The 115,343-nt window shown below is 61.3% G+C and carries 107 protein-coding genes, 2 pseudogenes and 1 riboswitch (1 of these 110 running past the window's edge); of the genes and pseudogenes, 49 read left to right on the top strand and 60 right to left on the bottom strand.

Annotated features, from left to right (window positions below; translation table 11 throughout):
- A complete protein-coding gene (locus FHX06_RS08125; RefSeq protein ID WP_183878881.1) occupies positions 1–735 on the bottom strand; it encodes an HAD family hydrolase in 735 nt (244 codons plus the stop codon).
- A 194-nt stretch (positions 736–929) separates the two neighbouring features.
- Here FHX06_RS08125 and rpiA point away from each other — a divergent pair, with 194 nt between their 5' ends.
- From rpiA to gor, 3 genes are all read left to right on the top strand, one after another.
- Positions 930–1,628, top strand: coding sequence for a ribose-5-phosphate isomerase RpiA (gene rpiA, locus FHX06_RS08130; RefSeq protein WP_112547344.1), 699 nt, complete (start codon positions 930–932; stop codon positions 1,626–1,628).
- Positions 1,629–1,645: 17 nt separating this feature from the next.
- Positions 1,646–2,236, top strand: coding sequence for a DUF2059 domain-containing protein (locus FHX06_RS08135; protein WP_112547343.1), 591 nt, complete (start codon positions 1,646–1,648; stop codon positions 2,234–2,236).
- 108 nt (positions 2,237–2,344) lie between these two features.
- Positions 2,345–3,730, top strand: coding sequence for a glutathione-disulfide reductase (gene gor, locus FHX06_RS08140; protein ID WP_113015781.1), 1,386 nt, complete (start codon positions 2,345–2,347; stop codon positions 3,728–3,730).
- Between the two features lie 105 nt (positions 3,731–3,835).
- Here the strand turns inward: gor and FHX06_RS08145 are convergent, their stop codons facing one another.
- Positions 3,836–5,119, bottom strand: a complete 1,284-nt coding sequence (locus FHX06_RS08145; protein WP_113210399.1) for a TadE/TadG family type IV pilus assembly protein — start codon at positions 5,117–5,119, stop codon at positions 3,836–3,838.
- 257 nt (positions 5,120–5,376) lie between these two features.
- On the opposite strand from FHX06_RS08145, the gene FHX06_RS08150 reads away from it, so the two are divergent.
- On the top strand, positions 5,377–6,750 hold the full coding sequence (locus FHX06_RS08150; protein ID WP_112547411.1) for a class II 3-deoxy-7-phosphoheptulonate synthase: 1,374 nt from the start codon (positions 5,377–5,379) through the stop codon (positions 6,748–6,750).
- A gap of 116 nt (positions 6,751–6,866) precedes the next feature.
- On the opposite strand, the gene FHX06_RS08155 is transcribed toward FHX06_RS08150, so the two are convergent.
- Positions 6,867–7,679: a hypothetical protein gene (locus tag FHX06_RS08155; protein ID WP_183878883.1), complete on the bottom strand. Its 813-nt coding sequence runs from the start codon at positions 7,677–7,679 to the stop codon at positions 6,867–6,869.
- Positions 7,680–7,757: 78 nt separating this feature from the next.
- Between FHX06_RS08155 and FHX06_RS08160 the strand changes: the two genes are divergently transcribed.
- The gene (locus FHX06_RS08160; RefSeq protein ID WP_113210401.1) at positions 7,758–8,234 is read left to right on the top strand and encodes an NUDIX hydrolase; all 477 of its coding nucleotides are present in this window, start codon (positions 7,758–7,760) and stop codon (positions 8,232–8,234) included.
- A 194-nt stretch (positions 8,235–8,428) separates the two neighbouring features.
- The gene (gene tyrS / locus FHX06_RS08165) at positions 8,429–9,703 is read left to right on the top strand and encodes a tyrosine--tRNA ligase (RefSeq protein WP_183878885.1); all 1,275 of its coding nucleotides are present in this window, start codon (positions 8,429–8,431) and stop codon (positions 9,701–9,703) included.
- A 50-nt stretch (positions 9,704–9,753) separates the two neighbouring features.
- Here the strand turns inward: tyrS and FHX06_RS08170 are convergent, their stop codons facing one another.
- Positions 9,754–10,512, bottom strand: a complete 759-nt coding sequence (locus FHX06_RS08170) for an NUDIX hydrolase (RefSeq protein WP_113210403.1) — start codon at positions 10,510–10,512, stop codon at positions 9,754–9,756.
- Positions 10,509–10,991, bottom strand: coding sequence for an HIT family protein (locus tag FHX06_RS08175; protein WP_113210404.1), 483 nt, complete (start codon positions 10,989–10,991; stop codon positions 10,509–10,511). The genes FHX06_RS08170 and FHX06_RS08175 overlap by 4 nt, the downstream gene beginning before the upstream one ends.
- A 129-nt stretch (positions 10,992–11,120) precedes the next feature.
- Here FHX06_RS08175 and FHX06_RS08180 point away from each other — a divergent pair, with 129 nt between their 5' ends.
- Positions 11,121–11,531, top strand: a complete 411-nt coding sequence (locus FHX06_RS08180; protein WP_162738458.1) for an NUDIX hydrolase — start codon at positions 11,121–11,123, stop codon at positions 11,529–11,531.
- A gap of 94 nt (positions 11,532–11,625) precedes the next feature.
- Here FHX06_RS08180 and FHX06_RS08185 read toward each other — a convergent pair whose 3' ends face one another.
- Positions 11,626–12,375, bottom strand: a complete 750-nt coding sequence (locus FHX06_RS08185; RefSeq protein ID WP_183878887.1) for an aminoacyl--tRNA ligase-related protein — start codon at positions 12,373–12,375, stop codon at positions 11,626–11,628.
- A 256-nt stretch (positions 12,376–12,631) separates the two neighbouring features.
- Between FHX06_RS08185 and FHX06_RS08190 the strand changes: the two genes are divergently transcribed.
- Positions 12,632–13,021: a DUF4440 domain-containing protein gene (locus FHX06_RS08190; RefSeq protein WP_246715519.1), complete on the top strand. Its 390-nt coding sequence runs from the start codon at positions 12,632–12,634 to the stop codon at positions 13,019–13,021.
- Positions 13,022–13,040: 19 nt separating this feature from the next.
- Here FHX06_RS08190 and FHX06_RS08195 read toward each other — a convergent pair.
- Positions 13,041–13,588: pseudogene (locus FHX06_RS08195) on the bottom strand (hypothetical protein); the annotation flags it as partial.
- Positions 13,589–13,713: 125 nt separating this feature from the next.
- On the opposite strand from FHX06_RS08195, the gene FHX06_RS08200 reads away from it, so the two are divergent.
- Positions 13,714–14,112 (top strand): GFA family protein, encoded by a 399-nt coding sequence (locus FHX06_RS08200; protein ID WP_112968242.1) that lies wholly within the window; start codon positions 13,714–13,716, stop codon positions 14,110–14,112.
- Between the two features lie 60 nt (positions 14,113–14,172).
- Here the strand turns inward: FHX06_RS08200 and FHX06_RS08205 are convergent, their stop codons facing one another.
- From FHX06_RS08205 to FHX06_RS08240, 8 genes are all read right to left on the bottom strand, one after another.
- Complete coding sequence (locus FHX06_RS08205) at positions 14,173–15,114, bottom strand: MBL fold metallo-hydrolase (protein ID WP_113210407.1); 942 nt, start codon at positions 15,112–15,114, stop codon at positions 14,173–14,175.
- A gap of 227 nt (positions 15,115–15,341) precedes the next feature.
- Positions 15,342–16,172, bottom strand: a complete 831-nt coding sequence (locus FHX06_RS08210; RefSeq protein WP_162710227.1) for an alpha/beta fold hydrolase — start codon at positions 16,170–16,172, stop codon at positions 15,342–15,344.
- Between the two features lie 330 nt (positions 16,173–16,502).
- Positions 16,503–17,297, bottom strand: a complete 795-nt coding sequence (locus FHX06_RS08215; protein WP_183878889.1) for a phosphotransferase — start codon at positions 17,295–17,297, stop codon at positions 16,503–16,505.
- Positions 17,298–17,376: 79 nt separating this feature from the next.
- A complete protein-coding gene (locus FHX06_RS08220; protein WP_113210409.1) occupies positions 17,377–18,612 on the bottom strand; it encodes an MFS transporter in 1,236 nt (411 codons plus the stop codon).
- Positions 18,609–19,247, bottom strand: a complete 639-nt coding sequence (locus FHX06_RS08225) for an ArsR/SmtB family transcription factor (protein WP_113210410.1) — start codon at positions 19,245–19,247, stop codon at positions 18,609–18,611. Before FHX06_RS08225 ends, FHX06_RS08220 begins: the two co-directional genes overlap by 4 nt.
- Before the next feature lie 65 nt (positions 19,248–19,312).
- A complete protein-coding gene (locus FHX06_RS08230; RefSeq protein WP_183878891.1) occupies positions 19,313–19,846 on the bottom strand; it encodes a transporter in 534 nt (177 codons plus the stop codon).
- Positions 19,847–19,927: 81 nt separating this feature from the next.
- Complete coding sequence (locus FHX06_RS08235; protein WP_183878893.1) at positions 19,928–22,660, bottom strand: ATP-binding protein; 2,733 nt, start codon at positions 22,658–22,660, stop codon at positions 19,928–19,930.
- A gap of 126 nt (positions 22,661–22,786) precedes the next feature.
- Positions 22,787–23,323, bottom strand: coding sequence for a DUF1003 domain-containing protein (locus tag FHX06_RS08240; protein ID WP_112547326.1), 537 nt, complete (start codon positions 23,321–23,323; stop codon positions 22,787–22,789).
- On the opposite strand from FHX06_RS08240, the gene FHX06_RS08245 reads away from it, so the two are divergent.
- The 4 genes from FHX06_RS08245 (at position 23,322) to FHX06_RS08260 (ending at position 26,555) form a co-directional block, all read left to right on the top strand.
- A complete protein-coding gene (locus FHX06_RS08245) occupies positions 23,322–23,510 on the top strand; it encodes a hypothetical protein (RefSeq protein ID WP_113202541.1) in 189 nt (62 codons plus the stop codon). The genes FHX06_RS08240 and FHX06_RS08245 overlap by 2 nt on opposite strands.
- 1 nt (position 23,511) lies before the next feature.
- Positions 23,512–25,191: an NAD+ synthase gene (locus FHX06_RS08250; RefSeq protein ID WP_113202644.1), complete on the top strand. Its 1,680-nt coding sequence runs from the start codon at positions 23,512–23,514 to the stop codon at positions 25,189–25,191.
- A 27-nt stretch (positions 25,192–25,218) separates the two neighbouring features.
- Entirely contained in the window at positions 25,219–26,052 is an 834-nt protein-coding gene (locus tag FHX06_RS08255) for a TolB family protein (protein ID WP_183878895.1), read from the top strand.
- 101 nt (positions 26,053–26,153) lie between these two features.
- The gene (locus FHX06_RS08260; RefSeq protein WP_113116824.1) at positions 26,154–26,555 is read left to right on the top strand and encodes a hypothetical protein; all 402 of its coding nucleotides are present in this window, start codon (positions 26,154–26,156) and stop codon (positions 26,553–26,555) included.
- A gap of 107 nt (positions 26,556–26,662) precedes the next feature.
- On the opposite strand, the gene FHX06_RS08265 is transcribed toward FHX06_RS08260, so the two are convergent.
- On the bottom strand, positions 26,663–27,730 hold the full coding sequence (locus FHX06_RS08265) for a 3-deoxy-7-phosphoheptulonate synthase (RefSeq protein ID WP_113202543.1): 1,068 nt from the start codon (positions 27,728–27,730) through the stop codon (positions 26,663–26,665).
- A gap of 241 nt (positions 27,731–27,971) precedes the next feature.
- On the bottom strand, positions 27,972–29,396 hold the full coding sequence (locus FHX06_RS08270; protein WP_183878897.1) for an MFS transporter: 1,425 nt from the start codon (positions 29,394–29,396) through the stop codon (positions 27,972–27,974).
- Positions 29,397–29,549: 153 nt separating this feature from the next.
- Positions 29,550–29,742, top strand: a riboswitch (cobalamin riboswitch).
- Positions 29,743–29,783: 41 nt separating this feature from the next.
- On the opposite strand from FHX06_RS08270, the gene bluB reads away from it, so the two are divergent.
- Complete coding sequence (bluB, locus tag FHX06_RS08275; protein WP_113206283.1) at positions 29,784–30,485, top strand: 5,6-dimethylbenzimidazole synthase; 702 nt, start codon at positions 29,784–29,786, stop codon at positions 30,483–30,485.
- 17 nt (positions 30,486–30,502) lie between these two features.
- Here the strand turns inward: bluB and FHX06_RS08280 are convergent, their stop codons facing one another.
- Positions 30,503–32,047, bottom strand: a complete 1,545-nt coding sequence (locus FHX06_RS08280) for an MFS transporter (RefSeq protein WP_113116820.1) — start codon at positions 32,045–32,047, stop codon at positions 30,503–30,505.
- Positions 32,048–32,187: 140 nt separating this feature from the next.
- Here FHX06_RS08280 and FHX06_RS08285 point away from each other — a divergent pair, with 140 nt between their 5' ends.
- Complete coding sequence (locus tag FHX06_RS08285; protein ID WP_113015804.1) at positions 32,188–33,036, top strand: LysR family transcriptional regulator; 849 nt, start codon at positions 32,188–32,190, stop codon at positions 33,034–33,036.
- Between the two features lie 31 nt (positions 33,037–33,067).
- On the opposite strand, the gene FHX06_RS08290 is transcribed toward FHX06_RS08285, so the two are convergent.
- Complete coding sequence (locus FHX06_RS08290; protein ID WP_183878899.1) at positions 33,068–34,150, bottom strand: DUF2865 domain-containing protein; 1,083 nt, start codon at positions 34,148–34,150, stop codon at positions 33,068–33,070.
- A gap of 198 nt (positions 34,151–34,348) precedes the next feature.
- On the opposite strand from FHX06_RS08290, the gene FHX06_RS08295 reads away from it, so the two are divergent.
- Complete coding sequence (locus tag FHX06_RS08295) at positions 34,349–34,882, top strand: ribonuclease H (protein ID WP_183878901.1); 534 nt, start codon at positions 34,349–34,351, stop codon at positions 34,880–34,882.
- 39 nt (positions 34,883–34,921) lie between these two features.
- On the opposite strand, the gene FHX06_RS08300 is transcribed toward FHX06_RS08295, so the two are convergent.
- Complete coding sequence (locus FHX06_RS08300; protein WP_029868789.1) at positions 34,922–37,234, bottom strand: NADP-dependent malic enzyme; 2,313 nt, start codon at positions 37,232–37,234, stop codon at positions 34,922–34,924.
- A gap of 292 nt (positions 37,235–37,526) precedes the next feature.
- On the opposite strand from FHX06_RS08300, the gene FHX06_RS08305 reads away from it, so the two are divergent.
- A complete protein-coding gene (locus tag FHX06_RS08305) occupies positions 37,527–38,339 on the top strand; it encodes a UDP-2,3-diacylglucosamine diphosphatase (protein WP_112547317.1) in 813 nt (270 codons plus the stop codon).
- 189 nt (positions 38,340–38,528) lie between these two features.
- Complete coding sequence (locus FHX06_RS08310) at positions 38,529–39,749, top strand: MFS transporter (protein ID WP_112547316.1); 1,221 nt, start codon at positions 38,529–38,531, stop codon at positions 39,747–39,749.
- Here the strand turns inward: FHX06_RS08310 and dgcA are convergent.
- Positions 39,701–40,684: an N-acetyl-D-Glu racemase DgcA gene (gene dgcA / locus FHX06_RS08315; RefSeq protein ID WP_183878903.1), complete on the bottom strand. Its 984-nt coding sequence runs from the start codon at positions 40,682–40,684 to the stop codon at positions 39,701–39,703. The genes FHX06_RS08310 and dgcA overlap by 49 nt on opposite strands.
- Positions 40,685–40,785: 101 nt before the next feature.
- On the opposite strand from dgcA, the gene FHX06_RS08320 reads away from it, so the two are divergent.
- Genes FHX06_RS08320 through FHX06_RS08335 form a run of 4 tightly spaced genes read left to right on the top strand, consistent with a single transcriptional unit; the run spans position 40,786 to position 44,855 of the window.
- The gene (locus tag FHX06_RS08320) at positions 40,786–41,955 is read left to right on the top strand and encodes an ABC transporter permease (RefSeq protein ID WP_183879235.1); all 1,170 of its coding nucleotides are present in this window, start codon (positions 40,786–40,788) and stop codon (positions 41,953–41,955) included.
- A 1-nt stretch (position 41,956) separates the two neighbouring features.
- On the top strand, positions 41,957–42,808 hold the full coding sequence (locus FHX06_RS08325; RefSeq protein ID WP_112968227.1) for an ABC transporter ATP-binding protein: 852 nt from the start codon (positions 41,957–41,959) through the stop codon (positions 42,806–42,808).
- 9 nt (positions 42,809–42,817) lie between these two features.
- A complete protein-coding gene (locus FHX06_RS08330) occupies positions 42,818–44,188 on the top strand; it encodes an MlaD family protein (protein ID WP_112547313.1) in 1,371 nt (456 codons plus the stop codon).
- A 52-nt stretch (positions 44,189–44,240) separates the two neighbouring features.
- Positions 44,241–44,855 carry an ABC-type transport auxiliary lipoprotein family protein gene (locus FHX06_RS08335; protein ID WP_112547312.1) on the top strand — a complete coding sequence of 205 codons (615 nt, stop codon included), beginning with the start codon at positions 44,241–44,243 and terminating at the stop codon, positions 44,853–44,855.
- A gap of 18 nt (positions 44,856–44,873) precedes the next feature.
- Here FHX06_RS08335 and FHX06_RS08340 read toward each other — a convergent pair whose 3' ends face one another.
- The 3 genes from FHX06_RS08340 to FHX06_RS08350 form a co-directional block, all read right to left on the bottom strand.
- A complete protein-coding gene (locus tag FHX06_RS08340) occupies positions 44,874–45,293 on the bottom strand; it encodes a hypothetical protein (RefSeq protein ID WP_183878905.1) in 420 nt (139 codons plus the stop codon).
- A 26-nt stretch (positions 45,294–45,319) separates the two neighbouring features.
- Positions 45,320–46,186, bottom strand: a complete 867-nt coding sequence (locus tag FHX06_RS08345) for a D-alanyl-D-alanine carboxypeptidase family protein (RefSeq protein ID WP_113116816.1) — start codon at positions 46,184–46,186, stop codon at positions 45,320–45,322.
- A gap of 182 nt (positions 46,187–46,368) precedes the next feature.
- On the bottom strand, positions 46,369–53,349 hold the full coding sequence (locus FHX06_RS08350) for a hypothetical protein (protein ID WP_183878907.1): 6,981 nt from the start codon (positions 53,347–53,349) through the stop codon (positions 46,369–46,371).
- A gap of 464 nt (positions 53,350–53,813) precedes the next feature.
- Here FHX06_RS08350 and FHX06_RS08355 point away from each other — a divergent pair, with 464 nt between their 5' ends.
- Both FHX06_RS08355 and FHX06_RS08360 read left to right on the top strand, forming a co-directional pair.
- Positions 53,814–54,185 carry an Hpt domain-containing protein gene (locus FHX06_RS08355; RefSeq protein ID WP_183878909.1) on the top strand — a complete coding sequence of 124 codons (372 nt, stop codon included), beginning with the start codon at positions 53,814–53,816 and terminating at the stop codon, positions 54,183–54,185.
- Positions 54,186–54,389: 204 nt separating this feature from the next.
- Positions 54,390–54,710, top strand: coding sequence for a 2Fe-2S iron-sulfur cluster-binding protein (locus FHX06_RS08360; RefSeq protein WP_112547779.1), 321 nt, complete (start codon positions 54,390–54,392; stop codon positions 54,708–54,710).
- Between the two features lie 299 nt (positions 54,711–55,009).
- Here FHX06_RS08360 and FHX06_RS08365 read toward each other — a convergent pair whose 3' ends face one another.
- Positions 55,010–55,639, bottom strand: a complete 630-nt coding sequence (locus tag FHX06_RS08365; RefSeq protein WP_183879237.1) for a DUF922 domain-containing Zn-dependent protease — start codon at positions 55,637–55,639, stop codon at positions 55,010–55,012.
- 207 nt (positions 55,640–55,846) lie between these two features.
- Here FHX06_RS08365 and folP point away from each other — a divergent pair, with 207 nt between their 5' ends.
- The 3 genes from folP to folK all read left to right on the top strand — a co-directional run bounded on the left by folP (position 55,847) and on the right by folK (position 57,693).
- On the top strand, positions 55,847–56,740 hold the full coding sequence (gene folP / locus FHX06_RS08370; protein ID WP_183878911.1) for a dihydropteroate synthase: 894 nt from the start codon (positions 55,847–55,849) through the stop codon (positions 56,738–56,740).
- Between the two features lie 76 nt (positions 56,741–56,816).
- Positions 56,817–57,185: a dihydroneopterin aldolase gene (gene folB, locus FHX06_RS08375; protein ID WP_112547776.1), complete on the top strand. Its 369-nt coding sequence runs from the start codon at positions 56,817–56,819 to the stop codon at positions 57,183–57,185.
- Entirely contained in the window at positions 57,166–57,693 is a 528-nt protein-coding gene (gene folK, locus FHX06_RS08380) for a 2-amino-4-hydroxy-6-hydroxymethyldihydropteridine diphosphokinase (RefSeq protein ID WP_210300485.1), read from the top strand. Before folB ends, folK begins: the two co-directional genes overlap by 20 nt.
- A gap of 76 nt (positions 57,694–57,769) precedes the next feature.
- Here folK and FHX06_RS08385 read toward each other — a convergent pair whose 3' ends face one another.
- From FHX06_RS08385 to FHX06_RS08415, 7 genes and pseudogenes are all read right to left on the bottom strand, one after another.
- A complete protein-coding gene (locus tag FHX06_RS08385; RefSeq protein WP_183878913.1) occupies positions 57,770–58,345 on the bottom strand; it encodes a cysteine hydrolase family protein in 576 nt (191 codons plus the stop codon).
- Positions 58,346–58,366: 21 nt separating this feature from the next.
- Positions 58,367–58,579: pseudogene (locus tag FHX06_RS08390) on the bottom strand (hypothetical protein); the annotation flags it as partial.
- A 366-nt stretch (positions 58,580–58,945) separates the two neighbouring features.
- Positions 58,946–59,560, bottom strand: coding sequence for a flavodoxin family protein (locus tag FHX06_RS08395; RefSeq protein ID WP_112547774.1), 615 nt, complete (start codon positions 59,558–59,560; stop codon positions 58,946–58,948).
- 121 nt (positions 59,561–59,681) lie between these two features.
- Complete coding sequence (locus FHX06_RS08400; protein WP_112547773.1) at positions 59,682–60,233, bottom strand: hypothetical protein; 552 nt, start codon at positions 60,231–60,233, stop codon at positions 59,682–59,684.
- 210 nt (positions 60,234–60,443) lie between these two features.
- Positions 60,444–61,523: a YcjF family protein gene (locus FHX06_RS08405; protein ID WP_112547772.1), complete on the bottom strand. Its 1,080-nt coding sequence runs from the start codon at positions 61,521–61,523 to the stop codon at positions 60,444–60,446.
- Positions 61,520–62,995, bottom strand: a complete 1,476-nt coding sequence (locus FHX06_RS08410) for a YcjX family protein (RefSeq protein ID WP_112547771.1) — start codon at positions 62,993–62,995, stop codon at positions 61,520–61,522. The genes FHX06_RS08405 and FHX06_RS08410 overlap by 4 nt, the downstream gene beginning before the upstream one ends.
- A 72-nt stretch (positions 62,996–63,067) precedes the next feature.
- Positions 63,068–63,562 (bottom strand): SixA phosphatase family protein, encoded by a 495-nt coding sequence (locus tag FHX06_RS08415; RefSeq protein ID WP_183878915.1) that lies wholly within the window; start codon positions 63,560–63,562, stop codon positions 63,068–63,070.
- A 277-nt stretch (positions 63,563–63,839) separates the two neighbouring features.
- Here FHX06_RS08415 and dksA point away from each other — a divergent pair, with 277 nt between their 5' ends.
- Positions 63,840–64,259 carry an RNA polymerase-binding protein DksA gene (dksA, locus tag FHX06_RS08420; RefSeq protein ID WP_007826301.1) on the top strand — a complete coding sequence of 140 codons (420 nt, stop codon included), beginning with the start codon at positions 63,840–63,842 and terminating at the stop codon, positions 64,257–64,259.
- A 91-nt stretch (positions 64,260–64,350) separates the two neighbouring features.
- On the opposite strand, the gene FHX06_RS08425 is transcribed toward dksA, so the two are convergent.
- Positions 64,351–65,448: a flagellar biosynthetic protein FliO gene (locus tag FHX06_RS08425; protein ID WP_183878917.1), complete on the bottom strand. Its 1,098-nt coding sequence runs from the start codon at positions 65,446–65,448 to the stop codon at positions 64,351–64,353.
- A 307-nt stretch (positions 65,449–65,755) separates the two neighbouring features.
- Here FHX06_RS08425 and cckA point away from each other — a divergent pair, with 307 nt between their 5' ends.
- Positions 65,756–68,359, top strand: coding sequence for a cell cycle histidine kinase CckA (gene cckA, locus FHX06_RS08430; protein ID WP_112968216.1), 2,604 nt, complete (start codon positions 65,756–65,758; stop codon positions 68,357–68,359).
- A gap of 76 nt (positions 68,360–68,435) precedes the next feature.
- Here the strand turns inward: cckA and FHX06_RS08435 are convergent, their stop codons facing one another.
- Positions 68,436–69,362, bottom strand: coding sequence for a pseudouridine-5'-phosphate glycosidase (locus tag FHX06_RS08435; RefSeq protein WP_113213179.1), 927 nt, complete (start codon positions 69,360–69,362; stop codon positions 68,436–68,438).
- Between the two features lie 30 nt (positions 69,363–69,392).
- Positions 69,393–70,337 (bottom strand): carbohydrate kinase family protein, encoded by a 945-nt coding sequence (locus FHX06_RS08440; protein WP_113213180.1) that lies wholly within the window; start codon positions 70,335–70,337, stop codon positions 69,393–69,395.
- 229 nt (positions 70,338–70,566) lie between these two features.
- On the opposite strand from FHX06_RS08440, the gene recA reads away from it, so the two are divergent.
- A complete protein-coding gene (recA, locus tag FHX06_RS08445; RefSeq protein ID WP_112547765.1) occupies positions 70,567–71,655 on the top strand; it encodes a recombinase RecA in 1,089 nt (362 codons plus the stop codon).
- 150 nt (positions 71,656–71,805) lie between these two features.
- A complete protein-coding gene (gene alaS, locus FHX06_RS08450; protein ID WP_113213181.1) occupies positions 71,806–74,460 on the top strand; it encodes an alanine--tRNA ligase in 2,655 nt (884 codons plus the stop codon).
- 83 nt (positions 74,461–74,543) lie between these two features.
- On the opposite strand, the gene FHX06_RS08455 is transcribed toward alaS, so the two are convergent.
- Entirely contained in the window at positions 74,544–75,176 is a 633-nt protein-coding gene (locus FHX06_RS08455; protein ID WP_183878919.1) for a LysE family translocator, read from the bottom strand.
- A 233-nt stretch (positions 75,177–75,409) separates the two neighbouring features.
- On the opposite strand from FHX06_RS08455, the gene FHX06_RS08460 reads away from it, so the two are divergent.
- Positions 75,410–76,261 carry a GyrI-like domain-containing protein gene (locus FHX06_RS08460; protein WP_113213183.1) on the top strand — a complete coding sequence of 284 codons (852 nt, stop codon included), beginning with the start codon at positions 75,410–75,412 and terminating at the stop codon, positions 76,259–76,261.
- A gap of 60 nt (positions 76,262–76,321) precedes the next feature.
- Here the strand turns inward: FHX06_RS08460 and FHX06_RS08465 are convergent, their stop codons facing one another.
- Positions 76,322–76,951, bottom strand: coding sequence for a glutathione S-transferase family protein (locus tag FHX06_RS08465; RefSeq protein WP_183878921.1), 630 nt, complete (start codon positions 76,949–76,951; stop codon positions 76,322–76,324).
- A 443-nt stretch (positions 76,952–77,394) separates the two neighbouring features.
- Positions 77,395–78,606 carry an NADP-dependent isocitrate dehydrogenase gene (locus tag FHX06_RS08470; RefSeq protein ID WP_037102662.1) on the bottom strand — a complete coding sequence of 404 codons (1,212 nt, stop codon included), beginning with the start codon at positions 78,604–78,606 and terminating at the stop codon, positions 77,395–77,397.
- A gap of 190 nt (positions 78,607–78,796) precedes the next feature.
- Here FHX06_RS08470 and FHX06_RS08475 point away from each other — a divergent pair, with 190 nt between their 5' ends.
- The 6 genes from FHX06_RS08475 (at position 78,797) to FHX06_RS08500 (ending at position 86,054) form a co-directional block, all read left to right on the top strand.
- A complete protein-coding gene (locus FHX06_RS08475) occupies positions 78,797–79,339 on the top strand; it encodes a hypothetical protein (RefSeq protein ID WP_183878923.1) in 543 nt (180 codons plus the stop codon).
- A gap of 150 nt (positions 79,340–79,489) precedes the next feature.
- On the top strand, positions 79,490–81,526 hold the full coding sequence (locus tag FHX06_RS08480; protein WP_113213186.1) for an FUSC family protein: 2,037 nt from the start codon (positions 79,490–79,492) through the stop codon (positions 81,524–81,526).
- 18 nt (positions 81,527–81,544) lie between these two features.
- Complete coding sequence (locus FHX06_RS08485) at positions 81,545–82,375, top strand: RNA methyltransferase (protein WP_112547759.1); 831 nt, start codon at positions 81,545–81,547, stop codon at positions 82,373–82,375.
- Positions 82,356–83,159: a glutamate racemase gene (murI, locus tag FHX06_RS08490; RefSeq protein WP_112968207.1), complete on the top strand. Its 804-nt coding sequence runs from the start codon at positions 82,356–82,358 to the stop codon at positions 83,157–83,159. Before FHX06_RS08485 ends, murI begins: the two co-directional genes overlap by 20 nt.
- A 96-nt stretch (positions 83,160–83,255) precedes the next feature.
- Positions 83,256–84,431, top strand: coding sequence for an MFS transporter (locus tag FHX06_RS08495; protein ID WP_113148260.1), 1,176 nt, complete (start codon positions 83,256–83,258; stop codon positions 84,429–84,431).
- Between the two features lie 108 nt (positions 84,432–84,539).
- Positions 84,540–86,054, top strand: a complete 1,515-nt coding sequence (locus FHX06_RS08500) for an ATP-binding protein (RefSeq protein WP_113213250.1) — start codon at positions 84,540–84,542, stop codon at positions 86,052–86,054.
- 3 nt (positions 86,055–86,057) lie between these two features.
- Here the strand turns inward: FHX06_RS08500 and FHX06_RS08505 are convergent, their stop codons facing one another.
- Positions 86,058–86,393, bottom strand: coding sequence for a cupin domain-containing protein (locus FHX06_RS08505; protein WP_112547757.1), 336 nt, complete (start codon positions 86,391–86,393; stop codon positions 86,058–86,060).
- 102 nt (positions 86,394–86,495) lie between these two features.
- Here FHX06_RS08505 and FHX06_RS08510 point away from each other — a divergent pair, with 102 nt between their 5' ends.
- The 6 genes from FHX06_RS08510 to FHX06_RS08535 all read left to right on the top strand — a co-directional run bounded on the left by FHX06_RS08510 (position 86,496) and on the right by FHX06_RS08535 (position 91,483).
- Positions 86,496–87,026, top strand: coding sequence for a MarR family winged helix-turn-helix transcriptional regulator (locus FHX06_RS08510; protein ID WP_112547756.1), 531 nt, complete (start codon positions 86,496–86,498; stop codon positions 87,024–87,026).
- A gap of 198 nt (positions 87,027–87,224) precedes the next feature.
- The gene (gene rpsD, locus FHX06_RS08515) at positions 87,225–87,842 is read left to right on the top strand and encodes a 30S ribosomal protein S4 (RefSeq protein WP_112547755.1); all 618 of its coding nucleotides are present in this window, start codon (positions 87,225–87,227) and stop codon (positions 87,840–87,842) included.
- A gap of 69 nt (positions 87,843–87,911) precedes the next feature.
- Positions 87,912–88,841 carry a glutaminase gene (locus FHX06_RS08520; protein ID WP_183878925.1) on the top strand — a complete coding sequence of 310 codons (930 nt, stop codon included), beginning with the start codon at positions 87,912–87,914 and terminating at the stop codon, positions 88,839–88,841.
- A 59-nt stretch (positions 88,842–88,900) separates the two neighbouring features.
- Positions 88,901–89,767, top strand: a complete 867-nt coding sequence (ttcA, locus tag FHX06_RS08525) for a tRNA 2-thiocytidine(32) synthetase TtcA (RefSeq protein WP_183878927.1) — start codon at positions 88,901–88,903, stop codon at positions 89,765–89,767.
- A 44-nt stretch (positions 89,768–89,811) separates the two neighbouring features.
- On the top strand, positions 89,812–90,642 hold the full coding sequence (locus tag FHX06_RS08530) for an inositol monophosphatase family protein (protein WP_183878929.1): 831 nt from the start codon (positions 89,812–89,814) through the stop codon (positions 90,640–90,642).
- A gap of 16 nt (positions 90,643–90,658) precedes the next feature.
- On the top strand, positions 90,659–91,483 hold the full coding sequence (locus FHX06_RS08535) for an inositol monophosphatase family protein (RefSeq protein ID WP_183878931.1): 825 nt from the start codon (positions 90,659–90,661) through the stop codon (positions 91,481–91,483).
- Positions 91,484–91,507: 24 nt separating this feature from the next.
- Here the strand turns inward: FHX06_RS08535 and hisC are convergent, their stop codons facing one another.
- The 5 genes from hisC to FHX06_RS08560 all read right to left on the bottom strand — a co-directional run bounded on the left by hisC (position 91,508) and on the right by FHX06_RS08560 (position 96,272).
- The gene (hisC, locus tag FHX06_RS08540; RefSeq protein WP_183878933.1) at positions 91,508–92,566 is read right to left on the bottom strand and encodes a histidinol-phosphate transaminase; all 1,059 of its coding nucleotides are present in this window, start codon (positions 92,564–92,566) and stop codon (positions 91,508–91,510) included.
- Positions 92,567–92,698: 132 nt separating this feature from the next.
- Positions 92,699–93,979, bottom strand: coding sequence for a multidrug effflux MFS transporter (locus tag FHX06_RS08545; RefSeq protein WP_183878935.1), 1,281 nt, complete (start codon positions 93,977–93,979; stop codon positions 92,699–92,701).
- A 131-nt stretch (positions 93,980–94,110) separates the two neighbouring features.
- Positions 94,111–95,358, bottom strand: coding sequence for a multidrug effflux MFS transporter (locus FHX06_RS08550; protein WP_112968375.1), 1,248 nt, complete (start codon positions 95,356–95,358; stop codon positions 94,111–94,113).
- A gap of 137 nt (positions 95,359–95,495) precedes the next feature.
- Entirely contained in the window at positions 95,496–95,834 is a 339-nt protein-coding gene (gene grxD / locus FHX06_RS08555) for a Grx4 family monothiol glutaredoxin (protein ID WP_112547748.1), read from the bottom strand.
- 204 nt (positions 95,835–96,038) lie between these two features.
- The gene (locus FHX06_RS08560) at positions 96,039–96,272 is read right to left on the bottom strand and encodes a hypothetical protein (protein ID WP_113148194.1); all 234 of its coding nucleotides are present in this window, start codon (positions 96,270–96,272) and stop codon (positions 96,039–96,041) included.
- 165 nt (positions 96,273–96,437) lie between these two features.
- Between FHX06_RS08560 and FHX06_RS08565 the strand changes: the two genes are divergently transcribed.
- The gene (locus tag FHX06_RS08565) at positions 96,438–97,583 is read left to right on the top strand and encodes a hypothetical protein (RefSeq protein WP_183878937.1); all 1,146 of its coding nucleotides are present in this window, start codon (positions 96,438–96,440) and stop codon (positions 97,581–97,583) included.
- Between the two features lie 135 nt (positions 97,584–97,718).
- On the opposite strand, the gene FHX06_RS08570 is transcribed toward FHX06_RS08565, so the two are convergent.
- The 4 genes from FHX06_RS08570 to FHX06_RS08585 form a co-directional block, all read right to left on the bottom strand.
- A complete protein-coding gene (locus FHX06_RS08570; RefSeq protein WP_004676237.1) occupies positions 97,719–97,952 on the bottom strand; it encodes a BolA/IbaG family iron-sulfur metabolism protein in 234 nt (77 codons plus the stop codon).
- 19 nt (positions 97,953–97,971) lie between these two features.
- Positions 97,972–100,206, bottom strand: a complete 2,235-nt coding sequence (gene purL / locus FHX06_RS08575; protein WP_183878939.1) for a phosphoribosylformylglycinamidine synthase subunit PurL — start codon at positions 100,204–100,206, stop codon at positions 97,972–97,974.
- 239 nt (positions 100,207–100,445) lie between these two features.
- Complete coding sequence (locus FHX06_RS08580; RefSeq protein ID WP_112547744.1) at positions 100,446–101,024, bottom strand: acyloxyacyl hydrolase; 579 nt, start codon at positions 101,022–101,024, stop codon at positions 100,446–100,448.
- 125 nt (positions 101,025–101,149) lie between these two features.
- Positions 101,150–102,568 carry a PLP-dependent aminotransferase family protein gene (locus tag FHX06_RS08585; protein ID WP_112547743.1) on the bottom strand — a complete coding sequence of 473 codons (1,419 nt, stop codon included), beginning with the start codon at positions 102,566–102,568 and terminating at the stop codon, positions 101,150–101,152.
- Positions 102,569–102,648: 80 nt separating this feature from the next.
- On the opposite strand from FHX06_RS08585, the gene FHX06_RS08590 reads away from it, so the two are divergent.
- Positions 102,649–102,909 carry a DUF1127 domain-containing protein gene (locus FHX06_RS08590; protein ID WP_113213194.1) on the top strand — a complete coding sequence of 87 codons (261 nt, stop codon included), beginning with the start codon at positions 102,649–102,651 and terminating at the stop codon, positions 102,907–102,909.
- Between the two features lie 93 nt (positions 102,910–103,002).
- On the opposite strand, the gene FHX06_RS08595 is transcribed toward FHX06_RS08590, so the two are convergent.
- From FHX06_RS08595 to FHX06_RS08625, 7 genes are all read right to left on the bottom strand, one after another.
- Positions 103,003–103,407, bottom strand: coding sequence for a hypothetical protein (locus FHX06_RS08595; protein WP_113117016.1), 405 nt, complete (start codon positions 103,405–103,407; stop codon positions 103,003–103,005).
- A 22-nt stretch (positions 103,408–103,429) separates the two neighbouring features.
- A complete protein-coding gene (purQ, locus tag FHX06_RS08600) occupies positions 103,430–104,101 on the bottom strand; it encodes a phosphoribosylformylglycinamidine synthase subunit PurQ (RefSeq protein WP_113213195.1) in 672 nt (223 codons plus the stop codon).
- The gene (locus tag FHX06_RS08605) at positions 104,098–104,649 is read right to left on the bottom strand and encodes an RNA 2'-phosphotransferase (RefSeq protein ID WP_183878941.1); all 552 of its coding nucleotides are present in this window, start codon (positions 104,647–104,649) and stop codon (positions 104,098–104,100) included. The genes purQ and FHX06_RS08605 overlap by 4 nt, the downstream gene beginning before the upstream one ends.
- A 45-nt stretch (positions 104,650–104,694) precedes the next feature.
- Complete coding sequence (gene purS / locus FHX06_RS08610; protein ID WP_007826230.1) at positions 104,695–104,937, bottom strand: phosphoribosylformylglycinamidine synthase subunit PurS; 243 nt, start codon at positions 104,935–104,937, stop codon at positions 104,695–104,697.
- A gap of 20 nt (positions 104,938–104,957) precedes the next feature.
- Positions 104,958–105,722 (bottom strand): phosphoribosylaminoimidazolesuccinocarboxamide synthase, encoded by a 765-nt coding sequence (purC, locus tag FHX06_RS08615; protein WP_007826228.1) that lies wholly within the window; start codon positions 105,720–105,722, stop codon positions 104,958–104,960.
- A gap of 231 nt (positions 105,723–105,953) precedes the next feature.
- Positions 105,954–108,257: a putative bifunctional diguanylate cyclase/phosphodiesterase gene (locus FHX06_RS08620; RefSeq protein ID WP_113117018.1), complete on the bottom strand. Its 2,304-nt coding sequence runs from the start codon at positions 108,255–108,257 to the stop codon at positions 105,954–105,956.
- Between the two features lie 110 nt (positions 108,258–108,367).
- Positions 108,368–108,922 carry an RBBP9/YdeN family alpha/beta hydrolase gene (locus FHX06_RS08625; RefSeq protein WP_112547737.1) on the bottom strand — a complete coding sequence of 185 codons (555 nt, stop codon included), beginning with the start codon at positions 108,920–108,922 and terminating at the stop codon, positions 108,368–108,370.
- Positions 108,923–109,084: 162 nt separating this feature from the next.
- On the opposite strand from FHX06_RS08625, the gene FHX06_RS08630 reads away from it, so the two are divergent.
- Positions 109,085–109,888, top strand: a complete 804-nt coding sequence (locus FHX06_RS08630; protein WP_112547736.1) for a DUF2189 domain-containing protein — start codon at positions 109,085–109,087, stop codon at positions 109,886–109,888.
- Between the two features lie 118 nt (positions 109,889–110,006).
- Entirely contained in the window at positions 110,007–110,474 is a 468-nt protein-coding gene (locus FHX06_RS08635) for a low affinity iron permease family protein (RefSeq protein WP_113206253.1), read from the top strand.
- Between the two features lie 45 nt (positions 110,475–110,519).
- Here FHX06_RS08635 and purB read toward each other — a convergent pair whose 3' ends face one another.
- From purB to FHX06_RS08660, 5 genes are all read right to left on the bottom strand, one after another.
- On the bottom strand, positions 110,520–111,827 hold the full coding sequence (gene purB / locus FHX06_RS08640; protein ID WP_183878943.1) for an adenylosuccinate lyase: 1,308 nt from the start codon (positions 111,825–111,827) through the stop codon (positions 110,520–110,522).
- 62 nt (positions 111,828–111,889) lie between these two features.
- On the bottom strand, positions 111,890–112,375 hold the full coding sequence (locus FHX06_RS08645) for a hypothetical protein (RefSeq protein WP_183878945.1): 486 nt from the start codon (positions 112,373–112,375) through the stop codon (positions 111,890–111,892).
- A 2-nt stretch (positions 112,376–112,377) separates the two neighbouring features.
- The gene (locus FHX06_RS08650; RefSeq protein ID WP_113117021.1) at positions 112,378–113,106 is read right to left on the bottom strand and encodes a DUF2259 domain-containing protein; all 729 of its coding nucleotides are present in this window, start codon (positions 113,104–113,106) and stop codon (positions 112,378–112,380) included.
- Positions 113,106–113,783 (bottom strand): ribulose-phosphate 3-epimerase, encoded by a 678-nt coding sequence (gene rpe / locus FHX06_RS08655; RefSeq protein WP_113117022.1) that lies wholly within the window; start codon positions 113,781–113,783, stop codon positions 113,106–113,108. Before rpe ends, FHX06_RS08650 begins: the two co-directional genes overlap by 1 nt.
- A 61-nt stretch (positions 113,784–113,844) precedes the next feature.
- Entirely contained in the window at positions 113,845–114,927 is a 1,083-nt protein-coding gene (locus FHX06_RS08660) for an ABC transporter substrate-binding protein (protein ID WP_113213198.1), read from the bottom strand.
- Between the two features lie 172 nt (positions 114,928–115,099).
- Between FHX06_RS08660 and FHX06_RS08665 the strand changes: the two genes are divergently transcribed.
- Positions 115,100–115,343, top strand: the 5' end (the start) of a protein-coding gene (locus FHX06_RS08665; RefSeq protein WP_112547729.1) for a flavin reductase. 251 nt of this gene lie beyond the right edge of the window; only the first 244 of its 495 coding nucleotides appear in the window; the start codon lies at positions 115,100–115,102; its stop codon lies off the right edge, out of view.

Raw genomic sequence — 115,343 nt, forward strand, 5'->3', positions numbered from 1 at the left:
TCAAACAGCAACCTTTGCCTCAGCCCCCTTCAGCAATCCTTCCACCAATTCCACCGTCAGCTCATCATAGTGCGTGATGATCACATCCGGGGCCAAACTCGACACCGGTACATCCGAATAGCCGAAGGGGACCGCAATCACAGGCACCCCGGCGTTCTTGGCCACCGCAATGTCATTGATGCTATCGCCGACCATCACCGAGCGGGAGACATGGCCGCCGGCGCGCTCGATCGTGCCGGTCAGATGCCTGGCATCGGGCTTTCGATGTTCGAACGTATCGCCGCCGGTGATCGCCTCGAAATAATGCGTCAGGCCGAGCTTCTCCAAAAGACCCGTGGCGAGACCTTCCAGCTTGTTGGTGCAGACGGCGAGCGCATAGCCATCGGCCTTCAGGCGGTCCATGGCAGCGACGAGACCAGGGTAGGGCTCGGTATGACCGGGCATGTTCGCACTGTAATGGGCGACGAAGCGCTCGACGAGCGGGGCGAGTTCCTCCGACGAGATCGGGCGGCCCTGCAGCTTGCAGGCGCGCTCGATCATCACGCGGGCTCCCTGGCCAACGAGATGCGTGAGATCGTCATAGGTGACGGGCTCAAGATTAAGAGCGGCGATCGTGTAGTTCAGGCTTTCAACCAGGTCGACATGGGTATCGAGCAGCGTGCCGTCGAGATCGAAGACAACGAGGCCTTTATTCTTGGGGAGAGCCTGGCCGGCATTTTCGGGAGCGGGGGTCAAAGTCGTGCCTCTTTGCGGAGTAGGGTCATCCGGGAGTAGGCGATGAACAGGCGAAAAGCAACGGCGCGGCGGCAGACGGAAAAGTCGCAGCCGAAACGCGTGGCTTTCAATCGCAGGACGATGATTTTGGCTTTCGTTTGCAATACGAGCCGTGTAAACAGCACATCCAACGCAATATCAGGAGCTGGCGGCGCATGGATGCCCGCGAAATGAAGATCAAGGCCGCCGAGGCAGCACTCGTCCATGTCGAATACGGCATGCGGCTTGGAATCGGGACGGGAAGCACGGCTGAAGAATTCGTCCGCCTGCTCGCCGAAAAGGTCGCCGCCGGTTTCAAGGTCGAGGGCGTTCCGACGTCCGAGCGCACGGCGCGGCTCTGCGTCGAACTCGGTGTCCCCCTGAAATCGCTGGACGAATTGCCGCAGCTCGATCTCACCATCGACGGTGCCGACGAGGTCGATGCGGCACTCCGGCTCATCAAGGGCGGCGGCGGCGCGCTGTTGCGCGAAAAGATCGTCGCTGCAGCCTCGAGCCGGATGATCGTCATCGCCGACGAAAGCAAGCTGGTCGAGACGCTCGGCGCTTTCGCACTGCCGATCGAAGTCAATCCCTTCGGCCTGGTTTCGACGCGCATGGCGATCGAAAAGACCGCCTCGCGCCTTGGGCTTTCCGGCGAACTGACGCTGCGTCAGTCCGGTGACGGAGACTTTACGACCGACGGCGGACATCACATCATCGATGCATCTTTTGGCCGCATTCCTGATGCAGAGGCGCTTGCGAGGGAACTGAATTCCATACCCGGTGTCGTGGAGCACGGGCTTTTCATCAACATGGCGGCGCTTGCGATCATTGCCGGTCCTGCAGGCGCCCGTACGCTGCAGGCAAACAGATAACAGGAGCATAGAAACTCATGATGAACATTGCAGGTCTTGGCCGTCTTGCCGCTGCGACCATCGTTCTTTCCGGGCTTGCCTTCGGCTCTGCCGCAAGAGCGCAGGAAGTTTCCGAGGAGCAGCTGAAGGCTGCCCGCGCAGCCATGGATGCCATCGGCGCCACCACCCAGTATGACAACATCCTGCCGGGTCTGGCCGAGCGCCTGAAGGCCGGCCTCATCCAGGATTCGCCGAACTATCAGGACGTGATCACTGCGACCGTCGACACCCAGGCTCTGGCTCTGGCACCGCGTCGTGCCGACCTCGAAAAAGAAGCGGCTCTGACCTATGCAAAGGCCTTCTCGGTCGAAGAGCTGAAGGCGATCGCCGACTTCTACAATTCCGACGTCGGCAAGAAGCTGCTGCGCGACGGTCCGGTTGCCTCGCGTGAAACCGCCAAGGCTGCCGATATCTGGGCGCAGGGCATTTCCCGTGATCTGGAAAAGCAGAGCAATGCCGAGCTTTCCAAGGTCATCAAGGCTCCGCCGGCGGCAACCGACAGCCCGGTAACGCCGGCTCCGGCAGCAGCGCCGGCTGCCCCCGCTGCTCCGGCACCTGCCAAGAAGTAAGACCATCCTTCATTTCGACAAAAGCCCGGCCTCGTCCGGGCTTTTGTTTTTGTGGCGGTGCCACCTATATGTTGAAAACCCGTCCAGCGATTCCCTCCGGAGATCATCATGCCTTCCTACGACTACGACCTCTTTGTCATCGGCGGCGGTTCGGGCGGCGTGCGAAGCGCGCGCGTTGCAGCCTCGCTCGGCAAGAAGGTGGCGATCGCCGAGGAATATCGCTACGGCGGCACCTGCGTGATCCGGGGCTGCGTGCCGAAGAAGCTCTTCGTCTATGCTTCGCAGTTCCACGAACATTTCGAGGATGCGGCCGGCTTCGGCTGGACGGTCGGCGAAAGCACGTTCGACTGGCAGAAGCTGATCGCGGCCAAGGACAATGAGATCGCGCGGCTGGAAGGGCTCTACAAGAAGGGCCTTGCCGGCGCCAATGCCGAAATCCTGGAGACACGCGCCGAACTCGTCGATGCGCATACGATCAGGCTCCTGAAGACGGGCGAGACGGTGACTGCAAAGACCATCGTGATCGCGACCGGCGGCCGGCCGAACCCGCATGAGGCGCTGCCCGGCCACGAGCTCTGCATTTCCTCCAACGAGGCCTTCCACCTGGAAGAATTGCCGAAATCGATCCTGATTGCCGGCGGCGGCTACATCGCCGTCGAATTCGCCAACATCTTCCACGGGCTCGGCGTCGAGACGACGCTGATCTATCGTGGTACCGAAATCCTCTCGCGCTTCGACGAGGACCTGCGCCGCGGGCTGCATGAGGCAATGGTCGCCAAGGGCATCCGCATCCTCTGCCAGGACGTGATGCAGAAGGTGACGAAGGGTGAAGACGGCCTCGTCATCGAGACGCTGAAGAACGGCACACTCAACGCCGGGATTGTCATGCTTGCCCTCGGCCGCGATCCGAACACGAAGGGGCTGGGGCTCGAAAAGGCGGGCGTTGCAGTCAACGAGCGCGGCGCCATCATCGTCGACGATTATTCTCGTACCAATGTCGAGAACATCTATGCGCTCGGCGACGTCACCGATCGGGTACAGCTGACGCCGGTCGCCATCCATGAGGCGATGTGCTTCATCGAGACGGAGTACAAGGACAATCCGACCAAGCCGGATTACGACCTCATCCCTACGGCGGTCTTCTCGCAGCCGGAGATCGGTACGGTCGGTCTTTCCGAAGAAGAGGCGGCCAAGCGCTACAAGGAGCTGGAAGTCTATCGCGCCCAGTTCCGGCCGCTGAAGGCAACGCTCTCGGGCCGGGCGGAAAAGATGATGATGAAGCTGATCGTCGATGCCGCAAGCCGCAAGGTGGTCGGCGCCCATATTCTCGGGCATGACGCCGGTGAAATGGCGCAGATCCTTGGCGTCACGCTGAAGGCGGGCTGCACCAAGGACGATTTCGACCGGACCATGGCGCTGCACCCGACGGCCGCCGAAGAGCTGGTGACCATGTACGCGCCGAGCTACCGTATCCGCGACGGCAAGCGCGTCTGATCCATCCTCATGAAATGAGGCCTGCCGCACAGGCGGCAGGCGAGGGTGATCTCTGTTTTATGCCGTCCTTGTCGCGAAACGGCTTCGCAGTTCTGCGCGACATGCTTAGCTCGTCAGGCGCGGCGCGCGGATAACCTTCAGGAACAGTGCCTTCATGGCATCAGAAATGCCCTCGGTCGGTGACACCTCGAAATAGAGGCCCGGCGAGGCGCAGGCGGCCATGCGCGTGGGTATCTCGTTCTGGAAGGGCTTGATCCAGCTATTGTACCAGCTGTTGCTCGGCAGTGGCAGGTAGGTGGTGTAGAGAATGGCGATCTTGACGCCGCGATCCTTGAGCGGCTTGCAGAAGGACGTGTCGATCGGCTCCTGGCAGCGGCCACCCGTCGTCTTCTTGGTGCAGGTCGAAGGCTTGTAGCTGTCGCCCACACCATCCGACACGAAGAACAGGATCTTTTCGGGCTTGGTATTCGACGTGCCGTCGCCGGCCGGATCGATGATGGTGTTCATCTGCGTCATGGCACTGTCGAAGCTGGTGAGCTGGTCCTGATTGTAGTTCTGATAGGGAATGGTCATCAGGTCGACGGCGTTGGTGTAGTTTTTCACCGTCGTCAGATCCGAGGTGAGATTTGAGATCGTCGTCAGCTTGGCATCCTCGGCCTTGGTGCCGAAGGTGTAGACGCCCATGCGGAACTGGTCGGCGCTGACGCGTTCTGTCTTGGCCGTATCGGTCAGCGCCTGGGTTGCCTGGCGCACGACATCGATACGCATGGCGACGCCGAGGCTCTTGGCGATCGTGTAATTGTTGGAGGCCTGGTCCATCTGGTGGCAGGCGAAGGCGCAGCCGGTCTTGGCCTGCAGCTTGGAAACGTCGGTCGGCGTTGCGGCGACACCCATGGACGGCGTGTTATCCAGAAGGATGTAGAAATCCATGAAGGACGCGGTCTGATATTCCGCCGTCGCCGAGCCCGATATGGTGATCGAGTCCTGGCCGAGGATATGCATGAAGGTGGTTGGTACGGAGGCGCTGAAGGTGACCTTCGAATTGAGCTTGTTGGCCGTCTTGGTGACGTCGATGCTCAGGTTCACCGCCACCGAGGTCAGTTCGCCGGACATCTGCGAGAAAAAGATGCTGCGGGCATCGGTCTTGGCGACCGAGATGGTGCCGTCTCCCTGCATCGTCATGGCAGCCGCCACCGCATCCGATTTTTCGGAAATCGAGCCGACGGCTGCAGCATCGGCCGCGGCATAGAGCTCGGTGCGCAGGCTCAGTGCATGGGCATAGTCCAGCGCCAGACCGGCAGAGCCTACCAGCGGCACCATCAGCAACGCCGTCATGATGCCGAAATTACCGGATCGGTCCGAAAGGAACGCGGACGAAAGGATACCCATGCTCAACCCCTATATTATTAGGGTCTGCTTTACATACGAAATCTAAATTAGCCGGAAAATAGCATGGTATATATCGCCTTAACGCCAGGTTCGACGTCGCATTGGCGCAGCCGGAGTGACGCTGCGAGCCGGCGATGGAAACTCTTTCGGGGCGCCGAATGCGCTACTAGGCAAGGGAAGCCGAAAGGTTTATAAGCCGCCGCATTCTTTAACGGGCAGGCATCCGGGTAAACCGGGTGGGGAAGCAGATGAGCGACATGGCACAGAATTGGACCCCGAGCAGCTGGCGCAGCAAGCCAATCCAGCAGGTTCCGGAATATCCCGACGCGGCCGCGCTGGCGGCGACTGAAGCCACGCTCTCCACCTATCCGCCGCTGGTTTTTGCCGGTGAGGCCCGCCGCCTGAAGAGCGCGCTTGCCAATGTCGCCGAAGGCAATGCCTTCCTGCTGCAGGGCGGCGATTGTGCCGAGAGCTTCCTGGAGCATGGCGCCGACAATATCAGAGACTTCTTCCGTGCATTCCTGCAGATGGCCGTCGTGCTGACCTTTGGCGCCCAGCTTCCCGTCGTGAAGGTCGGGCGCATCGCCGGCCAGTTTGCCAAGCCGCGTTCGGCGCCGATGGAAACGCAGAACGGCGTTTCGCTGCCGAGCTATCGCGGCGATATCGTCAACGGCATCGAATTCACGCCGGAATCCCGTATCCCGAGCCCGGAGCGCCAGCTGGATGCCTACCGCCAGTCGGCCGCAACGCTGAACCTGCTGCGCGCATTTGCGATGGGCGGCTATGCCAATCTCGACAACGTGCACAAGTGGATGCTCGGCTTCGTCAAGGACAGCCCGCAAGGCGAGCGCTACCGCAAGCTTGCCGACCGCATCAGCGAAACCATGGATTTCATGAAGGCGATCGGCATCACCTCGGAAAACAATCCGAGCCTGCGCGAGACCGATTTCTTCACCAGCCACGAGGCGCTGCTGCTGGGCTACGAAGAGGCGCTGACCCGCGTCGACTCCACCTCCGGCGACTGGTACGCCACATCCGGCCACATGATCTGGATCGGTGACCGCACCCGCCAGCTCGACCATGGGCATGTGGAATATTTCCGCGGCATCAAGAACCCGATCGGCCTGAAATGCGGCCCGTCGCTGCAGCCCGACAACCTGATCGAGCTGATCGACGCGTTGAACCCGGCCAACGAAGCCGGCCGCCTGACGCTGATCTGCCGCTTCGGCCATGACAAGGTCGCCGACAGCCTGCCGAAGCTCATCCGCGCCGTCGAACGCGAGGGCAAGAAGGTCGTCTGGTCCTGCGACCCGATGCATGGCAACACGATCACGCTCAACAACTACAAGACGCGGCCCTTCGAACGGATACTCTCGGAAGTCGAAAGCTTCTTCCAGATCCATCGCGCCGAAGGCACGCACCCGGGCGGCATCCATATCGAGATGACCGGCAAGGACGTGACCGAATGCACCGGCGGCGCCCGCGCCGTCACGGCCGAGGATCTGCAGGACCGCTACCACACCCATTGCGACCCGCGCCTCAACGCCGATCAGGCACTCGAGCTGGCCTTCCTGCTGGCCGAGCGCATGAAGGGCGGGCGTGACGAGAAGCGGATGGCCGCAAGGGCCTGAGGCGATTAGCCGATAGAGTTTGAAAAGCCCGGCCTAGCGCCGGGTTTTTTGTTTGTGGAGTCACGGGCTCGCCATTAACCCCTGTGATAAGCCCACCGATAAGGGAGGCGAGGGCATCACCGCAACTGAACATGAAGATGGTCGTCGTGACGCGCAGCGCGGCACCCCTGAAACCGCACATGATCGTCGGTGATGCCGAGCGCTTTTTTCAGATGCGGTTCAAGAAATACCTTCTCCACTCCGAACCGGCTCACGCCCTCGGTGGTGAGCCAATTCACCGCCGCCGCCGTCCGTTGCTTCTGAAGCCGGTAGGCAGGAAACAGCGGCTGGAGAAAATCGAGGTCCCAACGCCCCGTCAGCCAGTCGTTCCGCCCCTTGCATGGCTGTTCATCACTATTGGCGGGCTGTTCGAAAGCGAAGTAGCCGATTGGTGAGCGGGTGACGCCATCAAGGAAACTACCGCTGGAATCCTCGTAATAATAGGCGAAGTCGAGCTTCCTGCCGTCAGTATGCGACAAATGCGGCAGCAGCGGAAAGCCGGTCAGGAAGGGAAAATTGGCATCCAGTGCGATCGTTGTCGCGCCGGGAAATTGCCTATCCATATTGTCTGCAAGGGCATAGGCCAGATCGCGCACTGCAGGCGTGACATAATTTCGATTGAGGGCGCAGTAGATCGGTGAGCGGACGACAAGCTTGTTTGCAGCGTCTGCCAGACAGGACAGGGGAACACGCCCGAAGATCGGCGCAACGATGCTGGTTACAATCGTCAGGCTGGTATAGACGAGCAGGAAGAGTGCGAGCTTCGGCACAAATCTACGCACGGCCCAAAGGCGTGCAACCGCGATGCCTACGAGATAGGCGATACCGCCGATCTGTGTGAGCAGGGTCAGAAAGACGACGATTGCGAAACGAAAGTCGAAACGAAGCATCTGATGCTTTTTTTCACCGGAGGTTGCGATTTTCTTCCATTGCCATTCTCATGAGCGATGACACAAGAGGTAAGTTTGATGCGAACACGTCCGGCCGCGCGGCTGCTTCTGCTCGATCAGTTCGGGTGCGTCCTGCTTTTCAAATTCGTCTTCAGATCGGGCGCGCTTGCGGGGCGGCAATATTGGGCGACGCCGGGCGGCGGGCTTGAGGAGGGCGAGACGTTCGAGGCTGCGGCCTTGCGCGAGCTCAGGGAGGAAACCGGCCTCCATGTGGATCAGGTGGGATCATCGATCGACAGCCGATCTTTCGAATTTCAGCTCCACAATGGCGAGATGGTGCGCGCCGAGGAGCAGTTTTTTGTGGTGCGGACCGAGCGTGGGGCGATCTCCGATAGCGGCTGGACGGATCTGGAACGAGAGGTCATGGCGGATCACCACTGGTGGTCGACGGAAGAACTGCTTGCCAGTGCCGACGTCATTTTCCCGGATGGAATCGTCGATCTCATGAAGACCGCAGTCTCGCAGCCTGCGCTGCCGATCGCCATGAGACGGTGATCGAGGCCCTTGTCGTGATACCGCGCGCCCTGTATGCATTGCGCATGACCCGTGTACCGACCCTGTCCGGCCTGTATTACGCGCTGCTCCCATAGAGCGGCGACGGTCATCTATTCGAAACCCGAACGCCGCACGGTCGGCGGCGCGTGTTTCAGCGGAAGGTCTCCGGCCTCACGGCCCCACTGGAGACCCTCATGACCATCAATTTTCAGCCTTTCATCAAGCTTCGATCGGAGTTTCTGCGCGTTCTCGCGGAGCGCGGTTTCATCCAGCAATGCACTGATCTCGAAGCCCTCGACCACCGGCTCGGCACCGGGATCGGGACAGCCTATAACGGTTTTGACCTCACGGCCGACAGCCTGCATGTCGGGCATCTCATCCCCATCATGATGCTGCGTTGGTTTCAGAAGACCGGCCACAGGCCGATCGCGCTGATGGGCGGCGCCACGACGCGGCTCGGCGATCCGAGCTTTCGCGATACGTCGCGGCCATTGCTCAGCGAAGAACAGATCGCCGCCAATCTCGCCGGAATCCGGCGCATCTTCGAGCGGTTCCTGACCTTCGGCGGCGGGCCGACCGATGCGCTCATGGTCAACAACGCCGACTGGCTTGGTAGCCTGAAATACCTGGATTTCCTGCGCGATGTCGGTCCGCATTTCTCCGTCAACCGGATGCTGACATCCGAAAGCGTGCGCCAGCGGCTGGAGCGAAAGCAATCGCTCTCGCTGCTCGAATTCAACTACATGGTCATGCAGGGCTATGACTTTCACGTGCTTGCCGAGACGCATGGCTGCCTGCTGCAGCTCGGCGGTTCGGACCAATGGGGCAATATTCTCAGCGGCGTCGAGTTCGGGCGGCGTGCCGGCGGGCGAACGCTGTTCGGTTTGACGGCGCCGCTGCTCACGACCGCGTCGGGTGCGAAAATGGGCAAGAGCGCATCGGGCGCGGTCTGGCTGAATGCAGTTCGGCTGTCGCCCTACGAATTCTGGCAGTTCTGGCGCAATACCGAGGATGCCGATGTCGGCCGCTTCATGCGGCTCTTCACCGAGCTGCCGCTTGACGAGATTGCGCGCCTGGAAGCTTTGCGCGGCTCCGAGATCAATGTTGCGAAGAAGGTGCTTGCCGACGCGGTGACACGGCTCTGCCATGGCGCGGACGCGGCGACGCAAGCCTCCGAGACCTCTCGCCGCATGTTTGAAGAGGGCGAGGCCGCCGCAGGACTGCCGACGGTTACCATCAAGGGTGATCTGCTGCGCCAGAGCCTGCCGCTGCCGGATGCGCTTGTCGCATCGAGGCTTGCAAGGTCGAAAAGCGAGGCGCGGCGGCTGATCACCGGCGGCGGCGTGCGTGTCAACAGCAGCAACGTGTCCGATGAATCCATGCGGCTTACCGATACCGACATGGAGGAGGGCGTCATCCGCCTGTCGGTCGGCCGGAAGAAACATGTGCTGCTACGGCCGGAACCGTAATGCCATCGCGAGTGGGCTGCCTCACACGGCAGGCGGCCCGCTCGCCGATGTCAAAGGGCATGGTGCTGACGGAAATGCCGCTGCAGGAAAGACCGGGCCTTGAGGAAGCTCCATGTCCTGGGTGCGTCGGGCAGGAAACCATCGTCGTTCAGGATATCACTCAGCGGTGACGCGAAGAGTTCGGCGGCCTCGTTGCGGTCTGGTGCATGATGGGCGCCAGCGAGGATCGCGGCTGATGTGGAGCGGCTCGACGCCAGAATGAAAAGCTCGGGGTGGCAATGGACGGGATCGTAGGCGAGGCCGATCGCGAAGGCGGTGGAGCGATCGATATCGGTGACGGCGACCTCCTCGGCAAGTTCGCGGGCCGCCTCGTCGAAGAGATCGACTTCTTCGCTGGCACCCGGTTCCGCATAACCGCCGATCAGATAAAGGGCGCCTGGATTCTGCTCCGCAGTCAGGCTCCTCTTGGTGACGATCACCTGCTGGTCCGCGGTAACAAGGATAATGGTGAGCCCAAGCGGATCGGAGCGCTGGGCGTCGGGGTGCTCCGCGGCAAAGCCGGCATGGCGGGTGACGACATAGGCGGAGAAGCTCGTGCTTTGGGCCATGATGGTCAATCCGCCATTCTCGATGCGATGCTCGGCCAAGCGCAGGAGCTGCCCGTCGAAGGCCGCTGGGTGTCTTTCGAGAAAGCGATCCCAGCCGGCCCGCCGCAGCGCCTCGACCGGCTCGGAAAGCCGGAAGGTTCCGGCGCAACGGCAATGAATATGATCGACTGATATTGTGAATGCCTGGTCTGCGAATGTCATGCGCGCAATGTCTTTCTCAGCAATTCGATCGTCTCGGCAACAGATGGCCCCTTTATCGGCGGCGGCTCGGCCCGCTCGCAGAATTCGCGCCAGATGAAGAATGTCAGCTCGGCCCCATCGGTCGGCGTTTCGCCCGGGCCTTCGGCAAAGGTCTGCAGCAGACGGTAGCGCTGATCCTGCCAGAAGAGGTCTTCCACCCAGTCGTAGATCGGGATGATGTGGAAGTGGATGGGAAAGCCGGGCGAGTGGCCGTAGCGGCCAATATAGACGCGCTTTGCGCCGAGCACCTTACCGAGGGCATGCTGAGCTTTTGCCAGCAACGGGCCGAGCTCGCACAAGGCTTCCGCCGACAGGTCTGCGAGATCGTTGGTGAAGCTTCGCGAGCTGACCATGAGATAGCCGGGCAGAGCGGAATTGATGCGATGATTCACCAGCCAGCCGGATGTTTCGGACACATGGAACTGTGCAGGAATTTCCAAGGATGCCTTCCTCTCTTGCGTGGGCATGCGCGCAGATTCGTAAATTGGCTGACGATGACGTGCTTCGGCAAGGGCCGTGACTTTCGCTTCTTGTCGGGGCAAATTGCGGACGCACCGAGAGGGAATGTCTTGACTGAAATTGCATGCGCCATTTTCTGGCGGGAAGGACGGGTTCTGCTGGTCCGACGTGCAGGGCACAAAGAGCGCTTTCCTGATTGCTGGGATCTGGTCGGCGGCCATGTTGAAGCCGGCGAGAGCCCCGCGGCGGCAATGGTGCGCGAGGCAAAAGAGGAAGTTGGCCTGACCCCATCCCGATTTCGAAAGCTCGCCGAGCAGCCCGAGGAAGACACGATCTATCATCTCTTCCTCGTGAGCGAATGGCAGGGTGGAGAACCTGTATTGCTGGGAGATGAGCATACGGCGGCGCAGTGGGCCACGCCCGTTCAGGCAGAGGCGCTGGACGATTTGGGCCACCCACAATGGTGTTCGATCTTCCACGAGCTTCAAGAACAGTCTCTGGCCGGTGATATGCGTGGCTAATCGAAGTCAATTGCGTGAGACCGGACAATACATATAGATATATCTATATTTAAAGTGCGGGCCGGATTCCTGAATAAACGCGGCCCGCAATGTCTTACAGGCTCGTCGCAAGATCCCAGTTGTAGACGCAGCGATCAAGGCCGATGGCGATTTCCAGCACGAGAACATCCTGTTCCACAGCCGGCCCCTTCTTCGGCTGCGTCCTGTAGCGCTCGGGAAAATCCGTGCGGCGGGAGATAGAGCAGACTTCCATCCACTTGTCGCCGTTATCCACCTCCACATCGACTGTTGTCTGCGAATAGGCGGGCAGCCGGTCGGAAGGCACGATGCGGGTCGGCAGCGGGATGAGCGCGGCGATCATTCGGCGCACAGGCTCCAGCGCAGCCGCATGATAGTCGTTGCCGCTGTCAGCCGTGTAGGCGCATTGGAATTCCAGTTGCCAGAACTCCTTCAGGCGCATGTGCTTGGTCGGCTGCTCCTGTTCGCGCCGGTAGGATCGGCCGGCCTGCCAGACGCAGAGGGGCAGACGCGTTCTCGAATGATTGCCGAGAATGTGCTGCATATAGACGTAGGTCGAGAGCGTCGTTTCCGGCCTCAGCACGAGCGGCGCCTCGGTCTCGGTCAGTTGCTCCTGCGCCCAGATATCGGCATTGGTGTAGGCGTCCGAAATGAGGGCGCGAGGCGTCAGCGCCGGCGCCTCGACCCTTCTGACATCCCAGGCGGGGTTGACCGACCGGAGGAAGCTTCGCACCTCCTCGGAAATGAAACGGACCATGTGGTCACGCATGTTGATTTCGCGCTCTTCCCAGTGGACGAGCGAGTTGACATTGAAAAGATTGAGCACGGTGCCTGTCTCCCTGGCAGCCCTAACAGAAGGATGGGGGCTTTACGTCCAGCAGTTCGCCGGACGCATCAGGGCATCCGGACGTTACGGCTGGACGCGGAGACCTCGTCCGCCAAAAGCGCGCAGAACGGCAACCTGCGGGCAGGTGCGGTCGAGACGGAAAAGATGCGCGCTGTTGGAACTCATGACAGACGTCGTATCCGCGGGACCAGCGCTTGTCAAACCGGCTGCTCGCCTTGCGAGCAGATCTTCATCCATGCATTCTGCCGGCATGAGCGACATGGATCTGGACCATATTCTTAGAGAACTCGCGGCCCGCGAGCCGATCTTTCACCGGCGCGAATTCGGCACGTCGCGTGCCGATCTCGAACGGATGACCGATAGCAACTTCTGGCAGATCGGTGCGAGCGGAAAAGTTTATCAGCGCGGCTATGCGATCGAAACGTCGCTTGCGCGCTATGAGAAAGGGCCAGAGCCGCATGATTGGCCCTGCCGGGATTTCACCATCACGGTGCTGGCGGACAGGCTCTTCCTTCTCTCCTACATTCTCGAGGAGCCGCAGCGCGTAACGCGCCATTCGACCATCTGGCGTCAGGCCGCCGATGGCTGGAAGATCGTCTTCCATCAGGGCACCCCGATGGCGTGAGCCGGTTCGGTGCTCATCGCTATTGCACCAGTACCGACTGCTGGCAGCGGACATCCGTTACCCGCACATCGGCTTCGCCGATCTTGACGCCGAGCAGGGTCAGCGTGTTGAAAAGCAGCTCGTCGAGCGGCTTGGCAAGCCCGGTCAGCGTATCGGCGACCGCGCCCTGGATGACGGCCTTCGGCAGGCCGATACCGAGACCGAGGATGGTGACCTGGATGTCGGTATTGGTAAGCAGGCTGGTGACCGTCGAGGTCAGCGTGTCCTTGGTCGAAACATTCTTGATGGTCTTGGCGGAAATGTCCTGCGCAGCTTGATGCCGGCAATCGAGCTGATGCCAAGAACATTCAGTTCAAATGCGAGCCGCACCTGGGCGGTGCGCACGACAGCACCCGTGGTGCCGACGGCGTTGGAGGCCATTTCCTTCGGCGGCTCGCCGATTGCGAGTGTCAGTTTCGCGCCGGCAATGCCGGGGACTGCGGCGTTCAGGTTGACGGCCACCTGCTTCTTCTGGTTGGCGGCGATTGCGGCAGCCGAAAGGATATCCATCATGCTGGCATCGACAGATCGCCCTGCAACTGATGATGCTCTGCTCCAACGCATCAGTTTTCCTGAAGCCTTTGATCAGCGCTTTGGATTTGACTGGCTGTTGTACCGACGTCACTCTCCGGACTATTTCAGGGGGAACGGACATGAACGAACATCATGCGGGCGGGTGCCTGTGCGGCGCAGTGCGGTTCGAAGCGCGGGAGAGGCCCGATGTCCTGGTCGGCTGCCATTGCTCGCAGTGCCGGCGGCAGACGGGGCTTTATTATGCCTCGGCCGACGTGCCGGTTTCGGCCGTCACGATAACAGGCGAGGAAAACCTGCGCTGGTATCAGTCGAGCGATGAGGCCCGGCGCGGGTTCTGCTCGCAATGCGGTTCGGCACTGTTCTGGCAAAGGCTGGGCGGGCCGGCTATTTCCATCCTGGCCGGCGCTTTCGACGAACAGAACGGGCTCAGCTTCGGCTATCATATCTTCTGTGCCGGCAAGGGCGATTTCTACGAGATTCCAGATGGCGTTCCGCAATATGCTGCGGGACGGCCGTAGAGCTTTTTGTTTCACGCAATTCCTTACGCAAAACCGCTGCACGCCTTTGCTGGAATTGCTTTAGGCCTTCACGAAGCGGTAGGCGCTGTCCTTGCGTTCGGCATGACCGACGCCCGGATAGGACCAGTGATAGCCGAGCAGCTTGATCTTTTCCGAAGCAGCGCGGTCAAGAAGCATCCGGCGGTTTTTCAGGGCGGTTTCGGGATCTGTGTCGAAGCCGAAATGCCAGGCGGGGTGCTCGAAGAAGATCACGTCATTGGTGCAGGCGTCACCGGTGATGAGGAGATTGCCGTCGCCGGCGAGTTCCAGCGAGATATGGCCCGGCGTGTGGCCCGATGTTTCGACCACCTGCATTCCAGGCAGGATTTCCTGACCCGGCTTGACGAGGGTGAGCCGGTCCTTCACCGCAAAGAGATCGCGCTGCGCACCGCGGGCGAAATCGTGCAGGACGGCGGGCATATGGGTCTCGTAGTCCTTGTCGGTCCAGAAGTTCCATTCTGTTTCGCTGACGAAATACTGGGCATTCGGATAGAGCAGCTTGCCACCGGCCAGGGTCGTTGCGCCGGAATGATCCGGATGGGCGTGAGTGAAGATCACCTTGGTGATGGCTTCCGGCTCGATGCCTGCTGCCATCAGGTTGGCGGCGAGTTTGCCGGCGCTTGCCTGGAAATGCGTGCCGGAGCCGTTATCGATGAGGATCAAGTCGCTGCCATGGCGGATGAGCGGAATATTGGCCTGGACTGGCGCACCCGCCGCGTCGCCGCCGAGCTGCGCCAATATCGGCCGGCGCTCTTCCGGCGTCGCGTCGGGAAGCAGGACTTCGGCGGGCAGGGTGATGAAGCCGTCGCTGACGACAGTGATATCGAAGGCGCCGTGCGTAAAGCGATAGGACGCCGCCGCATAGGTGCCGCGCGGCAGGACAAGGGCCGCCGCGCCCGAGAGGGCGCCGGCCAGAAGCTGACGGCGCGTGGCCGACAGGCCGAGATTATCCGGATTGCTCATCTGCTCGTCTCCTCTTCGGTATCACCATGAGGAGACAATAACAGCACACCGATAGGACTTCGCCTATAAAATTCAATATTATCAATTATTTACATTGATTTTCAGTTCTTTACGGCTGATGCCGGGACACCATACCGGACAACCATTCCCTGCCGACGGTGACAACCGCATATCAGGAAGAAAAAGGCGCGCCACAAGGGCGCGCCGGCAACTCTTCGAGAGAAAACTCAGCCCTTGATGAAGGCCAGGAGGTCCGGATTGATGACTTCCGGGTGCGTGGTGCACATGCCGTGCGGGAAGCCCGGATAGGTCTTCAGCGTGCCGTGCTTCAGGAGCTTGGCGGAGAGCGGTCCCGAGTCGGCATAGGGAACGATCTGGTCGTCGTCGCCATGCATGACGAGAACCGGAACCGTGATCTTCTGAAGGTCTTCGGTGAAGTCGGTTTCCGAGAAGGCCTTGATGCAATCGTAATGGGCCTTGGCGCCGCCCATCATGCCCTGACGCCACCAGTTTTCGATCACGCCCTGGCTGACCTTGGCGCCCGGACGGTTGAAGCCGTAGAAGGGGCCTGTGGGTATATCGAGGTAGAACTGGGCGCGGTTGGCAACGAGGGCTGCGCGGAAGCCGTCGAAGACTTCGAGCGGCAGGCCGCCGGGGTTCTTGTCCGACTTGACCATGATGGGCGGCACGGCGCCGATGATCACGGCCTTGGCGACACGACCTTCCTTGGCGCGGGCGACATAGTGGACGACTTCGCCGCCGCCGGTCGAGTGGCCGATATGGACGGCATTCTTGAGATCGAGGTGATCGGTCAGTGCGGCAACGTCAGCCGCATAGGTGTCCATCTCGTTGCCTTCCCATGTCTGGGTGGAGCGACCGTGGCCACGGCGGTCATGGGCGATGACGCGGAAACCCTTTTCGAGGAAGAACATCATCTGCGCGTCCCAGTCGTCGGCGCTGAGCGGCCAGCCGTGATGGAAGACGATCGGCTGGGCGTCCTTCTTGCCCCAATCCTTGTAGAATATTTCAGTTCCGTCCTTGGTCTTGATGAAAGGCATGGTCTGGCTCCGATTTTCTGATGATGTTGAACTGGTTGCGGCAAGCGTGGTTTTCGGCAGGGCGAGGGCCGCAATGGCCGCGCCGCCTGCCAGAAGAACGTCCCGCCGTGTGGCATCCGCTGTCAGTACAATGCTGCGTTCATTCTCAGCTGTGGACATGATCGCCTCCGTGTGGGCTTCTCCGCGCCTCTTCGACGAGAACAAGCTGACCCACTTCCGGCGGCGATGCGAGTTAACCGTCGTAAATTGATGCAAAGCAATAATGACAGCAATGCGCCATTAGGCGTAATTACCTCATGAACACAATATGTTATCAGCAGGTTTTTCTTCTCAGAGCCGCTGCATGTTGCGCCGGACGGCCTGCCTGTTCTCCTCGAACGATCTTGCTTCCCTGCGCCAATGCTCGAAGTGGCCGCCGTCGCGCAATCTGACCGCGGCGTCTCGGCCAACCATCTTCTCGGCCGCCGCCTCATCACCCATGTGCTCCAGCACCTCAGCCACCATATCGAGCAGGGCGGCATGATCGTTGGTATCGTAGACCGAGCAGAGCAGCTTGAGCCGGGGGCTGCCGGAAGCAAGTTCGCGGGTGGCGTGCTCGGCCAGGTCTTCGGAGGAAAAGGAAAGCGGGGCAAACCAATATGCAAGGTAGGCGAGGTCTCGCAAATGCGGACCCGGGCCCGCCAGATCGAAATCGATGATCGCGATCGGAAGGCCGTCCCGGAAGATCATGTTGTAGGGTGCGAAATCATTGTGGCAGATCACGTCGTTGCGGTCGGCAACGGGGTAGGTGTAGGCCCAATTGCCATCGGGTACGAAATCCAGGTCTTTCGTCGCGTCATGGAATTGCCGCAGCATGCCCACGGCTTCGACGAGCGCGGCATCATTCGTCCAGAGCGTGTCCGGCATCGTCGCAGAACCCGCCATGTAAGAGAGGATTTCTCTTCCGCTGGCATCGATGCCAAGGAAGCGCGGGGCATGGCCGTAGCCTCGCCTGTCCAGTTGCTCAAGGAGCTTGTGGACATTGCCGCTGTTTGGGCCGACCGCACGGCGGACAGTATTGCCAACCCTGACAACGCCGGCATTGACATTGCCCCCGGCAAGCGGGATTTCCTCTGAAATCGGCATCGTCGTCCCCCCGGCATGGTTCGCTGATGACCGAATAGCGGAAAGAGGCACCTTTGCCCATGCACCGTTTGCGATCTGTTCAGGAGATCGCGACGTCACCCGCCCGCCTCTTGTCGAAGCCGCGGAAACTGCGATGTGCCAGCGGTGCAAGCGTCGTCACGAGGTAGGCAAGGCCCGTCAGGAAAAGTGCGGCCGAGAGGCCGAAGCCATCGATCAGCGCGCCGCCGACAAGGCCGCCGAAGGGAATGAGCGCCCAGCAGAGTGCGGCATTCAGCGAGGTGACGCGCCCCATCAGCGGCTTGGGGATACGCTCGAAAAGCACAGCCGTGATAATGGGATTGAGGAAGCCCGAGGCGAAGCCGCCGATGGCGAGGATCGCGAAGATCAGGGCGAGTGGGGAGTCCATTGCAAAGACCAGGAAGCGGGGGAAACCCGTCAACAGAAAGGCGACCGTGTAGACGGCAAGCCGCGGTAGGCGTTCGCCGATCATGGCGGCAATCGCAGCGCCGATCATCGACGCACAAGAGAAGACGGCAAACAGGGTTCCGAGCAGGGCCGGGCCATGGCCCGAACCCTGGGTCCAGACCGGAACCAGGACGACATAGTAGGCCTGATCGAGCAAGTTGGTGGTCGCTACCATCAGCACGATTGCGACGAGCACGGCATCACGCCGCATGAAGTGCCAGCCTTCCGCGAGTTCCCGCCCATAGGCCTTGATGCCGGATGCTGCGGACTTCACTGCATGCCGAATTGCAGGAATGCCGATAGCGACGATCAGCGCGGAAGCGGCGAAGGTGACGGCGTTGACCACCAGCGCCTGGCTCGGCCCGACAAGGGCAATCAACCCACCGGCACCTGCCGCACCCACCGTCGATGCGAGGCGGTCGATGACGCCGATGACACCGGTGACACGCTCCAGCGGCACGGCGGCAAGCCCAGCAATATCGGGGACCATGGATTGTTTTGCAGCATCGGAGGGGCCGCGCAGCACCCCCATGACAAAGACAATCGGCAATAGGATCGGCATGGTGAGCAGGTCGAGGAGATGCAGGAGCGGCACGAGACCGACCGTGATCACCGAGGCGCTGTCGCAGATGATGGCAACGCGTTTGGGGCCGACACGATCGATCATGGGGCCGCCGAGCGCCTTGGCGACGACATAGGGCAGCATTTCCATCATGGCGACGATACCAGTCAGCATGGCGCTGCCTGTGGTGCTCAGTACCAACCAGGGAATGGCGATGCCCGAGAGGCGCGTGCCCGAAAGGGAGAGCGTTTCTGCAACTGCGAGCGCGACAAAAGGGCTGCGGCTCATGGCTCGCTCTCTTCCTCGCCATGCGGCAGGCGGCCCGGATAGGGAAAGGCGTGCAGCATGACAGTGAAAGGCACCGTGTCGGCGGGCAGTGGCTCGCCAAGGGCCGGAGCTTCACGCATCGCTTCCATGAGAAACTCGTTCAGCCGCCTCGTCAGGGCTTCGGCTTTCTCGGCGGTCAGCGGAATGACGATGTCGCTTGCAGTGCTGGCCTTGCGCCATTCGAGCGGCAGTTCGGCATATTCCTCCGCCGCCTTCTGCATCTGGCCGACCTGCTGGGAGAGTATCGCCTGCGCGAAGGCGACGTCCATGTCGAAAGCCTCACCTTCGCTTTCCGCCGGTCGCACCGAGGTGATCTCGTGGGACGCCTTCCACCAGCGATCCCGGCGCGATGTCGCAGGCGCGTCCTCGATGAAACCATATTGGGCGAGCTGGCGCAGGTGGTAGCTCGTGGCACCGCTGTTAAGGCCGAGGCGCGCGGCAAGCTGGGTTGCCGTTGCGGGACCATCTATGCGCAGCATGCCGAGCATGCGCAGGCGCACCGGATGGGCGAGCGCCTTCAGCGCGGTGACATCGGGAACGATCTCGCTGACGTTACGCGAGGTGGCTGACGCCTGTGTAGGGACTGGCGGTTTCATGGTGACAGCCTAATATCGCAAACGATTCTTTGCAAATAGTTCTTTGCAAACCTTGAAAGAGGCTTTCAGTTGGCCGTTGCCGGGGCGTTGCGCCGTTCCAGCGCCACCTTGAGCAAGGCATGGGCCGAAAGAAGCGTTGAGGATTCGCTGTCACCGAGGATCAGAAGACCGGCGGAAGCACCTTCAGGTGTTATGTCCAGATGCTTGCCGGGCACAATGGCGACAGGCTTGCCCAAGGTCAGGAAGGTGCGGATCGTGGCTGCAACGCCATCGGCCAACCAGAGCGGGCCGGAAAGACCGATACAGAAGGCAGCATCGAAATCCTCCGTCACGATCTGGCCGAGATGTAGCGTATCGGCGAGATCATCTCGGGCAGCGCGGTCGTCGAGGAAGCGGCGGGTCGATGGTTCCGGATGGGTGGTCTGACGCAACTCGCTGGTCAGATCAGGGAATCCGCCTGACGGGGTTGCGAGGACGACTTCTGCATGTGCGTCTCTGAAGAGATAATAGGCCGGCGCGAGGCGTGAGATCCGGACCTCGCTGCTATCTCCATCCATGGCGAGAACGATCAGAAAACGAATGGGTATGTCGCCGTCCATGGCATGCTCCTCTTGAAGGGCAATGATGCACGGATGGCGAGTGGCGGACGAGTTGATCGTTGTAAATCGGTGTAAAGAGGTTCAGCCCGCAGCACCCGAAAGCTGCGCCGGCTCATGGCCGAGGGCTTCGAGTTCGAGGTTGATGCGGCGTTCCCAGCCGGCAGCGCGATCCTGTCTTGCAGCTGTGCGTGCCACTTCGAGGATCGCCGAAGCGGCATCCAGCGCGTCCGGCCCCTGTCCCTTTGCGGTGACCAGTGCTTTCACCCGCAGGAGTTCGGGCAGGCACCAGCGTTCGCCCGAGACATCGCAATGGACAAGCGCAGCATCGATTACTCCGCCGGCCTCTGCATGCTGGCCGAGGCCGGAAAGGGCTTGCGCCTCAATGGACTGGAAGTAGGTGCGGAATAGGTTGAAGCCGGCGCGATCGAGGATATCCATCGCCGGACGCAGCTTTGCGAGGCAGAGCCGGTATTCGCCGGCATGCAGATGCAGCTCCGCTTCGAATCCATCGGCATAGGTGTGCCAGACATCGAGTGACAGGGCCTTGGTATGGTCGCGCAGCAGCCGGATCGCGTTCGCGGCTTCTTCGTCATTGCCGGAGAGAAGCGCAAGCGGGCAGACGGCCTCGGCGAGCAGATTGCTGATCGAATGGTTGTGGCCGATCTCGCGGGCGTAGCGCATTGTCTCTTCGGCCTCGTCCAGCGCGGCCTTCTCGTCGCCCGACATCCAGAGGCAACGGGCCAGGATGATGCGCGCCGTCACGCGCTGGTCGAACTGGAAGCGCACGGAGTGGTGCGCCTGAGGCACATGCTCGTAGTCGGCCAGCATGGCCAGAAGCTCATCGCGGGATTCGGCATGGCGGCCGAGCCAATGCAGCGTTGCGGCCCTCATGCGCCTGCCGATGATGATATCGCTCGGATCGGAGGAGGAGGGAGCAAGGGCTGTAAAACGCGCCGCCAGCTCCAGCCCCTGGCGGGGCTCGGCGCGGTTCAGCATGTCGACCCAGAGCGCCCAGATGGCGCGCAACTGATGGTCGATATCGCCGAGCTCCTCGGCAATGCGCCTGGCCGTCGTCCAGGCAGCGACGCCGAGTTCCGGCGCATGGGTGGCGCGCAGCTGCGGCCAGCCCAGTGCGGCATAGAGCTTCATGCGGCTCCTCTCATCCAGGCCTGGGCGGGCATCGAGAAAGGCGATCGCATGGGTCAGCGCGGCCAGGCATTCGTCAAGCAGCGACAGGCGGAAGAAGAGTGGCAGGGCAGCGACCGTCAGACGCACGCCGAGCAACGCATCGCCGAATGGACCGAAGGCCCAGTCGACGGCTGCGCGCAAACCCGGAACCTGCTGGGCGAAATCGTCAGGCCATTCCTCCGGCAGGGCGGCGTAGAGATCCTGCTCGGCGCTTTCGAGCGCGACGGAGAGATGAGTCGAGAAGCGGGCCATGGCACCGGGGAGTTCACCCGATCCGGCAAGTTTCTCACCGGCATAGAGGCGCGTCGTATCCAGCAGCCGGTAAAGCGTTTCGTCGGTCGCGCTCTCGACCACGACCAGCGATTTGGCGACGAGGGCGGCAAGCAGATCCTCTGGCTCGCTGCCGGAGAGCACGGCACCTGCGGCCCTGCCACTGAAGCGGCCGCGGAAGACGGAGAGTTCGCGCAGGGCCTGCTGCTCCTCCTGCGACAGGATGAGATAGCTCCAGTCGAGCGTGGCGCGCAGCGTCTGGTGGCGCGGCAGGGCCGTGCGCCGGCCGCGGGTCAATACCCGGAAACAGTCGGACAGCGAGCGGGAGAGGGCGGCAATGCCCGTCGCCTCCAGCCTGCCGGCCGCAAGCTCGATTGCCAGCGCGATACCGTCGAGCCTCGTGCAGATATCGACGACATCGGTGGCATCCTCATCCGTCAGTTCGTAACCGCCGAGGCAGGCATCGGCGCGTTCGACGAAGAGCTGGACGGCGGGCGAGACGAGAGCAGCTTCCGCTGTCACGGCGGACGCCGGCAGATCGAGGGGCAGCAGGCGGTGAACGCGTTCGCCATCGGCGCGCAGCGGCTCACGGCTGGTGGCGAGGATATGCAGATCGGGCGCTTCCGCGAGCAGATCCTCGGCAAGCTCGGCGATATCGGCCACGACATGCTCGCAGCTATCCAGCACGAGCAGGAGGTTGCGTGGCTGCAGATGGACGGCGATTTCCCTGACGATGTCATCGCTGCGGGAGAGGATGCCGAGCGCAGACGCCAAGACGGTGGGCACAAGATTTCCGGTCGCGACTTCCGACAGGTCGATCCAGACGATTTCGCCTTCGAAGCCGCCGCGCGCAATCAGGGCGCGGGCGACGGTGGACTTGCCGATGCCGCCAGGACCGGCAATCGTCACCAGCCGGCTCTTGGCAAGCTGTCCGGCCACGGCCGCGATCGTCTGTTCGCGGCCGAAGATGCGCCCAGGCAGGCGTTCCGGACGGGATTTCTGAGGTATCGGTGAGGCGGCGGCAGGCTCAGCGCCATTGCTGCGGCGGTTGACGGGAGCGATGAACGTATAGCCGCGGCCCGGCACATTGGCGATGAACTGCGGCTCGCGCCTGACGTCGCCCAATGCCTTGCGCAGCGCCGAAACATGGACGCGCAAATTGGCCTCATCCACGAAAGTCTCAGGCCAGACCTGCCTGACGATCTCGGCATTGGTCTTCAACTCGCCCGGATGATGGAGCAGAAACAGGAGTATGTCGACGGCGCGGCTACCGAGCGGCACGGCAGAACCGTTCCGCATCAGGCTGCGCCTGGCGGGCACGATCGAAAATGCGCCGAAGTGAAACTCTTCTTCCAAGCCCGGCCCCTTGCGTGGTGCCGGCAGGTTGATCCCAATGGCAGCGCCCTGTCAAATGAAACGCAGCGGCAGGGCGGGAATTGCAAGGGGATTTCAGATGTTTAAGGCCACGCTATTTTAGCGGCGTCAAGCCTGTCCGCGTTCCCCAAGGATTGCGTTCAGCCGGGAGACGTCTTCGCGCAGCGCGGTCAGTTCCGTCAGAACCCGCATGTCGATCTTCTGATGCAACGAGAGCACCTCCAGTTCTGCTTTCAGGTTCACCTCGTAATCCTTGGCCGCTTCGAAACGGTCGCGTTCGGCCTGACGGTTCTGCGACATCATGATGATCGGCGCCTGGATGGCGGCGAGCATGGAGAGGATCAGGTTCAGGAAAACGAAGGGATAGGGGTCGAAGGCGCGGGTCATCAGGATGACCGTATTGATGACCGTCCAGATCACGAGGAAAGCGAGGAAGGCGAGGATGAAAGACCATGAGCCGCCGACGCGGGCGATGCCATCCGCCAACCGCTGGCCGACGGAGGATTCGGCAGCAATGGCGGCGTTGATGTCGGTGGAGATGATCTTGCGCTCATGTGCCTTGGCCAGCACGCGCTTTTCGATGTCACCCAGTTCTTCGGCCGATTTGCCGAAATGCAGGTGGACGAAATTAGGAAGATTATACATGGCATTGTCCCGGGAATGGATCGAATTGGCGCGCAGTATTCCGCCACTGCCGCAAATTGCAATGCGTATCGGCGTCGCGCAAGGCAAACAGAGGTGTGAGTCAGCATTCATCAAATTTTCGCCGCAGATCGATACGGCTTTTGACGCCGCTTATTGCGGTGCACGAAGGGGCGGATTAAATGAATGACATGACACAGGAAAACGCTCTCTCCCATACGTTCAACATCGCCATCGCCCAGCTGAACCCCACGGTGGGCGATGTCGCCGGAAACCTTGCCAAGGTGCGCGAGGCGCGTGCCGATGCAGCCCGCCAGGGCGCGCAACTGCTCATGATGACCGAGCTTTTCATCTCCGGTTACCCGCCGGAAGACCTCGTTCTGAAGCCGGCGTTCATCCAAGCCTGCTGGAAAGCGGTGGAAAGCCTTGCGGCCGATACCGCCGATGGCGGACCGGGCATCGTCATCGGCTTCCCGCGCCAGGACGAGACGGGCCGCTACAATTCCATCGCCGTGCTCGACGGCGGCAAGGTGATCGCCGTCAGAGACAAGATCGACCTGCCGAACTATGGCGAGTTCGATGAGAAGCGCGTCTTCGATCAGGGCGCCATGCCGGGGCCGGTGAACTTTCGCGGCGTGCGCATCGGCATTCCGATCTGCGAAGATATCTGGGGCGATCTCGGCGTCTGCGAGACGCTGGCCGAAAGCGGGGCGGAAATCCTGCTCGTGCCGAACGGTTCGCCCTATTATCGCGGCAAGGTCGATATCCGTCATCAGGTCGTGCTGAAACAGGTGATCGAAACCGGCCTGCCGATGGTCTATGCCGCCCAGCTCGGCGGCCAGGACGAGCTCGTCTTCGATGGCGCAAGCTTCGCCTTCAACGCCGACAAGTCGCTCGCCTTCCAGCTCAGCCAGTTCGAAACGGCACTGGCCGTCACCACCTGGAAACGCACCGAAAACGGCTGGCATTGCTCGCAAGGGCCGATGGCGCGCATACCCGAGAGCGAAGAAGCTGACTACCGCGCCTGCCTGCTCGGCTTCCGCGACTATGTGAACAAGAACGGCTTCAAGAATGTCGTGCTCGGGCTTTCCGGCGGCATCGATTCGGCGATCTGCGCGGCAATTGCCGTCGATGCGCTCGGCGAGGAGCGGGTGCGCACGGTGATGTTGCCCTACCGCTATACATCGGAGGATTCGTTCAAGGACGCCGCCGATTGCGCCAAGGCGCTTGGCTGCCGCTATGACATCGTTCCGATCGAAGAACCGGTTGCTGGCTTTTCATCCGCACTCTCGAATCTCTTCGAGGGCACAGACAGCGGCATCACCGAGGAAAACCTGCAGAGCCGCGCACGCGGCGTCATCCTCATGGCGATCTCCAACAAGTTCGGCTCGATGGTCGTCACCACCGGCAATAAGTCGGAAATGTCGGTCGGCTATGCGACGCTCTACGGCGACATGAACGGCGGCTTCAACCCGATCAAGGACCTCTACAAGATGCAGGTCTATGCGCTGGCCCGCTGGCGCAACGAGAATGTGCCGCCGGATGCGCTCGGCCCCTCAGGTGTAGTCATTCCGCAGAATATTATCGACAAGGCGCCGTCGGCCGAACTTCGCCCGGATCAGAAGGACCAGGATTCGCTGCCGCCTTATCCAGCGCTCGACGACATTCTTGAATGCCTGGTCGAACGGGAAATGGCGGTCGAGGAGATCGTGGCGCGCGGCCATGATGTCGAGACGGTGCACCGCATCGAGCATCTGCTCTATCTCGCCGAATACAAGCGCCGCCAGTCGGCACCGGGCGTGAAGATCACGAAGAAGAATTTCGGCCGCGACCGGCGCTACCCGATCACCAACCGGTTCCGGGATCGCTGAGACGCTTCAAATATCTGGGAGGGATGAATGCGCAGCTCAGTTGAAATCTACAATGTGCGGCGGGGTGAAAGCCGTGTCATCTGGCAGACGGAAGCGCTGGTGGAGGCGCCGAATTTCTCGCGGGACGGCGCCTATCTGCTGATCAATGGCGACGGGCTGCTCTATCGCCTGCGTCTCGACGGCAGCGACCTGGTGGAGCGTGTCGATACCGGCTTTGCGGTCCATTGCAACAATGACCACGGGATATCGCCCGATGGCGAGCAGATCGTCATTTCCGACAAGACCGAATTCGGCAAGTCGGCGATCTACATCCTGCCGATCGAAGGCGGCAAGCCGCGTCTGATCACCAGGAACCTGCCGTCCTACTGGCACGGCTGGTCGCCAGACGGGCGCGAGCTTGCCTATTGCGGTATCCGCAACGACGTCTTCGATATCTATACGATCTCGGTCAATGGTGGTGAGGAGAAGCGGCTGACGCATGGCGAGGGCCGCAATGACGGGCCGGACTGGTCCGCCGACGGGCAGTGGATCTATTTCAATTCGAGCCGTACCGGGCTGATGCAGATCTGGCGCATCCACCCCGACGGTACGGGTCTCGAGCAGGTGACATCGGACAATTACGGCAACTGGTTCGCTCATCCATCGCCCAACAATGACAAGGTGCTGATCCTCTCCTACGACCCCGACGTTTTCGATCATCCGCGCGATCTGAATGTGCGCCTCAGGATGATGGACATGGACGGCGGCAATCTGACGGAGCTGTTCGAGCTTTTCGGCGGGCAGGGCACGATCAACGTGCCGAACTGGTCGCCTGATGGCGAGGAATTCGCTTTCGTACGGTATTTTCCGGCGAGATCTTGAGAGGGCGCACCGCCATTTGATGATGGCGGTGGCGCCTCAAGTCTCACGCGACCCTTCTGAGATAGGCATTACCCGTTCATGAGAGGGATCGTTACACAATTATGCGCAAGGTATTGCTCGCGGCATTCGCCTGCCTGATCTGCTGCCGTGCTTTACTGTTTGTTATGTTTCCGGTCGAGTATCTGCGATGGTTCGGAAAATACCAGGAGTCTCAAACTCTGAACCAGATGGCGCTCCCCATCGCCAAATTCTACATTCAGCATGATATTAAATATGCTTGTGGCAACGAGACTTACTTCAGAAATTACAACGCCATGAACTTCTTCGATGATCTGCCGCTTTCGCCTGAAGAGGAAGTCACGCTCCAGTCACAGGACAAGATTGCGCGCCTGTTTTTAAGTGACGTCGTTGACGACGAGAGTGAATATTTCGACTCTATCCGCGCGGTGGCCGATTATAATTTGCTTGTCGCCTCTAAGTGCTTGCACAGGCGTATTTCGTGAAAGCCTCACTGGCGATCGGGCGCCTCACCGGTTAAGGAGAGGCGGCGCAATATCGGCATTATGTGAATGGGCGGCGGGTGTCTGCCTGCCGCGCTTGATGCTGCCTATCAAGCCGCAACAGCGGCCTTGCGGCGATCGCGGACGGCCTTGGCGAGATCCTCGAGCACGTCGACCGACATATCCCAGCCGATGCAGCCGTCGGTGATCGACTGGCCATAGACGAGCGGCTTGCCGGGGACGAGATCCTGGCGGCCGGCGACGAGGTTGCTCTCGATCATCATGCCCTTGATGTGATCGTTGCCGGCGACGATCTGGCCGGCGACGTCGTGGACGACCTTCGGCTGGTTCATCGGATCCTTGCCGCTGTTGGCGTGGCTGGCGTCGATCAGCATGCGCGGGTCGACACCGAGCTTGGTTGCCTCGGCGATAACGGCCTGCACGTCGGCTGCCTCATAGTTCGGGCGCTTGCCGCCACGCAGAATGATGTGGCAGTCCTCGTTGCCGCGGGTGGAGGCGATCGCTGCCTGTCCATCCTTGGTGACCGCCGGGAAATGATGCGGCTGGGAAGCCGCCATGATCGCGTCGAGCGCGACACGCGCGCTGCCGTCCGTGCCGTTCTTGAAGCCGATCGGGCAGGAGAGACCCGAGGCGAGCTGACGGTGGATCTGGCTTTCGGTCGTGCGCGCGCCGATGGCGCCGTAGCTGACGAGATCGGCGATGTACTGCGGCGTGATCGTATCGAGGAATTCGCAGCCGGCCGGCAGGCCCATGGCGTTGATGTCGAGCAGCAGGCGGCGGGCGAGGCGCAGGCCTTCCTCAATGCGGTAGCTGCCGTCGAGATGCGGGTCGTTCATCAAACCCTTCCAGCCGACGGTGGTGCGGGGCTTTTCGAAATAGACGCGCATGACGATTTCGAGATCGCCGGAGAGGCGTCGTCGCTGCTCGACGAGACGGGACGCGTATTCGCGGGCGGCTGCCGGATCATGGATCGAGCAGGGACCGATGATGACCAGCTGGCGGTCGTCCTTGCCCGTCAGGATATTGTGGATCGTGTCGCGCGTGCCGGTCACGGTCTCGGTCACCGCTCGGTCACGCGGGATTTCCTTGATAATATCGGCAGGCTTGGTCAGCGGGGTGATCTCGACGATGCGCAGATCATCAATAGTGTCAGTCACGGTATGCTCTCCTGTTTGGTCATACCGTGGCGGAACAAAAAAGCCGCCAGGTTGACTAGCGGCTGTTCGGGTGTGTCGTCGCGTTAGTTTCGGTTACGCACAGACCCGCATCCGCTGGAAGCAGCGGTACGAATAAAATCGCGATGCGTAAACGGACGAAATCGACATGCCGCCTATGTAGACATGCGAATTGGAATTGTCACGTGGATTCTGTGAGGAAAAATGACAGGCCTGTGAAGTTTTATCGGCTTTCGGCCATTGCCTCTCTCTGGGCATCTTCCGGCGCAGCCGCTTCGGCATGTCCATGCTTGCCGCGGCGTGTCGTCATGTCATCGCCTGCATTGGCGGGCAGGCGCAGGAAAGTGATGCAGGCGAGTGAGGAAATCCCTGCCACGATGAAGAAGGCGATATGGAAATCGGTGACCGTAAGTTGGCCGCCGTGGAAGCTGGCGGACACTTCCAGGATCGTCCCTGCGACTGCAACACCCATGGCCATGGAGATGCGCTGCGCCACGGCATTGATGGCCGTCGCCTGACTGCTGTCGGCCTCGTCGACATCCCCGAAGGCCATGGCGTTGACACCCGAGAAGGCCATGGAGCGCAGCAGTCCGCCGACGAGAAGAGAGCCCATGATGAGATAGATCGGCGTTTGAGCAGTGAAGAGGCCGTTCACACCGAGGAAGATTGCGGCAAGGAAGGTAGTGAGCGCGATGACGTTGCGGAAGCCGAAGGCGTTATAGGTGCGGGTTGCGGCGAATTTCGAACCCATGGAGCCGAGTGCGCTGACGAAGGTGACAGAGCCAGACTGCAGCGGTGTCAGGCCGAAACCGAGCTGCAGCATCAACGGCATGAGGAAGGGCAGCGCGCCGAGCCCCATGCGGAAATTCGAGGCGCCGAGGATCGCCGCCCGAAACATCGGGTAGCGGAACATTTTCGGATCAAGCAACGGATGCGGCGTGCGCCTGGCATGGACGAAATACAGGATGCCGGAGAGGACGCCGACCGCGACTGTGACATAGCCGTAGATGACGGGAACGGCGGGCAGGCTGATGACGGATATGCCGAAGACGAAGCCGGCAAAGCCGATCCCGGACAGGAAGAAACCCGGAAAATCCATCGGCTTCGGGCTGCGCGGCTCAATTGCCGGCAGGAAGCGGGTGACCAGCGCAATGCCGATAATGCCGATCGGCACATTGATCCAGAAGATCCAGTGCCAGCTGAGATAGGTCGTCAGGAAGCCGCCGATCGGCGGGCCCATGATCGGGCCGATAAGAGCGGGTATGGTGAGCCACGCCATGGCATTCACCAGCTGGTGACGTGGCGTGCCGCGCACCAGAAGCAGCCGTCCGACCGGCGTCATCATCGAGCCGCCGGCGCCCTGGATGAGCCGGGAAATGACGAAGGCTGCGATGGAATTGGAAAAGGCGCAGGCGATCGAACCGGCCATGAAAACGGAGATTGCCAGACGGAAAATGTTGCGCGCGCCGAAGCGATCCGACATCCAGCCGCTGATCGGAATGAAGATCGCAAGCGCCACAAGGTAGCTGGTTACCGCAAGCTTCAGCGCGATCGGCGAAGTGCCGATATCGGCCGCTATAGCCGGCAGGCTGGTGGCGATCACGGTCGAATCCATCTGTTCCATGAACAGGGCGACCGCAAGGATCATCGGCGTTAAGCGGGACACGGGCAACCGGGATGCAAGGAGAAGGGATTCGACGCCAATGGCGCCGCTCGGATCAGGGTCTCGTTCTAGGCCAGCATTTTCAACCTGTCCACGAAATGAATGTCGCATGTGGCTTGCGGCCATGCCCTTTCCGCGCCATAGATCGCCCTGTCAGGTGCCCGCTGTCACCAGCGGGAGAATCGGGAATCCGGTGGAAGACCGGAACGTGCCCAACGCTGTAAGGCTGACGCTCGCCGTTCAAACTACGCCACTGGCCTTGCGGCCGGGAAGGCAGCGGCGAAGCGAAGGACGCCGAGTCAGAAGACCGGCCTGGCAAGATAGACCCAACCCGCGCGGACGGCGGGCGGTTGCGTTGTTGGGGATTTGACGATGCGACCCATTGATGATGCCGTTTGTCCGGCATCCAGCTTTTCTGCGGCCGAACGCGAGGCCGTCTATCACGCGATCATGACGCGGCGCGACGTGCGCAGCCAGTTCCTGCCCGATCCCTTGCCGGACGATCTGGTGACGCGGCTTTTGACGGCGGCGCACCACGCGCCTTCGGTCGGTTTCATGCAGCCGTGGAATTTCATTCTGGTGAAAAGCGCCGAGGTGAGGGCGCGCGTGCGCGATGCGTTCCTCGGGGCGAATGAGGAAGCGGCCCGCATGTTCAACGGCGAGCGGCAGGAAAAGTATCGTTCACTGAAGCTCGAAGGCATTGTCCAGGCGCCGCTCGGCATCTGCGTGACCTGCGATCCCACCCGCAGCGGCAGCGTCGTGCTGGGACGCACGCATAATCCGCGCATGGACAGCTATTCCACCGTCTGCGCCATCCAGAACCTGTGGCTCGCGGCCCGTGCCGAAGGCGTCGGCATCGGCTGGGTCAGCATCTTTCGCGAGGGCGACCTCAAGGAGATACTTGGCATTCCCGATCATATCGAAGTGGTCGCCTGGCTCTGCGCCGGCTTCGTCGACCGGCTCTACGAGGAGCCGGAACTGGCGGTCAAAGGCTGGCGGCAGCGGGTGGCGCTGGAAGAGCTGGTTTTCCATGACGGCTGGGGGCAGGTGGAAGGCGAGGCAGCGCCGGTTTGAGCCGGCGCGGGTGTGCTTCACTCGGCCGGCTGGGTGCTGCAATCCTTGGGGCAGGCCGGTGTTCTCCAATGGCCAAAGGTGAGGAAGCTCGCAGCAGCGAGAATCCAGACGCCGATCGCTCCATAGAGCATGACACCGCCGAAGCCTGCGACCAGCGCATCATGCACCGTCTCGGCGGGAATATCAGGCAGGGCGGCGATGCTGCCGGCGGAGATCCGTTCGGCAAGCAGGCGCAGATCGCCTGCGTCCATCGAGTTCGGCAAGGCGCTCTTCAGATGGGAGAGCACACCACTGAACAGGATGAAGCCCATGACTGCGATGTTGATCGCGAGCGAGATCATCCGGGCGCTCATGTCGATGCCGGAGGCCATGCCGGCGCGGTCGCTGGATACCGCACCGGTTGTCGTGTTGGTGACCGGGGTATTGGTGAAGCCAAGCCCGATGCCGGCAAGCAGCGCGCCGGGCAGCATCGTCAGCCAGCTTGGCGCGGCGGCGGCGCTGCCTGACTTCATCAGCAGGAAGCCGAGCCCGATGGTGAAAAGGCCGCCGGGAATGATGATACCCGGCCGGTAGCGCAGCATAAGCTGCTCGGCAAGCGGCGGCACGACCAGCGTCGGCAGCGTATAGGCCAGCAAGGCGATGCCGGCGGCCACACTGCCGTAACCGAGGCCGGCTTCATACCAGATCGGCAAATAGATCATGAAAGGCCAGAAGCTGATATTCATGGCGGCCGAACCGACAATGGCGCCCGAGAAGGTGCGGATGCGGAACACCGAGGCATCGAACATCGGTCGCGGGTTCAGCTTTTCGGCAACGACGAAGGCGACGAGGCTTGCGGCACCAAGTCCGATAATGCCAAGCGCAGCCGGGCTCGCAAAACCGAGAGCAGGCCCCTGGGTGATGAAGAAGGCAAGGCAGAAGACCGCCAGCGAAAGGGTAGCGATGCCGGCGATATCGAGCCGTCCGGCTGCAGGATCACGCGATTCCTGAATTCCCGTCAGCGCGAGAGCGATTGTCACAGCCGCCAGCACGGCATGGATGAGGAATACCCATTGCCATCCGGCCACCGCCACGATGCCGACGCCGACGATCGGGCCGAAGCCCAGGCCGATGCCGAAAATGATGCCCCACCAGCCGAAGGCGATACTACGGGCGCGGCCCTCTTGGAATTGATGGGAGAGCACGGCTACCTGGCAGATCAGCATGAAGCCGCCGCTCATTCCCTGCAGAAAACGAGCAACGATCAGCAGCGAAACATCCTGCGCGAGGCCGGCAATCAGCGAGGTGAGGCCGAAGACGGCAATGCCGATCAGGAAGACGCGCTTGCGGCCGTAGCGGTCGGCCAGTGTGCCTGCGGCCATCAGCACCGTCGTAACGGCGATCGTATAGGCGTTCATGATCCATTGCAGGGCACTGAAATCGGCGTGAAGCACTTTTTCCAAAGTGGGCAGGATTGCCGGCACGCTCGATATTTCGAGGCCGAACATCAGCGAGGAGAGACAGGCAGCCAGCAGGGCAATGATGCCCCGCGCACGAGGGGATGAATGGGAATCAGGGGGCATGTTTTGGCCTTTCGACGTTGAGGCGCACAACGTGACATCCGCTGTGGTCCATTTGCGTCAGCATAGGCGGGACTTGATCATTACAGAATTGGATGATTACATATTTCAGACACAACAAATTCGAATGATTGGTTTCAACCATGCTCGATGTCGATTCCGTTCAGGCCTTCGTGGCGATCGCCGACAACAAGAGTTTCACCCGCGCCGCCAACGAACTCGGCAGCACGCAAGGAGCGATCAGCGTCAAACTGAAGCGGCTGGAGGAGCGGCTCGGCCACCGGCTGATCGAACGCACACCCCGGCTGGTGCGGCTTTCGGCGCAGGGGGCAGTGTTTCTACAGGCCGCACGGGAATTCCTCGAAGCCCATGACAGGGCCGTTGCGGCACTCTCTTCGTCGCGCCGCCATTTCACGATCGGCATTGCCGCGCATGTGGCCGGGCCGGAGGTTCCGACACTGCTTGCGCGCCTCAACGCCCATGATCCGGGTCTGACGATCGAGGTGCGGATCGATAATTCCTGCACCCTGCTTGCAGCTTTCGATCGCGGCGAACTGGATGCGGCGATCATCCGCAGGGACGAAGACCGGCGCGACGGCGAGGTTCTGGGGCCTGAGCATTTCGGCTGGTTCGCCACGCCACAATTCGAGTATCGCCGCGGCGAGCCGTTGCGTCTTGCAGCACTATCGCCGACCTGCGGAGTGAGGGCTGTCTGCACCCGCGCGCTTGATGCGGCGGGCATTCCCTGGACCGAAGTCTTCCTCGGCGGCGGCTCTTCGGCTGTGACCGCGGCCGTTTCGGCCGGGCTTGCCGTCTCGACCTTCTCCTATCGCCTGGCCCCCGTCGGCACTGTCGAAGTCAGCGAGCGTTTCGGCCTGCCGCCATTGCCGTCTTCGGAGATCGTGCTGCATTCGACGCTGACGGACGCCAAATCGCGCGCGGCACTACGCACGCTGGCAGCCGCCTTCAGAGAGCATCGCGTGTCCAGCTGATAGCGCGGTTTCTATTGCACCGAGATCGTGATTATTGCTGCTGTTGGGGCTGCGGGCCCGATGCCGCGGGATTGGCGAGATCGATCTTGCCCTGATCGCCGGCGAGGAATTGCGGGCCGACCTGGCGCACCTTGTTGCTGGCGGGATCATAGGGACGATCCGGTACCTGGACCTGCGGGGCAGGCGGGGCGCTTGCCGCTTTCGGAGCTTCGGTGTGGACCGTGGTGATGGAGCTTTTCGGCTCAGGCGCCGGAGCAGAGGCCGTCTGGCTCTTGCGCATTTCCTCGTAATAGGCGCTGAGATTGCACGAGCAGGCGGATTTTTCGCCAGGCGCGCGGGTCTTGTAGGCGAAGGCGTTCTTCATCGCGCCATAGGGCGCGCCTGTTGCCGTCGAGATCATGTTCGAGGCTTCGGTGCTGGAAATATCCCGGTAATAGAGTTCCGTCTCCACACCGGGGCACATTTTCGAGCACGTCGCGGCATCGCGGCCGAAATCGACCGAAGTGGCATTGTTGCTGATCGGGAAGAAGCCGCCATCACAGGTGCGCACGCAGATGGTGCTGACGGGCGAAAGCATTTCGGCCCGCGGCAGGCCGTAACGCTCACCGCCGCCGAGTGGAATGAAGGTATCGCCGCGCATTGCCTGCTCCTCGATGGAAGGAGCGGGTGCATAGGCGTCACCTTGCGCGGATTCTGTAAAGCTGTCGCTGTTGCAGCCATTGTCTTCGAGGGCCGCCATCAGGCCTTCGCGGGCCGGATCGGCGCCGGACTGGCGCAGTTCGCTTCGGCGGTCCTGCAGATAGCGGATATTGTCGACCATCTTTGCTTGCGCCTGCTCGAGTTCCTCGCAGAATCCCGCATTCTCACCGCCGAGGACGACCATGCTGCCGGAGGTGCAGCCATACCGGCGCAGATCGCCGCGCACCTTGCGCAGTTCCAGATTCTGTTCGGCAAGCGCGCCTGCATATTGGCGCATCTCGGGGCCATTATTGCCGAAGGTTTGCGGCAGATCGGCCAGGCGTCCACGCAGATCTTCACAGATCGCGTTGGTCTCAGCTGCTGCCGGAACCGCGAATGCCAGAAAGAAAACAAGATACAGGTTTCGGCGCTTCACGACGTCGTCCCGGAATGAGAAAAGCATCTATCGGTGAATTGCGGCTTCAATCCACCGCGCTTTGTCTTAACGTATTTCCCTTAATAAGCTCGCAGTAATTCCTAGCGCATTTTTGCAATCTTATCCAGCAAGCCTAATGCTTGCATACCTTCGCTCCTGCAATCACGCGAGGAGCCCGTTGATCTCTAGACAGCTGATATGACAGGCATTTCCGACGAAACTCACCTCACCGAAGCGACAGCAGGAATACCGGAAACCGGACACGGCCTACACCTCTTCGTGGACGGTTGTTTTGAGCCTCGCTCGGGGCACGGCGGATGGGCCTTCATCGCCTATCGCGACGGGGTGGAAATAGGCACCGGTTCCGGCGGCGTGGAGAATGGCGCCAACAACACGATGGAACTGACCGCGTTGCTTGAGGCGGCAATCTGGATCGGCCGCACGGTACCCGGCGCAGCCGCGATCATCTGGTCCGATTCCGTCTACACCGTCGAAGGCTGCAACAGCTGGCGCCCCATCTGGAGGAACAATGGCTGGAAGAAAAGCAATCCGAACGGCAGGGCCAGAAACAGAGCGATATCGGATGCCAAACTCTGGAAAGCGCTCGACATCGAGCTATCCCGGAATCCACTAATAACAATTGCCTGGTGCAAGGGTCATTCCGGCATTGAAGGCAACGAACGCGCGGATGAACTGTCGGATCAGGGACGCCGTTCGATACGGCGTGCCTGATGTCAGCGGTCGTCATTTCGCAGACGGCCGCAGCGCAAGTTACGCCGGCTGCGATGCCTCGACGACAGCAAGCGCTGCCATATTGACCACACCGCGAGAGGTGACCGACGGCGCCAGGATATGGGCCGGCATCGCCGTACCGAGCAGGATCGGGCCAACATGCAGGCCGTCGGTCATCGATTTCACGACGCCGAGGGTGATATTGGCCGCATCGAGGTTCGGGAAGACCAGCAGGTTGGCTTCGCCATGCAGCGTAGTATGCGGCATGACGCGGCGGCGCAGCTCCTCGGAGATCGCGCTTTCGCCATGCATTTCGCCGTCGACTTCGAGATCCGGTGCCGCCTCGCGAACCAGCTGCAGGGCGTTGCGCATCTTGCTTGCGCTTTCAGACTCGCGCGAGCCGAAGTTCGAATGCGAGACGAGGGCAGCACGCGGCGTGATGCCGAAGCGCTTGATTTCCTCGGCAGCCAGAACCGCCGCCTCGGCGATTTCCTCAGCCGTCGGGTTGAAGGTCACATAGGTGTCTGTGAAGAAGGTCGCGCCGCGCTGCGAGATCAACAGGCTGAGCGCGGAGAAATCGCGCACGTTCGGGCGCTTGCCGATGATCTGGCGCACGTCGCGCAGATGCTTCTCATAACGGCCTTCAAGGCCGCAGATCAGCGCATCGGCTTCGCCACGCTTCAGCGCCAAGGCACCGATGACGGTCGTGTTGGTGCGCACGATGGTACGGGCCGCTTCCGGGATGACGCCGCGGCGCCCGACGAGCTGCAGATAGAGATCGACATATTCGCGGAAGCGCGGATCGTCCTCGGGGTTGATGACATCGAAATCCTGCAGCGGGCGAATGCGCAGGCCGTAACGCTTCAGGCGCGTTTCAATGACCTGAGGACGGCCGATGATGATCGGTTCGGCGATGCCTTCTTCAAGCAGCACCTGGGCGGCGCGCAGCACGCGTTCGTCTTCGCCTTCCGAGAAGATGACGCGCTTGCGCTCCGCCACCTTGGCAGCCGTGAAGATCGGCTTCATGACGAAGCCGGAGCGGAAGACAAAGCGGTTCAGCTGGTCGAGATAGGCGTCGAAATCCGTGATCGGGCGGCGCGCTACGCCGCTTTCGGCCGCAGCCTTGGCAACGGCAGGCGCGATGCGCAGGATCAGGCGCGGATCGAAGGGCGAGGGGATGAGGTAGTCGGGCCCGAAGACCGGGGTTTCGCCGGAATAGGCGCGGGCGGCAACGTCCGATGGCTCTTCGCGGGCAAGGGCCGCGATGGCGCGCACAGCCGCCATCTTCATTTCCTCGTTGATCGTCTCGGCGCCACAGTCCAGAGCACCCCTGAAAATATAGGGGAAGCAGAGAACGTTATTGACCTGGTTCGGGAAGTCGGAACGGCCGGTGCAGATCATCGCATCGGGGCGGGCGGCGCGGGCAAGATCCGGCATGATCTCTGGCGTCGGATTGGCAAGCGCCATGATGAGCGGCTTTTCGGCCATCTGCGCCAGGAGTTCCGGCTTCAGCACGCCGGCCGCTGACAGGCCGAGGAAAACGTCGGCGCCGCCGATATTTTCGGCAAGCGTGCGCGTGTCGCTCTTCTGAGCGTAGATCGCCTTCCACTCGTCCATCAGCTCGACGCGGCCTTCATAGACGAGGCCTTCGAGATCGTGGACCCAGATGTTTTCGCGTTTGGCGCCGAGCGTCACCAGCAGGTTGAGACAGGCAAGGGCGGCGGCACCGGCGCCGGAGGCGACGATCTTCACCTCATCGATCTTCTTTCCGGCGAGTTCCAAGCCGTTGAGAATGGCGGCTGCGACGATGATCGCGGTGCCATGCTGGTCGTCATGGAAGACCGGGATCTTCATCTTCTCGCGCAGTTGCTTCTCGATGCGGAAGCATTCCGGCGCCTTGATGTCTTCGAGGTTGATGCCGCCGAAGGTCGGCTCCAGCGAGGCGACGGTGGAAACCATCTGGTCGACATCTGCCGCATCCACTTCGATATCGAAGACGTCGATGCCGGCGAATTTCTTGAAGAGGACAGCCTTGCCTTCCATGACCGGCTTGGAGGCAAGCGGGCCGATATTGCCGAGGCCGAGCACGGCAGTACCGTTGGAGATGACGGCAACGAGATTGGCGCGGGACGTATAATCGGCTGCCTGCTCCGGATTGTCACGGATGGCGAGGCAGGGAGCGGCGACACCGGGAGAATAGGCAAGCGCCAGGTCGCGCTGGTTGCCGAGCGGCTTGGTCGCCTGGATTTCCAGCTTGCCGGGGCGCGGATAGCGGTGGAAGAAAAGCGCCTGCTCGTCGAGGCTGCCGCCCGTCAAATTCTTTTCCGATTTGGATTTTTCCTGGTGATCCATCGCCGCCTCCAGCGTTGTTCGAAGTCTTTTGAAGCTTCCTCCATACATCAATCGACCCGTGGGAACAGTACGGAAATAAGCGCAGCGGAACTTTTTGATCTGATGGTAACGGGGAGCTGACATCGGAGTTTTCACGGTCAGCTGCGGCACTCCGACCAGGAAAGGCTCTTATCGGTGGATTGAGCGGCTTTGCAGGCTTTCCTGCGGTTTGTCATCTTCCTGATACACGAGTCTGATTTTGGAAGACCAGACGAAGAACGATGGGACACGAGCGGAAAGGCTTGTGACAGACATGATGGAACCCCGGCGCTTCCGCACCCTCTTCATTTCCGATGTGCATCTCGGCTCGAAGGCCGCCAAGGCGGATTTCCTGCTGGATTTCCTGAAATACCATGAGGCAGACACGATCTACCTCGTTGGCGATATCATCGACGGCTGGCGCCTGAAGCGCAGCTGGTACTGGCCGCAGGTCTGCAATGACGTCGTCCAAAAACTCTTGCGCAAGGCACGCAAGGGTACGCGCGTCGTCTATATTCCCGGCAATCACGACGAGTTCCTGCGCGCCTTTCCGGGCACGCATTTCGGCGGCATCGAAGTCGTCGACCGCATCATCCACGACGGCGCCGACGGCAAGAAGTATCTGATCCTGCACGGCGATGAATTCGACGTCGTCGTCCGCAATGCCCGGCTGCTCGCCTATCTCGGCGATTGGGCCTATGACATGGCGATCCGCATCAATATCGTGCTGGCTGCCGTGCGCCGCCGCCTCGGCATGCCCTATTGGTCGTTTTCGGCCTGGGCCAAGCTGCAGGTGAAACACGCCGTCAACTTCATCGGCGAATTCCAGCGCGTGGTTGCCGAGGAAGCCCGCAAGAGCGGCGCCGATGGCGTCATCTGCGGTCATATCCATCACGCGGTGATCGAGGATATGGACGGCGTCCGTTACATCAACACCGGCGACTGGGTCGAAAGCTGCACGGCAATCGTCGAGCATGAGGACGGCCGGTTCGAACTCATCACCTGGCGTGCGCTGACCAGCAACGTGCCGGCCCTGACCTCTGTCGAATTGCTTGAAGAGGGCGATCTCGCCCCGCAGGCTGCCTGAATAATGTGTGCGTACCGCACCGGGCTGGCCGGTGCATCATGAATTTAGCCGTTGCCGTCAGGCGACAGGCCCAATTTATTTTTTAAATCGTTTCGAGTTATGTCCGAAACGTTACAGGCGGGCTATTTCTCGCCATAGTCGTGTCGGATTGGATGTGTTAGGCAACGGTCAGTTTCCTTCAGGTCCATCATGATTCCCGCACAAAATCCCTCGACGGGTGAGGGAGCGCCGCCGCGCTTCCGGCAGCTTAGCGCGCTGTGCTACAGCGCGCCGCTGCTGGTCAACGGCATCGTTCTGCCCTTCTTCCCCGTCTGGCTCGCAAACCACCAGTTCAATGACCACCAGATCGGCACGATTCTGGCCGTACCCATGGTGGTGCGCGTTCTCGTGGCCCCGATCGTGGCGGTCTTTGCCGACCGCATGCAGGAGAGGGCGCATGTGCTTCTATGGTCAGGCATCCTCTCGCTGCTGACCGCCATAGCGCTCTACTGGACCACGAATTTCTGGCCGGTGTTGATCGTCTTTGCGCTGCAGGGCGCGACATTCGCTCCTTATGTGCCGGTCGTCGAATCGATCGTGATTTCGGGGGTGCGCCGCTGGGGGCTCGATTACGGCTCCATGCGCGTCTGGGGCTCGGTTGCCTTCATTGTTTCCACGCTGATCGGCGGCGAACTGGTCGGCAAATGGGGCGGTGCCATGGTGCTGCCGGTGATGATCTTCGGCTTCACGCTGACAATCGTCATGGCGGTTTTCTGTCCGCGCATCGGGCCGACACGGCGGCGCGGCCAGCCGATCAATCTCCCCGCGACGACGGGCAGCGGCCTGCGCGAGCCGCATCTGCTGCTTCTGCTGCTCGGCGTTTCCATACAGCAGGCAAGCCATGCGCTGCTCAACGCCTTCTCCTCGATCTATTGGCACCAGCTCGGTTTTTCGGGCACAGCGGTCGGCCTGCTCTGGAGCGCCGGCGTAGCCTCCGAAGTAACGGTGTTCTTCCTGTCGCGGCGGCTCAACCGCCGGTTCAATGCCTGGACGTTGATCCGCTTCGGCTGCGCCGTCAGCATCTGCCGTTGGGTGTTCTTCCCGATGGAAACGAGCTTCATCGGCTTCTTCATGCTGCAATGCCTGCACGGTTTTACCTATGCCTTCGTGCATACCGGCGTGCAGCGGCGCATCGTTGCGACGGTGCAGGAGACGCAGGAAGCCTCGGCCCAGGGCGCCTATTTCTTCTATATCGGCATGGCCTCCGGCCTGATGACGATCGCCTCAGGCTATATTTATTCCGCTCTCGGCCTCGACAGCTTTTATGTCATGGCCTGTGTCGCGGCCTTCGGGCTCGCCCTTGTCATCATCGCCTATTATCTTCAGCCCCAGAGGCTGGCGTCGGGCGGGAATACGAGGGAGCCGGCATAGTTCAGACCGGGCTCGCGGTCGCGGGCCAACAGCAGCGGGCCGTCGAGATCGACGAAATCGGCGTCCTGCGCCAGAAGCACGGCAGGCGCCATCGCAAGCGAGGTGCCGACCATGCAGCCGATCATGATGGAGAAGCCGAGCCGCTGGGCTTCCTCCTTCATTTCCAGCGCTTCCGTCAGGCCGCCGGTCTTGTCGAGCTTGATGTTGATCGCGTCATAGCGGTCGGCAAGGCTTGCGAGGTCGCCGGTGTGATGGACGCTCTCATCGGCGCAGACGAGCACATGGCGAGCGATCTCGGCCAGCATGTCGTCATGGCCGGCCGGCAGCGGCTGCTCCACCAGCGCGATATTGGCTTCGGCAGCGATACGAAGATGATGTTCAAGCCCGTCTTCCGGCCAGCCCTCGTTGGCATCGAGGATGATGGCGGAATCGGGCGCGGCGGCGCGCACTGCCAGGATGCGGCTTTCGTCATCGCCAGTGCCGACCTTGACCTTCAGGAGCGGGCGCTGGGCATGTTCACGCGCCTGGGCTGCCATGACATCGGGTTCTCCGAGCGAGATCGTATAGGCTGTCGTCAGGGACTTCAGCTTGCGCAGATCGAGCCTGTCGGCAACGCTCCGGCCTGATAGTTTGGCTTCGAGATCCCATAGCGCGCAATCGACGGCATTGCGGGCCGCTCCCGGCGGCATGGCATGCAACAACCCGGCCCGGGAGATGCCATCCTCGATCAGCGGGCGGGCCGCTTCGATCTGCGCCATCACGCTTTCCGTCGACTCGCCATAGCGGCGGTAGGGCACACATTCGCCCCATCCTTTGGCACCTGATTCTGTCAGCGTGCAGGTGATCACCTCGGCGGAGGTCTTTGCCCCGCGCGAGATGGTGAAAGTTCCCGCAATCGGGAATGAATTCATCTGGATATCAAGATTGCGCGGCATATTTGCTCTCCTGCGAGCATGGAAATTGCGCGTTGCTTCTGTATATTAACGCGCCGGGCGGCGAATATCACGTTCGCGAGTCGGGACTGTCGCTGCAAGCATTGAAAGACACAAGTATTTTGAAGTCCGAGAAACGCAACGCCGCCTCGCTGCATGTGGACGACCGAGCCGAGGGCTCGGGCCAGCATGTGCATCTCGAAGGCAATTGGCGCAGCGCCAACCTCCATCTCGTCCTGCAGGATTTCGACAAGCTCGCACGCAGCAATAGCGGCGACCTGACGCTCGATCTTTCCAATGTCACCGATATCGACACGGCCGGCATCTGGTTGCTTTGCCGGCTAAAGAAACAGCAGGAAGAAGCCGGGCGGACGGTCCGTTTCGAAGGCACGAACCAGCATATCGACGAGCTGATCGCCACCTTTTCCAAGGAGCCTGATAAGCAGGAGCCCGAGCAGAAGGAAAAGGGTTCGCTCATGGAGCGCGTCTTCGCGCCGATCGGCCGGATGACCTTTGATGTCTGGGACAATCTGGCCGCCGCCATGTACATCCTCGGATCGGCAGTTCGCGGCGCGCAGATGAAGTTCGGCCGGGGCAGCGGCGTTTCGCCCGCTTCGATCGTCAACCAGATCGACCATATGGGTGTGCGGGCCGTTCCGATCATCCTGCTGATGTCCTTCCTGATCGGCGCGATCATTGCGCAGCAGGGAGCCTTCCAGCTTCGCTATTTCGGCGCTGAAATCTTCGTCGTCGACCTTGTCGGCATCCTGCAGCTTCGTGAAATCGGCGTGCTTCTGACGGCGATCATGATCGCCGGCCGCTCGGGCAGTGCCATCACCGCCGAAATCGGCTCCATGAAGATGCGCGAGGAAGTCGACGCACTGAAGGTGATGGGCCTCAACCCGATCGGCGTGCTGATCTTCCCGCGGCTGGTGGCGCTCACTGTTGCGCTGCCGCTTCTGACCGTGATTGCCAACTTTGCTTCGCTGGCGGGTGCCGCTGCCGTCGCCTATCTTTATTCGGGTATCACATTCGCCACCTTCCTGTCGCGCCTGCATGAGGCCGTGACGCTTTCGACCATATTGGCCGGCATGATCAAGGCGCCGTTCATGGCGCTCGTCATCGGCATCGTCGCAGCGGTCGAAGGCCTGAAGGTCGGCGGCAGCGCCGAATCGCTCGGCCAGCATGTGACCGCCTCCGTCGTGAAGGCGATTTTCGTCGTCATCCTGATGGACGGACTTTTTGCGATGTTCTATGCAGCGATCGATTTCTGACATGGCGGACAACGTGGATCAGCAACCGATCGAAGAGACCAGGAACGGTGATCGCGACATCGTGCTTTCAGCGCGTGACGTCACTGTCGGTTTTGGCTCCAAGGTCGTGCTCGACAAGCTCAACCTCGATATCTACCGCGGCGAGATCCTCGGCTTCGTCGGCGCTTCCGGCACCGGCAAATCGGTGCTGATGCGCACCGTCCTGCGCCTCCTGCCGCGCCGTTCCGGCACAATCAAGATTCTCGGCCAGGATTTCGACGAGCTAAACGAGCAGGAACGCAATGCGCTCGACATGCGTCTCGGCGTGCTCTTCCAGCAGGGCGCGCTCTTCTCCTCGCTGACGGTGAAGGAGAACATCCAGGTGCCGATGCGTGAATATCTGGACCTGCCGAGTTCGCTGATGGATGAGCTTGCGCATCTGAAGATCCGCATGGTGGGCCTCGCGGCCGATGCGGCCGACAAATATCCTTCCGAGCTGTCAGGCGGCATGATCAAGCGCGCGGCACTTGCCCGCGCGCTGGCGCTCGACCCGGAACTCGTCTTCCTCGACGAGCCGACGTCAGGCCTCGATCCCATCGGGGCTGCGGAATTCGACGAGCTGATCGCCAATCTGCGCGATAGCCTGGGGTTAACAGTCTATATGGTGACCCACGACCTCGACAGCCTGTTCTCGGTCTGCGACCGTATTGCCGTGCTTGGAAAGAAGCGGGTAATGGTGGAAGGAACGATCGACGACATGCTGGCCTACGACGATCCGTGGGTTCAGGCCTACTTCAAGGGCAAGCGCGCGCGTTCGATCGTGCCGCAGGACGACGCGCCGGCGGCCCGGGCGCAGCATGACAGCGGGAAGTGACCGGAGACGATGGAAACCAAAGCCAATTACACGATCGTCGGCTTTTTCACCGTTCTGGTGATCGCGGCCGCATTCGGTTTCGTCTACTGGATGGCCGAATATGGCCGCAGCGGGCCGATGGCCGAGCTGATCGTGCGCATCCCGGGCTCAGCCAACGGCCTCAGCGTCGGTTCGCCTGTCCGGTTCAACGGCATTCAGGTGGGCTCGGTGCAGACGCTCTCCATCGATGCCGACGACCCGCAATATTCGCTGGCCTTTACCGAAGTTCGCTCGGATGCGCCGATCTATCCCTCGACCAAGGCTGCGCTTGAAATCCAGGGCCTGACGGGTGCGGCCTATATCGAGCTTTCCGGCGGCCGCAAGGAAGACAAGAACATTCTCCAGCAGGCGCTGGAAAGCGGCAAACGCGCCGTCATCGTCGCCGACCAGTCGAGCGTCACCAACCTGCTCGCAACCGCCGACAAGATCCTTGACCGTGCCAATGATGCCGTTGGCGATGTGCAGGGCTTCGTGCGCGATGCGCGCGGACCGCTGACCAAGACCCTGCAGAATGCCGAAACCTTCTCGGATGCGCTGGCCAAGAATTCCGGCAATATCGACAGCTTCCTGCAGAGTGTAGGCGATCTCTCCAATACGGTGCGCAATGTCTCGGGCCGTGTCGATTCGACGCTTGCGGCCGTCGAGGATCTGGTGAAGGCTGTCGACGCGAAGAAGATCAACACGATCCTCAGCAATGCCGAGAAGGTGAGCCGCGACATAGCCGACGCCTCCGGCGGTCTGAAGGGGCTCGTCGACAAGGTCGACCAGACGGTGACGACCTACAACGAATTCGGCAAGAAGGCACAGGTCACACTCGATCGTGTCGATACACTGGTCGCCGCCATCGACACCAACAAGATAAAGGGTTCGGTCGACGATATTGCCCAGGCGACGAAGGATGCACGCGCCGCCGTCGCCTCGATCCGCGATGTCACCAACACCGTGGCGGACCGGAAGAAGGATATCGACCAGACGATCCAGGACGTCCAGCAGATGGCAAACAAGCTGAACTCGGCTTCGACCCGCGTCGACGGCATCCTCATCAAGGTCGATGCGCTGCTCGGCTCCGACAATACCAATTCGCTCTTTACCGAAGCGCGCGCGACGCTCGAATCCTTCAAGAAGGTTGCCGACAGCGTCAATGCGCGCATCGGGCCGATCGCCGACAACCTGCAGCGCTTCTCGGGCAGCGGGCTCAGCGACGTCCAGACGCTCGTCAACGAGCTGCGCGGCACGGCGAACAATCTCAACAATGCCATCAGCAATTTCGACCAGAACCCGCAGCGGATCATCTTCGGCGGACCGACAGTCAAGCAATATGACGGGCGCACACGGCGCTAGAGCAATTTCGGTTGGGAATTGCGGGAAAAACAGAGGTCAGGGGTAGCGTAATATGGGTCTATCGCATGTGATGTCGCGCCGTTCCTGGATCCGCGGAACGGCGATTATTTTGCCGCTGACGGCAGCCCTTCTCGCAGGCTGCGGAACGACGGCAAAGAACGACACCTATGATCTCTCGGCAGCCTCAGTCGATGGCAGCGGTCCGTCGGCCAAAAACAAGCAGATCCTGATTGCCGACCCGACTGCGCTCAAGGCGCTGAACAGCGACCAGATCGTCATCCGCGTTTCGCCCTCGGAAATCCAGTATCTGTCACGCTCGCAGTGGAGCGATACGCTGCCGCGCATGGTGCAGGCAAAGCTCGTCGAAGCCTTCGAGAATTCCGGCAAGCTCGGTGGCGTCGGCAAGCCGGGGCAGGGACTGGCGATCGACTATCAGGTCGTGAGCGACATCAGATCTTTCGAAATAGATGCTTCCTCCGGCAACAAGGCCGTCGTGGAGATCTCCGTGAAGATCCTCAACGACCGCAACGGTACAGTGCGCGCCCAGCAGGTCTTCCGCGCAACGGCGGCTGCCGGCGGCGACAATGCGGGCTTCGTGAAGGGGCTCGATCGAGCGTTTACGGCAGTGACCGACCAGATCGTCGGCTGGACGCTGAAGTCGATCTAATTCCTGAACACGGAAAGCTCAGTTCGATCTCAGCACCTTCGCCAGAGGGCCATCCTTGATCGCAAGGCGTGACCATCCCGGCTTCTTGCCTTTTTGCATTATGGCATGAAGCCGACCGCGGATAAAAATATACGCCTTGTCCGAATGCCAGCGGGACTGTTCCCATTTGACCGATACTTCCGATCGATCCTGTATCGGTAAGAATTGCTCCGTGCTGGCGAAATTTGCCGGGTTCTGAAACGGCAATTTCGAACGGTCACCCCAGTCAATCGTCTCAGGCGCCGGACCGCAATTGTAAAGCCATACGTCGGCCGTGATGTTGCGCGCCGCATCCAGCAAATAGGCATAGGCCTTCTCGCCGTCATCCTCGATGATAACAGAGTTTCCCGTATTCGGGTCGATCAGTTGTTCAAAGAAACCGTCCTCGATTTCTTGCACCAGGCGGATCCTCTGAATGAAATGCGTTATTTCGTCGGCTGGGCATCCGTCATCGTCGGCGTGCCACCCGTTGCCGAGGCTGTCGCGGTGGTCGCCGAGGGCAGGTAGCTGTCGAGCAGGCCGGCCATCTTGTCGTCGCGCAGGCTGGCGGTCTTTTCGCCCATGACGACGCCGACGACGCGGCGGCCGTCCTTGGCGGCCGAGGTCACAACATTGTAGCCGGACGCATCGGTGAAGCCGGTCTTGATGCCGTCGACGCCGTTGTAGCGGTACATGAGGTTGTTGTGGCCGCGCAGCTTCATGCCGCGGAACTGGAAGCCGCGCATGGAGAAGAGCTTGAACTCGTCGGGGAAGTCGCGCATCAGCGAAACGCCAAGTGTGGCCATATCGCGCGCGGTGGTCACCTGTTCCGGGTCCGGCAGGCCCGACGGGTTCTTGAAGACAGTGTCCTTCATGCCGAGCTGACGGGCCTTTTCCGTCATCAGTGTGCCGAAGGCCTGTTCGGAGCCGCCCAGCTGTTCGGCGAGCGCCACAGCGGAATCATTGGCCGAGAGAACGACGATGCTTTCGACAGCCTCCTTGACCGTGACCTTGCGGCCGGCGCCGACGGCAAGCTTGAACGGCTCCTTGCTCTCGGCATTTTCCGACATGGTGATCTTCTGGTCCCAGGTCAGGCGTTTGTCATGCAGCGCCTGGAAGGTGAGATAGAGCGTCATCATCTTCGTCAGCGATGCCGGATAATTCAGATCGTCCTGATTGGACGCTTCGAGAACCTGGCCGGTCTGCACATCCACCAGAAAACTTGCCTGGCCGGCTTCGGCCTGAATGAACGCGCCCAGAAGAAATGCTGAGGATAAGGCGGCGGCTACCAGCCGGGAGGTCGTCTTGGTCATCAATGTCTACGGTCTCTGTCGTGGCAAGCAAATGGCTTGGCTATGGTCTGGCTGGGCCTTATGCCCCGTTGGTGCATGCGGATCAGGGATGTTTGTGACGGAATGAAGGAGCCGGGGCAATAAAAAAGGGTCATCCACAGATGACCCTTTTTGTCTCACCATGTCAGGTTTTGCCCGGCAACTCAGCTCAACCGGCCTGCAGCGTGGGCAAGCATCGTATAGACCTTGCCGGTATCCGAAGTCAGGTAGGACTGCGTGACCGTACGGTTCGGATCGGTGCGGGCGACGTCGGCGAGCAGCTTTTCAAAGTCACCGATGTAGCGATCGACGGCGGTGCGGAATTCCGGCTCGCGGTCGTACTTGCGCTTGATCTCGTCGAAGGTCTGCTGGCCCTTCAGCGTGTAGAGACGACGGGTGAAGACGTCGCGCTCGCCGCGCTGGTAACGGCGCCACAGATCGACCGAGGCATCGTGATCAATGGCGCGGGCGATATCGACCGAAAGCGAGTTCAGCGATTCAACGACATGGCGCGGGTTGCGCGCATCATTGGCACGCTGAGCGGGAGCAGGGGCCGGAGCAGCAGCTTCCGCTGCCGGACGGGCAGGCGCACGCGGCGCTTCTTCGGCCTCGTCACGCGAGGCTCCACGCAGGAGATCGCTGATCCAGCCACCACTGGTGGCTTCCGTCCGCGGCGCTTCCTGGCGAACCTGCGGAGCAGGTGCCGGCTGGGGAGCCTGGGCAACCGGGCGCTGCGGGGCGGGTGCAGAAGCCGGGGTGGGAGCAATGGCGCCGCGCAGGCCCATGGATTCGATCGACTGACGAGCTGTCGGTGCCGGCTGCGGGGCCGGAGCCGTTGGGATCACCGGCTGGGTGACGCGAGGCGCAGGTTCTGCCTGGGCAAGCGTGCGGGCGACCGGCTCGGAGATTTCCAGACGCTGGCTGGAGCGGCCAACGATCTGCGAAATATCCTGCAGGGCCTTGATCTGCTCGGCAACGGCGCGGCGCATGGCGGACGCACTTTCCTTGGCTTCTTCCGGCAGGTCGAACGCGCCGCGCTTCAGTTCAGCGCGGGTCGTGTCGAGTTCGTTGCGGATATCGGCTGCGGAGCGGCGGATCTCTTCCGTTGCACCCGAGAAGCGGCCGACCGCTTCATCGATCGCATCGCGAAGCGATTCACGCAGGTTCTGCGCCGCATGATCGGAGGCGCGCCCGGCTTCGCCGAGCATGCGCTCGACTTCCGACAGCGAAGCCGTCAGCCCGCCACGCAGGCGGTTGGTGAGGTCGCCCGAACGGCGCTCGACATTGGCAAAGCTGGTGTCGATCGTGGCATTGGCTTCCTCGCCGGCGCGATTGATGGCTTCGCGCATGTTGGACGCTGCCTCTTCGGCGCGCTTCTCGGTGTCCGAAAGCACGCGGCCGATATCGGCAAACGAGGCCTGCACGCTCTGACGCAGCGTACCGGTAACCTGATTGGAACGCTGCTCGGCGCGCTCGAATACCGTTTCGATCATGCCGCCGAGGCCGCGCATGGTCTTTTCGATCTCGCCAGAACGCTGCACGAGGCCAGCGGCCAGCGTCTGCAGGGCGGTCTCGCGTTCTTCGAGCGTCGAGACGAGACCGGACTGGGCGGCAGCAAGAAGATGCGAGGCCTGTCCCAGAACCTTCGAATGGTCGTCGAAGCGGCCGATGATGCTGCCCACCTGGGCGAGAGTCTGGCCCGAAATATCCGACAGGCGGTCGACCTTGCCTTCGAGAAGGCGGGTCGAAGCGGAGACCATTTCGGCAGCCTTGGCGGCAGAGTCCGTGAAGCGCGTGGTCGTATCGCCGAGGCGGCTGTCGACGCCGCTCAGCTGATCGGCGGCGCGCGTCATCATGACAGACATGGCGGCGCTGCTTTCCGACAGGCGCTGAACGAGACCGTTGACGTTGTTCGTCAGGCTGTTCTCGATGGCGGCGACGGCATTGGCGACATTTTCCGCGCGGGTGGCAACGGCCTCGGTGAGTGCTTCATTTTCCGCACGCAGGCGCTCGGCGCTCAGGCTTGCGGCCGCAGTGATGCGGGCTGCAGCTTCCTGACCGGCGTCGGTATAGCGGTCGATGATCGGACGCGCCGTCTCATCCAGGATACGCGACAGCTCGGTGGAGCGGCCGGCAAGCATGGAGTTCAGGTCGCGGCTGCGCTCGTCGAGCGTTGAGCGGATCGAGTTGCCGCGTGCTTCCAGCGCCTTGTCGATATCGGTGAGCGTGGTGTCGATTTCGCGGGCACGCTGCTCCAGGCTGGAACGAATGATGCTGCTGCGGGCCTCCAGCGCACGGTCGACCTCGGCCATGCTGGATGTGATCTGGCTGCCGGCATCCGTGAGCGTCGAGCGGATCGAGTTGCCGTGCGCGGCCAGCGTCTGGCCGGCATCGGCCAGCGCGTGGTTGATGGCGCTGACCTGGCTGCTGACGATATTCTCGGCCTCCGCCACCTTGCTGACGATGACGTTGCCGGCCTCGGAGAAGGTCTGGGCAACGGCGGCAGCCTGGCCGGCGAGGCGGCTCTGTGCCTCGGCAACGCGGTTGACGATCTGCGAGGAACGCTCGTCCATGGCTTCGGCGAACTGCTGGCCGGTGCGGTTGAGCAGCTCGGAGGACTTGGTGGCTTCGCCATCCATGCCTTCGGCAGCTTCGGCGACAGCGTTGCGCAGGCTTGCGGCAAGACCGGCTGCCTTGCCTTCGATCGTGCGGTTGACGGCATCGAGACCGACGGTCAGAGCGCGGTCCATGGTGGAGAGACGCTCTTCGATGCGCGCAGTGCCGCGATCCATCATGTCGCCCAAAGCCGAGGTCCGGCCGTCGATCGACTGGGCCATGTTTGCACTGCTGCTGTCGAGCGTTTCGGCAAGATGTGCCCGGCGGCTGTCCAGAGCCTGGGTGAGGTTGGCGCTGTGGCTGTCGAGAGCATGCGTAAGGTTGGCGCTGCTGTTGTCGAGGGCCTGGGTGAGGTTGGCGCTGCCGGCTTGCAGTGCATCCGTCAGGCTGGCGGCGCGGCCGTCGAAAGCATCCTTCAGGCTGGCGCCGCGGCTGTCGAGCGCCTGGGTCAGGTTTGCGGCGCTGGTGCCGAGCGTTGCGGCGATGCGCTGGGCTGCGTCGTCGCCGATCGAGCCCAGACGGGAGACGCCATCATCCAGGAGGCCGGAGATCTGGTTGCCCGCAGCATCGACCTTGTCGGCGAGCCCGCCGACGCCATCGGCAATGCGGGTCTCGATGGCAGCAAGGCTGGCCTCGACACGGGCGCCGGTTTCCGTGAAGCGGCCCGTCAGGTTGTCGACGGAATGGTCGAGATGGCCGGAGAAATCAGCGGCCGAACGCGAGATCGTGTTGGCAGCTTCCTGGAAGCGGCCGGCGATCTGGCCGGCGCCTTCGCGCATGCGATCCTCGAGCGCCTGAGCGCTGCCGTCGATGGCCTGGCGGATAGCGGCTTCGCGATCCTCAAGCGACATTTCGAGCATGCTGATGCTCGTCGCAACCGAGGTACCGATCGAGGTCGCCTGTTCGGAGAGCGTGTCGTTGATGAGGTTATGGGCCTCGCTCAGCGTCAGCGTGATGGCATTCGTGCGGTCGTCGAGCGTGGCGCGGATACGATCATGCGCGGCGGCAAGACCGCCTTCGACATTGCTTGCGGCATCGTTGGCAAGGGCGGCCATACGCTGCTGGGCGTCGGTCAGGCCATCCTCGATGCGGCCCGTCATGCTGCCGATAATGCCTTCCATTCGGACGCTGCCGGCATCGAGGGCTTCGGACAGGGTCGACGTATGCTCGGCGAGCGCCGTTTCCAGGCGTGCCTGGTTATCCGTATAGGCGGCGCGGATCGCTTCCGTGCGGTCGGCAAAGGCGCCGGCAACACGCTCTTCGGCATTGGCAACGGTATCCATGATGGAGTTGCTGCGGTTTTCGAGCGCAGACTCGAAGCGGCTCTGGCCGTCGTCGAGCGAAATGGCGAGCGCCATGGTCTTCTCGTCGAGCGTATCGGACAAGCGGTCGGCGCTGTTCGTGACGGCATTGACGATGGATTCGGCGCGATTGGCGAGCGCCTCCTCGATGCGGAGCTGGCTTTCGCCGAGCGTTGCGGCGATCCGTTCATGCGTGCCGGCGGCTGCATTGGCGAAAGCGTCGGCGCCCGTCGTCAGCGTATCTTCCAGGCGGCTGTGGCTTTCGTTCAGCGAGATTGCAAGCGCCATCGCCTTTTCGTCGAGCGTTTCGGCGAGGCGGTCATGGGTGCCAGAGACGGCATTGATCAGCGCTTCCGAACGCGTCGACAGCGTATCCTCGATGCGCGACTGCGTTTCGTTCAGCGCAATGCCGAGCGCCATGGCTCGCTCGTCGAGGGTCTCGGCGAGGCGGTCATGCGTGCCGGAGACAGCATTGATCAGCGCCTCCGAACGCGTCGAGAGCGTGTCTTCGATGCGCGACTGCGTTTCGTTCAGCGCAATGCCGAGCGCCATGGCCCGCTCGTCGAGGGTCTCGGCGAGGCGGTCATGTGTGCCGGAGACGGCATTGATCAGCGCTTCCGAACGCGTCGAGAGCGTATCCTCGATGCGCGACTGCGTTTCGTTCAGCGAGATGCCGAGCGCCATGGCCCGCTCGTCGAGGGTTTCGGCGAGGCGGTCATGCGTGCTGGAAACGGAGCTGAGCAATGCCTCCGAACGGGTCGCCAGCGTATCATCGATGCGGGCCTGACCTTCGTTCAGCGAGATGGCAAGCGCCATCGCCTTTTCGTCGAGCGTTTCGGAAAGGCGCTCATGGGTGCCGGAGACAGCCTCGATAATGGCTTCCGAGCGGGTCGCCAGCGTATCCTCGATACGGGCCTGGCCTTCGTTCAGCGAAATGGCAAGCGCCATCGCCTTTTCATCGAGCGTTTCGGAAAGGCGCTCATGGGTGCCGGAAACGGCGTTGATGAGCGATTCAGAATGGGTCGAGAGCGTGTCTTCGATGCGCGACTGCGTCTCGTTCAGCGAGATCGCCAGAGCCATCGCCTTCTCGTCAAGGGTTTCGGCAAGACGGTCATGGGTGCCCGAGACAGTATTTATAATGGCTTCGGAACGGCTCGAAAGCGCCTCGTCGAAGCGGCTGTGGTGGTCTGCAAGGGCGCCGATCAGCGCTCCGCCGCGTTCGGCCATCACACTGTCGAGGTTGGTATGCGCGGTCTTCAGCGCGCCGGTGATTTCGGCGGCGCGGGCGGCGAGAACGCCGCTCAGTTCTTCGGCGCGGCCGCTGAATGCGCCGGTCACCTTTTCGGTGCCGCTGTTGACGGCAGTGGTGATGTCTGTCGTGGTCGTCTGCAGCGTGTCGCGGAATTCGGCTGCGCGGGCGGCGAGATTGTTCTGCAAGTCGGACGTGCCGGCTGCCAGCGCCAGCGAAATCTCTGACGTGGCGTTGCTCAGCGCCGAGCCGAGTTCGCCGGTGCGGTTCGTCAGCGCCGAGGTGATCTCGTCTGCACGGCTGGAAAGGGTGCTGTCCAGCACTTCCTGACCGGTTGCCAAGGCCGTCGCCAGCGCCAGCGACTGTTCGGTCATGGACGTGCCAAGGCGCTCGATATTGCTATTGAGGATGCCTTCGATGGAATCGGCGTTGCCGGACAGCGTCTCGTTGATGCGGGTGAGGCTTTCGATGAGCTTGGTATCGAGCGAGCCGGAACGCTTGTCGAAGGCATCGGTGAATTCGGCGACGCGTTCATCGAAGGCTGTCGAAAGCTGGGCGACGGTCGTCTGCAGGCGCTCTTCGAAGAAGCCGGAGCGCACGTCGAGATCCATGACCGCATCGTCGGCGCTCGATTGCAGGCTTTGGCGGAAGCTCGCACCCTTTTCATCGAGCGCGGTGTTCAACCTGGAGAGCACGTCGTCGAGCGTGCCGGTGATCGTGCGTTCACCTGAGGTCAGGCTCTGATTGATCTCGCGGGTGCGGGACACCAGAATTTCGTTGAGCTGCTGGGTGCGCTCCTGTAGCGCGGCATTCAGGCGCTCGGTGCTTGCATCCATCGTCGAGGCGCGCGTCTCGAACTGGGTGAGCAGGCGCTCGCCATGTTCGTTGATCGTGCTGGTCAGCGCGTCCAGGCGATTGTCGAATTCATTGCCGATCGCAAGACCGGAGGCTGTCAATGTATGGAGCAGCGTATCGGTCTTGGCGGCAAGCAGAGTGCCAAGCGACTGGATGGCGCTGTCCGACTTCTCCATGATCGCAGCAGCGCGCGTATCGATCAGCGAGGCGAAAGCTTCGCCCGAGGTGGCAAGACGGATGGCAATCTCTTCCGTCGCCAGCGACAGTTCTTCCTTCAGCTGGTCGTGGACGCCGGCGATGGAAGAGCGGATGCGGTCGGCGTGATTGACGATCGCCTCACGCTCGGAGCCAAGTTCGTGGACGAGGCCGCGCACGCGCAGTTCGTTATCCGCATAGGAGCGCTCCAGCGCATTCACTTCGGAATGCACGAGCGTTTCAAGTTCGGAGGCGCGCGCGATGGTGCGCTCGATGCCTTCGTTCATGGCGGAGACTTCACGGCGCACGGCCTGGCCGACCGTCATGATGCGTTCGGAAGCAATGGTTTCCGGCTCGGAGAGGCGCAGCGCCACTTCCGCCATCGAGCGGGCGGCGTTACGCATGTCCTGGGCGCGCGATATCATGATGGCAAAGGCATAGAACATCATGACCGGCACGATGATGCCGACAAGGCCGGCAATCACGCCCGGCAGGGCGGCAAGATCGGTCAGCGAGCGGATCTGCGAGATCTGCGGCGCATAGAGCATGAACATCAGCCCGAGGCCGATGACGACCCACAGGATGGAGACGAGAGCGGCCGTGCGCAGGGCAGAGCGGCTGGAGCCGTTTTCCAGCGACTTCAGAAGCGAGGCGGGTGAATTGCGGCTGGCATCGTTGGCCGGAGAGAAGGCGGGTGCCCGCGGAGCCTGCTGGTCGCCGGTTCGGGCGGCGCGGCCGCGGCGGCGCTGTGCTTCTTCCTGGGCCTGATTGCGGGCATTGGATGGGTCAGTCACATTAGCCTCCGGGGCGTGGGGCGCGTTACCGCGGCGAGACGGCACGTTTTCCTGGCCGAAATCAATCTGAAGCGCCTCGTCCAATGCCTTGAACGCTTTGTCCTCGATCGATTCATTGTATTTGTTATTCGCCATTCCGATACGCCTCACAATTCCCGGCAAGTCCGGCAGCGCATCCGGGCCATCGCCTTCGCCCGGAAAGAACCTTCGCCGTTCCAGCCTTCCATCCCAAGACGGACGGATAAGCATGTCATTTCAGAGTAGATAGCCGATTTTGCAAACGAAAGGTATCAAAACACTACCATTATCCACTCTGACGGCAAAGGCGCGCGGCAGGAGCCCGCCTCAACAGTATCGTAGTGACACATCTGGGTGCCTTACACAATTAATGAACCCTTGCGTTTCCATCGCTCTTAACCTGTTGTTAACACCTTTAAAATTTCGAAGCGGGCCAAAAGCCGATATTTTAGCGATATTTAAGGGACATTAACCATATGGTTAGATTTCCACGCCGAATGTGCCGGAATTTAACGGGATCGCCATTCTCCGACCGCACAACAGTAGCAAGCGCGGGCAATACAAGACGGGAGAATTGGCAAATGGCAGCAGTGAGCATCGCTTTCGAAGCACCCGACAATTCCGCGGGGCCTTCGCCTTCCAAGATCCGGCCGATCGACCTTGTCCATCTCGCGCGCCAGACGATGGGCGACAAGACGGTGGAAATCGAAGTTCTCCAGATGTTTGCGCGCCAAGCGCGCGCCTGCCTGCAGGACATTGCCAGCGGCGAGTCCGCCAAGGTGGGTGCTGCAGCGCACCGCCTGAAGGGAGCGGCAAGTTCAGTCGGCGCCTTCCGGGTTTCGCAGTCAGCGGAAGCGGTGGAAGAGAACAATGGCGATGTCGCCGCGATGGCAGCACTCGGTGCGGCCGTTGTCGATGCCGAGAATTTCATTCTGAAACTCTGCCGCGGATAAGGCAGGACAGGTCAGCAAGAAGCTAGGCCCGCTGTTTCATTTGGGAACGGCGGGTCTTTTTGCGACTTCGTCGATGACGCTTTGAGAATGGCGGAGCCTTGCCTGATCTGCGAGGTTTGCAGGCGAAACCGGCATGTTGACTGACGCGCCGAATTATCGGAAGAAAATCCGCCCATCTCCTATGAAAGACCGGAAATCATCCTGATGCCTAAACTTACCATCGTCGCCTTTGACGGAACGCGCTTCGACCTCGATGTCGATCAAGGCTCCACCGTGATGGAGAATGCGGTCCGCAATTCCGTGCCCGGCATCGAAGCCGAATGCGGCGGCGCCTGCGCCTGTGCGACCTGCCACGTCTATGTCGACGAGCAGTGGACCGAGGTCGTCGGCCCGCCGGAAGCGATGGAAGAGGATATGCTGGACTTCGCCTTTGACGTGCGTCCGACCTCGCGCCTTTCCTGTCAGATCAGGATGAAGGCCGCCTATGACGGGCTCACCGTGCACGTGCCGGAACGGCAGGCATAATTCCCCAAAATAGCGGCCTTTTCCAAAAAGAGAGCCTCGCACGCCGGAGGCGAGCGAGGCGAGGCGGGCGCATTACCTACGGATGAGGGAGGAACACCCGCGGCTTCGGAACGCGCCAGGAGAACACCGTCACGAAAGCCAGCTGCCTTACTGCACTTTCGAATATAGTCATATTACCGCGTTCCGGTTGAGTCCACCAGAATGAAAAATGATTGGTAAAAGCCTGGGAGTTCCACAAGCTTCGCACAAGTTTCATTGCGCAGCTAATGATCTGTGCTCGCCTTGAAGGCAAAAAGGGCTTATCTTTCGCCGCCCTTGCCCTTGAGTCGGTTGTTAAGCAGTCTCAGCATCCGATTCTGAAAATTGACCGCCTCGACGCGATCGAATCGGGCTTGCAACTTATCGTGCTCCTCTATCCCGCGAGCCGAAGCATCCGAGACGAGTTCCTGCATGGCTTCGCAGTTGCGCTGCGAAGGAAGCGCCTTGAGTTCGCGTTCCATGACGCGCGCCTGGGTGCGGGCTATCTCGGCATGGCGTTCCTCGTGGCGCCGGATATCGCTCGACAGGGCATCCCAGATCATCGACAGCTCGCGGCTGGCACCCTTGCGGTTGTTCCAGCGCGGCATGATGATCTGTGTATGGACGGTGACCTTGACGTTGCCGACGCGGCAACGGCCACTTTCCTGAATATAGGTCGCCTCGCCACCGAAACGGATCTTGGTGGCGCCGGGGTGGCGGGCGGAGGAGCCGTTCGCCGTCGGGCCGCGACGACTCAGCTCATCGTCCAGCTGGTCTGCCGTCTTCCCCTTGATATTGAAATAGGAATAGCTTTTCGTCGCAACGACTTCGGCTGCCGCGGGGCCGCAGAGGAAAAGGGCAATCACTGCAAAGGCGATGGGAAGGCGTATATAACGCAACGCAAGCGGCATTCTGAACTGAACCTGTGTTGAAGTTTGGCGGAGCTTGGGGCATAGCCACCACAAGCGCAATATCGGATAGCGGCCTTTTTTCGATAAAGCATGTCGCGCAAAACTGCGCGGCAGTCTTGCGATAACGACATACGTAAAACAAAGGCTTAAAGTGTGGCAAGCGGATCTGGATGATCGCAGACACGCTTTAGCGACGGGATTAGGCTTGTGAAGCAGCTCGACAGCAGATTCTGGCGTGTGGCCCATGGCCGCGAGATCGAGCTCGGCAAGCGCTCGGTGATCATGGCGATCATCAACGTGACTCCGGATTCCTTCTCCGACGGCGGGCGCTACGACACGGTCGACAGGGCTGTCGCGTATGCGCTTCAGGCAGTTGCAGACGGCGCTGACATTCTCGATATCGGTGGTGAGTCGACGCGGCCGGACGCGGCCTCCGTCAGCCCGGCGGAGGAACAGGCGCGGGTACTGCCCGTTATCGAAGCGCTCAAAGGACGCACGCAAGCCCTGATTTCCATCGATACCTATCGCGCGGAGACGGCGCGGCGAGCCATCAGTGCCGGCGCCCATATCGTCAACGATGTCTTCGGCCTGCAGAGGGAGCCCGAAATCGCCGCGCTGTCGGCTGAAACCGGGGCAGGGCTCTGCATCATGCATACCGGTCGCGACCGGCAGAAGCTTGCCGATATCATCGAAGACCAGGTCTTCTTTCTCGAGCGCTCGCTCGAGATCGCTTCTGCCGCCGGCGTCCTGCGCGACCGGATCGTGCTCGATCCAGGCTTTGGGTTTGCCAAGGAGACGCCGGGCGAGAACCTGGAGCTGATGGCGCGTTTCGAAGAGCTGCACCGCTTCGGCCTGCCGCTTCTCGCCGGCACGTCGCGCAAACGGTTCCTCGGCGCCGTCACCGGCCGGGAGCCGGCGGAGCGCGATGCGGGAACGGCAGCGACGAGCGCGCTGTTGCGCATTCAAGGCGCGGCTGTTTTCCGCGTACACAATGTCGCAATCAACAGGGATGCGCTTGCCGTAGCCGATGCTATGCTGGCTGCCCGGAACGATATTTCCAAAGCGTGTCACGATCCATCAGATCCGCATGCCGCACTGTGAATATCTGTTTTTTCACATGTCGTTACCGCAAAATCGATAGAGAATTTTGCGCGACATGTCTTAGGGGGAGGCCGTCATGAGTACCTATACGATCCTGATGCAGAATTGCGCCTTCTTCGCCCGGCATGGCGTGCATGCCGAAGAGGAATTCCTCGGCCAGCGTTTCTTCGTGGATGCAGAACTGGAGGTGGAAGCGGGCAGCGCGCTGGAAAACGATTCCATCGACGAGACGGTGCATTACGGCACCGCCTTCACCATCATCGAGGAGATCGTCGTTGGCCAGCGGCGCTACCTGATCGAAGCGCTGGCGTTCGATATCGCCAAGGGCCTCTGCAAGAAATTCCCGCAGATCATCAGGGCCAAGATCACGGTGCGCAAGCCGAATGCGCCGATCCCCGGCGTGCTCGATTTCGTGCAGGTGACTGTTGAGCACCGTGCCCGATAATCCATTCCGCCTCGCAACGCTCGGTCTCGGCGGCAATATCGGCGACCCGGTCAAGTCGATGGCGTCGGCGCTTGCTGTGCTGGACGCCCATCCAGACTGCCGCGTGGCCGCCGTCTCGCGGCTTTATCGCACACCCCCCTGGGGCAAGACCGATCAATCCTATTTCTTCAATTCCTGCGCGGCGGTGGAAACGCGGCTTGCACCGGAAGCGCTGCTCGATCTCTGCCTGTCGATCGAACGGGAGATGAAGCGCGAGCGCATCGAGCGCTGGGGGCCGCGCACGCTCGATATCGACGTGTTGACTTATGAAGGTATCGAGCAGGATGCGCCGCGGCTGGAACTGCCGCACCCGCGCATGACGGAGAGGGGCTTCGTGCTGATGCCGCTTGCGGATATCGCGCCCGAACTCGTGGTCAGGGGCAGGGCGGTTTCCGACTGGTTGGCCGGCGCCGACATCGCGGGTATCGAGATCGCAGACGAGAGCCGCGAGTGGTGGCACAAGACTTAATACCAGCGACAGGCGAGAGCCGAACACTCACAGACCCCTGTCATGCATTCCGAAGCAGTGAACGGCAAACGGCGGCTTAGAGACTGGTGAGGAATGCGTCCGTTTCGGTGATCTCCACCTGCACCGAGAAGCGGCCGCCCAGCAATTCCAGCGTGGCGTCATGCGTCTCGTCGGCGCTGCTGCAGACGGCATCCTTCAACAGGACGACGCGGTACCCGAGATCGATTGCGCCAAGTGCAGCAGCAAGCACACAGATATCCGTTTCGCCGCCGGTGATGACGATGGCCCGGACCTTTTCCTGCGCAAGCGTTTCGTGGAGCCGGCCGTCGACCCAGGGAGAGTAGGTTCGCTTGTTGAAGAAGCGGGCAGGCGGCGAGAAAGACTTCAGTTCCTCAACGATGTCCACGAGCGCCGGCAGCAGGTGCTCGCCCGTCATCATTGGCCATTTTTCGTAGTAAGTCCTCCACATGCCGGGCATGGCATCGGCACTCGGCGGAGGAACGAAGCGCGTGAAAATCGTTCGCTCCGCATACCGTGCGGAGAGTTCAACAATCTGCGGCGACACCGTCACCATCCATGGCACATGCCAAGCTGTCTGTTCCGCGAACATCCTCTGCATGTCGATGCAGAGATGGATCCAGTTTTCGCGCATCGAACCTGCAGCTTCGAGCATTCAAGGCGAATTGATGCTCGGCAGGAAATCCTCGACCTGCTTGCGGTCGGCTGCTGAAAGCGGCTGCACCTGCTCCTGCCAGAAGCGTTCAGCCTCCGGGGGATCCTTCTCCCACTGGCGCACAGTGGTGATGTTGTCGTCGATCTTGGAGCGGCGGTGCCCGCCAAGGCGCAGATATTCCTTGGCGAGCTTCAGGCTCCTTGTTTCCGTATCCGTGTGGGTTGCGTTCATGGCCTTCGTCTCCATAGCTGGGCAGGAGCAAGCCTGCCGTTTACGAAGAACGGCGCGTGGCGGGAAATGATCCGGTACCATCACGAAATATTAAAATGGGGAACGTGGCGGCGCCCGAGCGGTTGACCTAACGAGACGGCAGTCAAGCCGCTCTCGCAGACAATTACCGAAAGGAGAATTGATCATGGCAAACCAAGGCGGTTCACACGAACAGCACGTCAAGGCAGGTCAGCAGAGCCACAAAAACACAAACTAAAACCTGACCGATACAGAAAGGAGCCCGCAGAGGCGGGCTTTTTTCATGTCTACTTTTGAGCGGAGCTCAGTGTCCGCCCACTGGAGTATCACTCATTCGGCTTTGCCCGGATAGTGGTTCTGCTTGAGCAGTTTCGCCAGATGAACCGTATTGCGCGCCAGCATGTCAACTGCCGTCGTGACCGTTTCAGGTACCTGCTTGAGATCGACGAAATTGGTGCTGCCCATGGCTTCGCCCACCCAGTAGGCCACAGCATTGGCCGATATGGTGAAGCCGACATCGTTCAATGCCTGATAGAGTTCGGCCGAGACGTGATGGGCGCCATCCTCATTGCCGACAACGGCCACTGCCGCTACGCGGCCATAGGAGACCATACGGCCCTGATCGTCCGTCTCTTCAAGGAAGGCATCCATACGCTCCAAAGCGCGCTTGGCAACGCTGGAGGGTTGTCCCAGCCAGATCGGCGTGCCGAAAACGAGGATGTCGGCATCGAGAATCATCTTTCGGATATCGGGCCAGGCATCGCCAGGTCCCTCGTCGGACGTCACACCAGGAAGGATATTGTGGTCAGCAAGGCGGATCGTTTCCGTCTCCACATCCTGTTTGCGCATTGCTTCGCCGATGAGGGCGAGCATGCGGTCGGTGGAGGAGGGCTCACCGCTGCTGGATTTCAGCGTGGCATTCAGGGCGAGAGCTTTCAGGGGCACGATCGATCTCCGGATTGTTCGTCCGCACACAACCCGACCAAATGCTCATGGTTCCCCACGCCCAAAAAGCAAAAGCGGCGGATACCCGCCGCTTCAGGAAAATCCGATCCGACTGAATTGCTTACTGGATCGAGCCGACAGCCATTTCATCCACCTGGCGGGTCAGTGTCAGACCGATGACCGGGATCATCTGGCTTTCGACCTTGACCGAAACGGTGACATTCATGGTCTTGTCGTCCCGCACACGGGCAATCATCGCACCGTTCAGCTTGGAACGATTGATGCCGACGACGACGGTATCTGCGGTAACGGCGCCGGAAACGACGTCGAGGCCCTTGCCCTCGGCGCCATCCAGGAACTTGCCCTTGTAAGTGGAACCGGACTGGGAGATGACGGCCGTCATCGGCTGCTTGAAGACACCGACGCGGCAGGTGCCGTCGAGCTTGATGCCGGCAGCGGAATCATCGGCCGGCGAGCCGACGAGATTGCAGGTGAATTTCGTGCCCTTGTACTTGCCGGCAACGATTTCGCCCGGTCCCTTCCAGGTGCCGGCGATAGATTCGAAGAAGGCTTTGTCGCGGGTTGCGGCAGTGGCGTTGGAAGCGACGTCTGCCACCGGAGACAATGCCGCGGCGGCCAGGCCGCATACAAAAAGAAACTTGCGCGAGTACATGGATTTTCCTTGGCAAACACCACTCGGGAACTGGTCCGAAGTTTTGCCGAAAAATGGTTAATCCTTTCTTTCCGAGGCGCCAAAATGCGTGGAAATACAGGGCTTTCGCTAGGCAAGGTTTCTGAGGCGGCGCGTGTAGCGCATTGAATCCGCTGGAATTTTCTGCAGGTTTGATAAGAAGGCCGGAATGTGTCGCAATCCAGCTTTTTCTTAAGGATTGCCGTTTCGCGTCGTCATCGACGGTGTCAAATCACCGATAAAGTCACCGATTCCCGGCCGCTTCAGCGCCCTGAAAGTCAGCGGGCGGCAGAGATCCATGGCGGCAATGCCGATGCGCGCCGTCATCAACCCGTTGATCACGCCTTCGCCGAGTCGCGCCGAGAGCTTCGAGGCAAGCCCATGGCCCAGCACTTGCTGCACGAGGCTGTCGCCGACGGCAATCGAACCGGTTACGGCAAGATGGGCAAGCACGTCGCGCATCAATCTCAGCATGCCGAGCGTGCCGGGGCGACCACCGTACAGTTCGGCCATGGCGCGGATCAGGCGGGCGGCCTCATAGAGCACGTAGAGCAGATCGACGATGGCGCGCGGGCTGACGGCCGTGACGACAGAGACACGCTTGGAGGAATTGACGATCAGAGCGCGCGCCCGGCGGTCAAGGGGGCCAAGGAGTTCGCGCTCGGCAAGCGCAATCAGATGCGGAGCATCGATGACGTCGCCTTCGGTTTCCTTCAGCGTGGCGCGGCCCTTGGCAGTTTCCGGCTTGTTATCGAGCAGGCCCGTCAGGCGGGCAACGACGGCACGAGCCTTGGCAGGACGGGTTTCGAGGATCGCGGCGTCTGCCTCGGCCTTGATGGTTTGCACCGCGGCAAGCCGCATCATGCCCGCCGTCTCCCTGACGACGACGGCGATAACGGCGAGGATGCCGATCGCGAGGACGGCAAGGGCCGTGTAACCCAGCCAGTCGGCACGGCTGAACAGGTCGCGGATCAGCTGGTCGGTCCAGAGGCCGAAGGCAAGCGACAGGAGGATGCCGAAGGCGCCTGCGGCGATGCCGGCAAAGGAGGTGCGGCGCTTGCGCGGGGTCGCGACCGGCAGCGGGCTCAGATCCTGTTCCGGGTTGAGGAAGGGATCTTCCTCATCCGGCGTCAGCACCACCTCGCCGGAAAAGCTTGCCGGCTTGCGGCGTTCCGCGCGGGGGGATTCGGGTGCTGCGTTTTCCTCCTCATAGGTGAAGGCGGCAGGGGCGCGACGCGGCGGATTGGGCTGGTCGATCGGCGGCTTGCTCATGCGAGGCGGTCTCCGAACAGGAACTGCATGGCGCGGTCAAGACGGATATGCGGCACGGAAAGCTTGATGCCGCCGCCGGTTTCCTCAAGCTGCGGGGGACGGAAGCGCACCACATTGACATCGGGCAGCTCGACCGTGCTATCGCCGGCTTCGATGCGTTCGAACAGCGATTGCGGATCTTCCGGCAAGTCGCCTGGGAAGATCGCCGTCTTGCGCTCACCGTCAAAGATCTCGCCGGCGATCTTTTCACCAGTCATAGGCGTGCCGACAATGACGGGCAGGTCGTGGCCGTCGCGCCGCACCGTGGCTTCCCGCGTGGCGCGCACGGAGGCGAGCGCCATGACATCGATGCCGGCGCCGGCCATGCCGATGCGGTCGATGGCGCGATCGACGAGACGGCGCGTGAGGCGGTCCAGCCGGTCGTGGCTCTCGTGGTGCAGGTGGTCGGCCTTGGTGGCGGCCACCAGAACGCGGTCGATGCGGCGGCCGAGCAGCGATGACAGGATGGAATTGGTGCCGGGGCGGAAACAGGCCAGCACATCGGTCAGGGCGCGTTCAAGATCCTGCACGGCTTCCGGACCGCGGTTCATCGCCTGGAGAGCGTCGACCAAAACGATCTGCCGGTCGAGCCTGGCGAAATGCTCACGGAAGAAGGGTTTGACGACCACGGACTTGTAGGCCTCGTATCGGCGCTCCATCATCGCCCAGAGCGAGCCATGCTTCGGCCGGCCTTCGGGCGGCAGGGCAAGCGGGGCGAAGGTCAGGGCAGGCGAGCCGTCGAGATCGCCGGGCAGCAGGAAGCGGCCGGGAGGAAGGGTGGAGAGAGAACGCTCGTCCGCCTTGCAGGCCTTCAGATAGTCGGCAAAGCTCACTGCGAGGTCACGGGCGACCATTTCGTCAGCGGGAGCATTGATGTCCGTTGCCCTCGTCAGACCCAGCCAGGCGCTCGACAGCTCGGCGCGGATGCCGGTTGCGGCAAGGGCGATGGTTTCCTCGCTGAACGTTCGGAAATCCTTGCCGAGCAGCGGCAGGTCGAGCAGCCATTCACCGGGATAGTCGACGATATCGATGGAAAGCCGGCCGGGAGAAAACATGCGCGTCCAGGAACTGGCGCTCTGATAATCCAGCGTGATGCGCAGCTCCGAGATCGCGCGGGTGGAATCCGGCCAGATGCGCTCCTTTACCAGCGCGCGGATATGATCCTCATACTGGAAGCGCGGCACGGCATCATCCGGCTGAGGCTCCAGGCGCACCGCCGAGACGCGGCCGGACTGCACCGCTTCGAAGAGCGGCAGGCGGCCGCCATGCAGGAGATTATGGACCAGCGAGGAAATGAAGACGGTCTTGCCGGAGCGGGAAAGGCCGGTGACACCGAGCCGGATGGTCGGATTGACGAGACCGCTGGCGCGGTCCGCAAGATTATCCAACGCGATCAGCGCGTCGTCGGCAAAGGATGTCAGGCGTGGCGGCAAATCGGAATCCCTGGTGGCACTGCCTGCAATATAGGGAGGGGCCGCGGCCCGAAAAAGAAGCGGCGCGAAAGCTCAGTCGACGACGAAATCGACGAGACGCCATGCCGAAGTCGTAGCGACATAGTCGATGACAGCGAGACCGGCTGTCGGGAAACCTTTCGGCACAGAGGCTGCCATAGCATTTTGGCCGATCAGCGCCGATAAGGCTTGCTCCATGGTCGGGTTGTGACCGACGAGCATGACGCTTCCCACATCCTGCGCGTCGATTATTTCGAGATAGGTATCGACGGAGGCGTTATAGAGCGTGTCGACAAAGAGCATGTCGAGCGTTTCGCCCATGGCCCGATGCACGGCCTCGGCGGTGTCGCGGCAACGAAGCGCGGTCGAGCTGATCAGGACATCAGGACGGTAGCCCTTGTCGGCTGCGCGGTCGGCAACAATCTCGGCATCGCCGAAACCCTTCTCGTTCAGCGGGCGGTCGAAATCGCGCTGTCCGGGCTCGGCCCAGGCGGCTTCGGCGTGACGCAGGAGGTAGATCCGGTGGGGTGGAGGCAGGAGGGCGGCCATGGGCAAATCCAGCTTCGAACGGAGCCTTTTCAGTAGCGGTTGCACTCCCGCAACGTCAACTGCCAGCCGGCCTTCAATAGCGCGAAACGCCATGCTCAACACGGCATGTTGAAGGCGAAGCAAAAATCGCGGTTCGGAATAATGGTGAGAAAATAGACTGTTAGCTCAAATTTATGACAGATTTAAAAATCTGTTTACGTGTCTTATTTGGCTTGAATCGCGGATAGCCCTTGGGATATACACCCGGCCAGATGAGATGTTCTTCAGGAGAATCGCGTTGAGTGAGAAGATCGATCTTAGCAATTATGTTCCCTCGGAAGACGAGGAGTTCATGAATACGAACCAGCGCGCTTATTTCAGAGCCAAGCTGGTTGCCTGGAAAAACGATATCCTTAGAGAAGCGCGTGAAACGCTCGACCATCTGGCCGAGGAGAGCGCAAACCACCCCGATCTTGCAGACCGTGCATCCTCGGAAACCGACCGGGCGATCGAACTTCGCGCCCGCGATCGTCAGAGAAAGCTGATCTCCAAGATCGACGCAGCCCTGCAGCGCATCGAAGACGGTACTTACGGTTACTGCGAGGAAACCGGCGAGCCGATCGGTCTCAAGCGTCTAGACGCCCGCCCGATCGCCACGTTGTCGATCGAAGCCCAGGAACGCCACGAGCGTCGCGAAAAGGTTTACCGGGACGAATAATCGCTCCCGACCGGAATTGGAAAAAGGCACCGCGGGACGATCGCGGTGCCTTTTTGTTTTGCCGGTTTGCTCCGGGCGATCCGACCCCGGACTACTTGTCGCGATTGACGCTCATTTCGCCGAAGATGCGGGCAACTTCCTTCTGAAGGGCAGCATCCGCACCTGTCATTGGCGCCATTTCAGGATCGCGGCGCGGCATCGAGCCGGGCTGAGGGGATGGCTGTGGGGCAGGGCGCGCCTGCTGCGCATTGGGTACGGGAACCACGCGCTCGGCGGCCGGATTGGCCGAGATTTCCTCATCAAGGATGCGCTGGAAATCCCGGCGGATGGCGGCCGATTGCAGACCGCCATCTTCCGTGGCGACCGGGGCACCGCGCGAGACGGCGGGAATGCTCTGGGCCGGCGGGGTGGATACTTCCGGTTCGATACGCTGCTGCGGCAGCACGCGCTGACGGGCCGCATCGAGGATATCGGCAGCGTTGGCGGTATCGGGCACCGGTTGCGGAGCTGGGCGTTCGGGCTGGCGCAACTGAGGCTGCGACATGCGCTGCGGGCTATCGCGATCAGCAGTCAGCGGCGGAGCAGAAACCTGTGGCGCGGAAGCCTGCTGCCCGGACATCGGCGGAGCCACGGCTGGAGCAACCGGGGGCTCGGAACGCTGGCGGATAGGCTCGGCCGGCGGTGCGATGACCGGGACGATGACCGCAGCCGGTGCGGGGCTATAGGGTTCGAGATCGGGTTCGGCGCTTGCAGCCACAGGCGGTGCGACGGGAGCGGCGACCGGCCTCGGCTGCGGCGCTGGTTGCGGCTCGCGGCGCGGCTGGACGACTTCACGCTCCGGAGCGGGTGAACGCTCCTCGACCGGCTGCGGGCGGAAATCACTTCCGGTTTCGGCTTCGGTTTCCGGCAGGATGCGGCTTTCGATGACGATATCGGTCGGACCGCCGATCATGACGAGATGTTCGACATTGTCGCGACGCACGAGCACCAGGCGACGGCGGGCATCGACGGCGGCGGCATCGAGCACCTGCAAACGCGGCTGGCGGTTGCGCCCGCCACGAACGAAGGGCGAGGGCGCGCGGTTGCGCAGGAACCACAGAACCAGGATGAGCAGGATGAGGGCAATACCGACGCCGCCAGCGGCAAGCAGGAAGCGGCTACCGTAAGCTCCTACAACATCATCGAACATAGGCACTCACTCCATTTCGCATTATGGCACAACAGACGACTTTTCCGCTCCTTAGGCAAGAGCCGCCGGGTCTGTCCAGTCACCGGCGAAGGCGATTTCGTGTTGTGCAGTTATTTGGCCGGCGAGCTCTCGCCGTTACACCAGCGGGCTTGCAAGAAAACTGGCGCGTTTGCCTGTGAATTCAAGCAGTCTGACGAAACCTGCTGTTTTTGCGGGCGCAGCAAGTTGATAAGAAGGAAAGAGTGCCTGATTCCTGTTTCGCAGCGATGTTAGCGAGCGCGGCAGGAGGGGCTTATGCGAGGAATAGATGACGAAATCGCGTCAGGTCGACGACTATAACGCGCCGCTTGTGGATCGTGGGGGGCGTTCTGGCACGGCGATACGCATCATTCTGCTGGCGATCGTGCTGATTGCGGCGGCGGCAGCCTTCGTCTTCTTCAAAGATTCGCTCGGCAACGAGCTGGTACTCGGCTGTCTCGGCGTTCTCGCCATGGTCGGCATCTTCTTCCTCGTTTCCTCCGTTATCGGCTTCATCGAGGTCATGCCGCAGCGCCAGTCCGACAGCCTGGCGCGCGCCTTCCTGAACAGCCATCCGGACGGTTCGCTGATCACAGACGAGAAGGGCCGCATCGTCTATGCCAACGCCGCCTACGGGGCGCTGACGGGCGCGCGCAAGGCAACAGAGGTGCAGACGCTGGAAACGCTGCTGTCGCGCCACCGCGAATCGAATGAGGCGCTCTACCGCCTCGTGAACGGCTTGCGCGAAGGCCGGGAGGGGCGCGAGGAATTCCGCCTGCTGCGCGCAGTCGGACCAGGAAGCAGCGCCGGCGCACATTGGTATCGTCTCAAGGCCCGTCTGCTGCAGCCTGACGATGGCGACGGCAAGCCGCTGCAGATCTGGCAGATCACCGATATCACCGCCGAGCGCGAGGACCAGGAGCGCTTCTTCAAGGAGCTGCAGAACGCGATCGACTATCTCGACCACGCTCCGTCAGGCTTCTTTTCCGCCGGGCGTAAGGGCGAAATCTTCTATCTCAATGCGACGCTTGCCGAATGGCTGGGGCTCGACCTCACCAAGTTCATGCCGGGCTCGATGAATATCGGCGATCTCGTCGCCGGCGAGGGGCTGGCGCTGATCCAGTCCGTGCAGGCCGAACCGGGTCTGAAGAAGACCGTCACGCTCGATCTCGACCTGCGCAAATCGAACGGCCAGAGCCTGCCGGTGCAGATCATCCACCGCGTCACTTCCATGCGCGACGGGGCGCCGGGCGAAAGCCGCACCATCGTGCTCACGCGCGACAAGGATGGCGAGAACGGGCAATCGGCCTCGGCAGCCGCCATGCGCTTCACCCGCTTCTTCAACAATACGCCGATGGCGATTGCCTCCGTCGACGGCAAGGGCAAGATCCTGCGCACCAATGCGCCTTTCCTGAAGCTGTTCTCCAATATCGTCTCGCGTGACGATCTGGAGCGCGGCGCGCTGATGGAAACGATCGTGCAGGAGAGCGACCGGCCGCAGCTTGCCGCAGCGCTTGCCGCCGCCAAGGACCGGCAGGGCGATATCGCCCCGATCGATTCCCGCACGCCGACCGATGATGCACGCTTCTTCCGCTTCTACGTGAATGCCGTGATCGACCAGAGCGACGAGGCGCCCGAGGAGGCGGCCATCGTCTATGCGGTGGAAGTGACCGAGCAGAAGGCGCTCGAAGCGCAGATGGCGCAGACGCAGAAGATGAATGCAGTCGGCACGCTCGCCGGCGGTATCGCGCATGACTTCAACAATGTGCTGACGGCGATCCTGCTATCCTCCGACCATCTGCTGCTGCAGGCGCGGCCGGCCGATGCAAGCTTTGCCGATCTCATGGAGATCAAGCGTAACGCCAACCGTGCGGCCGTTCTCGTGCGCCAGCTGCTCGCCTTCTCGCGCAAGCAGACGATGCGGCCGACGGTGCTCAACCTCACCGATGTCGTCGGCGATCTTCGCATGCTGGTCGACCGGCTGATTTCAGGCACGAACGTCAAGCTCGACGTCGAATATGGCCGCGATCTCTGGCCGGTCAAAACCGATCTTTCGCAGTTCGAGCAGGTGCTGATCAATCTCAGTGTCAATGCGCGCGATGCGATGCCGAAGGGCGGCACGCTGACGCTGCGCACGCGTAATCTGCCGGCCGCCGAAGTCGCCGCCTTCAACTACTCCTACATGCCGCATGAGGACATGGTGCTGGTGGAAGTGACCGATACCGGCACCGGTATTGCGCCCGAGATCATGGACAAGATCTTCGAGCCTTTCTTCACGACGAAAGAAGTGGGCAAGGGTACCGGTCTCGGCCTCGCCATGGTCTACGGTATCGTCAAGCAGTCCGGCGGCTATATCCAGCCGGAATCGGAAGTCGGCAAGGGCACCACCTTCCGTATCTTCCTGCCGCGCCATATCGTCGAGCCGGCTGTTGCCGCCGAGGCGGAGGCAGCCGATCAGGCAGTTGCGGCAGGTGGCGCGAACGTCGTGGAACTGGTGCAGCCGAAGCAGCCCGAAGACCTGACGGGCTCCGCCGTCATCCTGCTCGTCGAGGACGAGGAAGCGGTGCGGCGCGGCGGCAAGCGCATGCTGGAGACGCGTGGCTACACGGTCCACGAGGCCGGCTCCGGCGTCGAGGCCCTCGAGATCATGGAGGAGCTCGAAGGCAAGGTGGATATCGTCGTCTCCGACGTGGTGATGCCCGAGATGGACGGACCATCGCTGCTGCGCGAGCTGCGCAAGAACTATCCGGATCTGAAGTTCATTTTCGTCTCCGGTTACGCCGAGGATGCGTTCGCCCGCAACCTGCCGCCGGAAGCCAAGTTCGGTTTCCTGCCGAAGCCATTCTCGCTGAAGCAACTGGCTGTGGCGGTGAAAGAGACGCTGGATAGCTGATACGAAAAAAGGGGCGCTGGAGCGCCCCTTAAATTTCTGAGTGATATTGGCGGGGCGAACCCCGCGGGACGATCGGTTATTCGCCGAGTGCGACGGCAATCTCTGCCGCCAGACGCGCATTGTTCTCCACGAGCGCGATATTCGTCTTCAGGCTCTGGCCATCCGTCAGGTCGAAGATCGTGCTCAGCAGGTAAGGCGTTACCGCCTTGCCGGTGATTTCGTCACGCTCGGCGCTATCGAGGGCGCGCTCGATATAGATTTCCATTTCCTCGCGGGCAATTTCGTCTGCTTCCGGCACCGGGTTGGCAATCAGCATGCCGCCGTCGATACCAAGCTGTTCGCGCGTCGTCTGGAAATTGGCGATCGCTGCCGGGCTGTTCAGGGTCAGCGGGCTGCGGATGCCTGAGGCCCGCGACCAGAAGGCCGGGAATTCATCGCTTTCATAGGTGACGACGGGCACACCGCGGGTCTCCAGCACTTCCAGCGTCTTCGGAATATCGAGGATCGCCTTGGCGCCGGCACAGACGACGATGACGCCGGTGCGGGCCAGTTCTTCCAGGTCGGCGGAGATGTCAAAGGTTTCTTCGGCACCGCGATGCACGCCGCCGATGCCGCCGGTCGCGAAGACCTTGATGCCGGCGCGTGCCGCGGCAATCATCGTGGCAGCGACAGTCGTTGCACCCGTGCGGCGCTCGGCGATCGCGAAGGCGATATCGGCGCGCGATACTTTCATCACGTCCTTGGCCTTGGCGAGCTGTTCCAGTTCGGCGGCCTCCAGGCCGATATGCAGCGTGCCGTGGACCACGGCGATGGTGGCAGGCACGGCACCCTGGTCGCGGATGATCGCTTCGACGCTGCGCGCCATTTCGATATTGCCGGGGTAGGGCATGCCGTGCGTGATGATGGTCGATTCGAGCGCCACGATCGGTGCGCCGCGCTGCTTGGCGGTGGCGACTTCCTTGGAATAGGAGATCGGCAGGAGGGGCGAGATAGGTTTGGTCATGATCCGTATCCGTTTATCGATGTTGCCGCTTCATTGCAGAATTCTGGCGGCCGGGACAAGCGAAAGCATGTCGCGAAGGAGATCCGGGGCGAGATTTTCGTTCACCGCATGCCGCGACTGGACGGTGAGGGCGGCTGCCGCCGCACCATGGCGGACCGCTTCTTCGAGCGGATGGCCACACATCAAGGCAGAGAGTGTGCCTGCTGCGAGCGAATCTCCCGCACCGGTGACATCGGCCACATTGTCAGAAATCGGCGGCTGCAGGAGAAGTGCGCGACCGTTCTTGAAGGCGACAAGCTCGCGCTGGCCGCGGGTGACGACCGCGCCGCCGATGCCGATGTCACCGAGCAGCGACGGCCAGCCGGCAGCGTCGTCCGGCCGCTTGCCGGTGAGGGCTGCAGCCTCGGCCTCATTCATGAAGAGATAGTCGATGCCTCCGAGGCAGGGCAGGAGACGCACGACCTTGGCCGGTGAAATGGCAATTGCCGCGACCGGCTTGCCGAGCGCCTTGGCCCTTGCAACGATCGCGGCTGCCGTTTCCTCCGGCAGGTTGGCATCGAAGAGGATGAAATCGGTGGCCGCGAAGGCATCGCGCACCCAGCGGATCGACAGGCGGCGCGGCACGAAGAAGCGGTAGAGTTCCATGTCCGCGAGCGCGATGACGAGATTGCCGTCCTTCTCAATGATCGCCGTATAGCTCGGCGTCTTGCGGTCGAGGAAGACGAAAGGACGGTCGTTGATGCCGGCAAAGTCGGCCGCCTCGCTCACCATTTCGCCGATCGGATCGCCGCCGCGCGGGGAAATCATCGTCACGTCGAAGCCGAGACGGGCAAGATTGCGGGCCGCGTTGAAGCCGCCGCCGCCCGGCTCCTCGAACCATGAGCCGGGGTTGCTGGCCCCCGGTGCCGTCTCATCGGCGATACGGCCTCGACGATCGATATGGGCGCCGCCGAGGACAAGAATCTTGCCGCTCATTTCTGCACCTCGAAAGCGAATCGAATGCGGCGCAAAGCGGCAGGATTCAGTGCCTGCGGGACATTAAGCCGTTGCTTTGCATCGATAAAACAAAAATAGAACACAGGCCGTTTTACCTTTTTCTTTCAATTATTTGCAACCCCATTGCGAAATAAGAACAAATCAGGTACAAACTTCGCATCAGCGGCGACATTGCTAGAGCAGCGTCAATAACCTAAAGGTGGATCGAATGTCTCAGAATTCATTGCGGCTCGTAGAGGACAAATCGGTGGACAAAAGCAAGGCGCTCGAAGCGGCACTCTCACAGATCGAGCGGTCGTTCGGCAAGGGCTCGATCATGAAACTCGGCTCGAACGAGAACATCGTCGAGATCGAAACGGTTTCCACAGGTTCGCTCAGCCTCGATATCGCCCTCGGCATCGGCGGTCTGCCGAAGGGTCGTATCATCGAGATCTACGGTCCGGAAAGCTCTGGCAAGACGACGCTCGCGCTGCAGACGATTGCCGAAGCGCAGAAGAAGGGCGGCATCTGCGCCTTCGTCGATGCCGAACATGCACTCGATCCGGTCTATGCCCGCAAGCTCGGTGTCGACCTGCAGAACCTGCTGATCTCGCAGCCCGACACCGGCGAACAGGCGCTCGAAATCACCGATACGCTGGTGCGCTCCGGCGCGATCGACGTTCTCGTCGTCGACTCCGTGGCAGCGCTGACGCCGCGCGCCGAAATCGAAGGCGAAATGGGCGACAACCTGCCGGGCATGCAGGCCCGCCTGATGAGCCAGGCGCTGCGCAAGCTGACAGCTTCGATCTCCAAGTCGAATACGATGGTGATCTTCATCAACCAGATCCGCATGAAGATCGGCGTCATGTTCGGTTCGCCGGAAACGACGACAGGCGGCAACGCGCTGAAGTTCTATGCCTCCGTCCGCCTCGACATCCGCCGTATCGGCCAGGTCAAGGAACGCGAAGAGGTCATCGGCAACCAGACGCGCGTCAAGGTCGTCAAGAACAAGATGGCGCCTCCCTTCAAGCAGGTCGAATTCGACATCATGTATGGCGAGGGCGTTTCCAAGACCGGCGAACTGATCGACCTCGGCGTCAAGGCCGGCATCGTCGAGAAGTCCGGCGCCTGGTTCTCCTATAACAGCCAGCGTCTCGGCCAGGGCCGCGAAAACGCCAAGATCTTCCTGCGCGACAATCCGGATCTCGCCCGCGAGATCGAAACGGCGCTGCGCCAGAATGCCGGCCTGATCGCCGACCGCTTCCTGCAGAATGGCGGCCCGGATGCCGGCGATGATGCTGGCGATGGCGACATGTAATCCAGCCTAGCACATAACGAATTCGAACCGGCCGCATTCCCTCACGAGAATGCGGCCGGTTTTGTTTGTTGCTGGACAGTGGCAAGGTCGGACGATAAAAGCCGATGGATTTAATTTTACCTGCCTGCTGGCAGCATCGAAGGGCATGAAATGAGCGGTGTAAACGATATCCGGTCGACCTTCCTCGACTACTTCAAGAAGAACGGCCACGAGATCGTTCCATCGAGCCCGCTCGTGCCGCGCAATGACCCGACGCTGATGTTCACCAATGCCGGCATGGTGCAGTTCAAGAATGTCTTCACCGGCCTCGAAAAGCGTCCCTATTCGACGGCGACGACCTCGCAGAAATGCGTGCGCGCCGGCGGCAAGCATAACGACCTCGACAATGTCGGCTATACTGCACGCCACCTGACCTTCTTCGAAATGCTCGGCAACTTCTCCTTCGGCGATTATTTCAAGGAGAATGCGATCGAGCTTGCGTGGAAGCTGGTCACCGAGGGCTTCGACCTACCGAAGAACCGGCTGCTGGTCACCGTCTATTCCGAGGACGAGGAAGCTGCGACGCTCTGGAAGAAGATCGCCGGTTTCTCCGACGACAAGATCATCCGCATCCCGACCTCTGACAATTTCTGGCAGATGGGCGATACCGGCCCCTGCGGTCCGTGCTCGGAAATCTTCATCGACCAGGGCGAGAATGTCTGGGGCGGCCCTCCCGGTTCGCCGGAAGAAGATGGCGACCGGTTCCTGGAATTCTGGAACCTCGTCTTCATGCAGTTCGAACAGACCGAGCCCGGCGTTCGCAACCCGCTGCCGCGCCCGTCGATCGATACCGGCATGGGCCTGGAGCGTATGGCCGCCGTTCTGCAGGGCGTCCAGAGCGTCTTCGACACAGACCTGTTCCGCACGCTGACCGGCACGATCGAAGACGCCGTCGGCGTCAAGGCCGAGGGCAGCGCCAGCCACCGCGTCATTGCCGACCACCTGCGTTCGTCCGCCTTCCTGATCGCCGACGGCGTGCTGCCGTCGAATGAAGGCCGCGGCTATGTGCTGCGCCGTATCATGCGCCGCGCCATGCGCCATGCCCAGCTTCTCGGCGCCAAGGAGCCGCTGATGTATCGGTTGCTGCCGACGCTGGTGCAGGAGATGGGCCGCGCCTATCCGGAACTTGTGCGCGCCGAGGCGCTGATCTCCGAGACACTGAAGCTTGAAGAAAACCGTTTCCGCAAGACGCTGGAGCGCGGCCTGTCGCTCCTGTCGGACGCAACCGCCGATCTCTCCAAGGGCGATATGCTGGACGGTGAGACCGCCTTCAAGCTCTACGACACCTATGGCTTCCCGCTCGACCTGACGCAGGACGCGCTGCGCGCCCGCGAAATCGGCGTCGACATCTCGGGCTTCACCGATGCGATGGAGCGCCAGAAGGCCGAGGCACGCTCGCACTGGGCAGGTTCCGGCGAGAAGGCGACCGAAACCGTCTGGTTCGAACTCAAGGAAAAGCACGGCGCGACCGAATTCCTCGGCTACGACACCGAGACGGCCGAAGGTGTGGTGCAGGCGATCGTCAAGGACGGTGCCGTCGCGGCCGAAGCCAAGGCCGGCGACAAGGTGCAGATCGTCGTCAACCAGACCCCCTTCTACGGCGAGTCCGGCGGTCAGATGGGCGATACCGGCGTGATCTCTTCCGACCACGGCAAGATCGAGATTTCGGATACGCAGAAGAAGGGCGAGGGCCTGTTCGTGCATCTGGGCACCGTGATCGAAGGCGTGGTCAAGGCCAGCGAGCCTGTCGCGCTGACGGTCGATCACGCCCGCCGCTCGCGCCTGCGCGCCAACCACTCGGCAACCCATCTCCTGCATGAGGCGCTGCGCGAAGTGCTCGGCACCCACGTTGCCCAGAAGGGTTCGCTGGTCGCGCCCGAGCGCCTGCGCTTCGACGTTTCGCATCCGAAGCCGATGACGGCTGACGAACTCAAGGTCGTCGAAGAGATGGCCAATCAGATCGTGCTGCAGAATGCTCCGGTCACGACCCGCCTGATGAGCGTTGACGATGCCATTGCAGAAGGCGCCATGGCGCTCTTCGGCGAAAAATATGGCGATGAAGTGCGTGTCGTGTCGATGGGTACGGGTCTGCACGGCGCCAAAGCCAACAGGCCCTATTCGGTCGAGCTCTGTGGCGGCACGCATGTGTCGGCAACCGGCCAGATCGGTCTCGTGCGCATCCTCGGCGAAAGCGCCGTCGGCGCGGGCGTTCGCCGTATCGAAGCGGTCACCGGCGAATCGGCCCGCGAATATCTCGCCGAACAGGACGATCGGGTGAAGACGCTCGCTGCCTCACTGAAGGTGCAGCCGTCAGAAGTGCTGTCGCGCGTCGAAGCGCTGATGGATGAGCGCCGCAAGCTCGAAAAGGAACTGGCGGATGCCAAGCGCAAGCTCGCCATGGGCGGCGGGCAGGGCGGGTCTGCCGATGACGTGCGCGAGGTCGCGGGCATCAAGTTCCTCGGAAAGGCGGTGACCGGCGTCGATCCGAAGGACCTCAAGGGTCTTGCCGATGACGGCAAGACGAGCATCGGCTCCGGCGTCGTGACGCTGATCGGCGTTTCCGACGATGGCAAGGCCAGTGCCGTCGTGGCCGTGACGCCCGATCTCGTCAGCCGTTTCAGCGCTGTCGATCTGGTGCGCGTCGCTTCCGCTGCTCTCGGCGGCAAGGGCGGCGGCGGCCGTCCCGACATGGCGCAGGCCGGCGGCCCAGATGGTGCCAAGGCTGACGAGGCGCTTGAGGCCGTTGCGGCCGCACTCGCAGGCTGAGCATTCGCCTGACGACAGGTCAAAATCAAACCGGCTGCGAGATCATCGATTTCGCAGCCGGTTTTGTTTTCGGCGCCCTGCGGTCAGTTTCTCGTCTGCAATGCGAGGCGGCAGGCGAGGCCGGTGAATACGCCAGCCAGGATATATTGCGGCAGCTTCGGGAAGCGGCGCACCGAGCCGAGACGTATGCGGATCTGACTGCCGAGCAGGATGACTGCGCCGTTGACGACAAGGCCGATGCCGTTCAGCACGCTGGCGAGCACCAGCATCTGCACACCCATCGAGCCGCCCTCGGCAGTCACGAATTGCGGAAAGAGCGCGATGACGAAGAGCGCCATTTTCGGATTGAGCAGATTGGTCGCAAGACCGGCAAAGAAGATGCGCCGTCCCGACAGCCGCCTCAGCGTCGAGGCCGGCGCAAAGGTGGTGCTTTCGGAACGGACCGTCTTGTAGGCGAGATAAAGCAGATAGAGGCAACCGGCCCAACGCACGGCCTCATAGGCAACGGGCACGGCCACGAGGAGCTGCGAGAGCCCGAAAGCTGCGGCAAGCGCGTGGCAATAGGTGCCGAGAGCAATACCCGCATAGGTCAGAAATCCGGCTGTGCGTCCCTGGCTGATACTGCGCGAGGCAATCAGCAGCATATCGGGACCGGGCGTTGCGGTGAGCACCAACGCTGCGGCGGCAAAGAGTATCAATGTAGAAAAGTCCGGCATCAGTCTTCCTCTTGGGTTCGAGCCGGAATTCCGGTCTACGCAGGATTCGCTCCCAGCACCAGGCTTTTCCGAAAATCTGAATCGATTTTCGGAAAAGCCTGGTGCGTAGATTCAAAGAGTTAGAGCGTCCTTTGTGCGTCCGAATGGACGCACGGGCTCTAGGGTTCAAGTCAGCAGGATTTGTCAAATCGGGCTATGCTTTGGTGAGCCGATCGATTTGCAAAGGGTTTGACATGGTGGGTGAAACGGCATGGGCGCTCTACGAGAACCGTCTGAGACGGGTCTCGGCCTATATCCACGATCATCTGGACGAGGATCTGGATATGGAGCGGCTGGCCGAAATCGCGTGCCTGTCGAGCTATCACTGGCACCGGATCTACAGGGCGATTTACGGCGAGACGCTGGCGGCAACCGTCAAGCGGCTGCGGCTGCATCGCGCGGCGGGCGATATCGTCCGCACGGATCTTGATGTCAGCGAGATTGCGAAGCGATCAGGCTATCCCAATCTCCAGTCCTTCAACCGCATCTTCAAATCGGTCTATGGAATGCCGCCGGCACGCTACCGGAAAGAGGGAAGCCACACGCAGTTCCAACCCTCACGCACCGGAAAGGCGCAAGCCATGTTTGATGTCACCCTGAAAACCATCCCGCAGCTCGAGCTCATCGGCGTTCCCCATACCGGCTCCTATATGGAGATCGGCAAGGCCTTCGAGACGCTGTTCGGCACGCTCTATGCCCGTGGGCTCGCAAAGCCGGAGATGCGCATGATCGGCGTCTATCTCGACGATCCCGATCTCGTGCAGCCCGAGAAGCTGCGCTCTGTCGCCTGTGTCGCAGCAGGAGAGGAGACGACCACCAATGCGCCACTGGAGCGACGCATGGTGGAAGGCGGCGATTATGCCGTGCTGCACCACAAGGGCCCCTACGCCGATATGTACAAGGCCTATCAGTGGCTCTACGCCCAGTGGCTGCCCGCGTCCGGCCGGCAGATCCGGGATCGAGTGATGTTCGAGGAATATCTCAACAATCCGCGCGAAGTCGCGCCGACCGAATTGCGGACGGATATCTACATGCCGCTGGCGTAAACGGCTCTTTTCTGTACGCATTCCGGACGCAAAACGCTACGCACTTTTGCTGGAATTGCTTCAGGCCGCCTGCATCGCCTTTGCCGCTTCTTCATCCAGCGCCGTTGCCCGCTTATAGGCATCGCGTTCGGAAAGCCGGCCGAAATAATCGACGAAGGCCTGGCGCTTTTCGATGCTGCCGAAGGCAAGACCCCAGCCGATATGCGAACCGACATAAACATCGGCAGCGGTAAAGCGCTTGCCGGCAATATAGGGGGAGGCGGCCGAAACCGCCTTTTCCAGCGTGCCCATGACATCACCGAACGAACCGCAACCTGCCATGCGCAGCCGCTCCTGCGGAATTTCGAAGCCGAGCGCCTTCAAGGTGACGGACGCTTCCAATGGCCCGGCGGCGAAGAACATCCAGCGGTAGTAATCGGCTCGCTCATCCGCGTGCGGGCCCAACCCTGCCTGCGGAAACGTGTCCGCAAGATACGCACAGATCGCCGCGCATTCCGTCACGATCGTCTTCCCATGACGGATCGCCGGCACCTTGCCCATCGGGTTGACGGACAGATAGTCCGGTTCCTTCATCGTCCCGCCGAAGGTCAGGACTTCGGTATGATATGGTATGCCGGTTTCTTCCAGCATCCACCGCGCTATCCGGCCGCGCGACATCGGATTGGTGTAGAAGGTGATTTCCTCGGTCATCCTGCTTTCCTCTCTCCCAAGCTTCTTTCGTAGCGCTGGCGCCGGAGATTTCAACCCTTGGAGAAGGCGGCGCCTTCACTGCCGCGCGGGAAATGACCTCTGTCGCCGGCGCTGCGTCAGGGCCGGCGGTCCGGCCGGGAAGGGATCGCCAGCGCTGATTGTAGTGCAGTGTCTGGGTCTCGAGCAAAGCAAGATCAAGGTAAAAGACAATCATATCCTGGCCCTCGCGGCGCGCGAGAAGCCTGACAAGCTGCAGGAATTCGGGGACAAAACTCTTCTTGGCCATCAGAACCTCCATGCCTAGGCGAGTTTCTGAATAGGCTTTGCAACTTACGCGAGGCTTACTTTTCAAAGGTGTTGCTAATTTAGCATCAGTTAGCACAGTGGCAGCAACAAAAAACCCGGCACAATGGCCGGGTTTTCGATCTCTATGCTGACAGGGCTCAGGCCATTGCGGCCTGCAGGTTCTGGTCGATCTTATCGAGGAAAGCCGTCGTGGAGAGCCACGGCTGATCCGGGCCGATGAGCAGCGCCAGGTCCTTGGTCATGAAGCCGGCTTCGACGGTATCGACGCAGACCTTTTCCAGCGTCGAGGCGAACTTTGCGAGTTCGGCATTGTCGTCCAGCTTGGCGCGGTGCGCGAGGCCACGGGTCCAGGCGAAGATCGAAGCGATCGAGTTCGTCGAGGTTTCCTGGCCCTTCTGGTGCTGACGGTAGTGGCGGGTGACCGTGCCGTGAGCGGCTTCGGCTTCAACCGTCTTGCCATCAGGCGTCAGCAGAACCGAGGTCATCAGGCCGAGCGAACCGAAGCCCTGGGCAACGGTGTCGGACTGGACGTCGCCGTCGTAGTTCTTGCAGGCCCAGACATAGCCGCCGGACCACTTCAGAGCGGAAGCGACCATGTCGTCGATCAGGCGGTGTTCGTAGGTGATGCCGGCTTCCTTGAACTGATCCTTGAATTCGGTCTCGAAGACTTCTTCGAAGATGTCCTTGAAGCGGCCGTCATAGGCCTTGAGGATGGTGTTCTTGGTCGACAGGTAGACCGGCCACTTGCGCATCAGGCCGTACATCATCGAGGCGCGGGCGAATTCGCGGATCGACTCGTCGAGGTTGTACATGGCCATGGCAACGCCGGCGCCCGGCGCGTTGAAGACTTCCTTCTCGATGACCGTGCCGTCTTCGCCGACGAACTTGATGGTCAGCTTGCCCTTGCCGGGGAACTTGAAGTCGGTGGCGCGGTACTGGTCACCGAAAGCGTGACGGCCGACGACGATCGGCTGCGTCCAGCCCGGAACGAGGCGGGGAACATTGCGGCAGATGATCGGCTCGCGGAAAATGACGCCGCCGAGGATGTTGCGGATCGTGCCGTTCGGGCTCTTCCACATTTCCTTGAGGTTGAATTCCTTCACGCGGGCTTCGTCCGGCGTGATGGTCGCGCACTTGATGCCGACGCCGTACTTCTTGATGGCGTTGGCGGCATCGACCGTGACCTGGTCGTTGGTGGCGTCGCGGTTTTCAACCGAGAGGTCGAAATAGTCGATGTCGAGGTCGAGATACGGATGGATCAGCTTGTCCTTGATGAGCTGCCAAATGATGCGAGTCATTTCATCGCCGTCGAGATCGGCGACGGGATTGGCGACCTTGATCTTCTTCATGTATCTGCCTCGTAAGCTTAGGAAGGGACAGCTGTCCCGGGTGGGTGATGTGGGTCCGGAGCGCTATAGCATTGTGAGCCGGGAACGCAAAGCAGAACGGGCAGGGACGTAGCGTTTTTGCCGCCATTGCCAAGTGCTGGAAAATGGCTAGTCTCGCCGGCAGAAGCCCCCGAGTCCCGGACATTTTGCCATGAAGAAGATCGCCGTTCTGTTCGCCGGCCTCGTTGCCGCCCTGTCTTTTGCACCCGGCCTTTCACTTGCGGCCGATGCGACTGCGCCGGTCAGGGAGATCATTGATGATACGAAGAAAAACTGGGCGGGCGAGAACAGCGACTGGATCGATATTTTCGACGAAGGAATGCTCGGCCGGCTCTACAGCAAGGATTTCGGCGACAAATACAAGGCGGCAGCCCAAAATCCTGCGGCCGACGAGGACGGCATTTCGCCCTTCGACTATGACGTCATCGTCAACGGTCAGGATGCCTGTCCGCTGCAGGATCTCTCCATCGAAAGCGGCCAGCCGGCAAACGGCACGACCGAAGTGACGGTGAAATTCAAGGCGGCGACCTGCATGGAAGGCGCACCCAACAAGGATGCCTTCACGACCGTGCGTTTCGAGGTAATCGAGGAGAGCGGCAAGGCCGTCATCGACGACATCATGATCCAGGGCGAAGAGGGGCAGGGACCGATCTCGCTCAAGGAGGCCATGGTGCAGATCGCTAATGGCGAATGACTGCCAAAGAGGTTACCGGCTGGCGACTCCGGAGAACGCGACGGCTAATGACTCTTGGCATCATCATTTTGCTGTGATTTGATTTTTGCCGAGGCGGCGGTATCTCGCTCTCGGGTTCGCCACATCCCGCGCGCATGAGGACTGGCAAGGGTGATTTCCGGCTTTGAGTTCCGAGACTGGCTGCTTGCCAATGACCCGGCGCTGTCGCGCCTGCGTATGGGGTCACGCGTCACTCTGTCGATCCTGCTCTCCTTCGCGATCCTGCTTTCGATACACATGCTCATCGTGCCGTTGCCGATCGCGTCCTATGGTCTCGGCATCGTGCTGTCGATCGAAGGCGGAGTTGCGGTACGCGACAAGGGCTCGGCGAGCCAGCTCATCACCAGGCTGCTCGGCTGCCTTGCAAGCCTTGTCGTCGTCGGTATCGCGGCGGCGCTGGAGTCGCAGCGCGTTCTCTCGGACTTCATCTTCCTCGTGGTGATCTTCCTCGCATCATCCGCGCGCGTCTACGGCCCCCGCGGCTTTGCGATCGGGATGTTTGCCTTCACTTCCTATTTCATGGGCTCCTACTTCCACCCGACGATCGCTGAATTGCCCGTCGTCCTGGTCGGCCCTGTTGTCTCGGCGCTCGTCAGCCATTGGGTGAGGGCGGTGCTTCTGCCCGACAACTGGCGGCGCGACCTGCTGCGATCGCTCGAGAGCGTGCGGGGCCGCATCAACCAGATCCTCTTCAAGCTCGCTGCCCTTGCTGCGGATGGAAAGGTCGATGAGGCCGATCGGCAGGAACTGCGCCAGCTGGAGGACCGGCTGAAGGAAGTCGTGCTGATGGCCGAGAGCTTCATTCCGCGCCCGCCGGGCGGCGTTTTCGATGGCGCTTCGGCACCGGCCGCTGAACTGGCGATCCGGCTATTCGATGCGCATCTGGCGACCGAAAGCGCCATCGTGCTGAGCTATCAAAGCCCGCCATCCTTTGTGCTCGTCCATGCGGTGATCGAGGATGACAAGGCAGTGCTCTCGGCTCAGGAGAAGGCGGTCGCCGACATGGAAGGCCAGCCGCAGGGCGAGACGGCACGGGCGTTGCTATGGTTGGGTGCCGCACGCCGGCAGCTTGCGGAGACGATCGATGCCGGGCGCAGGTCCGACTTTGCCGAGATTGCCTCGATTGAGGAGGCCAGCCCATCAACGCCGATCGATTTTTCGCTGAAGAATCCGCTGATGCGCTCGGCCCTGCAGATCACGCTCGCGGCGGCAATCGCCATGACGCTTGGGCTGGCGCTCTCACGCGAACGCTGGTTCTGGGCGGTGCTGGCGTCCTTCCTCGTTTTCAGCAATACCAATTCGCGCGGCGATACTGCTATCAAGGCGCTGCAGCGCTCAATCGGTACGCTGTTCGGCATCGCTTTCGGCCTGGTGCTGGCGACATTGCTGACGCACCAGCTGGCCATTGCCATCGCGGTTTCAATCGTCTGCGTCTTCCTTGCCTTCTATTTCCTCCAGATTTCCTATGCGACGATGACCTTCTTCATCTCGATCGTTCTCTGCCTGGTCTATGGCATGATGGGTGTCCTCACCTTCGATCTCCTCAAGTTGCGACTGGAGGAGACGCTGATCGGCGCGGTGGCGGGAACGCTCGTCGCCTTCCTCGTCCTGCCGGCACGCACGCGCGGGACACTCGATACGGCGGTCGCCAAGTGGTTCAACGCCCTGAAGGAGCTGCTCCTGGCCGTATCGGAAAAGAAGAGCCAGCCGGAGCTCATCGTCATCTCGCAGAAGGTCGATGCCTGCTATCGCGACATCACGCTTTCGGCGCGCCCGCTCGGCTCGACCTGGTCCATTGTCACCAGGCCGGGACAAATTCGCCAGACGCTGGCGATTTTCCTCTCGGTTACCTATTGGTCGCGCATTCTGGCCCGCAATAACGCCGCCGATGCCGTCGACGAGGATCTCAAGGGACGGATCACCGCAGATATTGGCCTTCTGGACAGATTTACGCCGCGCGGCTCGGAGTGTTTCCTCGTCACCCGCAAGCAGATGCGGCACGTCAGCCGTCACCTGCCACTGTGGCAGGAAGGGGCGCGGCTCGCCGTCGAAATGATCGGCTCGACCATCGAACGGCTCTATCCGACAGAGACGCAGGACTTGCCGTTTGCGGCCGGCAAAGCTATTGCGCCCGTAAATCAGGAATAGGAAGCACAAATAAGCACCATGGCGGGCACCAACAGCGAGCGTCAACTTCTGGCCGAAGGGCCTGTTATCATTCTGGTCGAGCCGCAGATGGGCGAGAATATCGGCATGGTGGCGCGCGCCATGGCGAATTTCGGCCTTGCCGATCTTCGCCTCGTCAATCCGCGTGACGGCTGGCCGAACGAGAAGGCGCAGGCCGCAGCCTCCAAGGCCGATCACGTCATCGAAGGCACGAAGGTCTTCGCGACACTCGAGGAGGCGATTGCCGATCTCAACTTCGTCTATGCGACGACGGCGCGCAGCCGTGACAATTACAAGCCGGTGCGCTCACCGGTCTTTGCCGCCGGAAACCTGCGCAGCCGCTTCAGGGCAGGCGAGGCGACGGGTATCCTGTTCGGCCGCGAGCGCTGGGGACTGACCAATGAGGAAGTGGCGCTTGCCGACGAGATCGTCACCTTTCCGGTCAATCCGGCCTTTGCATCGCTCAACATCGCCCAGGCGGTGCTGCTCATGTCCTATGAATGGATGAAATCCGGCATGGAGGATCTGGAGGCGGTGCCGTTCCAGGCGCTTGAACAGCGACCCTCCACCAAGGAACAGCTGTTCGGCCTGTTCGACCAGCTGGAAGAGGCGCTCGATTCCCGCAACTATTTCCATCCGCCCTCGAAAAAGCCGAAAATGGTCGACAACCTGCGCGCAGTTCTCTCCCGCCGGGCCTTCACGGAGCAGGAAATCAGCGTGCTGCGCGGCGTCATCTCCTCTCTCGACCGCTTCTCGCGCAATAGCCCGCGCAAGGGCGGTTCCACCAGATCCCGCAAGGAAGCGCCCACCGATGACAGCGCCGACGAATGAGCTGAAACCCGTCCTCGTCTTCGATTCAGGCATAGGGGGGCTCACCGTGCTGCGCGAGGCGCGCGTGCTGATGCCGGAGCGCGGCTTCATCTATATCGCCGACGATGCCGGGTTTCCCTATGGTGGATGGGAGGAGCAGGCGCTGAAGGAGCGGATTATCGGCCTCTTCGCCAAGCTGCTCGAAGATTACGATCCCGAGGTCTGCATCATTGCCTGCAATACGGCTTTTACGCTTGTGGGCGCCGACCTGCGCGCCGCCTTTCCGCAGATGACATTCGTCGGCACTGTGCCGGCGATAAAGCCTGCTGCCGAGCGCACACGCTCAGGGCTCGTCTCGGTGCTGGCGACCCCCGGCACGGTCAGACGCGCCTATACACGCGACCTCATCCAGTCCTTCGCGCAGCAATGCCATGTGCGGCTGGTCGGCTCGGAAAACCTGGCGCGCATGGCTGAAGCCTATATCCGCGGTGACGTCGTTTCTGACGAGGCAGTGCTCACCGAGATTGACCAATGTTTCGTCGAGAAGGATGGGCGCAAGACCGACATCGTCGTGCTCGCCTGCACGCATTATCCCTTCATGGCGAATATGTTTCGCAGGCTGGCGCCTTGGCCGGTGGACTGGTTGGATCCGGCGGAAGCCATTGCGCGGCGCGCTCGCACGCTGGTACCGCATGTTGCGGACGCCGTTCATCCTGACAATTTCGACTTTGCCGTCTTCACCTCGGGCAATCCGGATTTTGCCACGCGGCGGCTGATGCAAGGTTTCGGCCTGAGCACGCGATAGGGCACTGCGCGCTTTATTTCCCCTGTCTCATCACGCAAGATCCCCGCGGGGAATCGCGAGCAGGTGTTTGCCGCTCAAGATGCAAAGGGATGCGCCGTGCCGCTGCAAAGACTTGTGATGCTGATCTTCTTTCTGCAACCGATCGCCTTTGGCGCCTGGTTACCGCGCATTCCCGATATCCAGGCGAAGCTTGAACTTGGCACTGCCGATCTCGCGGTAGCCCTTCTGGGATTGCCTATTGGTACGCTGATCACGCTCCCGTTTGCCGGCCGGATCGTCTCGCGCATCGGCGGGCGCATGGCGATCATCTATGGGTTCATCTTCTTTCTTGCGGTGGTTTCGCTGCCGGCCTTCGCGCCCAGCGCCTTGCTTCTTTTCCTTGCCCTGATGATCGTCGGGGTCGCGCTTTCCACGGTGGAACTCGGCATGAATGTCGAGGCGGATGTGACGGAGAAGGCGACGGGGCTGATCATCATGAGCCGCTGCCATGGCTTCTGGAGCTTCGGCATCATGGCCGGCAGCCTGATCGGCGTTGGCGCCATCGCCATCGGGCTTTCACCGCACTGGTCGATCCTGATCACGGCGATCATCGTCCTGCCGATCGCGCTGGTCGCCAGCCTGCGCCTGCCGAAATTGCCTGAAAGTCACCATGCGGAGAATTCGCAGACAAAGACCGGCTTCAAGCCGCCAAGCCTTGCCCTGCTGGGGATCTGCGCCTTCGTCTTCGGCGTGACGATGACCGAGGGTGCGATCGCCGACTGGTCGGCGGTCTATCTCCGCGATGTCATGAATGCCGAAGGTGCCCAAACCGGTCTCGGTTATTCGGTTTTCGCTTTCATGGTTGCGGCGGGGCGCTTCAGCGGTGACTACATGAAAGGCCGTTTCGGCGCAGTTGCGATTGCCCGCGGCTGCGGCATCGCCTCGCTTGCGGGCATGCTCGTCGTTCTCCTTGCGCCGGCGACGCCGCTTGCCCTGCTTGGCTTTGCAGCCGTCGGTGTCGGTGTCTCGGTCGGATTTCCGCTTGCGGTGACGGCCGTCGCTTCGCTGACCGACCGACCACCTGCTTCAAGCGTTGCCATACTCTCCTTCGCGGCGCTCAGCGGTTTTCTCATCGGGCCGCCGATCATCGGTTTTCTCGGCGAACTCCTGGGCTTGCGGGTCGGGCTCGCGGTCCTGCTGGTGCCACTCTTTGTCAGCCTGCTCTGCACCCGTTTGCTGATTCCGACGCAAAACGACATGGCGGGCGATCTCGTCGAGCGCGAGGCGGTGTAGGACGTCTTTCCAGGCCTGACTTTCCCTGTGGGTTTTTAAAGGTTTGACGACAACAGCGCCTGCGAATCTGCTAGAGACGGGGGCTGGAATTTGTAAGGGGAATTGGGCGTGCAGGTTGGCATCGATATGGGAATGGCGTCCGGCAACCCGGCGACGCTCGATATCGAGGAATTGCTGGCGACGCGTCTGCTCGTGCAGGGCAATTCCGGCTCCGGCAAATCGCATCTGCTGCGCCGCCTCCTCGAGCAATCGGCCCAATGGGTACAGCAGGTCATCATCGATCCCGAAGGTGATTTCGTCACGCTGTCCGACCGGTTCGGCCATGTCGTCGTCGATGGCGAGCGCACCGAAGCCGAGCTTGCCGGCATTGCCAACCGTATCCGCCAGCACCGCGTTTCCTGCGTGCTGACGCTGGAAGGGCTCGATATCGAGCAGCAGATGCGGGCGGCTGCGGCCTTCCTCAACGGCATGTTCGATGCCGATCGCGAATATTGGTATCCAGTTCTTGTCGTCGTCGACGAAGCGCAGATGTTTGCGCCCTCGGTCGGCGGCGATGTCTCGGAAGATGCGCGCAAGGCGTCGCTCGGCGCCATGACCAACCTGATGTGCCGTGGACGTAAACGCGGGCTTGCCGGCGTCATCGCCACGCAGCGTCTCGCCAAGCTTGCAAAAAACGTCGCGGCCGAAGCCTCGAACTTCCTGATGGGCCGCACCTTCCTCGATATCGACATGGCGCGCGCCGCTGATCTGCTCGGCATGGACCGCCGTCAGGCGGAAATGTTCCGAGATCTGAAGCGCGGTCATTTCGTCGCCCTTGGACCGGCGCTGTCGCGTCGGCCGCTGCCGATCCAGATCGGCAATGTCGAGACATCGGCGCGTTCTTCCAGCCCGAAGCTGATGCCGCTGCCGGATTCGCCACAGGATGTCGAAGACCTGATCTTCACGCCGGATCCGGAAGAGTTCCAGCGGCCGATCGTACGGCGTGCTCCACCGGCGCCGCGCCCGACCACCGATATCCTGGCCGAGCTCTCGCGCTCGACGCCGGCCGCCAGCCCCATGCAGGCCGCCGAGCCGCGTGTGGCCCAGCCGGAACTGTCGGCCGAAGAGCGCGAGGAGCGGCTTTCCGGCGTGCTCTCCGAGATCCTCGACGATCCGGGCTCCGGTTTCCGCACGGATGCAGTCCTCTATCAGGAATTCCTGGTGCGGCTGCGCATGCGCCGTGTTCCGGGAGCGCCGATGTCCTTGCAGGATTTCCGGCGGCGCGTGGCGGTTTCCCGCTCCGGCGTCGATCCCGACATGGCCGCAGGGGAAGCCTGGGCGACGGCGCTTTCGCTCTCCAATGGCGTCACCGACGATCTTCAGGGTGTGTTCCTGATGATGGCGAAGGCCGCGATCGGCGGCGAGGCCTGCCCGTCCGATGCCCGCATTGCCCGCGCTTATGGCACGCATTCGGCCCGGCGCGCGCGCCGGCTGCTTGGCTATTTCGAAGAGCAGGGGCTTATCGTCGTCCACACGGACTTTACCGGCAAACGCATCGTCGCCTTCCCGGACCTGCAGGCTGAGACCGCGCCGGGTTCGGCCGATGCGCCTGACACCGAGGCCCTGAAGAGCGCCGCAGAATAAGCATCAGACCCAGCTCTGGATGATCTCGGGGCTGGCATGGATGCAGGTGAGCTCCAGCCGCGTCGTTCCCACATTCTTGAAGCAGTGGGGCGTCTCCGCATTCACGATGACTATATCGCCGGGATTGGGCTCCAGCGTCTCTTCGCCAACGGTGAAACGCGCTTTGCCGGAGCGCACGATCCACATTTCCGTATAGGGGTGAACATGCAGGTCCGGGCCCTGGCCAGGCTCGTTGTCGATCAGGAAGATCGAGACCGGGGCGCCGAAGTCCCGGCCCTCGAAGCGAATGGTCCGGTTGGCGAATTGCTGCTGGCTTTCACGCGGTATGACATGGAACATGATTTCCTCCTTGGATCACGCTACGGACTTCGCTATGAATTTATCTTCTCGAGAAGATACTTTACCCAATTTATCTTCTCGTCAAGATAGTTTGGAGCCATGATGGAAACGGAAGATCACGTCGATCGCCTACGCACCCTTTGGGCAAAAGAGTTGCCCGATCTCGACACGACGCCCATGAGCATCCTCGGACGCATCTACCGGCTCTCCAATCTGGTGCGGCCCTCCATCGAGGCGACATTCGCCGAATTCAATCTCGACCGGGGCGAGTTCGACGTGATTGCGACGATTCGCAGGGCAGGGCCGCCCTACAGGATGACGCCGACCGAGCTCTACAGCCTTCTGCTGATCTCGTCGGGCGGGCTGACGCATCGGCTGGACAGGCTGGAGAAATCGGGGCTGATCCGGCGGGAGCGCTCTGCCCAGGACAAGCGCAGCTTCGAGGTAGCGCTCACGGATGAGGGCATCGAACGCGCAGAAGCCGCCTTCCGCGAAGATATGAAGCGGGAGCTCGCCCATCTCGGCGGGCTTGAGGAAAGCGAGCGCCGCGCGCTTGCCGCTCTGCTGCGCAAGCTCGCAGGTTCCCTTGAGCGAACCGGCGATAACGGCCTCGCCGTGGCAGATTCTGTTTGACAATCCTGTGACTTATCCCTAAAGACCGCCCCAGCACCGGGCAGCAATGTCCGGTGTTTCATTTGACATGTCCCGTGGATCAGATCCGTTCGCGTAATGGAAAGATCCTGTCGGCTCCCGGAAACGGGATCAAAGGAGGGCGTGTTTCCTTCGCGCGGTTTGGCAACAAACCGCCCTAACACTTTGAAAGGAAATACGATGAGCAAGCGCGAATCGTCCAAGTACAAGATCGACCGCCGTATGGGCGAAAACATCTGGGGCCGTCCGAAGTCCCCGGTGAACCGCCGCGAATACGGCCCGGGCCAGCACGGCCAGCGCCGCAAGGGCAAGCTTTCCGACTTCGGCGTGCAGCTGCGCGCCAAGCAGAAGCTGAAGGGTTACTACGGTGACCTGCGCGAGAAGCAGTTCCGCGCGATCTTCGCTGAAGCTGACCGCCGCAAGGGCGACACCTCGGAAAACCTGATCGGTCTTCTGGAGTCCCGCCTCGACGCGATCGTCTACCGCGCCAAGTTCGTTCCGACGGTCTTTGCTGCCCGTCAGTTCGTCAACCATGGCCACGTTACTGTCAACGGCGTCCGCGTCAACATCGGTTCTTACCGTTGCAAGGTCGGCGACGTCATCGAAGTTCGTGAGCGCTCCAAGCAGCTCGTTACGGTTCTGGAATCGGTTTCGCTCGCAGAGCGCGACGTTCCTGACTACGTCGAAGTCGACCACAACAAGATGGTTGCCACTTTCGCACGCGTTCCGACGCTTGCCGACGTTCCGTACCCGGTTGTCATGGAACCGCATCTGGTCGTCGAATTCTATTCTCGCTAATCGCGAGAGGCGTTTTCGCATTCTGGAAAAGCCGCCTCTCGGGGCGGCTTTTTCGTATCCGGAGGGAAGATGGTGGATTTGCAGGCAGTCCTCGACAGCATCTACAAGGAGCTGACGCCCCGCATCGGCGAGGGCAAGGTCGCGGATTATATTCCCGAACTTGCCAAGGTCGATCCGAACCAGTTCGGCATGTCGATCATCACCGTCGACGGCAAGGTCTACAGCGTCGGCCATGCCGATGTCGCCTTTTCCATCCAGAGCATTTCCAAGGTCTTCATGCTGACGCTGGCGCTCGGCAAGGTGGGCGAGGGGCTGTGGAAACGCGTCGGCCGCGAGCCATCGGGCTCAGCCTTCAATTCCATCGTCCAGCTCGAGCATGAGCACGGGATCCCGCGCAATCCCTTCATCAATGCCGGCGCGATCGCCGTCAGCGATGTCGTCATGGCCGGCCATGCGCCGCGCGAGGCGATCGGCGAGTTGCTGCGCTTCGTGCGCTACCTCGCTGACGACGAATCCATCACCATCGATGACAACGTGGCACGCTCGGAGACGGCGACCGGCTATCGTAATTTCGCGCTCGCCAATTTCATGCGCTCCTACCGCAATCTCGATCATCCCGTCGATCATGTGCTCGGCGTCTATTTCCACCAATGTGCGCTCTCGATGACCTGCGAGCAGCTGGCCCGCGCCGGCCTGTTCCTTGCGGCACGCGGCGGCAATCCGCTGACCGGCCATTCGGTCGTGTCGCCGAAACGGGCGCGGCGCATCAATGCGCTGATGCTGACCTGCGGCCATTACGACGGATCGGGCGACTTCGCCTATCATGTCGGCCTCCCGGGCAAGAGCGGTGTCGGCGGCGGCATCTTTGCGGTGGCACCCGGCATCGCTTCGATCGCGGTCTGGTCGCCGGGGCTTAACAAGGTCGGCAATTCTCAGCTTGGCGCCGTGGCGCTGGAGATGCTGGCGGCGCGTACGGGCTGGTCCGTTTTCGGCGATTGAGGCTGTGTTGGCCGGCGGCTTTCTGCTAAGCAGGGCAGGCACATCAGACAGGTAGCAAGATGAATATCGCAGCCAATATTGCCGACGATCTGGAAACGGCGGAAGCCGGCATCGGCCACGCGCTGTTTGCCGATGCGCCCCATTCGGTCTCCTTCAACAAGCTGCGCAAGCGCCTGCTGCGGCAGGTGCGTCAGGCCTTCGAAGATTTCGACATGCTGAAGGGCCAGAAACGCTGGCTGATCGGCATATCCGGCGGCAAGGATTCCTATGGCCTGCTGGCGCTGCTGCTCGATCTGCAATGGCGCGGGCTGCTGCCGGTGGAGCTGATCGCCTGCAACCTCGATCAGGGCCAGCCGAATTTCCCGAAACATGTGCTGCCGGAATACCTTTCAAAGATCGGCGTCAAACATCGCATCGAATATCGCGACACCTATTCGATCGTGAAGGAGAAGGTACCGGAGGGAGCGACCTACTGTTCGCTCTGCTCGCGCCTGCGCCGCGGCAATCTCTACCGGATTGCCAAGGAAGAAGGCTGCGACGCGCTGGTGCTCGGCCATCATCGGGAAGACATTCTCGAAACCTTCTTCATGAATTTCTTCCACGGTGGGCGGATGGCCGCGATGCCGGCGAAGCTTCTGAACGACGAAGGCAATCTGATGGTGCTCAGGCCGCTCGCCTATTGCGCCGAGGACGACATGGCCAAGTTTGCCGCTGCCATGCAGTTTCCGATCATTCCCTGCGATCTCTGCGGCTCTCAGGATGGTCTCCAGCGCAATGCGATGAAGGATATGCTCGCCGATATCGAGCGCCGCATGCCCGGCCGCAAGGACACGATGCTGCGTGCGCTCGCGCACGTGAACCCGTCACACCTGCTCGATCCGAAACTTTTCGACTTTTCTGCGCTGGCCGTCACCCAAACGTCATAATGGACTTGCTATGAGCCTCAGCAGTTCCATGCAACGAGTCCAAAATGATTTTCTCAGACAAAGACATAGAGTTCCTCGGTGATTGCCTCAGGCATGTCGCCGAAGAAGAGATCATGCCGCGCTTCCGCAATGCGGCTGCGGCCAATGTTTCCGAAAAGACGTCTTCCGTCGATCTCGTAACGCAAGCCGACCTGCGCTCCGAGGCTTACCTTACGGCAGCAATCCGCGAGCGTTTTCCCTCGGCACTCATTGTCGGCGAGGAAGCCTATGAGGCGGATCGTTCGGTCGTGCCGGCGCTTGCCGATGCCGATCTTGCCTTCGTCATCGATCCCGTCGACGGCACGTTCAATTTTGCGGCCGGCATGCCGGTTTTCGGTACGATCCTTGCCGTGACGGTTAGGGGAGAAACGGTTGCCGGCATCATTCACGATCCGGTCCTCGGCGACACGGTTGTTTCCCTCAAGGGCGCCGGCGCCTTCCAGAAGAGACGCAATTGCGAGCCTGTCCGCCTCAAGGTCGCGGAACCTCTGGAGCTGGGCCTCATGATCGGCGCCATGGCCTGCAGCCATATGGTAGAGCCGGATCGTTCGCGCGTTGCCGGCAATATGGCGAAGGTCAAGATGACCTTCGCGTTCAATTGCTCGGCTTACGAATATTGGATGGTGTCCTCGGGCAAGCTGCATTTCATCGGCCACCCCAAGCTGATGCCGTGGGATCATCTGGCCGGCGTGCTGACCCATCAGGAAGCCGGCGGCCATACCGCCAAATTCGACGGAACGCCCTACAGGCCCGGCGAGATTTCCGGCGGCATCATCTCTGCTCCCGATAAGGAAAGCTGGCAGATGATCCGAAACGAGATCGTCGGCTACCGATAAACCGAAAGGAACCGCCATGACGACTGCCATAGATACGATGAAGCTTGCCGATCTCCTGCGGCAGGCAGCGAAAGCCGAGATCCTGCCGCGCTTTCGCCGACTGGGCAGCAGCGATGTGCGCGCCAAGACGGAAGCGACCGACCTCGTGACCGAGGCCGATGAGCAGGCCGAAAGGATGATGAAAGCCGAGGCCGCGCGCCTCTGGCCGGAGGCATTGTTCATCGGTGAGGAATCGGTTGCCGCTGACGAAGCACTTCTGGACAAGCTCGAAGGTGCCGATCTCGCCATCGTCGTCGATCCCGTCGACGGCACCTTCAACTTTGCTTCCGGCATTCCGGCCTTCGGCGTCATGGCATCGGTCGTCTCCAAGGGCGAGACGGTTGCCGGCATCATCTATGATCCGATGGGCGATGACTGGGTGATGGCTGAGAAGGGCGGCGGCGCCTGGCTGCGCCGGCCGGATGGCGAGGCGCAACGGTTGCGAGTGGCAGAACCTGTCGCTCTCGACCAGATGGTCGGCATGGCTTCCACCGGCTACCTGCCGCAGGAAAAGCGCGCCGAAATCCTTGGCAATCTCGCCAAGGTTCGCTTCCTCACCAACTACCGCTGCGCGGCACATGAATACCGCACCTTTGCCGGCGGGCATGTGCACTACCTGATGTACAACAAGCTGATGCCTTGGGATCACCTGGCCGGCACGCTGATCTGCCAGGAAGCCGGCGCCTATGCCGCCCGTTTCGACGGTTCGGCCTATCTGCCGCATCATGTGACCGGCGGGTTGCTGATTACGCCGGACAAGGAGAGCTGGGAAATCTTCCGCCGCGAGGTCGCGACGGTCTAAGCCTGAACTGGCCTGAGTTCGAACTCAGGCCAATATCTGTTTCAATGCATCAAGGAGCGTGTCGCATTCGGCATCGGTGCCGATGGTGATGCGCAGGAAATCCTGGATGCGCTGCCCGCGGAAATTCCTGACCAGCACCGCACGTCGGCGCAGCTCCGCAGCCAGTTCCGCGCCGCCGCGGGTGCTGTGGCGAGCGAAGACGAAATTGGCGGAGGAGGGCAGAACCTCGAAGCCGAGCTCGCCGAGGGCGGCGGTCAACCGCTCGCGGCTTGCGACGATCAGCGCGCAATGTTTCTCGAACCAGTCCTGATCCTCCCAGGAGGCCACGGCGCCGGCCTGTGTCAGCCTGTCCAGCGGATAGGAATTGAAGCTGTCCTTGACCCGTTCCAGCGCATCGATCAGCGGCCGCTGGCCGACGGCGAAACCGACGCGCAGGCCGGCAAGGCCGCGCGATTTGGAGAAGGTCTGGATGACGAGCAGGTTCGGATATTTCCGCACAAGCGGAATGGCACTCTGGCCGCCGAAATCCACATAGGCCTCATCGATGACGACGACCTGATCCGGATGTTCCTGTACCAGCGCCTCGATCGCCGCAAGCGGCAACGCCGTGCCGGTCGGCGCATTCGGGTTCGGCAGGATGATCGCGCCGCAGGGCTGGCGGTAGTCCTCGATGCGCACCCGCATCTTCTCGTCCAGCGGAATCTCGCGGAAGGTGATGCCGTAGAGACCGCAATAGGTCGGGTAGAAGCTGTAGGTGATATCGGGATAGAGCAGGGGCAGCTCGTGCTTCAGGAGTGCCTGAAACGTATGGGCCAGAACCTCGTCCGAGCCATTGCCGACGAAGACTTCGCCGGGATCGAGATCATGGCTCGAGGCAATCGCCTGGCGCAGTTTCAGGCCGGTCGGCTCGGGATAGAGCCGCAGCGTGTCGTTGACGGCTTGCGAGATTGCCGCCAAGGCACGCGGCGAAGGGCCGTAAGGATTCTCATTGGTGTTGAGCTTCACCAGCCCTTCGATGACAGGCTGTTCGCCCGCCACGTAAGGTGTCAGGGATTGAACAAGGGGGCTCCAGAAACGGCTCATCGTGTACTTCCGGTCAAAGACATGTCGCGCATAAACGTGCAGCGGCCTTGCGAGAGCGACTGCGAAAACAAAAGCCTAAAACGTGGCAAGCGAAGCTGAATGATCGCTGCACACTTTAGGCCTCAAGCAGCATTACATGTGAACCGCACCGGGGTCGAGTTGCGGACTGTCGCCGGGATGGGTGAACAGCTTGCCCTTTTCCGCCCAGAGAACCATGACGACGGTGACCGCGCCGAAGAGCGCGAAACCGCCGAACAACGGCTGGACCGTGCCGTTGAACAGCTGGCCAACGCCGCCGCCGAGGAGGGCGCCGAACGTCGTCGACACGAAACCGGTGACGGCCGTTGCCGTGCCGGCGAGATTGCCCATCGGCTCCAGGCTGATCGCGGTGAAATTGGTCGCGATGACAGCAAACATCATCAGCAGGATCGAGAAGAGGGCGTAGGAGAAGGCAAAGGACGGCGTGCCGCCAAGTGCTGCGACAAAGCCTATCGCCGAGACGATGGTGAAAAGCAGCATGGCGGCATGGGAGATGCGGCGCATGCCGAAGGTGCGCACCAGCATGCCGTTCAGGAAGTTGGCAACGGCGATGCCGCCTGCCGTAGCGGCAAAGGCGATCGGCAGCCAGTCGCCGAGGCCGTAAACCTCGCCGAAGACCTGCTGAACCGAGATCACATAGGCGCTGATGACGCCGGTGAACATGGTGAGCCCGATCATGTAGCCGCAGGTGATGCGGTTGGTGAGAACCGTCTTGAAGCCATCGGCGGCAGCACCAACGGACAGCGGAATGCGCTCTTCCGGCGGCAGCGATTCCTTGAGGCGCAGCAGCGCCCAGACGAAGAGAATCGTCGCGACGATGCCGAGCAGGATGAAAATCCAGTTCCAATGCGCATAGGTGATAATGAGCTGGCCGACAGAGGGGGCGACGATCGGCACGATCATGAAGACGATCATGACATAGGACATGACTCGCGCCATCTCACGGCCACCGAAGCAATCGCGGACGATCGCCATGGTGGTGATGCGCACGGCCGCGCCGCCGATGCCCTGAACGAAGCGCATGATCAGCAGCATTTCGAAACTGCCGGTGGCCGCAGCGGCAAACATGCCGACCACGTAGCAGGCAAGGCCGCCAAGCAGGATGTTGCGGCGGCCGAAGGCATCCGACAGACTGCCGAAAATGATCTGGGAGGCGCCGAAGCCCAAGAAGAAGACGCCGATGACGAGCTGCGCATCATTGTTGCTGGTAACACCCAGCGAATGGCCGATATTGGGCAGCGCCGGCAGCATGCTGTCGATCGCCATGGCAATGCTGGCGGTCATGATGGCGATGGTCACCACGAATTCGAAGAAGCCCATGCCAATGCGGGCAGAACCCTGGTTTTCCGTGTGCGGTTTGTGCGTCGGAGTCATCCGTATCCCCCTGAATGACGGAAGAGCGGCCGGAAAGCGGCCGAATATTGTGGGAGGGCGGCGAACCCCTACCAAAATGTGCCGCCGCCTGATGTGTCTGAAAGCTTCAGTGCTGATATGGGCGCCTGATCTCAGTGCCCGATATCGCTGAAGCTGGAAAGTGATGCGTCCTTCGACAGCGGCGCATGCTGCGCCCTGAACAGCCGGCCCTTTTCTGCGATCAACACGAAGACGATACCGATCAGCGAGACGCCGAAGTAGCCGGCGATCATCGGCGTTGCCGTGCCGTCAAAGGCCTGTCCGACCATGGCTCCGATCAATGCGCCGCCGATCGTGCTCATGAAGCCGATGACAGAGGAAGCCGTGCCGGCGAGATGGCCGAGCGGCTCCATGGCGAGCGAATTGAAGTTAGAGCCGATCCAGCCGAACTGGAACATCACCAGCGCGAAGAAGACGATGAAGATCGGGAAAGGCATCGGCTGCGGCCCTGATATCTGCACCATCAGCCAGATGAAACTCAAGCCGCAGAAACCGAGAAGGGATGCGTGCGAGAGGCGGCGCATGCCGAAACGGCCGACCAGCTGGGAATTGATGAAGGACGAGAAGGCCATGAACAGCGCCACTCCGGCAAAGGCGACGGGCATGTAGACGCCGAGACCGTAGATGCCGACATAGATCTGCTGGGCAGAGTTGATGAAGCCGAACAGCGCGCCGAAGAGGATCGTGCTGGCAATGGTGTAACAGAGGGCGATGCGGTTGGAAAAGAAGATCGCAAAGCCCTGCGCCACCGAGCGGACCGTGAACGGACGGACATTGGCGGGATCCAGCGTTTCCGGCAGGCGCAGATACATCCAGATGCCGACGGCCGTCGCCATGGTGCCGATGAAGACGAAGATCATGTGCCAGGTGCTCACGAGCATGATGATCTGGCCGCTGCCCGGCGCAATGACCGGCACGACCATGAAGACCATCATGATAAGCGACATGACTTCCGCCATCTGCCTTCCGCCGTAGACATCGCGGACGATGGAAATAGTAATGACGCGGGTGGCGGCAGAACCGAGCCCCTGAATGAAGCGGAGCGTCAGAAGCCCGGCAAACGTCGGGACCACAGCGATGCCGAAGGCGGCAACGACGTAAATGCCGAGGCCGATCAGCAGCGGAACACGGCGGCCGAAGCGATCGGAAAGGGGGCCGTAGAAAAGCTGGGCGAGTCCGAAACCGAAAAGATAGGCGGAAACGACATACTGGCGATGATTTTCGTTCTCGACGCCGAGGCTGGAGCCGATCTGCTGCAGTGCGGGCAGCATGATGTCGATGGCCAGCGAGTTGACTGCCATCAGGAAAGCCGCAAGCGCGATAAATTCCAGCTTGCCCATGGGCAGCCGACCCGCGGACATGGCTTGTGATGAATCTGTCACAATGAAATTCCCATAAACAGGTCAAGGCGCTGCTTGGCGCAGCGCCTCGAACTCAAGATACAGATTTGGAAACCGGACGGACGCCCGGTGACCGATCAGGCGACGGCGGTCTTGACCGTGACGCCGTTTTCCTGGAGGTGCTGCTGGAGCTCACCGGCCTGGAACATTTCCCGGACGATGTCGCAGCCGCCGATGAACTCGCCCTTGACGTAGAGCTGGGGGATCGTCGGCCAGTTGGAGTAATCCTTGATGCCCTGGCGGATTTCCGAATCGGCGAGCACGTTGATGCCCTTGTAGTCGACACCGATGTAATCGAGGATCTGGACGACCTGACCGGAGAAGCCGCACTGCGGAAACTGCGGCGTGCCCTTCATGAAGAGGACGACGTCGTTGCTCTTGATCTCGTTTTCGATGAATTCGTTGATACCGCTCATGGGACCTAATCCTTTCAACAGGCAGGTTAAAGGCCCGCCGTTTCAATCGTTTTCCTTAGATAGCATGTGGAAGCCGGAATTCCACCCGCGAAAACCAAAAAAAGACCAATCCGCGACACTTAGCGGCACAGGTTGTTGCCTATGCGTTACGCCTCATTGCGATAGATCTTGATCGGCTCAATCCCGGTATCGGTGGAAAAGGCTCTAGGCGCGGCGCTGCCTGCTGCGGCCTGCTGCCGTGCGGCGCTTGCTGACCTGCTTGCGAGCAGGCTTGCGACTCGCCGGCGTTGCCTTGCGGGTGGTGCGGCTCGCCGTTGCAGACGCTGCCTTGCGGCGCTTGCGCTTGGTTGTGGTGGTACGGCCCGTTGTCTTCTTCAGGATTTCCTTCAGCACGCTATTGACGACGCCTGACACCAGTTCATTCACGAGATTGCCCACAAAATCCCCCTCGACCCTGCCGAAACGCAGCTACCCTATTGAATTCCGGAAGAGTTCGCTTAGCAAGACGGCTCGACGGTTTTATCCGGTTTTTCGCCGTATTTTCAGGCGAACCCGTCATCCTGGCAACGGCGCACTCAACCCGCCGGAAAGAAGAAAAAGACTATGAAACTGATCGACAAGCGGGTTGTGCTACATTTCCCCGGATTTGAACCACTCGATGGCGCAGCGCACCGGGCGCGGTATGAACGTACTGCAAGGCAAAGCGCATCCGTCTGGGGCTATAACATCGAGACGGGTACCGCCGATGCCGGTTCCTATGTTTCCTTCGATGTCGGTGCCGGCGCCGATAACTGGCAGACACAGACCCGCGTCCATGTCTTCGACCATGACGAGCTGGTGCAGCGGCTGCGCGCCGGTAATACGGCAAGCCGCATCGCGGCGGGCTTTGCAAGCTTCTGGCAGGTTGTGCGCGAGGGCGGCATGGCCGGCTATTTCCGGCATGCCTGGCGCTTTGGCCTCTTCTTCATCTTTCCCTTCCTGCTGACGGCTCTCGCAATCGTCGTCACGCTGCAGATCCTGACGCTGCAATATTTGCTCGGACTTCCCGTCTGGCACATCGGCTGGAGCGCGCCGCTCGCGGCAATCTTCTTCATCTTCGGCTTCCTGCCGTTCTCGGAGCGCTTCCACACGCTGCATCTTTTTGCTGACTGGGAGATGGCCGTGGCGCTCGCACGCATGGACAAGCCTGTTTTCAACGACTGGCTGGAACAATGCGCGACATCGATGCGGGCAGCACTCAACGAAGAGGCCGATGAATATGTCATCTCTTCGCACAGCATGGGCTCCAGCGTTGCGGCCCATGTCGTCGGCATTCTGCTGGAGCGGGAGCCGGATGTCTTCAAGGGGAAACGCGTGGTCTTTGCGACACTCGGCTGTGCGATCCTGCAATGCGCGCTGATGTCGTCTGCTACACTCCTGCGCTCGCGCGTCGGGCTGATTGCGCGGTGCCCGGATATTTTCTGGCTCGATGTGCAGTGCCTGACGGACTCAATCAATTTCTACAAGGTGCCTGTCGTCAGCGTGTCCGGCCATCCGGACGCGCCGCAGGCGCGCATGATCCATATCCGCGTGCGGCAGATGCTGACAGCGGAGCACTACAAGAAGATCCGCAAGGATCAGTTACGCGTTCATCGCCAGTATGTGCTGGGTCCGGACAAAAAATCCTCCTTCGATTTCACGCTGCTGACCGCTGGCCCGATGCCGGCATCGGTCTTTGCCGATCCCGAGCACGACAAGTTGCCGGCCTGAGAGCTCAGCAAAGAAGGGCGAAGAGGCGTACTTTCGAAACCGATCGCTTCCGTTTCAAAACAAAGAGACCCGGCGGAAGAAGCCTTCCAGCCGGGTCTGTTCATTTCAGATCCTCAGTCGGCCGAAGCCAGCATGTCAATCCGGCGCCGAGGTTTGCAGGGCGAGGGCATGCAGGACACCGCCCATATTGCCCTTCAGCGCCTCATAGACCATCTGGTGCTGCTGTACGCGGCTCTTGCCGCGAAAGGCTTCCGCGACGACTTCGGCAGCGTAATGATCGCCGTCACCCGCCAGATCGCGGATCGTTACCTTGGCACCGGGAATCCCGGCCTTGATCATGTCTTCGATGTCACCGGGTTTCATGGCCATGATCGTTACTCCTTGCACATTATTCCGCAGCGACAAGCTCGCCGCGGCCATCCATGAAATTAGGGAACCACGATTCATGTGCATCGCGCAATTGCTGAATCGGCAGTGCAATCAGATCGTCGACGACGAGGGCATCGCCCTTGACGGTGCCGAGGCGGCGGAAGGGCACGCCGGCGCCTTCGGCATTGGCACAGACGAAATCGGCGACATCACCAGGAACCGTCAGAACGTAACGCGCCTGATCCTCGCCGAAGAGCAGGGCATGGGCCGCACCCTTGCCTTCGCTGAGGCTGATGTCGAGGCCCTTGCCCGAGGCCATCGCCATTTCAGCGAGCGCCAGCACGAGGCCGCCGGAGGAAATATCGTGGCAGGCGGTCGCCTGGCCATTGCGGATGACCGAGCGGACGAAATCGCCGTTGCGGCGTTCAGCGAAGAGATCGACTTCGGGAGCCGGACCTTCGGTGCTGCCGACGATATCGCGCAGATAGATCGACTGGCCGAGATGGCTGCCGTCGGTGCCGATAAGAACAACCTTGTCGCCTTCGGCAGCGCTGCCGATGCGGGCCATCTTGCGCCAGTCGGGCATCAGGCCTACGCCGGCAATGGTCGGGGTCGGGAGGATCGCGACACCATTGGTCTCGTTATAGAGCGAGACGTTACCGGAGACGATCGGGAAATCGAGTGCACGGCAGGCTTCGCCGATGCCCTTCACGGCGCCGACGAACTGACCCATGATTTCGGGCTTTTCGGGATTGCCGAAATTGAGGTTGTCGGTAGCCGCCAGCGGCAGGGCGCCGGTTGCGGTAATGTTGCGCCAGCATTCAGCCACAGCCTGCTTACCGCCTTCGAACGGATCGGCCTCGACGTAGCGCGGGGTGACGTCGGAGGAGAAGGCCAGCGCCTTCAGCGGATGACCCTCGACGCGCACGACGCCGGCGTCGCCGCCGGGGAGCTGCAGCGAATTGCCCTGGATCAGCGTGTCATACTGTTCGTAGACCCAGCGGCGACTGGACTGGTTGGCGGAACCGACGAGTTGCAGCAGCGCTTCGTTGTAATTCCCGGGAGCGGCGACGAGGTTGGCGGGCAGGGGCGCGCGCTTGTCGGATTCGCGCCACGGGCGGTCATATTCCGGCGCCTGATCGCCGAGATCCTTGATCGGCAGGTTCGCGACTTCCTCGCCCTGATGGATGACGCGGAAACGCAGATCGTCCGTGGTCTTACCGACGATCGCAAAATCGAGGCCCCATTTGACGAAAATCGCCTTGGCTTCCTCTTCCTTTTCCGGCTGCAGAACCATGAGCATACGCTCCTGGCTTTCCGACAGCATCATCTCATAGGCGGTCATGCGTTCTTCGCGCACCGGCACCTTGTCGAGTTCGAGCAGGATACCGAGGTCGCCCTTGGCGCCCATTTCGACGGCCGAGCAGGTGAGGCCGGCGGCACCCATGTCCTGGATGGCGATGACGGCGCCGGTCTTCATCAGTTCGAGGCAGGCTTCGAGCAGGCACTTTTCGGTGAAGGGGTCGCCGACCTGAACGGTCGGCCGCTTCTCTTCGATCGACTCGTCGAATTCGGCCGAAGCCATGGTGGCGCCGCCGACACCGTCGCGGCCGGTCTTGGCGCCGAGATAAACGACGGGCAGGCCCACACCCTTGGCTTCCGACAGGAAGATCGCGTTGGACTTTGCGAGACCGGCGGCAAAGGCATTGACGAGGATGTTGCCGTTATAGCGGGCGTCGAATTCCACTTCGCCGCCGACCGTCGGCACGCCGAAAGAATTGCCGTAGCCGCCGACACCAGCAACGACGCCGGCGACGAGATGGCGGGTCTTCGGATGATCCGGTTCGCCGAAACGCAGCGCGTTCATGGCAGCGATCGGGCGCGCGCCCATGGTGAAGACGTCGCGCAGGATGCCGCCGACACCGGTCGCAGCACCCTGATAGGGCTCGATATAGGAGGGGTGGTTGTGGCTCTCCATCTTGAAGACGACGCAGTCGCCGTCATCGATATCGACGACACCAGCATTTTCGCCCGGGCCCTGGATGACGCGCGGTCCCTTGGTCGGCAAGGTGCGCAGCCACTTCTTGGAGGATTTGTAGGAGCAGTGCTCGTTCCACATGGCCGAGAAGATGCCAAGCTCGGTAAAACTCGGTTCGCGGCCGATCAAATCCAGAATGCGCTGGTATTCATCCGGCTTGAGGCCGTGGGAAGCGATGAGTTCCGGCGTGATCTGGATGGTGTTTGGAATGGTCATGAGCTCTCGAAAATCCCTGCCTAGAGCAATCCAGCAAAAGTGCGCAGCGGTTTTGCATTCGGATTGCGTGAAAACAAAGAGATGGAGCGTGCCTGTGATTTACGGAAAACAGACATGCCCCAGCGCGTTTGTCGTGTCTTTAGCTTATGTAGGAAGTGCGCGCGACAGGAAAATGCCTGCCATCAACAGAGGGCAGGCATCAAGGAATTTGCAGCCATGTCGTGAACGGTCGCGGCCGATCAGAATTTGTAGCCGACCATCAGTCCGGCGCGGGTCATGCCGTCGTTCGGACCGTCGCAGAGATTGGCATTCGAGGAATGCGCAAGCTGCGCCATCAGGTTCCAATTGCTGGTAAAACGATAGCCGGCGCCGAGATATTCGTGGAAGAGCACGCGACAGCCGAGATCAGGACCGTCGTCATTTCCCCTGATATCACCGGTATGGATGACGCCGCCGAAACCGGCTTCGGCAAAGATCTTGTCGCTGAGATCGACGGTCCAGGTGAAACCGGCGAAAAACTGCGTGGCTTCGCCCTCAGTGCCGATCGACGTGCCGACATGGACGCGCGGATGCATGAGCTGCTGCTTCCAGCCTGTGGCCTGCTCGAAACCGAAGGGATCGAAGAGGGCCGTAATCTCCGGGAAAACGCCGTCTTCTCGGGAATGACCACCTTGAACGGAGGCGGAGGCGCCGAAGCGCAATTCGTCGAAGATCCTGCCTGCGGCATGCGCCGATGACATTCCCAAGCTGCTGGCAACAACTGCGGCTGACGCGATACTCGACAGGCGTAGCAGGCATGAACGGAAATCGGATTTCATCTGCTGTCCTTTGATTCCCGCTTAAACAGCGGAATGGGACAGAGGTAACATCCGGGTGTCAGCGGTAAAGCGCGGGTGTTCCAGTTATGGTCGTTTCCACGGCCCTGACACCAAATTGCAACAGGTCAGATTTCCCCATCATAGGCGGAGCCGCCGTTTTCCAGTAGACGTTTCAATATCATAAGCCCTGACAACATCTCGTTTCTATCCTTCGGCGAGGAGATTCCGATGCGCACGCGGTGATAGACCTTCTCTCCACGGGCCGCCTTGAACTCATCCTCATCGTCTACCAGAACGCCATCCCGGTAGGCGGCGTTCTTGAACGTGCCGGACATCCAGGGCTCGGGAAGTTTCAGCCACAGGAAGGGCGCATGCGGATGGGATTCGAACTCGAAACCCTGCAACTGCTCGCGCGCAAGCTTCACACGGACTGACAGCTCTGCAACGCTTGCATTGCGGATCTCGTGCGCCTTCCCGCTCTGGATCAGCCGCGCGCATGTTTCGGCCAGAATGAAGGGCAGGCCGCCCGTGACCATCTTGTGGGTGACCTTGATGCGCTGGGCGAAATGCGGCGGGCAGGCGACCCAGCCGCCACGCACGCCGGCGGCAACCGACTTCGACAGGCCGTTGACCAGGAAAGTGCGATCGGGCGCGATTGCCGCGAGCAACGGCGTAGCGTCATTGGCCATGCCGCCATAGAGATCATCCTCGATGATCCATACACCATGCCGCCTGGCGATATCGGCAATGGCGACGCGCCGTTCATAGGGCATGATCGCAAGCGTCGGATTGTGGACCGTCGGCATCAGGAAGATCAGCTTCGGATGCTGCTGCAGGCAGAGCCGCTCGAAATCCTCGGGAATGACACCGTTCTCATCCGACTCCACAGTCAGCGTGCGCCGGCCGAGGAGGCGGACGCTGCGGCTGACCTGCGTATAGGTGAGGTTCTCGAAGACGATCTTGTCACCGGGCGCAGACACGGCGGCTATGACCGATATGGCGGCTGCATGCGCGCCGAGCGTCGGAACAACGTTTTCGACGTCCGGCGACCAGCCGGCACGGGCCAGCCACAGGCGGCCGGCTTCGAACCAGTTGCGCGGGAAGCTGCGCGAATAGGAGGAGATTTCCGCCAGATGCTGCTCGCCGATCTCTGCCATGATGCCGGCGATGATCTTGCCCTGACCGAGATCGGGGGCGGCGGTCGTGTCGAAGCGAAGCTTGTTCGCCGGAGCATCCGCAATGCGGGTGCCACTCAGCGAAAGTGTAACGGGATCCACCTGTTCGCTCGGCGGTGTATCGGCGCGGTCGAGGACATAGGTGCCGCGGCCAACTTCGCCGGCGACGAGACCGCGCTCATGGACCAGTGCATAGGCACGACCGATTGTTCCGATTGTCACCCCGATGTCATAGGCAAGATTTCGCTGCGGCGGCAGCTTGCTGCCTGCCGGCAATGCACCGGAAGCAATGGCGGATTCGATATTGTCCGCGAGCCGCATATAGACCGGGCCGGAGCCCTGCGAGAGATCTGGGAGCCAATTTGTCATGGTGACAATGAATAGATTGTCACCCTCACACTGTCAAGACTATGTGACAATCACGAAGACGGAAACAACAGGAGCAAGGGATGTCCGTTGTACCTCAAATGAAGGGTGATATTGTATCGATTGTCTCTATCGATAGCCCGCACGAAATTGTCCTCCCGAGGCAGGCGCCGGCCACGACTCAGCTCGGCCGCTTGTGGGCAAGCTTGCTTCTGTGGCGCCAGAAGCGGGAGGGACGCCGGGCGCTACGCGGACTGACGGCGGATCAGCTCAAGGATATCGGCCTGTCGCGCTCCGACGCCGCACGCGAGGTCAGCAAGTCGTTTTTCTGGGATCAAGGCTGAAGCATTTCCCTTTTCTCGAAAACGGGAAATGCTCCATCCATTACTTCAAGCAATACCGGGCGCAAAACCGCTGCGCGATTTTGCTGAATTGCTCTAGCTGCAGGCGCGGTTGCCGCCCGACCAGCGGGTGACATCGGCAGCGATGCGGCCGGCGACCGGCTCGGACATCATCGGACCGAAAGCCTGCATCTTGGCCGGATTGCCTTCGGCCTGCACCACGAGCAGCGGCCGGCTTTCCGGGCTGCCCTTGTGCACCACGAGGATGCGCGGGCGGCCGGAGAAGGAATTGAGTTCCGGTGCGAGCCTGTAAGCGGCGAAAGCTGCGTCGCCCGACTTGAACCAGCAGCTATTGGCGCCGAGCGCCACACGTTCCATGGTCGACAACGCACTGCGGTCCGGCCCCTTTACGGGTGTCGAGGACTGGCAGGCAGCGACGAGCGCGGCAAGGGCGGCAAAGGCAGCGGCGTTAGTGATGGCTGCGAAAAGGCGAGGGCGCATCTATCTTGCTCTTCGACAGAAATTAGGCGGCGATGACGTCGAGCGCCGAGGCGAAGAGGCCGCGGCCATCCGAACCGCCATGGGCGGCTTCGATGAGATTTTCCGGATGCGGCATCATGCCGAGAACATTGCCCTCGGTATTCATGACGCCGGCGATATCGTTGACCGAACCATTCGGGTTGGTGCCATCGGCATAGCGGAAAACGACCTGGCCGTTGCCCTCGATGGCGGCCAGCGTTTCCGTATCGGCAAAATAGTTGCCGTCGTGATGGGCGACGGGGCAACGGATGATCTGGCCCTTTGCATAGGCACGGGAGAAATCCGTTTCGGCATTGACGACTTCGAGCTTGATCTCGCGGCAGACGAATTTCAGCGAGGCGTTGCGCATCAACGCGCCCGGCAGCAGGCCGGCCTCGACGAGGATCTGGAAGCCGTTGCAGACACCCAGCACCTTCACGCCCTGGTTCGCCTTCTCGATGATTGCCTGCATGACCGGCATGCGGGCAGCAATGGCGCCGCAACGCAGATAATCACCGTAGGAGAAGCCGCCGGGAATAACGATCAGGTCGACGTCAGGGATTTCCGTCTCCGTCTGCCAGATCGTCACCGGCTGGTGCCCGGAGATCTTGGTGAGAGCGGCGATCATGTCACGATCGCGATTGAGGCCCGGAAGTTGAACGACGGCTGATTTCATAAGGTCCCCGCATTTGGCGAAAGATATTGAACTGGAACGCTTTCGGCGAGCCATACTCCATTGTCCGAGACAAAGAAAGAATGACCTTCTGAAAACATGCGGGCTGCGTCTACACGCAGGATTATATGGTCGCCCTTGCGGCGCGTCGCGACGACCTTCGCCGTCTGCGCATCCGCAGAGAGATGGACGTGATGCCGTTCCATCTTCTTCAGGCCTTCGCGCTCGATCAGCGGCCAGTTCAGCAGCGACGTGCCGTGAAAGAGTATTGCCGGCGGCTCGACCGCCTTCAATGCCAGATCGACTTCGACACTATGGCCCTGATTGGCGCGAATTCTGTTATCGACCAGCGCAAAGCGCTTCTTCGGGCTGTTTTCGATGATCCCGATAATATCGTCGCGGATCACGTCGAATTTCGATGTCACCGCCTTTTCGAAATCATCGAAGGATACCCATCCCTCGGCATCGAGCATCAGGCCTGCGGCTTCCGGCGCATGGCGCAAAACATAGCTCATGAATTTCGAGACTTCCGTCTCCAGCTTTGCCTGCATGACGCTTCATCCTGAAGGCCCGCCCATGCGGCGGGCCTATGATCGTCAGTCGATCGCGATCGCGTAATTCTCGATGACCGTGTTTGCGAGCAGCTTTTCGCACATGGCCTTGAGATCCGCCTCAGCCTTGGCCTTGTCGGTGCCTTCGAGCTCGAGGTCGAAAACCTTGCCCTGGCGGACATGGCCGACGCCGCCGAAGCCGAGGGCGCCGAGCGCGCCTTCGATGGCCTTGCCCTGAGGATCGAGAACGCCGTTTTTCAGCGTGACGGTGACGCGAGCCTTGATCACGTGTTTTTCCCTGCTTTTACTTACTTGACCAGAACGGGGCCTGTGCCGCGCACGGGCTCGTTTTCATTGATGATGCCGAGACGGCGGGCAACTTCGGAATAGGCTTCCAGCAGACCGCCCATATCGCGGCGGAAGAGGTCCTTGTCCATCTTCTTGTGTGTCTCGATATCCCATAGGCGGCAGCTGTCAGGCGAGATTTCGTCAGCCAGGATGATGCGCATCATGTCGCCTTCGAAGAGGCGGCCGCATTCGATCTTGAAATCGACGAGCTGGATGCCGACGCCGAGGAAGAGGCCGGTCATGAAGTCGTTGACGCGGATGGCGAGCGCCATGATGTCATCGAGCTCAGCCGGATTGGCCCAGCCGAAGGCGGTGATGTGCTCTTCGGAGACCATCGGGTCCTCGAGCGCATCCGACTTGTAATAGAATTCGATGATCGAACGCGGCAGGACCACGCCTTCCTCGATGCCGAGACGCTTGGCGAGCGAGCCGGCAGCGACATTGCGCACGACGATCTCGAGCGGGATCATCTCCACTTCCTTGATCAGCTGCTCGCGCATGTTGAGCCGGCGGATGAAGTGGGTGGGAATGCCGATCTTGTTCAGATGGCTGAAGATATATTCAGAAATACGGTTGTTGAGGACGCCCTTGCCATCAATGACTTCGTGTTTCTTCTTGTTGAAAGCAGTGGCATCGTCCTTGAAGAACTGGATCAGCGTGCCCGGTTCAGGTCCCTCATACAGAATCTTTGCCTTGCCCTCGTAGATACGGCGGCGACGGTTCATTGTGGTTATTCTCTAACTGTTGGCGCTCTTGGGATAGTGCGCGTGGATCGATCTCGTGGCGTCCCCTTAAAGGAAAAGAGAGAGTTTCACAATCCGCCTGTCACTCCTTCCCCGGTTTCCGGCCTTGGGCGGGAAAACCGCAAAGAGAATCGAAATCTTGCCAGGAGGAGACTACCGCCTTTTTCTTTACGGTGGAATGAAGGCAAAATCTCGGAGGGTTTATACAGGGCTTTATCTGGAGGCCGTCTTGGAGACAGGCCGATCGACCGAGCGGCGCAGATCCCTCTGCAGCGCGCGCGCTTCCCCCTCCGACCGCCGCCAGCTTTCGCCACGGATGAAAGCCGGAATCTGCAGGCCGGACATCGGCCGGGCGAGGGCGTAACCCTGCAGCATGTCGCAGCCGAGCTCCTGAAGGATGCGGACGTGATCGACCGTCTCGACGCCTTCTGCGGTAACGAGAATATTCAACGAGCGGCCGATGTCGATGATCGAGCGAACGAGCTTGCGCTGCTCGCCCGATTGCGGCAGCCGGCTGATGAGTTCGCGGTCGATCTTCAGTGTTTTCGGGCTCAACCGCAGCAGACTGACGATCGAGGCATGGCCGGTGCCGAAATCATCGACCTCGATATCGATACCGAGCTTCTTCAGCTTCTTGAGATTGGCGGTAACCGCCTCGTCGCAATCATCGAGCGAGATCGATTCCAGCAGTTCGAAGGAGACCGTGCCGGGCTCGATCTTGAGGGAACGCAGCTTCTTGCCGAGCTGCGGATCGGATAGTCTCCGGCCGGAGACATTGACGGAGATGCGGGGAATGGCGAAGCCTTCGCGGATCCAGGTTTTCCGGTCGGCGATTGCCTGTTCCAGGATGAGCGCATCGATGATGGAGACGACGTCGAGGTCTTCGGCAATGTCGAGGAAGCGATCGGGGGCGAGCAGGCCATGTTCGGGATGCTGCCAGCGAGCCAGCGTCTCGATACCCGCGATATCGAGCGTGCGGGCATCGAACTGCGGCTGGTAAAAGGGCACGAATTCATTGCGCTCCAGGCCGATCAGGATTTCATCGGCCAGGCGCTTGGCCGTCAGGATCGTGCGGCGCGCTGCATTGGAGAAGAATTCGTGGCGGTTACGGCCGGAGCCTTTCGCCCGGTAGAGGGCGATATCGGCGTTGAGCAGGAGCTGTTTTTCATCGAGCTTGGGGCCGCTGTCGATCGCGATACCGATGCTGGCACCGAAGCGGCAATCATGTCCCTCGTATTTGATGGGCTTGCGCAGCTCGCGGATGATGCGCTCGGCGACGGTGGCGATCTTCTTGGACGCGGTGTCGACGATGCAGAGAACGACGAATTCATCGCCACCGATGCGGGCGACGAAGTCGGTGGCACGAATGGAGTCGCGCAGCACCTTGGCGGCGTGTTTCAGCATATGATCGCCGGCGCGGTGGCCGAGCGTGTCGTTGATCTGCTTGAAGCGGTCGAGATCGATATGAAGGACGGCAAGCGCCAGACCTTCCTCGCGACAATGGGCGGAGCGTTCCTCCAGCATCTTGTCGAGATAGCGGCGGTTCGGCAGGCCGGTCAGATAGTCGTGGAACGCCAGATGCTCGATGCTTTCCTTGGCGGCTTCGAGTTCACGGTTGCGGGCTTCGGCAAGATCCTTGGCGCGCCGCAACTCGTTGCGCAGCGCCACTTCCTCCGTGACGTCCCAATTGGCGCCGATCAGCTTGCGGCAGCCATTGCCGTCGACGAAGAAGGCACCACGGGCGCGAATGATGCGCAAGGCACCGTCACCCCTGATGATTCGGAATTCGTGATTGAAGCCGGTCTGGTCGCGGACATGGCGCTCGACAGTGCCAAGCACGCGCTCGCGATCCTCGGGATGGATTGCGTCAGGCCATGCAGTTACGGCCGAGAGATGATCGATGCCCTTCAGGCCGTAGATGGCAATGAGACGCTCGTCCCATTCGACGGTCCCGTGGTCGATGTCGGCCTCGAAAACGCCGATGTCGCTGATCTGCAAAGCAAGGTCGAGGCGGCGGGAGAGCTGCGCCAGCATCTCCTGCGTTTCCTTGCGTGCGGTGATGTCGGTATCCGTGCCGACGACGCGCTGGGCTGTGCCGTTCTCATCCCATTCGACTGGCGCGCCGCGGCACTCGATCCAGACCCAGTGGCCGTCCTTGTGGCGCTCGCGATACTCGAAGACATGATAATCCGGATCACCGGCATTCTGGCGCTCGATGGCGTCGACGACAAAATCGCGATCGTCGGGATGGACGAGTTGCAGCCAGGCTTCGTACTCGCCGTCGGCCTCCTCGTCAGGGGCCATGCCGCGAATACTCTTCCAGGTCTGCGAATAGTATTTCTTGTCGAGACGATAATTGTGGTCCCAGACGCCGAGGCCGGAACCGACGAGCGCGTAGTTCCATCGGCTTTCGCGCTCGTTGATATCTGAATCGTCCGTGTAGCTTGCGAACCCGTCAGCAGCCTGTTCGTCGCGATTGACATCGGCGGCGGTTTTGGGCGGATGGCTTTGCTTCACGGGGCGCGCTCTCGCTTTTCTGGCGTCAGCGCAGTCTGCGGTCTTTCCATTAAGAAATGCTTAGAAAGCGATCGCTTAATTCACTGGAAATGCCGGATTTTTTGGCTTCCTCAGCCGGGCAGGCGGCTCAGAAACTGGGCAAAGACCATCGTGCCTTCCGGCCAGGGGCCGTGACCAGATTCGGCATTGATGTGGCCGGACTCGCCGGCATCCACCAAGAAGGAACCCCAGCTATTTGCGATATCATCGGCATGCTCGTAAGTGCCGAAAGGATCGTTGCGGCTGGCGACAGTGATCGAGGGGAAGGGCAGCGGATCGCGCGGGTAGGGACCGAAGGTCATGAGATGCTTCGGACGAATATCGGGATTGGCGACATCGGGCGGCGCCACGAAGAAGGCGCCGGCAACGCGCTTCTGAAACATCGGGATTGCATGGATCACCGAGGGCACGCCGAGGGAATGGGCAACGAGTACCACGGGGCGAGTGGAAGCATTGACCGCTTCGGCGATGCGGACGCTCCAATCCTCGCGCACGGGCTTGGACCATTCCGCCTGCTCCACGCGGCGCGCGGTGCTCAATTTTGCCTCCCAGCGGCTCTGCCAATGGTCGGGACCGGAGTTGGTGTAGCCGGGAATGATGAGGATATCTGCGTCTGAAGCTCTCATAATGTCGCCGATGTGAGAAAGCTTGACCGCGATGTCAAGGGAAAGAGCGACTTAGCTCAAGAAATTTGCTATGGTGGCTGCATGCCGGTTGCGTTCTCGTGTCGGCCCGCTTTGTGCCGCCACATTCGCCTCCGGCTCATCTTGGCTGAGGAGGAGAAAGCCATGACGACATTTCATGTCATGACGGGTGCCGGTGAGAACTTCGCACGGCCCGTGGTTAACAGGATCAGCATTGCCGACGTCTTCGACGCGCTCAGGCTCGGTTTCGAGGATTTCCGCGAGAAGCCTTCGCACTACGTTTTCCTGTGTCTCATGTATCCGATCGCCGGCATCTTCCTGACGATGCTGAGTTCGGGCGCCAATCTCGCACCGATGATCTTTCCGCTGATGTCGGGCTTCGTGCTGATCGGGCCAATTGCCGCGATCGGCCTCTACGAAATCAGCCGCCGGCGCGAGGCCGGGCTCGATTCCTCCTGGACACATGCACTCGACGTGCGCCATTCGCCGGCTCTGCCGTCGATCATCGCCGTCGGCCTCCTGCTGTTTGGGATGTTCACCGTCTGGCTGGTCACGGCGCAGACCATCTACGCAAACCTCCTCGGAGAGGTCTTCCCGCGCTCCATGTCGCTCTTCGTTCAGCAGGTATTCGGTACGCCGGAAGGCATGCAGCTGATCCTGTGGGGCAATCTGGTTGGCCTCGGCTTTGCCCTCGTCGTTCTGGCGATCACCGTCGTCACCTTCCCGATGCTGCTCGACAGGGATTGCGGGGCGGTGGCTGCGATGGTCGCTTCGGTCCGGGCAACCTTCATCAATCCGATACCGGTGCTGCTCTGGGGCCTGATCGTAGCGGTGGCACTCGTCATCGGCACGATCCCGCTCTTCATCGGCCTCGCACTCGTCATCCCCATCCTCGGCCATGCGACCTGGCATCTTTACCGCAAGCTGATCAGCCGCGAAGCCATGTGACGCCAGCATTCCCGGGGTATGGCGAATTCACGCGATACCCCGGATTTTCGATATAGGCTGGAACCTCGGAACCCTCCCTGGAGTTTGTTTTGCGCCGACTTCGAAGGAGGATTTCAAGGTGACTGTACGCCATGCATTCGCCCGCTTCGCCACGAAGATATCGGAGTGGGCGGGCAAGCCGGTAACCTTCATTCTGGCACTCATCGCGGTGATCATCTGGGCTGCCCTCGGCCCTGTCTTCGGCTATTCGGAAACCTGGCAGCTGGTGATCAACACCGGCACGACGATCATTACCTTCCTGATGGTCTTCGTGCTGCAGAATGCGCAGACACGCGATACACGGGCCATCCAGGCGAAGCTCAACGAAATCATCCTCACGAGCCACGCCGAGAACCGCTTCATCGGCATCGAAAATCTCGACGAGGAGGACCTCAAGCATCTCGACCGCCTGGTGGCGAAGGCCGCCAAAGGCCGGGGCGCGACAGAGATTTGCGAGATATCGGAAGAGCCGGCCGATACGCCGGTGGAAAAGCCGGAGAAAAAGAAGCGCGCTGCACCGGCGACCTCATCCCGGAAGCGAAAATGAAAACGGCGCCTCACGGGCGCCGTCTCATGACATGTGTTGTGTCGATCAAGCTTCGCCAAAAACGCGGCGGAAGATCGTGTCGACATGCTTGGTGTGATAACCGAGATCGAACTTCTCACGCAGATCCGCCTGGGAGAGCGCGGCACGCACCTCGGCGTCGGCCAGCAGCTCCTCAAGGAAATCCTTGCCCTGTTCCCAGACCTTCATCGCATTGCGCTGCACGAGGCGATAGGCATCCTCGCGGGAGGTGCCGGCCTGCGTCAGCGCCAGGAGAACGCGCTGCGAATGCACAAGGCCGCGGAACTTGTCGAGGTTCTTCATCATGTTCTCGGGGTAGACCACGAGCTTTTCGATGACGCCGGCCAGACGGTTGAGTGCGAAATCGAGGGTGATGGTCGTATCCGGGCCGATGGCGCGCTCGACGCTCGAATGGCTGATATCGCGCTCGTGCCAGAGCGCCACGTTTTCCATTGCGGGAACAACCGACATGCGTACGAGGCGAGCAAGGCCCGTCAGGTTTTCGGTCAGGACCGGGTTGCGCTTGTGCGGCATGGCCGACGAGCCCTTCTGGCCTGGCGAGAAGAACTCCTCGGCTTCCAGCACTTCGGTGCGCTGCATGTGGCGGATCTCGATCGCCACATTTTCGATCGATGAGCCGATGACACCGAGCGTGGCGAAGAACATCGCATGGCGGTCACGCGGGATGACCTGCGTGGAGACAGGCTCCGGAACGAGGCCGAGGGCGGCGCAGACATGCTCTTCGACGACAGGATCGATGTTGGCGAAGGTGCCGACGGCGCCGGAAATGGCGCCGGTCGCGATTTCCGCACGGGCAGCGACGAGGCGGGCGCGGTTGCGGCTCATCTCGGCATAGAAGCGAGCGAAGGTGAGGCCCATCGTCGTCGGCTCGGCGTGAATGCCATGGCTGCGGCCGATGCGAATCGTATCCTTGTGCTCGAAGGCACGGGCCTTCAGGGCGGCGAGAACGCGGTCCATGTCGGCGAGCAGTATATCGGCAGCGCGCACGAGCTGGATGTTCAGGGTGGTGTCGAGCACGTCCGACGAGGTCATGCCCTGGTGGACGAAACGGGCGTCGGGGCCGACGATTTCGGCAAGATGGGTGAGGAAGGCGATGACGTCATGCTTGGTCACGGCCTCGATCTCATCGATGCGGGCAACATCGAAGGTCGCCTTGCCACCTTTTTCCCAGATGGTGGCGGCGGCCGATTTCGGGATCACACCGAGGTCCGCAAGCGCATCACAGGCATGAGCCTCGATCTCGAACCAGATGCGGAACTTGGTTTCGGGAGACCAGATGGCGACCATCTCGGGCCGGGAATAACGAGGGATCATGGGCGAGCGCCTTCATTTCGTGACAGTAGCTGCGGCCCCTGTAGCAAAGACGGCCGGCAATCTCAACGCATGCGTTTGGCAAGAGCGTAGCTGGTGGCAAGCAAACAGACCAAACCGACGGGCAAAAACAGTCCCAGACCGAGAACGAGGAACTGGTAGACGGCACTTGCACCGGTGAAGACGAACTGGAACATCCAGATGACGGAACCGAGCGGCGAATGCCAGCGGGAATAAAAGATCCGGTAGTCCATGGCGAAGAGAAAGGCCGTCATGAGGATCGTGCCTGTCGTCATCGCCAGGAAGAAGGCTGCGAAACGCGTCTCCATATCTCGACGGAGCGCGAAGTAGCGCCCGGCGATCAGATTGAAGGGCCAGGAAAGCAGGCCGCCGCCGAAATAGAGCAGCGCCAGATCGAGCACATGGCTCGTCTCCATGCCATTGCGCAGGTAGAGCCCGGCCATTGCCGAGACCAGCATCTGGGCGCCCCAGAGCGGGGCGCCGATGAAAAGTTCGGATAAGGGCGGCCACGCCGCCCGCAGACGGTTCATTCTCAGGGGTGTACCGGAACGGCGATCCAGCGGCCGTTGCGGCCGTCAGGAGATGCACTCAGCGCCAGGATGAGGGCGATATGGACGGGCTTGCCCGATTCAGGCTGATAGACGAGGGCGCCGCCCATGCGGTATTCCACCGGGCAGCCGCGGTCGGCCGGGATAGCCTTGTCCTCGTGGACGAGCTGGCGGTTCGGTGCACCGTCCTTCTCGATGAGCTGCAGCGTAAAGCCGACGACGTGGTTCATGCCCTTGCAGGCATCGGGCGTCGCGACCTGGGCATCGCCCAGCAGCAGCGTATAGGCTCCACGCGCAGGACCGTCGGTTGCAAGCGTCGTATAGCGGATCGTCTTCATCGGCGAGCCGAGCTCGGTCGGCGGGTTGAAGGCGGCGATCAGGCCCGGATTGGTCAGAAGGTCGTATTTGTCCATCTGCTGGCGTGCTGCCGTCAGGTTCTGGCGGCGGGCCTTGGACAGATCGGCATCCTTGTCCGTCAATTCCAGATGGAAGGGCGTGCCCTCGAGATCGGCACCGGTGTCGGTATCGATGAAATAGGTATCCGAATAGGGGACCTTGCCATCCTTCATGCCGAATTCCTGGAAGGCAAAGACCTTGCCATCCGCGGAAAAGCCGACGGGCTGCACATTGGCGATATCGCCGGCTGAGGCCGTGGCAGCCATGCCGGTCAGCAGGGCGGCAAGAAATCCACCCATGAACATGCGCTTCGTCATCAGCGAGCCCCCTCAGCCGCGTTGCGAAGGGCGGTAATGGCCTGGCGATAGGCCTCGACCGAGCCGCCCTTGAAAATTGCCGATCCGGCAACGAGCACGTTGCCGCCGGCCTTTGCCACGGCAGGTGCGGTATCGACCGTCACGCCGCCATCCACCTCAAGCTCGATCGGGCGGTCACCGATCAGTGACTTTGCCGCAGCGATCTTGTCTACCATTGCCGGAATGAATTTCTGGCCGCCGAAACCGGGGTTGACGGACATAATGAGAATGAGGTCGACATCGTCAAGCACGTTCTCGACCACCGAGAGCGGCGTTGCCGGATTGAGCGTGACGCCGACCTTCTTGCCGAGATGGCGGATCGTCTGCAGCGAGCGGTGCAGGTGTGGTCCGGCCTCCGCATGCACGGTGATGCGGTCACAGCCGGCCTTTGCGAAGGCTTCCAGGTAGGGGTCTGCAGGCGAAATCATCAGATGGCAGTCGAAGGTCGCATCCGTATAGGAACGCAGCGACTTGATGACATCGGGGCCGAAGGAAATGTTCGGCACGAAATGGCCGTCCATGACGTCGAGATGGATCCAGTCGGCGCCGGCCGCGGTAACGTTGCGCACTTCCTCGCCGAGCTTTGCGAAATCGGCGGCCAGGATCGATGGGGCGATGCGGATGGGCAGTGTCGTCATGGGTCTGGATCTCCATCTCAACCGTCAGCAGGCGCGCCGCCTCACGGCAAGTTTCAACAGGTCAGTCCGTCCCGTCGGTCGGCGGAACGAAAGCATCGCCGCGCCATTCGAGAAGACGATAGGGATTTTGCGCCAGCTCATGGGCCGGTGTGAAGGTCACTGGGCCGATCGGCGTATTGAATTGCGTCCCGATCAGCTTTTCCGCCACCGGCTTGCCCTCAGCCACCGCCGGCTGCACAGCCTGATCGGCAATCAGCGCTGCGGCTGCGGCCGGCAGGACATAACCTTCCGGCTCGGTCCCCGCGGCGCGCAGGGCCCCGGCGGCCGCGGCTGCATCCGGCAGAAGCGCATATTCGGGGATGACGACGGCACGCACGCCATCTGCCAGCGCGAGCGGCTGGTTTGCCGCGCGCATCGCATCGCCGCTCAGAATGTCGAGCGCGATGTTTTCGGCCTTCGCGTCACGGGCGATGGTGGCGACATCGTTTCTGTCCCCGCCGATGAAGACCTTGGTGGCACCGGCCCGCTTCAGGCGGCGCACGAGGCCGATCTGCTGCTCCTGTCCCGGCCGGTAGGTGTCGGTAAAAACGGGCTTCAGGCCATTTTCTTCGAGCGCGTTGCGCACGGCTTCCGTCAGTTCGCGGCCGTGGATCGTGCCGTCCTCGATAAGGGCGATCGGAGACGCCGTCCATTGCTGCAGGATGATCTGGATGACCTTGGCGGCTTCATCGCTGTCCTGCGGGCCCAGACGGAAGAGGGGCCAGCCGTTCTTCAGCGAATCCTCCATCAGGATGCGCGAGCGCACGGACACCGTGATGACGGGAATATTGGCGTCCTTCAGCTTCGGCAGGGCGCCTTCCAGCGTCTCGCTGCAAAGGAAGCCGATAGCGACCTGGACCTTGGCTGCGATCAGTGCATCGGCGACCGCCTGGCCGCTATTGTCCTGGCAAGTTTCGGGGACAGGAACGACCGTATCGCCCGCCTGTCGGATCTGGAAATTCGCGCCGGAAAAAATCTGGGCGCCAAGCGAGGCAAAAGTGCCGTCCTGTGGCGCGACAACGCCAATCGTCACGCCGGCCGCGCGGCTTTCGGCCGTCAACGCCATGAGCGACAGAAGGGCGGCTATGACACGCAGGCTCATCATGAAAGGTGCAGGTCTCTCGTCTTGTCCATGCCCTTTTATCCGCACGGCGGCAATCGTCAAAGAAAAACAAGCGTATTCTGCAGCTTTTGGCGGGTGCTATTGTAGAAAATGTAACCGATGCCCGCCATATTGGGAAAATAACAAAAACAAGACACTGATTGTGGAGAAGCATGTGTTGAACAGGCAGCATATCGATCCCGGCCTCTATCGCGATGCCATGAGCCGCTATGCAGGCCATGTGCAGCTGGTGACTACGGCGCTCGGCGAAGCGCGGCGCGGGGTCACGATCACGGCCGCCTGCTCGGTCTCCGACAATCCGGCTTCGGTTCTCGTCTGCCTCAACAATACCAATGTGAAGAACGAGATCTTCTGGCGCAGCGGCATCTTCGCGCTGAACTCGCTCGGCGCCCACCATG

This window comes from Rhizobium sp. BK512, from assembly GCF_014194915.1.
Classification (GTDB): domain Bacteria; phylum Pseudomonadota; class Alphaproteobacteria; order Rhizobiales; family Rhizobiaceae; genus Rhizobium.

Coding starts and splice junctions, on each gene's coding strand:
- FHX06_RS08360 (WP_112547779.1), top strand. CDS start 54,390: ATGCCTAAACTTACCATCGTCGCCTTTGACGGAACGCGCTTCGACCTC.
- FHX06_RS08330 (WP_112547313.1), top strand. CDS start 42,818: ATGGAAACCAAAGCCAATTACACGATCGTCGGCTTTTTCACCGTTCTG.
- murI (WP_112968207.1), top strand. CDS start 82,356: ATGACAGCGCCGACGAATGAGCTGAAACCCGTCCTCGTCTTCGATTCA.
- FHX06_RS08645 (WP_183878945.1), bottom strand. CDS start 112,375: ATGAACCGTCTGCGGGCGGCGTGGCCGCCCTTATCCGAACTTTTCATC.
- FHX06_RS08385 (WP_183878913.1), bottom strand. CDS start 58,345: ATGCGCGAAAACTGGATCCATCTCTGCATCGACATGCAGAGGATGTTC.
- FHX06_RS08465 (WP_183878921.1), bottom strand. CDS start 76,951: ATGACCGAGGAAATCACCTTCTACACCAATCCGATGTCGCGCGGCCGG.
- FHX06_RS08660 (WP_113213198.1), bottom strand. CDS start 114,927: ATGATGAGCCTGCGTGTCATAGCCGCCCTTCTGTCGCTCATGGCGTTG.
- FHX06_RS08345 (WP_113116816.1), bottom strand. CDS start 46,186: ATGACCAAGACGACCTCCCGGCTGGTAGCCGCCGCCTTATCCTCAGCA.
- FHX06_RS08625 (WP_112547737.1), bottom strand. CDS start 108,922: ATGAGAGCTTCAGACGCAGATATCCTCATCATTCCCGGCTACACCAAC.
- FHX06_RS08440 (WP_113213180.1), bottom strand. CDS start 70,337: ATGAGCGGCAAGATTCTTGTCCTCGGCGGCGCCCATATCGATCGTCGA.
- FHX06_RS08155 (WP_183878883.1), bottom strand. CDS start 7,679: ATGCTTCGTTTCGACTTTCGTTTCGCAATCGTCGTCTTTCTGACCCTG.
- FHX06_RS08545 (WP_183878935.1), bottom strand. CDS start 93,979: ATGACTCCGACGCACAAACCGCACACGGAAAACCAGGGTTCTGCCCGC.
- FHX06_RS08470 (WP_037102662.1), bottom strand. CDS start 78,606: ATGAAGAAGATCAAGGTCGCCAATCCCGTCGCCGATCTCGACGGCGAT.
- FHX06_RS08260 (WP_113116824.1), top strand. CDS start 26,154: ATGCGCAAGGTATTGCTCGCGGCATTCGCCTGCCTGATCTGCTGCCGT.
- FHX06_RS08510 (WP_112547756.1), top strand. CDS start 86,496: ATGGAAACGGAAGATCACGTCGATCGCCTACGCACCCTTTGGGCAAAA.
- rpiA (WP_112547344.1), top strand. CDS start 930: ATGGATGCCCGCGAAATGAAGATCAAGGCCGCCGAGGCAGCACTCGTC.
- FHX06_RS08245 (WP_113202541.1), top strand. CDS start 23,322: ATGGCATTGTCCCGGGAATGGATCGAATTGGCGCGCAGTATTCCGCCA.
- FHX06_RS08435 (WP_113213179.1), bottom strand. CDS start 69,362: ATGACCAAACCTATCTCGCCCCTCCTGCCGATCTCCTATTCCAAGGAA.
- rpsD (WP_112547755.1), top strand. CDS start 87,225: ATGAGCAAGCGCGAATCGTCCAAGTACAAGATCGACCGCCGTATGGGC.
- FHX06_RS08295 (WP_183878901.1), top strand. CDS start 34,349: ATGACAGGCATTTCCGACGAAACTCACCTCACCGAAGCGACAGCAGGA.
- FHX06_RS08215 (WP_183878889.1), bottom strand. CDS start 17,297: ATGCCGATTTCAGAGGAAATCCCGCTTGCCGGGGGCAATGTCAATGCC.
- purQ (WP_113213195.1), bottom strand. CDS start 104,101: ATGAAATCAGCCGTCGTTCAACTTCCGGGCCTCAATCGCGATCGTGAC.
- FHX06_RS08210 (WP_162710227.1), bottom strand. CDS start 16,172: ATGCCTTTCATCAAGACCAAGGACGGAACTGAAATATTCTACAAGGAT.
- FHX06_RS08300 (WP_029868789.1), bottom strand. CDS start 37,234: ATGGATCACCAGGAAAAATCCAAATCGGAAAAGAATTTGACGGGCGGC.
- FHX06_RS08250 (WP_113202644.1), top strand. CDS start 23,512: ATGACACAGGAAAACGCTCTCTCCCATACGTTCAACATCGCCATCGCC.
- FHX06_RS08630 (WP_112547736.1), top strand. CDS start 109,085: ATGACGACATTTCATGTCATGACGGGTGCCGGTGAGAACTTCGCACGG.
- FHX06_RS08565 (WP_183878937.1), top strand. CDS start 96,438: ATGAAACTGATCGACAAGCGGGTTGTGCTACATTTCCCCGGATTTGAA.
- FHX06_RS08400 (WP_112547773.1), bottom strand. CDS start 60,233: ATGTACTCGCGCAAGTTTCTTTTTGTATGCGGCCTGGCCGCCGCGGCA.
- FHX06_RS08405 (WP_112547772.1), bottom strand. CDS start 61,523: ATGAGCAAGCCGCCGATCGACCAGCCCAATCCGCCGCGTCGCGCCCCT.
- FHX06_RS08205 (WP_113210407.1), bottom strand. CDS start 15,114: ATGAGCAATCCGGATAATCTCGGCCTGTCGGCCACGCGCCGTCAGCTT.
- purL (WP_183878939.1), bottom strand. CDS start 100,206: ATGACCATTCCAAACACCATCCAGATCACGCCGGAACTCATCGCTTCC.
- FHX06_RS08425 (WP_183878917.1), bottom strand. CDS start 65,448: ATGTTCGATGATGTTGTAGGAGCTTACGGTAGCCGCTTCCTGCTTGCC.
- hisC (WP_183878933.1), bottom strand. CDS start 92,566: ATGAGCCGTTTCTGGAGCCCCCTTGTTCAATCCCTGACACCTTACGTG.
- FHX06_RS08270 (WP_183878897.1), bottom strand. CDS start 29,396: ATGATCCTTGCGGTCGCCCTGTTCATGGAACAGATGGATTCGACCGTG.
- cckA (WP_112968216.1), top strand. CDS start 65,756: ATGACGAAATCGCGTCAGGTCGACGACTATAACGCGCCGCTTGTGGAT.
- gor (WP_113015781.1), top strand. CDS start 2,345: ATGCCTTCCTACGACTACGACCTCTTTGTCATCGGCGGCGGTTCGGGC.
- FHX06_RS08325 (WP_112968227.1), top strand. CDS start 41,957: ATGGCGGACAACGTGGATCAGCAACCGATCGAAGAGACCAGGAACGGT.
- FHX06_RS08305 (WP_112547317.1), top strand. CDS start 37,527: ATGATGGAACCCCGGCGCTTCCGCACCCTCTTCATTTCCGATGTGCAT.
- grxD (WP_112547748.1), bottom strand. CDS start 95,834: ATGAGCGGTATCAACGAATTCATCGAAAACGAGATCAAGAGCAACGAC.
- bluB (WP_113206283.1), top strand. CDS start 29,784: ATGCGACCCATTGATGATGCCGTTTGTCCGGCATCCAGCTTTTCTGCG.
- purC (WP_007826228.1), bottom strand. CDS start 105,722: ATGAACCGTCGCCGCCGTATCTACGAGGGCAAGGCAAAGATTCTGTAT.
- FHX06_RS08280 (WP_113116820.1), bottom strand. CDS start 32,047: ATGCCCCCTGATTCCCATTCATCCCCTCGTGCGCGGGGCATCATTGCC.
- FHX06_RS08170 (WP_113210403.1), bottom strand. CDS start 10,512: ATGACATTCGCAGACCAGGCATTCACAATATCAGTCGATCATATTCAT.
- FHX06_RS08595 (WP_113117016.1), bottom strand. CDS start 103,407: ATGCGCCCTCGCCTTTTCGCAGCCATCACTAACGCCGCTGCCTTTGCC.
- folB (WP_112547776.1), top strand. CDS start 56,817: ATGAGTACCTATACGATCCTGATGCAGAATTGCGCCTTCTTCGCCCGG.
- FHX06_RS08520 (WP_183878925.1), top strand. CDS start 87,912: ATGGTGGATTTGCAGGCAGTCCTCGACAGCATCTACAAGGAGCTGACG.
- recA (WP_112547765.1), top strand. CDS start 70,567: ATGTCTCAGAATTCATTGCGGCTCGTAGAGGACAAATCGGTGGACAAA.
- FHX06_RS08455 (WP_183878919.1), bottom strand. CDS start 75,176: ATGCCGGACTTTTCTACATTGATACTCTTTGCCGCCGCAGCGTTGGTG.
- FHX06_RS08550 (WP_112968375.1), bottom strand. CDS start 95,358: ATGGGCAAGCTGGAATTTATCGCGCTTGCGGCTTTCCTGATGGCAGTC.
- FHX06_RS08255 (WP_183878895.1), top strand. CDS start 25,219: ATGCGCAGCTCAGTTGAAATCTACAATGTGCGGCGGGGTGAAAGCCGT.
- FHX06_RS08505 (WP_112547757.1), bottom strand. CDS start 86,393: ATGTTCCATGTCATACCGCGTGAAAGCCAGCAGCAATTCGCCAACCGG.
- ttcA (WP_183878927.1), top strand. CDS start 88,901: ATGAATATCGCAGCCAATATTGCCGACGATCTGGAAACGGCGGAAGCC.
- FHX06_RS08590 (WP_113213194.1), top strand. CDS start 102,649: ATGTCCGTTGTACCTCAAATGAAGGGTGATATTGTATCGATTGTCTCT.
- FHX06_RS08355 (WP_183878909.1), top strand. CDS start 53,814: ATGGCAGCAGTGAGCATCGCTTTCGAAGCACCCGACAATTCCGCGGGG.
- tyrS (WP_183878885.1), top strand. CDS start 8,429: ATGACCATCAATTTTCAGCCTTTCATCAAGCTTCGATCGGAGTTTCTG.
- FHX06_RS08605 (WP_183878941.1), bottom strand. CDS start 104,649: ATGCAGGCAAAGCTGGAGACGGAAGTCTCGAAATTCATGAGCTATGTT.
- FHX06_RS08220 (WP_113210409.1), bottom strand. CDS start 18,612: ATGAGCCGCAGCCCTTTTGTCGCGCTCGCAGTTGCAGAAACGCTCTCC.
- FHX06_RS08335 (WP_112547312.1), top strand. CDS start 44,241: ATGGGTCTATCGCATGTGATGTCGCGCCGTTCCTGGATCCGCGGAACG.
- FHX06_RS08285 (WP_113015804.1), top strand. CDS start 32,188: ATGCTCGATGTCGATTCCGTTCAGGCCTTCGTGGCGATCGCCGACAAC.
- FHX06_RS08460 (WP_113213183.1), top strand. CDS start 75,410: ATGGTGGGTGAAACGGCATGGGCGCTCTACGAGAACCGTCTGAGACGG.
- FHX06_RS08225 (WP_113210410.1), bottom strand. CDS start 19,247: ATGAAACCGCCAGTCCCTACACAGGCGTCAGCCACCTCGCGTAACGTC.
- FHX06_RS08135 (WP_112547343.1), top strand. CDS start 1,646: ATGATGAACATTGCAGGTCTTGGCCGTCTTGCCGCTGCGACCATCGTT.
- FHX06_RS08190 (WP_246715519.1), top strand. CDS start 12,632: ATGCATTCTGCCGGCATGAGCGACATGGATCTGGACCATATTCTTAGA.
- FHX06_RS08485 (WP_112547759.1), top strand. CDS start 81,545: ATGGCGGGCACCAACAGCGAGCGTCAACTTCTGGCCGAAGGGCCTGTT.
- FHX06_RS08200 (WP_112968242.1), top strand. CDS start 13,714: ATGAACGAACATCATGCGGGCGGGTGCCTGTGCGGCGCAGTGCGGTTC.
- FHX06_RS08365 (WP_183879237.1), bottom strand. CDS start 55,639: ATGCCGCTTGCGTTGCGTTATATACGCCTTCCCATCGCCTTTGCAGTG.
- FHX06_RS08240 (WP_112547326.1), bottom strand. CDS start 23,323: ATGTATAATCTTCCTAATTTCGTCCACCTGCATTTCGGCAAATCGGCC.
- FHX06_RS08160 (WP_113210401.1), top strand. CDS start 7,758: ATGCGAACACGTCCGGCCGCGCGGCTGCTTCTGCTCGATCAGTTCGGG.
- rpe (WP_113117022.1), bottom strand. CDS start 113,783: ATGACGACACTGCCCATCCGCATCGCCCCATCGATCCTGGCCGCCGAT.
- purB (WP_183878943.1), bottom strand. CDS start 111,827: ATGATCCCTCGTTATTCCCGGCCCGAGATGGTCGCCATCTGGTCTCCC.
- FHX06_RS08145 (WP_113210399.1), bottom strand. CDS start 5,119: ATGGGTATCCTTTCGTCCGCGTTCCTTTCGGACCGATCCGGTAATTTC.
- FHX06_RS08150 (WP_112547411.1), top strand. CDS start 5,377: ATGGCACAGAATTGGACCCCGAGCAGCTGGCGCAGCAAGCCAATCCAG.
- FHX06_RS08475 (WP_183878923.1), top strand. CDS start 78,797: ATGAAGAAGATCGCCGTTCTGTTCGCCGGCCTCGTTGCCGCCCTGTCT.
- FHX06_RS08650 (WP_113117021.1), bottom strand. CDS start 113,106: ATGACGAAGCGCATGTTCATGGGTGGATTTCTTGCCGCCCTGCTGACC.
- FHX06_RS08535 (WP_183878931.1), top strand. CDS start 90,659: ATGACGACTGCCATAGATACGATGAAGCTTGCCGATCTCCTGCGGCAG.
- FHX06_RS08580 (WP_112547744.1), bottom strand. CDS start 101,024: ATGAAATCCGATTTCCGTTCATGCCTGCTACGCCTGTCGAGTATCGCG.
- FHX06_RS08350 (WP_183878907.1), bottom strand. CDS start 53,349: ATGGCGAATAACAAATACAATGAATCGATCGAGGACAAAGCGTTCAAG.
- FHX06_RS08310 (WP_112547316.1), top strand. CDS start 38,529: ATGATTCCCGCACAAAATCCCTCGACGGGTGAGGGAGCGCCGCCGCGC.
- dgcA (WP_183878903.1), bottom strand. CDS start 40,684: ATGCCGCGCAATCTTGATATCCAGATGAATTCATTCCCGATTGCGGGA.
- FHX06_RS08585 (WP_112547743.1), bottom strand. CDS start 102,568: ATGACAAATTGGCTCCCAGATCTCTCGCAGGGCTCCGGCCCGGTCTAT.
- alaS (WP_113213181.1), top strand. CDS start 71,806: ATGAGCGGTGTAAACGATATCCGGTCGACCTTCCTCGACTACTTCAAG.
- FHX06_RS08415 (WP_183878915.1), bottom strand. CDS start 63,562: ATGGCCGCCCTCCTGCCTCCACCCCACCGGATCTACCTCCTGCGTCAC.
- FHX06_RS08530 (WP_183878929.1), top strand. CDS start 89,812: ATGATTTTCTCAGACAAAGACATAGAGTTCCTCGGTGATTGCCTCAGG.
- FHX06_RS08570 (WP_004676237.1), bottom strand. CDS start 97,952: ATGGCCATGAAACCCGGTGACATCGAAGACATGATCAAGGCCGGGATT.
- FHX06_RS08230 (WP_183878891.1), bottom strand. CDS start 19,846: ATGGACGGCGACATACCCATTCGTTTTCTGATCGTTCTCGCCATGGAT.